A 112,189-nucleotide genomic window follows, 5' to 3' on the forward strand; every position below is an offset into this window, starting at 1 on the left:
CGGAACGCCAGGCGACCGGGCAACCCCGACCGGGCTACCGACCCGACCCGGAGGCGGAGCAGTGGCCCCGGCCACCGGGCTTCCCGCCCTGAGCCGGACGTGACCCTGGGGTCCACCGTGCGCCCCGGACCCGGGGCGCACGGTGCGGCGGTGGCCGAACCCGCCGCAGCGCCGGTGACCTGGCGCGTTCAGGGTGACGGCGGATGCGCTGTCACGGCCGGTGCCGCCGATCGGGATTCTCGGCGGGGCTGGCCGCGAGACCCACGGCGATCGCGTCCGGAAGTGGGTAGACGTGTTCGACGGGCAGGCGCGCCGCCGCCGCCTGCTCGTCACCCCGGCGCAGCAGGTCCCGGATCTGCCCGACGGTGGCGGTGACGTCCTCGACCGCGACGATCCAGTCGTCGACGTACCGGTCGACCGCCTCGCCGGACAGCCCGACCTGCAACGACCGGTACGGCAACGCGGCCAGCCGCAGCGAACGCTCCGGGTCCCACTGCACCCGGACCGGACTGGCCCGCAACTGCCGTGACCAGTTCTCCCGGTCGCCGTGCAGGTCACGGTCGTAGTGACTCAGGCAGGCCCGGCCCAGCGCCCACTCGAATCCCGCCCGCGTGATCTCGATGGACAGCACGCGCTCCTGGCCGGGCTTCGTGGCCCAGCCGCAGCGGTACATCATCCACAGGAACGACGGCTTGATCCACGTCATCCGCTCCCGTTTGAACGGGGCCACGAAACGGCCGGCGGCCACCGCCGGCACCGCGATGTCCGGTGGGTACGCCTGGTACACGGTGACGGTCGTGGCCGAGTGGCGGGCACGGATCTGGCGTTCGGGAACGGACACCCGCCGATCCTCGACGATCAGGACCCGACCGGTCCACCCGGATTCCGCGCCCGTCGACCCCATCGGGACGAGGGCCCGGGTTGCCCGCGCGGTGTTCACTGCAGGCAGGTGTCTGTCGACCCGGGAGGGGTGCGTATGCGGCGATGGTGGCGGACGCTGAAACCCGCCGAGCAGGTGGTGGCGCTCGGCGCGCTGGTCACACTGGTCGTGGGTGTCATCGCGGCGGTGCCGGCGTACCTCACCGCCGCCAAGGAGACACCGGCGGGTTCCGATTCTGCGGCCAACTCCACCCCACCGCCGGAACCGACGACAGGTCCACCCGGGACGCCGGAGCCGACCGACCCACCGACCCCACCGGCCACCCCCACGGCATCGACGACACCGAGCCCACCTCCCACCCGGACGCCGCGCCCCACGGTCGCTCCGACCGTGACCAGGACGCCGACGGTGCGGTTCGCGATCACCAGCGCGACGGTCGTGCCGAACTGCTCGGACGTGTTCGGCACGGGGGACGAGCCGCCGGCCGGCCGCACCGCCGTGCTCTTCGTCCGCCCGGCCGGCGGGAGCTACTTCTACGAGCAGCCGCTGCGCTTCCCCACCCCGCACAACTGGCGGGCCAACCGGGTCGTCGTCGGCGACGAGAGGTCGCCGGGACAGCGCTTCGAACTGCACGTCTTCCTCGTCAGCGACGCGTACGCCAGGGAACTCACGACGCACGACGGAACGCCCTACCCGGTGCCCGACGTGCCGGGCGAGCCGCTCACCTCGGCGGCGGTGACGCGCACCGACGAGATCGGCAACTGCTGACCCGGCCCGGGAGCGGACAGCGTGGACGCGGCCCCGCCGTCCGGGACGACGTCACCGTCCCCGGCTGCCGTCGTCCGGCCGGCGGCTGCGCGTCAGGAGGTAGCCGGCGTAGGCGGCCAGCGCCACGGCCGCCACCGTCGCCGACGGACCGGCCAACGCGCGGGCGCTCGCGCGGGAACCCATCGCGACCCCCGAGGAACGGTCGGCCAGCAACGACCAGCGGGACCGCCACGCCAGGGCCGACCCGACCGAGAGCGCCGACCCGATCGACAGCACCGATCCGGCGGAGCCGACGCTGCCGACGGAGGCGATCGACCCGACGCTGCCGATGGACAGCACCGAGCCCCGCGAACCGATCGACAGCACCGAGTCGGTGGACCACAACGACAGCCGTGACGATCCGGTAGAGGTCATGGGCGCATTGTGCCGCACCCCGGTCGCTCCCGAGGGCCGATCGGGCCCGACCCGGCCGGTGGGCGGGGGACCGCGTGCCGCTAGGCGTCAGGTCGCGGCACCCACCAGTCACCCAGTGCTTCGTGGAGGACCAACAGGACGGCACCGAGCAGAACCGACGCGAGTATGCCGAGGCCGAAGCCGAGAACGCCCCGGTCCCGCGGGGCCGTCGGGTTCCGCACGGCCACCGCCGCCGCGGACCGTGACCACGGCCGCTCCCGGGCCGTCCAGAGCAGCAGCCCGAGACCGTACGGGCTGAGGAAGATCAACCAGAACCAGTACCACCTGGTGCCCCGGACCGGTGCCGGGCCGGCGACCACGACGACGAGGGCACCGACGGCGAGGAGGACCCCGGCTCCGCCGACGGCGGACACCGGTCCGTGCAGGTCACCGGCACGGTGTTCGAGCCCGGCGGCCCGCAGTTCCTGCGCGATGCCGACGGCGCCGGGTCCGGAGTAGCGTTCCTGCTCGACGGCACCGGTGGTGGTCACCTGTCCGAACCGGTCGGTGTCCGTCCAGTGCACCCGGCCGTCGGGCGTTCGCCACGCGAACAGCGGCCCGTAGCGGCCGGAGGCCCACAGGGTGGTAGAACCGAACCAGGGCGGGGAACGATCCACCTTCCACCGGTCACCCCACTGGTAGGCGACCACCCGGCCCGCGGCCACGTCCGCCCCGGCCCGGTCGTGGTCCTGCTGGCGCGGGGCGGTCCACCACGTCGTCGCGGCCCCGAGCAGCCACAGCAGGACAAGAGTGATCCGCAACGTGCCCCACCACCGGCCGGACGCCACACCGGGCACACCCTGACTCATGGGTGCAGTGTCCCAGTAGTGCGCCGGCCGTCGGTGCCGGGCGCGGTGCGGTCAGCGGCTGACGCCGAGGGTGGCGATCAGGTCCTCGGGCAGCTCGAACCAGATCAGCCTTGCCGCCGTACGGGCGCGATCGCCGCCGGGTGGTGCCCGGCCCCTGCGGCCGGGCACCACCGGCACCGACTACCCGACCGGGCGGCACGCCGGGAGCGGCCGGGCCGTCGGGGCAGCCGCACGCCGGCCCCGGGACCGGCCGGCCACCGACCGGCCGGCCACCGGCCGGCCCGCCGCCGTCGGGGTCACGGGGTGAACTCGCCGACGACGGTGTACAGACCGGGGCTGGCCTGGGCGAGCGCGGCGGTCCGCCGGGCGTATTCGGCGGCCTCCGGGTCGGCCTGGGTGGCCCTGACGTCGTCGGCGCTGCGCCACCGCGCGACGTTGACGACGCGGGTCCGGTCGAGGCTGGCGAGCAGGGTGACCGAGACGAAGCCCGGACGCCGGGACACCACCTTCTCGGTGCCCTCGGCCAGCAGGTCGATCACCTCCTGCTGCCGGGACGGGTCGACGTCGATGACGTTGACGAACGTGACGGGGTCGGACATCGTCTTCTCCTTTGTTCGCGCTCCCCGCGCGCGGTGCCGCCCCGGCGGGCCGCACCCGACGCCGCGTGGAGTTGCCGGGTGAGCGGACGGGGACCGCCCGCTCTGTGAGGTAGACGACGTGGGTCGGTGAACTGTCAGGCGGCGCCCGCCGGGCCGGACGTGATCCGATAGCGGTGGGCGGCGCGCGGCGGTCGTTGCGCCGGCCCGGGGGAGGGGCAGAGGTGCCGCAGGACGCCGTGCCGGGCCACCCCGGGTCGCCGGATCCGGTGACCCGGGAGCGTGGTGTGCTCCTGGGGCTCAGCTACCGCCTGCTCGGTTCGCTCGCCGACGCCGAGGACGCGGTGCAGGAGACCTACATCCGCTGGCACCGGCTCAGCGACGGGGAACGCGACGCCGTCGCCAACCCCCGCGCCTGGCTGATCAGGACCGCCAGCCGTATCGGGCTCGACATGCTCACGACGGCGCGGGCCCGCAGGGAGCAGTACGTCGGCGAGTGGCTTCCCGAACCCCTCCCGACGACCGGGTGGAGCAGTCAGGAACCCTCGACGGTGGTCGACCCCGCCGACCGGGTGATCCTGGACGACTCCGTCTCGATGGCCCTGCTGGTGGTACTGGAGGCGATGACCCCGGCCGAGCGGGTCACGTTCGTGCTGCACGACGTGTTCCGGTTCACCCACCCCGAGATCGCCGGGATCGTCGGCCGTACCCCTGCCGCGTGCCGGCAACTCGCCTCGTCCGCCCGGCGTCGGGTCCGTGAGCAGCGCCGTACCCCGGTGGGTCCGGCCGAGCACGCCGCGGTCGTGCGGGCGTTCCGGTCCGCCTGGCAGACCGGCGATCTCGCCGCTCTGGTCGACGTGCTCGATCCGGAGGCCACCGCGATCACCGACGGCGGCGGCCTCGTCTCGGCTTCCGCCGTACCGCTGCACGGGCCGCAGGCCATCGCCGGTTTCCTGCTGGACGTGTGGGAGCGGCAGCCCGACCTGGTGGTCGACGAGGCGTCCGTCAACGGGGAGCCGGGGCTGGTCGCCACCGACCGGCTCGGCCGTGTCCTCGCCGTGCTCGCGCTCGCCGCGACCGGCACCGGCCGGGTCGGGCACCTGTGGGTGGTCCGCAACCCCCGCAAGCTCGCCCGGTGGCGGCACGTTCCGGCCGGTCGGGGCCGCTGACCGACGCCCCGGGCCGGCGGGGGAACGGTGGCGTCACCGGTGTAGCGCCTCGACCGTCACCCGCGCCGACCGGGGCGTGACCGGACGGTGCCCGGTGGTGCGGCCGGCCGGGACGGGCCCGCCGTCAGGCCGGCTCGGGCACGCCTCCCGGATCGCCGTCGTCGGGCATCGGCTCGACCGGGGCCTCCGGCAGCTCGCCGGGCGTGTCGGGAAGAAGTTCGCCGACGTCGTCCGGCACCGGCTCGCGGGGGTCGAGGGGTGGGTACACGTCCGGGTCGAGGTCAGGATTTGTCATCGGACAATTATCCGGCAGGACGGTCGGGCGCGCCTGTCGGCAGCGGCCGTGCCGGCGTCGTCGCGGTCCGCCCGCCGGTGGTCGGCGCGGGCGGGTGCCCGGTGGCCCGGGGGAGTCCCGGGCCACCGGGTGAGGTCACCTGGTGCCGGTGAGGGCGACCAGGGCGTTGGCGGTCTGGAAGTACGGGTTGCGGCCGAGGTCGCCCACGGTGGTGATGCCGAAGGCCTCCTTGAGCAGCTTGGCGTCGCCGTCGCTGACCCCGGCGAGGGCGGACACCGGGGCGTCGACGATCTCGGTGAGGGTCTTGTCCTGGTATGCCTTGTCGACCAGCTTGGTGAGGTCGGCGCTTGCGGGCATGCACACTCCTTGACTCTTGATCGGAAATTCCGACCATATACGTACGAACTACACGAATTAGATCATGACTGCGCCGTCCGATCCACAGTGGACCGGGCGGGGGATCAGGCGTCCTCGTCGCCGCCCTCGTCCTCGTCGTCGAAGATCTCGTCGGCGATCATGCCGCCGGCGAAGCCGAGAGCCGCGCCACCGACCACACCGGCGGCGACCGAACCCATGCCGGGCCCGTCGTGGTCGTGGTGCCCCTCCTTGTGGTGCCCACCGGGATGCCCGTGCCCCGCGTACCCGTATCCGGGCTGCCCGTAAGCAGGCTGTCCGTAGCCGGGCTGTCCGTAGGCGGGCGCGCCGTAGCCGGGCGGCGGGGGCGGCGGCGGATAGCCGGGCGTCCCGTAGGCCGGCGCGGGCGGGGCGTAGCCGTAACCGGCGTGCGGACCCTGCCGGCCGTCGACGGCCTGCCGGAGCCAGCCGTCGACCTGCCCGGTCCAGTCGCCGTGCGCGTCGCCGTGCGCGACGTGGTGCCGGCCGTACGAGTCGTGTCCACCGGTGAACAGCCCACCGTGCTTGTCCAACTCCAGCACGACGTCCACGCCGTGCTCGTTGGCGACGAAGGTCAGCTCGACCTCGGTGACGGCATGGGCGTACTGCGGCGCGGCGTAGTACTCGATCTCCTGGTAGAACGGCAGCGTCTGGTGCAGCCCCGCGATGTGGCCCCGTTCGAGGTCGGCCGCCTTCACCGTGAAGCCGAGCCGGCCGAACGCCTCCAGCACGCGCTCCTGGGCGGGCAGCGGGTGCACGTACACCGGGTCGAGGTCGCCCTTGTCGACCGCGCCCCGCACGGCCACCTCGGTACGCAGACCCATCGTCATGCCGGGCAGGTGCTGACCGTTCAGCTCGGTCACCGGCGTCTCCCACGGCACCGCCACCTGGAACGGCAGACTGAGCTGCTGCCCCTCGCGCAGGAACAGGCCACCGGCGACCGGCACCCGGTGGAACTCCACGAATGCGTCGTACTCCTCCTCCGCGCCCTCCATCTCCACCCGGGTGACCAGGCCGACGGTGATCTGGTCGATCTCCACGTCGTGGCTGCCGCCGGTCAGGTTCACCTGCCCGGCGAGCGTCAGCCCCGGTCGGGTGCTCGGATTGGACAGGACCGTATCGACGCTGGGGCCGCCCACCCCGAACGCACCCAGCATCTTCTTGAACACCACGAACCTCTCCCTCGACGGCCGTCGGGCCCGTGCTGGCACGGACCCGACGCGGCGTGCACGAAACCATTGCCCGGCAACGACTTCAGCGGCATCCACTGTGGAAGCCGCTGCGGCCGGAAGCTACCAACGCAACCTGAACGGTGGCTGAGTGGACGGGGACCGCCACCGTCCGTCGCCTCCCGACCCGATCCGGGCGCGTGGCGGTCGATGTCTGTACCGTGTGGACGGACGGTCGCGGCCGACGCCGTGGTGCCGCATCGTGATCGCGGTACGGAAGTGGAAGATATCCGACTATAGTGGCGGCGGTCACGTCACTGCGGTGGTGGGAAGGGCGACGATGGAACGGCCGGAGTGGGCACCAGCGGATGTCGATCTCAGCCGGCCGAGCGTGGCGCGAGCCTACGACTACTGGCTCGGCGGCTCGCACAACTTCGAGGTCGACCGGGAGTTCGCCCGCCAGGCGATGGCCGCGGTGCCCGATCTCCGGCTGGTCGCCCGGGCGAACCGGGAGTTCCTGCACCGCGCGGTGCGGTTCATGCTCGACCAGGGCGTCCGGCAGTTCCTCGACATCGGCTCCGGCATCCCCACCGTCGGCAACGTGCACGAGATCGCCCAGCAGGTCGACCCGGACGCCCGGGTGGTCTACGTGGACATCGATCCGGTGGCGGTGACGCACAGCACGCACATCCTCGCCGGTCAGCCCAACGCGGTCGCCCTGCTCGAAGACCTCCGCCACCCGGAGGCGATCCTGGAGCACCCGGAGACCCGCCGGCTGCTCGACCTCGACCGGCCCGTCGGTCTGCTGCTCGTCTCGGTGGTGCACGCGGTCCCCGACCACGACGACCCGTACGGCCTGATCAAGCGGCTGTGGACGGCCCTGGCCCCCGGCAGTTGCGTGGCGATCAGCCACGTCACCACCGACAGCCGACCGGACGAGATGGGCGAGGGCACCCGGCTCAGCGGCCGGACCAACACGCCTGTCACCGCCCGCACCCGCGCCCAGGTGGAGGACCTCTTCGCCGGTCTCGACCTGGTGGAGCCCGGCGTGGTGTGGTCACCGCTGTGGCGTCCCGAGTCGCCGGCCGAGGTCGGCGACCACCCGGAGCGGATGAGCTTCTACGTCGGAGTCGGACGCCGCAGGTGAACGATCGGCCCGACGCCGACGGAATCGACGACCGGCACCGGCCGGGCGTCGAGGAGTTCGTCACGGCGTGGGCCACCGCCCTGCACCGGGCCCACTACGTGCCGATCACCGCCGAGCAGCGGCACCGGATCGTCAGCGCGCTGGCCGAACGGCTGGTCACCGCCGTCCTCACCGACCCGGTACGGCCCGGCGACGGCCAGCGGATCGGCACCGACCTGGTGGCAGCCGGCTTCGGCTCGCCGGAGGCGCTCGGCGGGACGATCGCGGTCATCGGCGCGCGACTGCCCGCCGCGCTGGGCGTGGCCGCCGACCCCACCCGCGCCACCCGGCTCAACGGCCTGCTGGCGGATCTCGCGGCGGGCTTCGCGTCCGCCGCGCACGACCGCAGCCTGCGGGAACAGGACGCGGTCCGGCTGGCTGCGCTGGACGCCCGCACCCAGGCCGAGGAGGCGTTACGGGTCAGCGAGGCCCGGTTCCGCCGCTTCGCCACCCACGACCAGTTGACCGGTCTGCCCAACCTGACCCGGTTCACCGAGGAACTGGGACGGCTCTGTTCCGCCGCCGTGCCGGTCGACCGGGTCGGGGTCTGCTGCCTCGACGTCGACGACTTCGCGGCGGTCAACGACGTCCTCGGACACCGGGTGGGTGACCTTCTGCTCCGCGAGATCGCCCACCGCCTCGCCGCCCTCACCGACCCGCGGATCGGCCTGGTGGCCCGGCTGGACAGCGACCGGTTCGCGATCCTGGTCCGCGGCACCACCTGCGCCGAGGACGCCATCAAGATCGCCGACCGGGCCCTGGCCACGCTCGCCGCCCCGTTCCGCGTCAACGGCACCGAGGTGCCCCTGACGGCGAGCGCGGGAGTGGCCGAGGGGGCCGTCGCCGACGACGGCGCCACCCTCATGCGGGACAGCGAGATCGCGCTGCACTGGGCCAAGGCCGACGGGAAGGGCACCCTGCGCCGGTTCGACCAGGACCGCAGCGCCGCCGACGCGGCGCGCTACCGGCTGTCGGCGGCCATGCCGGCGGCGCTGCACCGGGGCGAGTTCACCGCCGCCTACCAACCCATCGCCGCGCTGCGCTCCGGGCGGCTGGCCGGCGTGGAGGCCCTCGCCCGCTGGCGGCACCCCCAGCTCGGTCTGCTGACCGCCGCCCGGTTCATCGACCTCGCCGAACACACCGGTCTCGTGGTGGCGCTCGGCCGCCACCTGCTGGAGCAGGCGTGCCGGCAGGCCAGCCGGTGGCAGCGGATCCAACCCGGGCTGTACGTCAGCGTGAACGTGTCGGTACGTCAGCTCCGCCGCAACGGTCTGGCCGGGGAGGTGGCGCAGATCCTCGACCGGACGGGCCTGCCGCCCCACCTGCTCCAGCTGGAGGTCACCGAACAGGCCGTGATCGACCTGACCGGTGTGGTGACCGAGTCCCTGGCGGCGCTGATGGCCCTCGGCGTCCGGATCGTCATCGACGACTTCGGCATCGGCTACGCGAACCTGGCCAACCTCCGCTCCCTCCCGCTGCACGGTCTCAAGCTCGACGCCAGCCTGACCCGTCCGGCGGCGCAGCCGGTCCGGCAGCCGGGGGCCCGCCGCCCCGGCACGGACGACGACTTCCTGCGTACCGTCGTGTCCCTCGGGCACCGGCTCGGCCTGGTCGTCACCGCCGAGGGCATCGAAACCGCCCAGCAGGCCCACCGGCTCGCCGCCACCGGCTGCGACAACGGGCAGGGTTGGCACTTCGGCCGTCCGGTGCCGCCCGACGAGATCACCGCCAGCATCGTCGCGCAGCGCGACCGTGACCCGGTGTCCCGGGACACCGCCCTGCCGGCGTTCCCGGCCCAGCAGCGCTGACCTGCACCGACGCGGCATACGGCCGCCCGGCGGCCCACCGACCCGCCCCGGGCGGGTGCGTCAGGATGGGTGGAGCCCGATCCGGCAAAGATGTGACGCCGGTCACGCCAATTGGGGACCCGATCCGGTGCGGCCGTCGTCTTACCAGGTGTGAGGACAGACATGGAAGCAGACGACGAGGGTGAACTCGTACGCCGCGTCGCCCGGGGCGACCGCCAGGCGTTCGACGAGCTCTACCGGCGTACTGCCCCGTGGTTGGAGGTGCGCCTGCGTCGCCGCTGCGCCGACCCGGACGTGGTGGCCGAGGTGCTCCAGGACACCTACCTGGCGGTCTGGCGGGCGGCGGGCAGCTTCGCCGGCACCCGGGCGGGCTCCGGCGGCGAGGCGCAAGGCAGCGCCGTGGGCTGGCTGTGGACCATCGCCGCCCACCGGCTGGTCGACGCGTTCCGCCGCCGCGCCCGCCGCAGCCAGGTGCCGCAGGTCGCGCTGATGCCGAACACCGCCCCCGCCGCGGAGGACGAGGTGATGGCCGCCCGGATCGGCCAGGAACTGGAGCAGGCCCTGCTCACCCTGCCGCCCGGCGTCCGGGCCGCCCTGCGGGCCACGGTCCTCGACGGGCTCTCGGCGCGCGAGGCGTCGGTGCTGCTCGGCGTACCGGAGAACACGGTGAAGTCCCGCGTCCGCCGGGCCCGGGTCGCCCTACGGGAGGCGCTGTCATGACCACCCACCCCAGCCTCACCCAGATCGACCGTTACGCCACCGGCGACCCCGGTCTCGACGAGGCCAGCGTCTGGGCGATCGAGGTGCACCTCGAAGACTGCGCCGACTGCCGTGCCCGCCTGGCGGGCAGCACCACGGCGGAGAGCCGGGCAGTGATCGACCTGGTCGCGACGGTGCTGGACCGGGAGATCGCGGCCACCCCGGTCCCGGCCCGCCGCAGCCGGTCCTGGTCGCTGGCCCGGCACCGCTGGTTCGTCGGCACCCTGTTGCCCTGGCTGGCCATGACGGTGACGGTGCTCGGCTGTGCCGCGCTGCTCGGCGCGCTGTGGGTCGGCCTCCCCTCGGTGGTGCTGCTGATCGCACCCCTGGCGCCGCTGCCCGGCGTGGCGGTCGCCTGGCACCGTCGGGCCGACCCGGCCTGGGAACTGGTCGCGGCCACCCCCGCCGCCGGCCTGACGATGCTGCTGCGGCGCACGGCGGCGGTGCTGGCGTTCGTCATCCCCGCGCTCGCCGTGGTCGGCGCCGGGACCGGGGCGTCGTTGGCGTTGCTGCTGCTGCCCTGCCTGGCGTTCACCGCCGCCACCCTGCTGCTGGGCACCCTCGTCGGCGTACGCCGCGCCGCGTACGGCCTCATCACGGCCTGGACGCTCGCGGTGATCGCCCCCAGCCTCGCCGCCGCCCGGATGCCGGTGGTGCTGTCGGCGGACAGCGCCCGCACCTGGGCCCTGGTCACCGCAGTCCTGACCGTCGTGGCCCTGCTCCGGGTCGACGGATTCCGGCGGCTCTCCCACCGCGACTGAGCCCCACCCCGACCTCGCGGTACGGCCACCCGGCCGGACCGCCACCCTGCCCTGGCAATTATCGAAGGAGACAGCGACGATGCGTGCGGTGAGCGCGGTCGAAACGACCACCACCACCCATCCCTGGGCGATCCACGCCGAGGGCCTCCAGGTCCGGGCCGGCCGGCACCTCGCCGTCAACGGCCTCGACCTGGCCCTGCCCACCGGTGTGCACGGGCTGCTCGGCCCCAACGGCGCGGGCAAGACCACGCTGATGCGCGCCCTGGCGACCGTCGTGTCCCCGGCCGGCGGCCGGCTGACACTGCTCGGACACCCCGTCGACGGTCGCTCCGAGCTGCGGGCGGTCCGCCGCTCCCTGGGCTACCTGCCGCAGCACTTCGGCTACTACCCACGGTTCACCGTGCGGGAGTTCGTCGGCTACCTGGCCTGGCTCAAGGAGATGCCCAGGGCGGGCGTCGCCGCGGCGGTGCAGCGGGCCATCGACCGGGTCGGGCTCACCAGCAAGGCCGACGCCCGGATGAAAACGCTCTCCGGCGGCATGCTGCGCCGGGCCGGCATCGCCCAGGCCATCGTCAACGACCCGCGGCTCCTGCTGCTCGACGAGCCGACCGTCGGCCTCGACCCGGAACAGCGGCTCGACTTCCGGGAGCTGCTGCGCGACCTCGGCACCGACACCTGCGTGCTGGTCTCCACCCACCTGGTCGAGGACGTGGTGGCGGCCTGCACCGACGTCGTCCTGGTCAACGAGGGCCGCCTGGTGTGGCGGGGCACGCCCGAGGTGCTCGCCGCGCAGGGCGACGCGGGCCACGCCGGTGACAGCCCGGCCGAGCGGGGCTACTCCGCGCTGCTGCGTCAGCACCGCGCGGAGGCCACCCGATGAGCGGGCGAACCGTCGAGGTGCACACTGCCGCCGCCCGGCGGCCCGAGGGGAAGCGGGGTGCCCGCGTGGGCGTCATGGGGATCGAACTGCGCCGCTCCGCCGCGCTCGGCGCCGCGTTGATCACGGTGGTGGTCGGGGTCGGGGCGCTGTACGTGGCGACCGGCCGCTGGTCGACCGGCTGGATGGCCCTGGCCCTGGCCATCCGGGAGTACCTGCTCCTGCTGTGGCCGCTCGCCCTCGCGGCCGGCGCCTGGCAGGGCCGCCGGGAACACCGGGCGAAGGTCGGCGAACTGTTCGCCACCACCGCCCGGCCCCGCACCGCCCGGATGCTGCCGGTGCTCGGCACGATGGCCCTCACCCTCGCGGTCGCCTACCTGGTGGTGACCGCGGCGGGCATCGCCTGGATCGTCACCACCGCCTCGTACCTGCCGCTGCTGAACTTCGTCGTCGTCACCGCGGTCGGCGCGCTGTCCCTGGTCGCCGCGGCATGGCTCGGACTGGGCATCGGGCGGCTGCTGCCCGCCCTGGTGACCGCCCCGGCGCTGGCGGTGGGCGGCGTGCTGCTGGTCTTCTTCGCCACCATCTCGACCCCGGAGCGGCTGGCCGCGGCGATCTCCCCGGCGCACGGCTCCGGCGGGTTCCACGACTACCAGACGATCGACAACCGGGTCAGCGCCGCGCTGGCGATCTCGATGATCACGCTCGCCGTCACCGGCCTGCTGCTGTTCGTCGCCGACGGCTGGCGGCTGCGGGTGACGGCGGTGCTGCCGGTGCTGCTCGGCGTCGGGGTGGCCACGGCGATCCTGCCCAACGACCGGGACGTGCTCACCTGGCCGGTCGACCCGGTCGCCCGGGAACTGGTCTGCACCCGCGACACCCCGACGGTGTGCGTCAGCCGGGTCCACGCCAACGTGCTCGACACGATCACCCCGCCGGCCCGGCAGGGCCTCACGGCGCTGGCGAAACTGCCGGACGCGCCGACCGTCGTGCACGAGGACACCCGCACGATCGGGTACCGCCGGGAGCAGCCGGCCGCCCCGGACGGGGTCGTCACGGTCGAGGTCCGGATCGACAAGCGGGGCCGGCTCGCCCACCCCGACGTCGTGTTCCTCGAAGTCGTCAAAGGACTGGGCGTCCCGTACGACTACGACTGCCGCAACCGCAACGAGACGGTCGAACGGGCGGCGGCGTACTGGCTCATGGGCCGCGAGCCGCGTTCGGACGTGGGGCTGGTCCCCGGCATGATCGAGGAGGACCCGGCGATCACCACCGGGGCGAAGACCCTGTGGCAGGGCCTGCGGGCACTGCCCGAGGCGGAGGCGGTGGCCCGGGTCACGGCCGTCCGCGACGCCGTGCGGGCCTGCCGGGACACCGAGGGGCTGCTGTCCCGGAGCGCCAGGTGACCGGGACGCTGCTCTACCTGCGCTCACGCCGGGTCCCCCTGGCCCTGGCCGCGGCGGTCGGCGGCGCGGCGGTGATCTGGGCGCTCTACCTGGCCTTCGCCAAGGACCGGGACGCCACCCCGCTGGTGGTCGTGCTGACCGTCCTGCTGATGGTCGCGGCGCTCGCACCCACCCTCGCCGGCCCGGACGCGAACCTGGACCGCACGGCGTCCCTGCGCTGGTCCTGGCGACGCGGCGGGCACCTGCTCGCCGGCGGCGTGATCGTCCTGGCGGTGCTGCTCGCCACGCTGCACACCGGAGCCCGGTTCGGGCCGGCCGCGCTGGTGGTCCGCGACGCCACCGGGCTGCTCGGCCTGACCGCGCTGTGCACGAGCGTGGTCGGCGCCGCCCGGTCCTGGTTCCTGCCGGTGGGCTGGACCACCATCGCGGCCCTCTACCCGCAGGGCGGCACCTGGGGAGCGGTCGCCACCTGGCAGGGCCAGCCGACCGACAGCCGGGCCGCCACGGTGACGGCGGCGGCGTTCGCCCTCGGAGGGCTGGTCGCCTACGCGATCGCCGGCCCGGCCCGCACGGACCCGGCGGAGTAGCGGGGACAGGTACCGCCGCCCGGCCGGGGGACGGGGCGGCGCGTCCCCCGGTCAGCGCGACGACGCGGCGGCGGTGCAGGCCGACGGGAGGTGGAACCAGCGCAGCGCCTCCACGCCGGCCGGCAGGCCGGTGGGCCCCTCGTCGACCTGGTCCCGGCGGCCGGCCAGGATCTCCCGCGCCTCGCTCAGGTAGCCGGGCAGGGCGTCCTCCCCGGCCCGGCGTCGCCGGGGCGTCGGCTGCTCCCCGCCGGCCACCAGCCGGGCCAGGTCGGCCAGGCGCAGCGACCGCCCCGGCCCCCGGTGGTGCCGCCACAGGCCGGTGCGGGCGTCGAAGCGGTAGTCGGCCAGCAGCCGGTGCCCCTGCCGGGCGACCAGGTCGACGGCGTCGACCAGAAAGTCGGCGACCTGGTCGGACAGGAAGTAGCCGAACGTGATCCGGGTCCACCCCGGCTTGATCCCCTCACACCCCCGGGCGATCTCCACCCGGAACGCCCGGGAACGCTCCTCGTCGATGCCGAGCAGGCGGTGCCCGTACGGGCCCGCGCAGGAGCACCCACCACGGGCCTGGATGCCGAACAGGTCGTTGAGCAGCGCCACGACGAAGTTGTGGTGCAGGTGGCGGGCACCGTGGCGGATCTGCACCGACACGATCGGCAGCCGCCGCGCCCGGGGGTTGCCCAGGACCACGATCCCCGGGTTCGTCGACCAGCGGCGCAGCGCCCGCGACCACAGCCGCTCCTCACGCTCGGCGATGACGTCGGTGCCGACGGACTGCTTGAGGGCGAACACCAGGCCCGCCCGGATCGACTCGACGATCGCCGGCGTGCCACCCTCCTCGCGGGCCACCGGATCGTCGAGATACCGGTGCCCCACCGGGTCGACGAACGCCACGGTGCCGCCACCGGGCACCACCGGGACCCGGTTGCGCATCAGATCCCGGCGCACCACCAGCACCCCGGGGGTCTGCGGACCGCCGACGAACTTGTGCGGGGACAGGAACACCGCGTCCTTGCCGTCCGCCGCGCCCGGCGTCGACTCGCCCATCCGGATCGGCACGTACGGGCCGGCGGCCGCGTAGTCCCAGCACGACAGCGCCCCGTGGGCGTGCAGCAACGACGCGATCGCGTCGGTGTCGGACAGGATGCCGGTGACGTTCGAGGCGGCGGAGAAACTACCCACCCGCAGTGGGCGGTCCGCGTACCGGACCAACCGCTCGGCCAGCTCGTCCCGGTCGATGTGCCCGTCGGCGTCCGCGCCAATGACGACCACGTCGGCGTACGTCTCCCGCCACGGCAGCTCGTTGGAGTGGTGCTCGTAGGGGCCCACGAAGACCACCGGGCGCTGCCGTGGGGGGACGCCGTCCAGCAGGCCGTGGCGGCGCGCCGGCCCGTCGGGCAGCCGCAGTTCGAGGACGCCCACCAGCTTGTCGACCGCCCCCGTGGCCCCCGCACCGCAGAAGATCACCGCATGCTCGTCGCTGCCGCCGACGGCGTCGAGGATCGTCCGCCGGGCGTCCTCCCGCAGCCGCCCCGTCGCCCGGCCGGTGGCGGAACTCTCGGTGTGGGTGTTGGCGTAGCGGGGGAGCACCCAGTCCCGGACGGTGTCCTCCACGAAGTCCAGCGCCCGACCGGAGGCGGTGTAGTCGGCGTAGGTGATCCGGCGGGGCCCGTACGGGCCGTCCAGCACCTCGCCCTCGCCGATGACCCCGTCGCGGATCCGCGCCAGCAGCCGCTCTGTGTCGACCGTACCCATGTCGCGCTGCCTCCCCACGGCGATGGCGACGGGGCGGGTCGACGGGGTGTCGGCGAGCGTCGGTTCCCCGACCGCTGTCCACAGTGTGCCCGACCGGATCCACCTGGTGCCCGCGCCCGTGCGGGTGCGACGATCTCCACCGGCCCTGCCGACGACCCGAGGAGAGCGCGAATGGCGACCGGTGCCGAGCTGGACGACTGCCGGCGGGTCGCCGAGGAGGCGGCCCGCCTCGGCGGCCGGGAACTGCTGCGGCGCTTCGGCGACCACGGCCGCGTCGACTACAAGACCGCCCCCACCGACCTGGTCAGCGAGGCGGACCGGGCCAGCGAGACGCGCATCGTCGAGCTGCTGCGCGCCCGCCGCCCCGGCGACGGCATCCTCGCCGAGGAGGGCAGCGACCACGTCGGCGACTCCGGGCTGCGCTGGGTCCTCGACCCCCTCGACGGCACCGTCAACTACGTCTCGGGGATACCGTTCTGGTGCGTCAGCGTCGCCTGCGAGCAGCAGACCCCCGACGGGTGGCGGCCCGTCGTCGGGGTGGTCCACGACCCGGTCCACGACGAGACGTTCTGCGGCGTCCGGGGCGGCGGCGCGGTGCTGAACGGCACGCCGCTGACCCGACGTGCCGGCGTCACCCTCGGCGAGGTCGTCCTCGCCGCCGGCTACGCCTACGACGTCGCCCACCGCCGGGTGCAGGCGGCCGTGGTCACCGACCTGGCCGGCGACGTGCGCGGGGTGCGGATGCTGGGCTCGACGGCGCTGGCGCTGGCCTGGATCGCGGCGGGCCGCTGCGACGCCTACGTCGAGGACCGCACGTTCCGATGGGACTGGGCGGCCGGTCAGGTGATCGCCGTCGAGGCCGGTGCCGCGGTCGAGGTGAGCGGCAGCCGGGTGCTCGCCGCCCCGCCGGAGCTGATCGACGACCTGCGCCCCCGGGTCGCCGCGCTGGGCTGACCCGCGCCGGCCGCGGTGGTGGGCGGGGCGTCAGCCGGCGCCGAGACAGACGAACGCCGCCGCCGTGGCCCCGGCGGTGCCGTCACCGGAGGCGACGAAGGCCCGCTGGGCGTCGGCGAGCGCCTGCGCCGGGCGGAGTCCCGCCCGCATCCGTCGGTGCAGGTCGAGCATCAGCGCGGTGGTGGGGTCGGCCGGCACCGGCAGCACGGTGGCGACCAGACACCGCGCCCCCAGGCCGAGTAGCACGGCGGTGAAGCCCATGACCTCGTCACCGGGGCGGACCCCGGTCAGCCCCGAGTCGCACGCGGACAGCACCACGCAGCCGGGCGGACGGGCGACCCGCTCCCACTCGTAGGCGAACAGCGGCCCGTCGGCCAGCTCCAGGGTGGAGAACTGCGGATTGTCGGCGCGGAAGGTGCCGTGGGCGGCGATGTGGACCAGGCCGGCCCCGTCCAACGCCGCGGTCAACGCGTCGGCGGTGGCGTCCGCGCCGGTGAGCAGGGTCGCCCCCGGCAGCACCTGCGCGAGCCGACCCACCTCGGCCTGACCCGCCGGCAGGCGCGGCCCGCAGGCCAGCACCGACGGCCCGGCCGAGGGTTCCCCGCCGTCCGCCCGCAGCCAGGCCGTGGCCGACGGGGCGACCGTCACGGCGCGCCCGGCGCAGGTCGGCAGCCCCGACCAGGCCACCGCGTGCAGGGCCCCGACCGGCACGATCACCAGGGGACGGTCGCCGAGGTGCCGGCGCAACGGATCGAAGAGCTGACGGTCCAGCGCGGCGGCGGCGTACCCGGCCCCGGCCCGCGCGGTCGCCGTGTCTCCGGTGGTGACCAGCCGGCGCAGGGCGAACCGGTGCCACCGGGTCAGGTGCACCGCCTCGGCGAGCGGGCCGAGGTCGTGCAGGCTGGCCCGGCCGTCGCGGACCAGCACCGCCCGGAGCCGGTCACCGTGGGCGACCAGCTCGACCAGCACCCGGGCACCGAGCCGCCCGGCGAGCACGCCCACCCCGGGCGGGTTCACCACACCGGTCTGACCGGGCACCCGGCGGGCCAGGTCCCGGATGCGCTGCTCCAGCCGCGCCTGCCGACCACGCAGGGCGTGCGCCGGCCGGCCCGCCAGCACCTCGTCCTCCAGCAGGCTGCTGACGAGCCGCAGTTCGGTGAGCGCCGCGAACAGGTCCGGGTCGTCCGGGGGCAGCGCCGGACGCATCCGCAGGGTGTTGGCCCGCCAGCGTTCGGCCCAGGCCAGGGTCCGGGCCGGGGAGCCGGCCCGCACCGCGATGTCGAGCCCCTCGGCGGCCAGTTCCCGACCGTACGTGCCGCTGTGGGCCCGCAGCTCCGTGGCGCCGAGCGACGTGCGGTGCCGGTCCAGCACGGCCAGCCCCCGGCGCAGCGCGCGGGCCGCCCCGGCGTCGTCACCGGTGAGTCGCCGCGAGCGGGCCAGCGCGTACCAGCCCTGGGCGCGGCGGGAGGCGGTGCCCCGACGGCGGGCCTGCGCGGCCACGTCGAGCAGGGCCACGGCCCGGTCGACGCGACCCGAGGCGGCGGCCAACAGGCCGGCTTCGAGACGGGTGGTCAGCGCCGGGCCCGGCCAGCCGGTGGCGTCGAGTTCGTCGGCCGTCCGCACCATCGCGGTGAGCAGGGCCGCCGTCCGGGTGCCCCGACGGAACTCCGCGCGCAGTTCGACGTGCCTGGCGAAGGCGGCCCAGGTGCGGCGACCCTGCCGCCGGAACCTGACCCGGGCCTGCGCGGCGGCCGCGGTCGCGGTGTCCAGGTCGTCGGCGAGCAACGCGGCCCGGGCCTGGGCCAGCAGCGCCTCGGCGAGGTCCGAGGCCATGCCCCGGCGGTGCAGCTCACGTACCGCGGCGGCGGCCACCGCGACCGCCTCGTCGAGCAGCGGCACCGACAGCAGCAGCTCGAACCGGTCCAGCAGCAGCGCCGGTCGCGGGACGGCGAGCCGCCGGTACTCCTCGTCGACGTCGGCGAAGCAGCGCAGCGCGACGGCGATCTCGCCGCGTTGCCCGGCGGCGATGCCGCTGTTCCACCTGGCGTCGGCCGCGGCGAGGTCGAGCCCCAGGCGGTGGAAGACCGCCGCCGCCCGGGAGAGGTCGTCGCCGGGGCCACCGGAGGAACCCCGGTGCGCGTTGAGCAACCCCCGGTTGTTGCGGGCGCGCGCCTCCAGCAGCGGATCGTTCTCGCGTTGGGCGATGTCGATGGCGATGCCGTAGTCGCGCACCGCCTCGGCGTAGCGGCCGCGGTAGTGCAGCACCACCCCCCGCTGCATCCGGGCCCGGCCGGCGTCGGCACCGGTGAGCTGGGGCAGCGCGGCGGTCACCGCCCGCAGCGCGGCAGCGGTACGACCGGCGTTGGCCAGCACGTACCCGAGGCTCATCCGGGCCAGCGCCCGGGTCCGTGGGGTGCCGGACACCCGTACCGCGCGGCGCAGGTGGCGCAGCGCGCCGGGCAGGTCGTTGAGTTCGCGCAGGGCCAGCCCGATGGCCCGCTCGGCGGTGGAGCGCTCGTCGTCGTCGGCGGTCTGGCTGGCGAGCACCCGCTGGGCGATGCTGATCGCCTCGGGTGGGTATCGCTGGACGGCGTCGAGCGCCGCCTGGGCCGCCGCGGCACCGCAACCGGTGCTGTCGGGCATGCCCTAGAGAGTCCACGACGAACAGCCGCGAGTCAACGTCGAGAATCCATCGCGGGAATGTCGTCAATGGGTGTCCTGCTCGGTTGCCCCTAATTGACAACCGGCGATGGTCCGGAATAATTGGCGGTCGGGGAATTCGCCGCGCCCGCCTTCGGTGGGCACGCTTCTTTCACCAGCATGGAGGATCCGTGCCGCCGTCTGACCACCCCACCGTGCCGGGTCCGGGCGGCCGGCTGTCCCGACGGCGGGTCCTGGCGCTGTCCGCGCTGGCCGTGGCGGCACCGTTCGGTGTCGTGCCGCGTCCGGCCCCGGCCGCCGCCGGCGACGCGGACGCCACCGCCTACCAGAGAGCGTTCGAAGCCGCGCTGGCCGCCGACCAGAACGTACGCCGGTACACCGCCACCGGCCGGGAGATCCTCTACCGACCCCGGCAACTGCTGGCCGCCGACGCCGACGCCAAACGGGTCGCCACCTGGCTGCGCGCCCACGATTATCCGGTCACCGTCGGCACCGGATTCGCCGGTGTCACCCGGCTGCTGTTCGACCGGGAGACCGACATCCCCGGCGTCGTGCGAAAACTGCGCGATCCCCAACAGTGGCCCGGCCAACCGGTGCCGGCCGTGCAGCCCCACCACGTGCTGCTGGGGCTGGGCAACATCATGGGCAACCCGGGCACCCCGCCCCGCTCCGCCGCGGCGCTGCCGCCCCCCGACCCGACCCGGCTCGGTGAGGGCGCCGGTGTCACCGTCGGCATCTGCGACACCGGGATCTGGCAGCAGGCCGGCGCGTGCCACCCGCAGTGGCTCGGCGGCGCGTACGTGCCGCAGGTCGACGACGAGGACCCGCTCTACGTCCACACCGACGTGCTGGCCCCGCAGGGCGGGCACGGCACCTTCGTCGCGGGGGTGGTGCGGCAGGCCGCCCCGGGCGTCCGCGTCGACCCGGAACTGGCCCTCGACCCGACCGGGGTGGGCGACGAGTCGACGGTGGTGGCCGCCCTGAGTCGGCTCGCGCCGCAGGTCGCCGTGTTCAACCTCTCGCTGGGCGGCTACACCCTGGACGACCAGCCGTCGCTGCCACTGGCCAACGCGGTGGCGGCGCTGCCGGCGACGAGCGCCGTGGTCGCGGCGGCCGGCAACGCCGGTACCAGCCGCCCGCTCTGGCCGGCCGCGCTGGACCGGGTGGTGGCGGTCGCGGCGGTCAGCCAGACGACCGGCGGCCCGGTGCCGGCGGCCGACAGCTGCTACGGGCCCTGGGTGGACGCCTGCGCCGTCGGCGAGCGGCACAGCACCTACGTCGAGGGGCAGCTCCCGCTGCCCGGCAGGCCGACACTGCAGTTCCACGGGTTCGCCGTCTGGGCCGGCACCTCGTTCGCCACCGCACACGTCTCCGGGCGGCTCGCCGCCCTGATGACCGCCGGGGGCCTCAGCGCGGACGCGGCGCGCACGAGCCTGCTCGCCGCCCCCCGTTGGCATCCCGACTACGGGGTCCTCGTCGGATGAGCCGCGTCGACGCCCCGGGCGGTGACCCGGCGACCGGTGCCAGCGCGACCAGCCTGCTGTCCGCCGCCGCCGGCGGGGACGAGTCGGCCTGGGCCGAGCTGGTCCGCCGGTACACCCCGATCGTGTACGCGGTCATCCGCGCCTACGACCTCAGCCGGTCCGACGCCGCCGACGTCAACCAGACCGTCTGGCTGCGCCTGGTGGAGCAGTTGGGCCGGGTACGCGAGCCCGAGGCGCTACCGGGCTGGCTGGCCACCACGACCCGCCGGGAGTGCTACCGGCTGTCCCGGGTGAGCCGCCGGTCCCACCCCGTCGACCCGTACGACCAGACCCTCGAGAGCCAGCACGGGTTCTCCCGGGAGCTGGCCGCGATGGCCCCCGCCCCGGACGACGAGTTGCTGCGCGCGGAGCGCCGGCAGGCGTTGCGTGCGGGTTTCGTGCAGCTCCCGTCGCGCTGCCAGGCATTGCTGGCGCTGTTGACGGCCGACCCGCCGATGAGCTACCGGGAGGTCGCCGAGCGGCTGGGCGTGCCGGTCGGCAGCATCGGCCCCACCCAGGCACGATGCCTGCGTAGGCTGCGGGAGTGCCCGGCGATCGTCGAGTTTCTCGGAGCTTCCACCATCGGTACGAAACGGGGGTGAACCGGATGGAGCCGTGGCCACCTGTGGATGACGAGGCGCTGACGACGGAGCTGGGTGCGGCCCTGTGGGACACCGGGCCGGTCTCGGAGGCGTACCTGAGCGCGGCCCTGGCCGCGTTCACCTGGCGTACCGCCGACGCGGAACTGGCCGTCGCCGAGCTGACGTTCGACTCGGCGGTCGACGCCGAACTGGCCGGCATGACCCGTTCCGCGGCGTCCGCGCGGACGCTGTCCTTCCGGGCCGGGTCGGTGCTGGTGGAGATCGAGGTGACCGAGGCCGGGATCGTCGGCCAGCTATCCCCGTCCGGTGGCGGTCGGGTCAGTGCCCGGACGGCCGACGGCACCTACGACGAGGCGCCGGTGGACGCCGTGGGCTTCTTCTCGCTGGGCGTGCCACCGCCGGGCCCGGTCCAGTTGTGCGCGCGCACCGTCGGTTACGCGGTGTCCACCGCCTGGGTCTCGCTGCGCTGACGGCGACCCGGTGGCGGCGCACCGCCTTCGGCGTGATGCCCGCCGTGCCGTCCTGTCCGGTGCCCGGTCGTGGCCCGCGACGACGACGGGGGCGCGGGCCGTCCGGCCCGCGCCCCCGCCCGGAGGTGGTGGCGTTACCCTCGCTGCTCGTCCGCCAGCAGGTACTGCACCCCGCCGAGGTCGGCCCGCTCGGTGCCGTCGGCGTCGGGACCGAACTGGGTCACGTTGAGCGCGGTCTCCTTGGCCAGGGCGGTGTCGGCCGAGAAGGCCAGCGAGAACTCGATGCGCTCACCGGGCTTCAGCAGCAGCCCGCTGATGCTGGCCTTCGTCGGTTCGACGATCTCCAGTTCGGTCTTGCCGACCTGCCGGACCCCCGTGCCGACCTTGCCGGTGGCCTGCCAGCGCTCGAACAGGGTCGGGCCGAGGTCGACGAAGACCCGGGCGCCCCGGGCCTGCTCGGCCGGCTGGGTGAAGACCAGGTCGTTCTTGGTCTCCGCAGCGGTCACGTTGCCGATGGCGAACGGCCGGACGACCCGCGGCCCGCCCGCGACGAGCCGGACCGAGTCGACGTTGCGCCAGACGATGTTGTTGTTGTACTGGGTGTTGACGCTGGTGCTCGGGCCCTCGAAGGTCATCGGGTCGGTGGGCGAGACCCAGCGCGCCAGCAGGCAGAAGTGGCCAGGTCCGGGCACCCCGGTCCACGGGATCGTCACCGTGGTGACCCCCGGGTAGACGGGCACGCTCACCGCGCCGATCTGGGTCCAGTGCGTCGGCCAGGTGGCGCCGCCGCCCGGAGTCGTCCGGTAGACGCGCAGCACCCCGTTGTCGATGCCCGAGCCGTACGGCCCGTTGTTGCGCACCTTCAGGAACAGATAGTTGGTGACCCCGACGATCGGGTTCTGGCTGACGGCGCACTCCACCGCGGTCGGGCAGACCTTGATGTCGGGGCTGGCCCACAACGGGCCGTACGAGTGTGGCTGGATGCCGGTGTCGGCGGCGACGTCCTTCATGTAGACGTCGGTGCGGGCCGCCGCGGCGGCCTTGCCCTGCGGTGCCTCGCCGGGTGCCGCGGCGGCGGCGGTGACCGCCAGCAGTCCGGCCAGCGCCGCGCCCGTGAGGACGGCCAGCGTCGAGCGGCGGACGCGCTTTCCTACCTTGCCCATGACAGGTTTTCTCCCATCGGCGGGGGACGCCGAGTCCGGCGTGTTGCGATGCCGTGTCGACGCGATGACGTCGTTGAAGAGCTGTGAACGTGCCGGGAAATACCGTCGCGGGGTTGTCCACCAGATGACGCCAGGACCGGCAAATAAGACAGTCATCGATGTCTGTCGGGCCTGCGGTCCGGGCGGGACCGGGGTGCCCGCGGCGGGTTGCGATTCCCCCGGTGGTGATTCGGAACGGAGATCCCGGCCAGGGGTCCCACCCTCTTCACGAGGGCGGTAATCCGGAAAAGGGACCCCGTCGGGGTGCCGCCCGAACGACACGTCCCGATCACGACCGCTGCCGGGCGTAAGGGTGTACTAGGGTGCTCCCATGGATCTGAGTGACAGCGCCTCACAGGTGACGGCTACCCGGCACGGTCCAACGGAGGGCGACTCGTCGACACCGATCCGGCTCCATGCGGCCGACATTCACAAGCGGTACGGCAAGAACCACGTCCTGAAGGGCGTCGATCTCACGGTACGCGCCGGCGAGGTGGTCGCCATCATCGGCGCCAATGGCTGCGGAAAATCGACGCTCATGAAGATCTGTGCGGGTCTGGTCAGCCCGTCCAGCGGCGTGGTGGAAGTGGACGAGAGCATGGCGTACTGCCCTCAGCAGGCAGGGCTCATGGGCTTCCTGACCGCCGACGAGCACTTCGCCTTGTTCGGTGCCGGGCACGGGATGGACCGGAGCGAGGCCCAGGCCACCGGCCGGCAGCTCGCCAAGAGCCTGGCCTGGGACGGCGGCATGACAACGCAGGCCAGGCATCTTTCCGGCGGCACCCAGCAGAAACTCAACCTGATTCTCGCCGCGCTGACCGATCCCGACATCCTGCTGCTCGACGAGCCCTATCAGGGTTTCGACCGGGGTAGCTACATCGACTTCTGGGACTGGGTGTTACAGCGACGCGACGCCGGAAAGTCGACGCTCGTCATCACCCACATGTTGAATTCACTCGATCGGGTCGACGCCGTTCTCGACCTCGGAACGAAGGCGGCCGCCGACTCATGACCAAGCTTTTCACCGTCGCGGAGATGATGGGTCGGGATCTCGCCCGACGGCGGGTGGCCCTCGCGCTGCTCGCATTCGTTCCACTGTTGTTCTACATGGCCCGCCACGACGGTAATCCGGAGAAGGCGATTCGCTTCGCCGGTCTGGGCCTGGCCTGGGCGGTGAGTACGGCCGGCCTCTTCCTGAGCAACACGACAAAGGCCGTGGAGCGGCGGCTACGCCAAACCGGTTACCGGCCGGCACACCTCTACCTCGGCACGCTCACCGCGCTGCTGACCCTGGGCGCCGTACTCGCCACGGTCTACTGGGTGCTCATCTATCTCGACCAGGACAGCCTGGCCCGGCCCGGCGCGGTCGCCATCGAGTTCGGGCTCACGATCGTGGTCGCCGCCCCGCTGGGCCTGCTGATCAGCGCCGTCGCACCCCACGATCTGGAGGGCACCCTCGTCCTGATCTCGATCACCGGGTTGCAGTTCCTCGTCGAGCCGGACCAGAAACTCGGCAAGGCCCTGCCGTTCTGGTCGACCCAACAGGTGGGGACCTTCGGTCTCGACGGCGGCGACCCGGAATACCTCCGCAAGGGACTCCTGCACGGCGCCCTGTACTGCACCGGCCTCATCCTGGTCACGGCGGTGCTGGCCAGCGTGCGGCTGCGGCAGCGCAAGCACATGCGGATCCGGGCGGCGGTCCGGTAGGGCCGGCCGGGGCGGGTGTGGTGCGCCACGCCCGCCCGGCGCTCACCCCACCTGCTGCAGGTCGAACGACACGTCGTTCGGCGGTGCCACCAGCAACGGCAGCCGCTCCGCCCGGTTGCGGGCCTGCCGGCGGCGTTGCTCCAGCTCGGCCATGCGTCGCATGCACTCGGCGCGGGCGGGCGACCCGAAGCCGGTCTCCGGTGCCGCGGTCAGCGAGGCCGCCCAGGCCCGGTAGCGGTAGAGCGGCCGGCGCAGGTTGCGGATGCGGTACAGCCAGGCGACCCGCAGTTGGAAGTCCGTGTCGGAACCGAAGGCCGCGGTGCCGTCGAAGCCGTTGAGCCGGGTGAAGACCTCGCGCCGGACGACCGTCGCCGGGTGCAGCGCGACCGTCTTGCGGCCGAACCGGTGCACCAGGTTGCCGTTGCGCGGCATGTGTCGTACCCCCTGCGGGTTGCCCGACGCGTCGATGACGCGGTACCCGCAGCCGACGAGATCGGCCCGACCCCGCTCGAGCACGGCCAGTTGGCGGGCGAAGCGGTCGGGTTCGCTGACGTCGTCGGCGTCCTGGAAGCCGATGTACGGCGTGGACACCGATGCGACCACCGCGTTCTTCAGGCGCAGCGGCCCGACGTTGCGGGACGCGCGCAGCAACGTGAGCCGTGGATCGTCCCTCCAGGGTTCGAGGGCGGTGATCCAGTCGTCGTCCGGCGAGTGGTCGTCCGCGACCACGAGCCGCAGGTCGGAATGGGTCTGCCCGAGCACGGAGGCGACCGACTCGGGCAGGTAGGTCGCGCACCGGAAGTGCGGCACGATGACGGTCAGCAGGGGTCCCCCACCCATCAGGCGCCGACCGGCATCGACTCGCTCCGCACCGCGTCGATGTGCGCCCGCAGCCCCTCCCGGAGGGAGACCGACGCGCGGAAGCCCAGCGCCTCGGCCGTACGGGTGACGTCGGCGCGGGTGGACACCACGTCGCCCGCCCGGTGGGGTTCGACGCGGACGTTCGCCGGCCTGCCCATCAGCTCGCTGATCAGATCGATGATCCCGGTGACCGAGATCTGCTCACCGGTGCCGACGTTGCACACCCGGCTCGGACCCGGCGCGTCGACGGCCGCCGCCACGGCGCGTACCGCGTCCTTGACGAAGACGAAGTCGCGGCGCTGCGAGCCGTCGCCGAAGACCCGGATCTCCCGGCCGTCGCGGACCGCGGAGATGATCCGTGAGATCAGCATGTCGGGCCGCTGCCGCGGGCCGTACACCGTGAAGAAGCGCAGCGCCACACTGGTCAGCACGGAGGCGGGGCGCGCCGCGTAGGCCAGCGCCAGGTGCTCCGCCGCCAGTTTGGTGACGGCGTACGGGGAGATCGGTGCGGGCGGCTGGTCCTCGTTCATCGCCCCGTCCGGCTGGTTGCCGTAGACGCTCGACGACGAGGCGATCACCAGTCGTCGTAGTCCGGTCTGCGCACCTGCCTCCAGGAGCCGCCGGGTGACGATCACGTTCGACTCGACGTAGTCGTCGAAGCGGTCCCACGAGGGCCGGACCCCGGGCAGCGCGGCGAGATGAACCACCGAGGAGACCCCGTCGAGCAACGGACGGATGTCCGTGGTGCGCAGGTCGGCGACGACGTGCCTGCCGGCCGCGCCGGCCGGCTGGGGCCGCAGGTCGACACCGATCACCGTCTGGCCTCGGTTGCCCAGGTGCTCGACCAGGTGCCGCCCGATGAACCCGGCGGCGCCGGTCACCAGCACCGTACGCCGTGGGTCGTGAACCGTCATTTCCGTGCCCTCCCTGGTCTGGGGACGTGCGTGGCGGTGGACTCTCAGCTGCGCCGGACCGACAGCGTGTGGGCCAGGTCGGTCAGGGCACCCCTGACCTCGGTGGCGATGGGCAGGGAGTCGAGCGCCGCCACCGCCTGCTCGGTGCGGGTGTGGATCATCTCTTCGACCGTCCGCAACGCGCCGGTGTCCCGCACGATCTCCCGCAGCCGCAGTGCCTCCCGCTCGCCGAGGCGTGGGTTGCCGTGCCACCGGGATATCTCGGCGGACTGGGTGGCATCCGCCCGTTCCCTGGTCAGCGCCATGAGCACGGTGGACTTCCCGCTGCGCAGGTCGCTCAGGGTCGACTTGCCGGTGACCGCGTCGTCGCCGAACACGCCGAGGATGTCGTCACGCAGCTGGAACGCCTCGCCGATCGGCACGCCGAACCGGGAGAGCCGCTCCACCTCGGGTCGGGGCGCGCCGGCCAGCATCGCGCCGATCTGCAGCGGACGCTCCACGGTGTACTTCGCCGACTTGTAGAGCAGGATCGTCAGGCAGTCGGCCAGGTCGGCCCGGACGGCCTCGCCGCGGACGTCGAGATACTGCCCGAGCAGCACCTCGACGCGCATGCTCTGGAGCAACCCGGCCGCCGCCGAGACCCGATCCGGGGGCAGGCCGCAACCGTGGAACGCCTCGTCGGACCAGGTCAGGCAGAGGTCACCCCAGAGAATCGCCGCGTTACGGCCGTAGTGGTCGGGGTCGCCGCGCCAGCCGAGCCGGCGGTGTGCCTGGGCCATGGTGACGTGCAACGTCGGATTGCCCCGCCGCACGTCGCTGTCGTCCATGATGTCGTCGTGCACCAGGGCGAAGAGGTGGAACAGTTCCAGCGCCGTGGCGGCCACGACGATGCCGGGATCGTCGTCACCGCCGAACGCGCGCCAGCCCAGGCAGCAGAACGTCGGTCGGGTGCGCTTGCCCCCGGCGAGGGCCAGGGCGCGTAGGGCGTCGACCCCGTCGCGCCACTCGGGGTTGGCGTTCATGTCCCGCCGGGCGGTCAGGAAGCTGTCGATGGTGCGTTCCACCTCGACCCTGAGCGCGGGCCCGGAGAGGCCGGGCACGCCTCGGGCGGTCTCGCTGGTGGCGGTCATCTGTCCCCCGTCCGGTCGCAGGCGATGTCGACGGCAGGTAACCGGTGTCCGGTCCCGCCGGGGTGAACGATCACGCAGGCTGAATGCGGCAGAGCGGGGCCGACCCTCGATGTGAAGTGATCACGATCAGTGACGGCCTATGTGGGGTGGCCTGCATTTACGTGACCCCTCGTGGCTGGCTGGGTATCCACTGTAGCCGATCGATGGGCATCCGGGACCCCCTACTTCACTTATCCGCAATTTCCCGTGTGGGCGTTTTGTTCTTCTAGGGGGGTTGACTGGAGTCGATTCACCGTGGATTGTTGTGCGAGCGAAATTGACCGATCCGGATGGTGGGGGAGCGGTATGGAGCGGGTCGTGCTACTCGACCACGATGGCCACATCGTTGGTGAGCAGGACAAATACGCCGTCCACGATGGAGACACACCGCTTCACCTAGCATTCTCCTGTTACGTCTTCAGCAATAGCGGGCTTTTCTTGATGTCGCGCCGATCGTTGCGGAAAAAGACGTGGCCAGGTATATGGACCAACAGCTTCTGCGGCCATCCCGCCCCAGGTGAGGCGATGACCGACGCCGTCCACCGGCGGGCCTCCGCCGAGCTGGGACTCACGCTGAGTGACCTTCGTCTCGTGCTGCCCCGGTTCCGCTACCGCGCCGAACTCGACGGCGTGGTCGAGAACGAGTTGTGCCCGGTCTACGTGGCCCGCGCGGTGGGCGACCCGGCGCCGAACCCGGACGAGGTCGACCGGATCGAATGGGTCGGATGGGACTCGTTCCGCGACCGGGTCCGGACCGACCCCACCCTCTCCCCGTGGTGCCGGCTGCAGGTCGACGAACTGGCGGGGCTCGGCCCCGCGCCGGACGAGTGGCCCACCGGCGACGCCGCCGAGCTGCCTCCCGCAGCCCGAGCCGCAGTCGCCGGGCACGGCTGACCAGATGGCGTCTCACGAACCACGGACGGCTGCGACGAACTGGGCGCGCTACGTGGCCTACGTCGGTGGCCACCGGCGCTGGTTCCTGCTCCTGGCCGCGCTCATCCCACTCGACGTCGGCACCCAGCTCGTCGCGCCGCAGGTCGTGCGCCGGTTCATCGACGCGGCGGTGGGCGGCCGGTCCCAGGCCGAACTGGCCGGGTACGCCATGGTCTTCGTGGTGCTCGCGGTCGTCCGGCAGGTGCTGTCGACGGGCACCGGCTGGGTCTCCGGCCGGGTCGCCTGGCGGACGACCAACGAGGTGCGTCATGACCTGCTCGCGCACGTCCTGCGGCAGGGGCCGACGTTCTTCCTCCGGCACCCGCCCGGGGAACTGGTCGACCGGATGGACGGCGACGTCACCCGGCTGGCCAAGCTGATGTCCGAACTCGTGCTCGACATCGCCGTCCAACTGCTGATGATCATCGGCATCGTCGTGGCGCTGTTCCTGCTCGACTGGCGGTACGGCGCGCTGTTCACCCCGCTCGCCCTGGTGATGCTCCTGCTGCTGCGGCGTCTGCTCGGCCGCGCGGTGCCGCTCATCGCCGACCGTCAGCGGGCGGAGGCGGGACTGCTCGGCTATCTCGAGGAGAACCTGACCGGGCGGGAGGACCTCAACGCCAACGGCGGGACGACGCACGCCCTCCAGACGGCCTGGGAACGGATCACGCACCACTACCGGCTCGCCCGGCGGGCCGCCCGGGCTACGGTCACCTGGCCGGCGGCCGTCCAGGCGCTCACCGCCGTCAACCTCTGCGCGGCCCTGGCCACCGGCGTGTGGCTCAGCCAGAACCGGGGGGCCAGCGTCGGCACCGTCTTCGCCGGGCTGTCGTACGCGATCCTGCTGCGGATGCCCCTGGTCAGCATCACCTCGCGGTTCCAGGACGTGGAGAACGTCCTGGGCAGCGTCCGCCGCATCGAGGAACTGTTCGGCGAGGCGCACATCGTCCCCGACGGCGGCGGCGTCCTTCCGCCCGGACGCGGCGCGGTGAGCTTCACCGGCGTCAACTTCGCCTACGACGACCGTCCGGTGCTGTCGGACGTCTCGTTCACGATCCCGGCCGGCCGCCGGGTGGCGCTGGTCGGCCGCAGCGGCGGCGGGAAGTCGACCATCCTGCGGATGCTGTTCCGCCAGTACGACCCGCAGGCCGGGACGGTCTCGGTCGGCGGGGTGGACGTCCGGCAGCTGGACGTCGACGCGCTGCGCTCCCGCATCACGCTCGTCACCCAGGACGTGCACGTCATCGCCGGCACGCTGCGCGACAACCTGACCTTCTACGACGACCGGTGGTCCGACGAGCAACTGCGCCGCTCGGTGGAGGAGGTCGGCCTGGACACCTGGTACGCCGCCCTGCCCGACGGCCTCGACACGCGGATCGGGCCGGGCGGAGCCGGGCTGTCGGCCGGTGAGGAGCAACTGCTCGCGCTGGCTCGGGCGCTGCTGACCGACCCCGACATCGTGCTCCTCGACGAGCCGTCGGCCCGCCTGGACCCGCATGCGGAGCGGCGGCTGCGCCGGACGATGGAACGGTTCATCGAGGGCCGCACGGCGCTCGTCATCGCGCACCGGCCCGAGACGCTCACCATCGTCGACGACGTGATGGTGGTCGAGGAGGGACGGGTCGTGAGCCTGACGCCCCGGCCCGACCCGACGGACGGCACCGACGAGCCGGCCGACCAGCGGTTCCCCGTGGGGCGGTCCTGACATGACCACGACGGGTGCCGGCCGGGCACGCCTGCTGTTGGCCGGTCGCGGACGCCGGTACGCCGTGCTCGCCGCCGTGTGGGCGGTGCTGCGCCTGGGCATGCTCGCCCTGGGACTGCTGATGCAGACGGCATTCGACTCGCTCAGCGGCCAGTCGACCGCCGGCCTGAACCTGTGGAGCGTCGTCGCGCTCGTCGCCGGCATCGAGGCCGCACGCATCTCGTTGCAGTTCAGCACGGTCGTGCCCTGGCTCGAACCGCGCATGCAATACCACACCGTCGGCGCGTTGCGGATGTCGTTGTTCGAGTCACTGCTCGAACCGCCACCGCAGGCCGCCCACGGCAGCGTGGGCGAGGCGGTCGCGACCGTCGGCACCGACGCCGCCGACGCCGGCTTCTTCGTGGTGTGGTCGCCGATCAACATCGCCCGCTGGCTCTTCGCGGTCGCCGCGATCACCATCATGATGCGCATCGACGTGCTCATCACACTGAGCATCCTCGGACTCTTCGTGCTGATCGTGGCGCTGATGCGCCTGGTGCACGGGCGGATGGTGGCCTACCGCGAGCAGAGCCGCGCCCAGACCGCACGGGTCACCGAGGCGCTGCGCGAGGTGACGGGTGTGGCGCTGGGCGTACAGGCCGCGCGGGCCGAGAAGGCGGTCACCCGGCACCTCGACCGGCTCAACGCCGACCGGGCCCGGGTCGCCATCGCCGAGGAACTCGCCGTCGTCGTGCAACGCAGCACCCTGCTGAACGCCGCTCCGCTCGGCACCGGGGTCGTGCTGCTGATCGCCGCCCCGGCCCTCAGCAGCAACCGGCTGTCCATCGGCGACATGGTGCTGTTCACGTTCTACCTCCAGCTGCTTGTCGACACCCTCGCCTCCCTCGGCGTGCTCACCGTCCAGTTGCAGCGCGTGCTCGTCGCGCTGCGCCGGATGACGGCGATCACGGGTGGCCGGCTGCACCCACGGCACGGGATGGACCTCGATCACGGCCGCCCCGGTGCGATGACAGGTGTCCCGCCGCGGCAACCGCCCCCGCCGCCCGCCGCGGGCCCGCCCACGATCACGGTCACGGACCTCACCGCCCGGCACGAGGGCGCGGCCCAGGGGCTGGCCGGCGTCGGCTTCACGATGCCGGCCGGGCAGTTGACGGTGGTGATGGGCCAGGTCGGCGCGGGCAAGACCACGCTGCTGCGTGCCCTGCTCGGTCAGGTGCCGGGGGCGACAGGTGAGGTGCGCTGGGACGACGTCCCGCTGCCCGCCGACCGCCGCGCGGTGCTCGTGCCGCCCCGGTGCGCGTACACGCCGCAGGTGCCGCGACTGTTCACCGGCACCATCCGGGAGAACATCCTGCTCGGGCTACCGGAGGACCGGCTGGCCGAGGCGGTGACCCGGTCGGCGCTCGACGCCGACCTGACGGCGATGCCCGACGGGCTCGACACGGTGATCGGGCCCCGCGGCCTGCGCCTCTCCGGTGGCCAGGCACAACGGGTGGCCGTGGCGCGGATGCTCGTGCGACGCACCCCGTTGGTGCTCTGCGACGACGTCTCCAGCGCACTCGATCCCGAGACGAGCGACGCCCTGTGGGAAGGGATCCTCCGCGACGGCGGCAGCACGGTCCTGGCGGTGTCCCACCGGCCCGAGGTGCTGCGCCGGGCCGCCCTCGTCGTCGTCCTGCACGACGGCCGGCTGACGGCGGTCGGGGCCCCGGCGGACCTGCTCGACAGCTCCGACGAGATACGCCGGCTCTGGTCCGCCGTGGCCCACGACTGACCCCATGCGGAGGTACCGATGATCGAGCTAGTGACCCGGCCGGTCCGGTGGGCGATCCGGCGCGGCTACCAGCCCGCCGAGGGCGATCCACCGCCCACCGAGTGCACCGTGGTCCACCCCGGACCGACCGTCGCCCAGTCCGGGATCCCGGTCCGGGCGGTCGCCGCGGCGCTCGGCGACGGCTTCGCCGGTGGGTTGGCGTTGGTCCTGCCGACGTACGTGGGTCGCGCACCACTGTCGAGCCACCGCGAGAGCGTCGAGGAACTCGTCAGCCAGCTCACCGATCTCCCCCCGACGGTCGCCGCCCGCCCGCTCGTGCTGGTCGTCGGCATGCAGTACCGCGACGGCCAGCACGACGAGGCGGTCGAGCGGCTGAGCCGGCTGGGTGAGATCGCCGCCTTCCCGGGCGGGCTGACGTTCGTCGGCATCGCGATGCCCCAGGCCGGGAAGAGCCGGATGCTCAACGCCGCGTTCGCCATGGCCACCGACCTCGGCCTGGCCGGCGTGGCGTGGGTCGACGACGACGTCACGTTCAGCACCGGCTGCATCGGCCGGCTGTTCGAGGACTTCCTCGACCGTGGCGCGCGGGGCTCGGCCGGGGCGAGCAAGGTGCCCCAACCCAACCCCTACGCGGCGGCCCGGCTGCTGCACCGGGGCAAGGGGATCACCAAGACGCCGAAGTTCAGCTACCCGCACGGCTGCTGCATGGTGGTCGACGCCGACCTGGTGGCCCGGGGCATCCCGGACCGCTACACCTGCGAGGACGACTACTTCTGCTTCGCGCTGCTCGACCCGCGCGACGAGAACCCGCTGCACCGTACGCACATCGTCGCGGACGCCGTGAGCTACCACCTGACCGGCGGCCCGGCGGGTGAGATCAGGCGGCGCGTCAACCGCTCGCTCCTGACGGCGGCGGTGCTGATGGCCGACTTCCCCGCCGACGTCGCCGGCCGGTACTGGCGCATGTACTTCTACGGGCTGTGGCCACTGGCGCCCGCCGCCCGGGGCCAGGGTGTCCGCTTCGCGGCGAAGAAGTGGCTGCTCAAGTCGGTCCACTTCGGCTGGTTCTCGACAGTGGCGTTGGGGCTGGCCGTACGCGGCGTCGCCGGCCGGCCCCGACGCGAGATCCCCTGGTCGGCCTACAAGGAACACGCCAAACCAACGGCCTCGTCGGTCCCGTTGTCTCCCACGATCTCCGGAGGGGAACGCGCATGACAGACATCGCGAAATACATCAAGCAGCGCGCACAGGGCAAAGGTGTCCTCAACGTGCTCAGCGGGGTGTCCCGCACCTACCTCAACGGCACCGGAACCAAGACGCTCAGCGACGCCGCCTGGCTCAAGCAGAAGTCCAGCCGCACGCCACCGCAGTTCAGCATGATCGCGATCGAGACGATGAGCGGCTGCAACTACCGCTGCTCGTTCTGCCCGATCGGCACCATCAAGATGCCGTCCGGCCGGATGTCGATGGAGCTCTACGAGTCGCTGCTCGACCAACTCGCCGACTTCACCGGCGTCATCCACCCGTACCTGTTCAACGAGCCGTTGCTGGACCGGCGGCTGCCCGAGATGGTGCGGATGGCCAAGGAGCGCACCAAGGCGTCGATCTCCATCCAGACCAACGGCTCCAAGCTCACCGAGGAACTGGCCGACGAGCTGACGAAGTACGCCACAGTCGTCGTCAACGACTACACCACCGACCTGTCGGTGCTGGAGAAGGTCCGCCAGTACCCGGCACGACCCGAGCTGGTGCTGGTCGACCGCGATCCGGACGCCACCCTCACCAACCGGGCCGGCAACGTGCTGGGGCGGCCGACCGTACTGCTCAACCAGTTCTGCGTACGGCCGTTCAACGAGTTCTACATCACCCATGACGGCCGCGTCGTCCTGTGCTGCCAGGACTGGAGCGTGCAGGAGGTCATGGGCAACGTCAACGACAACACCATCGAGGAGATCTGGAACAACGAGAAGTACACCGCCCGCCGCGCGAGCCTGCTGCGAAAGGAGCGGACCGACCTATGCGCGAAGTGCGACTTTCCGGGAATCTGAGCACGGTCCCGGCTGCCGCCCCGGTGCTGACGGCGCTCCGGGCGCAGGCCCCCGGGCTCCTGCACGTCGTGGATCCGTACAAGGTGCCGCTGGCCGAGGCGGTCGAGAAGGCACGGGCGATGGCCGACCTCGGTCATCCCGCGCTGCTGGTCGGCAGCACCGACAACCCCGCGTTCGACCAGCGGGTGGCCCCCTACGTCGCCGAACTGCGCGAGCGGACCGACCTGCCGCTCATCCTGCACTTCCCGTCGATCCCCGGGCGGGGCGCCCCGCTCTGTCCGGGCGCCGACGCGGTGCTGGTGCACGCGGTGCTGAACTCCGTGCGGTCCTTCTTCGTCACCGGTGGCCTGGCCGCGACCGCCCGCACCGCGACCGCGCTCGGCCAGGACGGACCCGAACTGCTGCGCTCGGCGTCGTTCGCCTTCGGCACCGACGGCAAGACCCACGAGGCGGTCGGCGCCCGGCCGGCGGCCGAGGACGGCGTCGAACTGCCCCGGCTGGTGGCCGAGGTCGCCGCCGCCGACTTCGACCTCGCCTATCTGCTCTACCGGCACGGCCGGGTCCCCGACCGGGTCCTGCGTGCCTACCGGCGTGGCCTGGCGCCCCAGCAGTTGCTCTTCGTCGGCGGCGGGGTCAGCTCGTACCGTCAGGTCCGCGAGTACCACGACTGCGGCGTCGACTGGGTCGTCGTCGGTAACGGCCTGGAGACCGCCGACTGGCGGGACACCCTGCACGGCATGTCCGGCCGTCCGGGCGGACGGCCCGGCAGCGTCGGTGACCCCGCCGTCCCCCCGGGGATCGCCGCCGAGTTGCAGCGCGGGCTGCGCCGGCCGGTACGGTCCGATCCGGCCGGTCGGCAGGTCTACGCCACGAACGTCGGCCGGCTGCACGAGCTGCTGCCGGCCGTGGTGACCCCGGTGACCTCGGCGGAGGAGGTCGCGCACGTCCTGCGGACCACCCGTGCGGCGGGCACACCCGTCGCGGTGCGGGGAAGCGGACACTCCTTCGGTCGGCAGGGCCTGTCCGACGGCGGGGTACTGATCGTCGGTGAGCCGGGGGACCCCGCCGTCCGGGTGCTCGACGACGGCACCGCCGAGGTGTCCGCCCGGGCTCCCTGGTACGCCGCCGAGCTGGCCCTGAACGCCCAGGGACGCAGCATCCCGGTGCTGACCAACCACCTGACGGTCTCCATCGGCGGCACCCTGTCGGTCGGCGGGTACGGCGAGGGCACGATCACCCATGGCGGCCAGGTCGACCTGGTCCGGCGGTTCCGGCTGGTCCTGCCCGACGGGCAGCCGCGGTGGTGCTCGCCCACCGAGTCGCCGGAGCTGTTCCGCTACGGCATCGGGGCGCTCGGCACCCTGGGCGTGCTGGACCGGGTGGTGCTGCGCACGGTCGAGCACCAGCGGCTCACCACCATCGCCACGCAGCGGCATCCGTCCCTGACCGCCCTGGTGGACGAGGTCGGGTGGATGGCGCAGGAGCCGTGCTCGCCGGTCGACCTCTTCTCCGCCCAGCACTACGAGGGCGGTTTCATCGCCACGTACGGGATGCGGGGCGGCCCGCTGCCGCGGCGGCTGGAGGGACGGGCCGAGACCCGCGTCGAGGCCGACTGGCCGCTGCGGTCCATGCGGGAGTCCCGGCGCAACCCGGCCGACCCGTCGGTGCACTTCATCTGGGCCGACTACTGCCTGTCGTTGCCGGCCGCGGCCGAGTTCGCCCGCTTCCTCGAAGCCGGGATCCTGGCGACCCCCGGCTACCGGGAGGGCGGTGGCCGGCTGCTCATGCTCGGCGTGCACCGGCCCGAGCAGCGTCCGGGCGTGCCGTTCACCCCGGCGGCCGGTCTGCGGGGCCTGGCGCTCGGCTTCGGGCTGTACTTCAGCGTCCCGCGCGGGGACCGGCCCGCCGTCGACCGGGTGCAGGCCATGCACCGTCGGGTGCTGGCCGAGTGCCTCTCGCTCGGCGGGCGGCCCTACCTCGCCGGCTGGTACGACCTGGACGAGGCGGACCTGCAGTCGATGTACGGCGACGACCTCACCGCCCTGCGCCGGCTACGCCGGGAACTGGACCCGCAGGGTCTGTTCAACCAGGGACTGCTGGCATGACACCGCGAGCGCGACGGAGGGAGTGGGCATGACCCGCAGCGTGCAGGTCATCTCGATGCGCACCTGGGGAGAGCTGGGGAACCTCCTGGCCGGCCGGACACTCGCCGCGACCCTGGCCGCCGGCCTCGACGACGTCGACGTCACCGTCGTCGAGGCCGAGACGATCTTCCCGCAGTTCGCCGAGGCCGGTGCCGCCATCCGTGAGCTGGTGGCGGCCCGGCTGCCCGCCGACGAGGTCCGGGCCGGCTACCTGAGCCTGATGGCCGACTTCACCGACCGGCTGCCGGACGGCCTGGACGACGACCCGGTGCCGGCGGCGACCGCCGACCGGCTGACCGCCGTCGTCGAGCACTTCGCCCGGACGAAACCGGACCTGGTGATCGGCACCAAGGGGGTGATCTCCCGGCTGAGTCACGCCGCGTTGCGGGTCGCGGACCTGCCGATCCCGGTGGTCAACTACGTGACCAACGAGGGGCTGCTCCGGCTGCCGGTGCACCGGGCCCCGCACCTGCCGGTGCACCTGGTGCAGTTCGACCGGGCCAGGGACTACCTGATCCGCGAGCACGGGTACCGGCCCGAGCAGGTCGTGCCGGTCGGCCGGCTGCTCGCGCAGACCCAGGCCGCCCAGGTCTTCGAGGGTGCCGCGCAGGCGGGCCGCATCGGTGGTGTCGACGCCGACGCCATGGAGTCGGCGCTGGCCGAGGCGCGTACCCGGGTCCTGATCCTGTCCAACCGGGGCGGTCGGGAGTATCTCGCCGCCGTCGAGCGGATCGCCGGCGCCCACCCCGACGCGGCGCTGGTCTTCATCGCGTACAACAATCCGGCGATGGCCGCCGAGGCGGCCGAGCTGCTGACCGAGTTGAAGGTGCCGGCCTGGCAGACCTTCGACCGGCTGGCGCAGGGCGACTACCTGCGGTACCTGGCGTGGCTGCACGCCGCCGACGCGCCGCTGTTCATCTCCAAGACCGGACCGAACTCCATGCTGGAGGGCCTCTACTTCGGCATTCCGCAACTGCTGGTGCGGTCCGGTCTGCCGATGGAGGAGTGGGTCGGCCCGTTCCTGGAGGAGCACGAGGTCGGCCGCGGCTTCGACCGGATGGAGGATCTGGTCGACGTCGCCGTCCGTTGGGTGGGTGACCCGGACGAGCTGCCCCGGCGTCGCCGCCGGGCGGCGGCCCTCGCCCGTACGCTGCTCGACCCGGAGAGGGCCCGGCGGCGGACCGTGGCCGCCGTCGCCGCGGTGCTCGACGGCGGGCCGGTGCGGATCGACGAGGAGGCCCCGTGCTGTCCGGAGTGAGCGGCCTGGACGACGAGTGGGCGGTCGCGCAGCGCGTCCTGCTGGACCGGGTCACCGACCGGCTCGCCGGGACCGGCATGACCCCGGCCGGGCTGGAGTACGTCCGCCAGATGAAGGGCTATCCGCGGATTCCCTACTTCGCCGCGCTCTGGGTGCCGGACCCGGCACTGCGGCAGGAGTTGGGGATCGCGATCTGCACCCACGCGATGGGGATCAAGCTCGTCGACGACCTGATGGACGGTGACCAGCCGATCCGGCCCTGGGACCAGATCCTCGGCATGTTCCTCACCCAGAGCAGCACGGCGACCTTCGGCGCCCACCACCGGCCGGCCGAGGTGCTGCGTGTCTTCGACGAGGACTACGGGGTGATCTGGCGGGAGCAGATCAACGAGGCGGAACGCCCGGCACACGACCTGGACAGCTGGATCCACTACGCCAGCATCAAGTCGGGTCGGATGATGATGTGCTACGCCTCCGCCGCCTGCCTCGCCGCCGACGTCGTGGACCGGCTGCCCGCCGCGCGCGCCTTCTGCGAGGCGTTCGGCGTCCTGTTCATGATCGGTGACGACATCCGTGACCACCGCGACCTCGGAGAGGCCGGTGGCAACCTGTGCCACCTGATCCGTAGCGGGCGGGTGAGCCGCGACGCGGCCGTCGCGGCGACCCGCTGGTGGCGCGCGGAGGCGTTGCGCGCCCTGGCGGAGTTCCCGCCCGAGTTCCCGATCGCCGGCTTCATGGCCGACTTCGCCGACCGCCTGATCACGTTTCTTCTGGAGGACGACCGTGTTGACATTTCCTGATTTCAAGGCCGAGATGGACGCCAGCCAGGCGCGGGTGGTCCAGCGGTGTCTCACCGAACTCACCAGCCTGGGCATGTCCCGGCAGGGGCTGGATTTCGTGCGCGAACTCCCCGGCTACCCGCGTACGCCGTACTACACGACGCTGTGGGTGCGCGACCCGCGGGTGCGCGCCGACCTCGGGGCCGGGGTGTCGATCCACGCGGTCGGCGTGAAGCTGATCGACGACCTCATCGACGACGATCAGCCCCTCTCGCCGCGTGACCAGATCTTCGGGGTCCAGTTGCTCTCGGTCGGCACCACGCTGCTGGCCAGCCACGAGCGCCCGGTCGAGGTGCTGAAGACGCTCGAGGACGACTACCGGGACATCTGGCGGCAGGAGATCGTCGAGGTCGCCGCGCCCCGGCCGACCACCGTCGAGTCCTGGATCGCGGCGGCCCGGATCAAGGCCGGGGTGATGCTCGCCAACTACGCCGCGGTCAACTGCCTCGCGGGCGGGGTTCCCGAGCTGGTGGGGCCGGCCCGGGAGTTCGGTGAGGCACTGGGCGTGCTCTACATGATCGGCGACGACGCGGTCGACTTCGCCGAGATCCACGAGCGCGACGGGAACCTCGCCCACCTGGTCGCCTCGGGCGCGGTCGACGTCACCGACGTCGCCGCCGCGATCGACGAGTGGCGCGACCGGGCCGTCGCGGCGGCACGGCAGGGCGACCCGGTGTGCGGCCTGGTGCCGTTCTTCGACCACTTCGCGGTGAAGCTCAAGGGCCTGCTCAGCCGGCCGGCGGCGACCGTCTGATGACGCCACACCAACCGCTCGCCCGGCTGCTGGCCGGGAAACTGGTGGATCCGGCACCCGAGGGCTGTCAGCGGGACTTCGGCCGGCTCCACTGCCGGGAGCCGCAGGCGGTCGTCTTCCCGGCGGGTGTCGCCGACGTGCAGGAGACGGTGCGGTACGCCCTCGCCGGTGGACTGGCGGTCGTCGCCCGGGGTAACGGGTGCAGCAGCAACGGGCAGAGCCTCACCGACAGCCTGCAACTGGACACCACCGCGTTGGACCGGATCGAACTGGTCGGGGCGGCGACGGTACGGGTCGAGTCGGGGGTGCGCTGGGGAACTCTGCACCGCTGGTTGCACGAACACGGCCTCGCCCTGCCGGTCGTGACCAGCAACGAACACGCCACGGTCGGCGGGACGCTGTCGGTCGGCGGGTTCGGGCCGACGTCGCCCTTCGTCGGCTCGGTCGTCGACCAGGTGACGGCGCTGGACGTCGTCACGGGTGACGGCACGCTCGTGCACGCGACCGCCGACGGGCCGCACCCGGAGTTGTTCTGGTACGCCCTCTGCGGCCTCGGCCAGGTGGCGTTGATCGTCCGGGCCGACCTGCGGGTGGTCCCCGCCGAACCGGCCGTCCTGGTCCGTCGGCTCGGCGGCGACGACCTCGCCACGGTGGCGGGGCAGGTGTGGGACGACGAGCGGCTGCGGGTGTGCCGCACGGTGTACTCCACCGCCGCCCGCCGGTGGAAGGTCGAGGTCGGCCGGGCGGCGTCCGACGCGCCGGCCGGGCCGGACGAGAGCCTGGTGGCCGACTACCACCAGCGGCTGTTCGAGGCGGAGGCCGGATTCTCCGTCGGCATCGCCCGCGCCCAGGTCGCCGCGGGTCTGCTGGCGGACGACGCCGAGGCGCGTCGGCTGTGGAGCGACTTCTTCCTGCCGATGGAGAACGCTGACGCCTTCTTCGCCGGGGTCCGCGACAGGTTCGCCGATCCCGCGGTGATCCCGGTGGTAAACGGCACTTTCCTGCGTCCCGGGGCCCGGCCCCGGCCACCGCTGAGTCCGCTGCCCGCCGCCGACCGGGTACGCACGTTCGGCTTCTACTGCATCGTGCCTCCGGATCGGGTCGACGCGTACCGGGAGCACTTCGACGCGGCGGGGGCGCTCTGTCACGACCTCGGCGGCCGGGTCTACCTGCACGGCTACCACCGGGTGGAGCGGGACTTCTACCGGGCCCAGTTCGGTGCGTCGACCGTCGACAGGTGGCGGGAGGTGAAGCGCCGCTACGACCCGGGCACCGTGCTCGGCCCACGGTTGCCGATCTGATCCGTCCCGTGGCCCGGCCCGCGTGTCCGTCCGCGCGGTGTCGTCGGCGTCGGGCCCGGACCGGGTCACGTCGGGGGCGGTCTCCGGCCGGTCGCCCACCCCGCGCGTCCTCGTGGGGTGGACGGCGGTCCGATCCGACCCATAATCGAAGTAGATCGATTAGTGTTGGTGCTTGCGAGGTGCACCGAAACCCCGTGCCGGCCGGCATCCTCGCTCCGCCGCGCAGCCGTGCGCCGTCCCCGGAGGAACCACCGTCGTCATGAGACCCAAGAGCAGCCTTCTCGGTGCCGCAGCGGCGGCGGCTGTTACGCTGGCCGCCGCCCTGGGCGGTGTCGGCGCACCCACCACGGCCTCGGCCGGCACGACCCCGTCCTCCAGCACCGCCGTGCCGGGCAGTCCGGCACCCAGCACCGCCGTGCCGGGCAGCCCGCCGCCGAGCGGAGCCGCCTGCACCGTCAGGTACTCGGCCTACACCTGGGACACCTACCTGACGAGCAGCATCACCATCACCAACACCGGCGTCACCACGATCACCTCCTGGCGGCTGACGTTCCCGCTGCCCACCGGGCAACGCATCACGACCGGCTGGAACGCGGTGTACTCGCCGTCGAGTGGCACGGTCACGGCCCGTGGCCACGACGACCACGTCACCATCGGGCCGGGCGGGGCGATCGCCATCGGGTTCGTGGCCGACCACACCGGTGACACCGGCAGTCCCACCTCGTTCACCCTCAACGGGACGCCCTGCGCGCTCGGCTGAGCCGTCGGTCAGGCGGCGGGTCGATCCGCAGGTCTCAGTGGGCCGACGGCGGCCAGCGGTGCTCCCGCCAGGCGTGCCAGGTCGGGAATCCCGCCGGGGGAGCATCGAGGGGTTCACTGCCGTCGAGTTCCCCCGGGGTGGGGACGTCGAGACCGGCGGCCCACCCGGCGAGTTCCCCGTCCGACATGGGCCAGGTCGTGTGCGGCGCGTCGGCCTGGCGTCGGTCACGCCGCCTGCGCTGCTCGGACGGGGTGAGAGTGAAGTAGTGCAGCTCCACCCGAGCGCCGAGGTCCGCTGAGGCCCGGCGCAGGGCGGAACGCTCGTCGCGGCTCCACAGGCCGAAGTCGAGCACGACGTTGGTGCCGAGTTCGAGAGCGCGCAGCCCGATCTGGATGAGCCGCCCCTCGATCACGGCCCCTGCCAGTGGCGGATTCCCGGGTCCGTAGAGCGCCTTCACCCACTCGTCCTTCGTCAGCCGAAGCGCGTCGTGCGCGGTCTCGATGTGCCGCGCCGCCGTGGTCTTCCCGGTGCAGGGGAGCCCCACGGTCAGGAACAGTGTCGGTCGCCCCATCGTCGCCTCCTGGCTGGCCGCCCCAGCATCGCCCACCTGTGCGCATGCCGCTCGCGATTTCGGGCGACGGACCCTGCCCCGGTCAGTCGACGTACTCGTCTTCGAGGGTGGGGATCACCGGCGACAGAAACCGGTCGGCGTGTTCGGTGACGGCTCCCCGGGCCAGCCGGTGGACCCGGAAGGCCAGTTCGTGCCCGGGGTCCTCGTCGTCGTGGACGTGCAGCAGCCCGTACGACCCCGGGGCGAGACGACCGATCCCGGTGAACAGTTGGATGACGTCGGTGTCCCGGCCGCCTCGGTGGTTGCGGAACCCGCCGAGATGAACGTGGTACGCGCCGTTGACCGGGCGGAGATCCACCAGTCCGGGACCGGTGTACCCGTTGAGCAGTTCCTGGATTTCGTCGAGGCGCAGAGGTGGTTCGTCATCGACCGCGTCGGCTGTCGAGCGGAGGGTGATCCACCCGTGGTACTCGAACATGGCAGAAGTGTAGGACGACCGGCCCGTCAGGCCGCTGCGTCATCGCCCGACGGGGCGGTGCGGCGCAGTTCGCGTAGGACGCCGTGGCGGTGCAGGGCCCAGGTGAGGCGGGGAACGCTCGGGTGCCGGACGAACAGCACGGCGGCGCGACGGAGCAGGCCGACCCGGTTGGCGTCCACCCGGCTCTCGACCGTCTGCCAGAGCAGCGCGCGCACCCGGGCGTCGTCCAGCACGGCGCGTACCTCACGCCGCACCCGGGGGTCCTCGGCCGCCGAGGTGATCGCGGCAGCCTGACCCGGTCTGTCGGCACGCGGTCGCACCACCGCCGCGAGGAGCGGGCGGCGTACCTCGTCGCGTTCCAGCAGCAGCAACACCGCCTCCCGGATCTCGGTCGTGTCCAGGCTGGACCGCAGCAACCGCAGCAGGCTGCGTTCCACCTCGTGGTCGTGCTTCGGAACGGAGAACGCGGCCAGGAGCAGCGCCACCTCGTCGAGGTCGACGACGTGGCGCACCCCGTCGCGGAACTCCGGCAGGCCCCAGGCGGCCTGCAACGCCGTCACGAGATCGCGGTTCACGTCCACCGGCTACCCGCAACCGGCAACCGGTGAAACCCGGACCCGTCGATCCACCGGGCCGACCTGATGCGGTTGATCCGGCGGGCCGCGACCGGGTAAGGGTGGTCCGCGTCCGGGTCAGGCGGCGGCCTGCCGGGGGCAGAGCATCGGGTGCAGCAGCCGGGACAACTCGTCGACGTCGGCGACGGGTCGTCCGAAGCTCACCCTCGCCCGTCGGGCCGCGCCGGGCCGACCGTACGCGACCGTCAGGCCGTACCTGTCGATCCGGACCACCCGGGGCGACTCGGCACCGGAAAGCTTCAACTGCCGGCGCAGGTGGGCCGCGACCTGCTCGGCGTGGTGGTCGGCCAGGTCGGCCACCAGGTCGGCCTCGGCCGCGTGCAGCGGGTCGGGCTCGGCCTTCGCGTACGCCTGCGGATCGATCAGCCGCGTCGCGCCGGCACGTTCCCAGCGGGCCTCGCTCACCGCGAACCGGTGCAGCGCGAACCGGCTGCCCACGTCGAGCAGGTCACCTGTCGGTCGGACGGCGGCGAAGTCCATTGCGGCCTGTCGTGCCTCGTCGCCGTCGAGGGGTTCGGCCCAGCCGGACAGCCAGGCCCGGCCGAGCGACGGCGCGCCGGCGGTGGGCGGCAGGTCGAGCACGTCGAGGACCGTGGCGACGTCGGTGTCCCCGGTGGGTGGGGTGAGCGCCGTGGCGAGGTCGCCGGGCACCGGCACCAGCAGCAGCACCCGGCCCTGCGGGTCGGTGGCGTGCCGGACCTGCTGGGGGCCGGGGGTGCGGGCCAGGTGAGCGAGGGCGGGCAGGTGGCCCGCGACGAGGGTGCGCACGATCTCCGCCGGGCTGGGTCGCATGATCCCGATCTCCTCAATGTAGGTTAGCCTTACCTAACTCGTAGGCTAGACCATCCGATCGGAGACGTCGAACGTGAACCACCCCCGTCCCAAGGCCCGGCTCTCCCGTGCCCTCGGCATCCCGCTGACCCGCAAGTGCGTGCGCTACTTCGAGCGGCGTCCCTACCCACCGGGCGTGCACGGCCGCAACCGGCGCAAGACCTCCGACTACCAGGTGCGGCTGCTGGAGAAGCAGCGGCTGCGCCACCAGTACAACGTCAGCGAGGCCCAGCTGCGCCGGACGTTCGACGAGGCCGCCCGGGGCGTCGGGAAGACCGGCGAGTCGCTGGTCGCCCTCCTGGAACGGCGACTCGACGCGGTGGTGCTGCGGGCCGGGCTGGCCCGCAGCATCTACCAGGCACGTCAGCTCGTCGGGCACGGCCACTTCAGCGTCGACGGACGCAAGGTCGACCGGCCCTCGTACCGGCTGCGGCCCGGCCAGGTGGTCGCGGTACGCGAGCGCAGCCGCGCCCTGCCGCCGTTCCAGCTCGCCGCCGCCGGCGCGCACGCCGACGACCGCCCCCGGCCGTACCTGTCGGTGGAGCTGACCGGGCTGCGCGTCACCCTGCTGCGCGAGCCCGCCCGGCACGAGGTCCCGGTGATCTGCGACGAGCAGCTCGTGGTCGAGTTCTACTCCCGCTGAGCGGTCTGCGGCGACCCGGTCCACCGCGCGTGCCGCCGGTGCGGCACCGGCGGGTCGCCGCCGGCCACCACGGACACCGGCGCGTCGCCGGCCCGGGTCGGCGACGCGCCGGCGCGGGCGGTCCACGCCGCCCACAGGCGGGCATAGCTGCCGCCCGCCGTGACCAGGTCGGCGTGTGGCCCGCTCTCGACGATCCCGCCGTGTTCCATGACGACGACGTGGTCCGCGGTCACGGCCTGGGTGAGGCGGTGGGCGACGACCAGGGCGGTGCGCCCCGCCAACGCCGCGGCGGCGGCCTGTTCGAGATCGCGCGCACCCGCGCTGCCGGCTTCCGCGGTCGCCTCGTCCAGCACCACGACCGCCGGGTCGAGCAGCACCACCCGGGCGAGCGCCAACTGCTGTGCCTGCGCCGCGGTCAGCGGGTGGCCGCCCTCGCCGACCACGGTGTCCAACCCGTCGGGGAGGGCGAGCGCCCAGGACAGGGCACCGACCCGGTCCAGGGCTGCGGTGAGCTCCTGCGGCGAGGCCTCGGGGCGGGCCAGCCGCAGGTCCTCGGCGAGCGGGCCGGCGAACACGTGGGTCTCCTGACTGACCAGGGCGATCGTCCGGGCGGGCAGCTCGGGGACGGGGACGCCGCCCAGGGTGGCCACGCCGTGCCCGGGTCGCAGGACCCCGGCGGCGATCGACGCGACGGTGGTCTTCCCGGCACCGGTGGAGCCGACCAGCGCGACCACCCGGCCCGCCCCGACCCGCAGGGAGACGTCACGCAGCACCGGCGTGGCCCCGTCGTAGCTGAAGCTGACGCCGTCCAGCACCAGGTCGTGCGTCGCGGGCGCGGTGCCGCCCGCGCGACGGTCCGGGTCCGTGCCCAGCACCCCGACGAGACGGGCCAGGCTGGCCCCGGCGTCCTGCGCCTTGTCGAAGGTGACCATCAGTTGCAGGACCGGGCCGAACAGCCGGTGCAGCAGCAACGCCGCCGCCGACACCTCGCCGAGGGTCACCGCCCCCCGGCGTACGAGCAGGAACCCCACCACCAGCACCGCCCCGAGCGCGGCCAACTCCGCCCCGTTGATCCGTCCCACGAACCGGGTGTAGAGCGCGAACACGCTCGTCGAGAGGTCCCGGGCACGGGCGGAGGCGTCCGCGATGCCGGCGAGGTGGCGGTCCTCCAGCCGGTAGGCGTGCACCGTGCTGACGCCCTGCACGCTCTCGACGAACCGCTGGGACCGGGACGCGATGGCGACCCGCTCGGCCGCGTAGGCCGGCGCGGCCCGGGGGAGGTACCACCGTGCGCCGAGCACGTAGAGCGGGACGGCGACCGCGCCGGCCAGCCCGAGCCGCCAGTCGATGCCGACGATCGTGCCGAGGCTGATCGCCGCCAGCAACAGGGCCGAGACCAGGGTGGGCAGCACCTCGGTGACGGCCCGGTCGATGGCGCTGACGTCCGCGCCGACCCGCGAGACCAGGTCGCCCCGGCCCGCCCGGTCGAGCACCGCCACGGGCAGCCGCAGCGCGACGTCCAGGGTGCGTTCGCGCAGGTCGGCGAGGATGCCAGCACCCAACCGGCGGATCAGGTGGGCGCTGACGCCGGTGGCCGCACCACCGACGACCGCGGCGGTCACGATGAGCACGGCGACCGGGACGAGCACACCGGTGCCGCCCCCGGCGCGGACCCGGTCGACCAGCAGGCCGAAGGCGTAGGCGGGAACGATGGCGGTGGCGGCGGCGAGCAGCCCGACGACCAGCGTGCCGACGGCGACGGCCCGGCGGGCCCGCAGTTGCGCGCCGAGCCACGCCCTGCTCTCGCGGGGGCTGGCCACGGGCAGGGTCGGGGACGTCACCGCAGCACCGCCCGGCGGTAGCTGTCGTCGTGGGTGACGAGTTCGGCGTGCGCGCCCTCGGCGGCGACGACGCCGTCGGCCACGAACACGACCCGGTCGGTGGCGGCGAGCAACGTCGGACTGCTGGTGATGACGACGGTGCCGTACCCGCCGTCCGACCCGTGGCGCAGCGACCGGATGCCGTCGGCGACGGCCTGTTCGGTGACCGCGTCGACGGCGGTGGTCGGGTCGTGCAGGACCAGCAGCGGCGGTCCGGCGAGCAGTGCGCGGGCGAGCGCGACGCGTTGGCGCTGGCCACCGGAGAGGTTCGCGCCGCGTTCGGTGACCGGCATGCCCAGGCCCGCCGGATGCAGGTGCGCCACCTCGTCGGCGGCAGCGGCGCGCAGTGCCTCGTCGAGCCGTCCGCCGTCGTCGTGCGGGGCGACGTTCGTGGCGAGGGTGCCGCTGAACAGGTCGGTGCGGTGCGGTTCGCTGTGCAGCAGGTGGCGCGCCCGGTCCCGGTCCACGGTCTCCAGGCGTTCGCCGCCGAGCAGGACGTCACCCGAATGGCCGTCGGGCACCGCCAGCAGCCGAGCCAGCGCCTCGGCGTCCGCCGGCCGGGAGGCCACCACGCCGACGAACTCCCCGGCGCGGACGTGCAGGTGCAGACCGGCCAGCGGGCCGTACGTCACGTCGGTCAGGCGCAGCTCGCACCCGTCGGGCGCGGCGGTGCCCGGCGGCAGGACCACGTCAGCCCGCAGGACGGCGGCGACCCGGTCCGCCGCCGCGCGGGCGGCAGCCGTCCAGCCGGGGACGACCGCGAGCACGCCGAACGGTTCGACGAGGAACTGTGCGGAGCCGATCACCGTGATGAACTGGCCGACGGTGATGCGGCCGGTCAGCGCGAACCAGCCCGCCAGGAGCGCGATGCCCCCGGCCAGCAGGTTGCTCAGCATGGTGGACGCGCCCAGGTACGCGTTCTGGGTCCGGGAGGCGCGCAGCGTGGCCGCCAGGCTGCGGCGGCTCACCCGGCGGTACCGCTGCGCTGCGGCGTCCTGCGCGCCGATGCCGCGCAGCGGGCGCAGCCCGGTGACCAGGTCGGTGGCGAGCGCGCTGGCCCGACCGGCCTGGTCCTGCTGTTCCCTGACCCGCCTGGCGATCAGCGGGGCGGTGCGGGTGAGGACCGCCAGCACGACCGGGATGGCGATCAGCACGGTCAGCCCGAGCGGCGTCGAGATCAGCAGCAGCGCGACCGCGCTGACCGTGACCGCCACCAGCGCGCTGGTGACCCGCGGGATGTGGTCGAGCAGGTAGGAGGTGTACTCGGCGTCGGTGGTGGTGACCGCGAGCAGGTCGCCGGTGTGCCGCCCGGTGCGCAGCACGCGCGGGTGGAGGATCTTCGCCGCCAGTTCGACCCGCAGTTGGTGGCCCTCCTCGGCGATGGCCCGTTGCAGGTGCCGCGCGCCGAAGCGGTACGTCACCACCAGGACGAGATAGACCAGCGCCAGGGTCGCGGTCCAGCCGAGCAGCGCGGTCACCGCGCCGGTGGCCACGGCCCGGTCGACGATGACGCCGATGAGGATCGGCACCAGGGCCGCGCAGAGCTGGTAGACGCCGGCCAGTGCCGTGCCGGTCCAGAGGCGTCGCCCGTTGCGGGCGACCGCCCGGCGCAGGACGGCAGCGCCGGTACTTACCTTGCTCACTACGTAGAACCCCCTGGTCAACGGCTCAGGAACGTGGAGTACTTTACCGATCAAGTTTTAGGTAAGCCTGTCCTTACTATGTGAGTTGGAGTACTCCGCATGCGCCCCACCCGGCTGCTCACCGGCATCGTCGCGGTCGCCACCACGCTCGCCCTCGCCGCCTGCGGCGGGTCCGCCGGCACCGACGAGGAGCCCGCCGCGTCCGGGTCCGCGACGGCGACCTTCCCGCTGACCGTCACCCACGCGCTGGGCACCACCACGATCGCGAAGAAGCCCGAGCGGGTCGCCACCGTCAACTGGGCCAACCACGAGGTCCCCCTCGCCCTGGGCGTCGTCCCGGTCGGCTACGCCAAGGCCAACTTCGGCGACGAGGACGGCGACGGGCTGCTGCCCTGGGACGCCGCGCGGCTCAAGGAACTCGGCGCGTCGACCCCGGTGCTGTTCGACGAGACCGACGGCATCGACTTCGAGGCGGTGGCGAACACCAGACCGGACGTCATCCTCGCCGCCTACTCCGGCCTGACCAAGCAGGACTACGACACCCTGACGAAGATCGCGCCGGTCGTCGCGTACCCGCAGGCGCCCTGGGCCACGTCCTGGCGCGACAGCATCAAACTGGAGAGCAGGGCCCTCGGCCTGGCCGCCGAGGGCGACGCGCTGATCGCGAAGATCGAGAAGCAGATGAAGGACGAGGCGGCCCGCTACCCGAAGCTGGCCGGCCGGTCGGTGATGTTCCTGACCCACCTCGACCCGACCGACCTCAGCAAGATCAGCTTCTACACCACGAACGACACCCGGGCCCAGTTCTTCACCGACCTCGGCATGACCCACCCGGAGAGCATCGCGAAGGCCTCCGCGACGACCAAGGAGTTCAGCCTCACCCAGAGCGCCGAGCAGGTGCAGAACCTCAGCGACGTGGACATCATCGTGACCTACGGCGACGCCGACGGCACCACCCTGGCCACCCTCCAGAAGGACCCGCTGCTGTCCAAGATCCCGGCGATCAGGCGCGGCTCCTTCGTCTCCCTGCCCGGCAGCACCCCCGTCGCCACCGCCGCCAACCCGACGCCGCTCGGCGTCTCGTACGTCCTCAAGGACTACGTCGACCTGCTCGGCAAAGCCGCCGACAAGCTCTGATGACCGCTCTGACGACATCCGGGCCGGACGTCGCCCCGCGGCGACGCCCGGCCCGGACGCGGCTGACCTGGCTCCTGGTCGTCCTCGCCGCGCTGGCCCTGACCCTGGTCGCGTCGGTGGCCTTCGGTTCCCGGATCGTCGGCTGGGCCGACATCACCGCCGCGCTCGGCGGCGCCCAGGACACCCTCGACCAGGCGGCCGTGGTCAAACGCCTGCCCCGTACGGTGCTCGCGGCCCTCGTCGGCGCGGCCCTGGCCCTCTCCGGCGCCGTGATGCAGGGCGTCACCCGCAATCCGCTCGCCGACCCGGGCATCCTCGGGGTGAACATGGGCGCGATGCTGGCCATCGCGGTCGGCATGGCCACCGTCGGCCTGTACACCGCCACCGCGTACATCTGGGTCGCCATCGCCGGGGCGGCGGTGTCCTCGCTGTTCGTCTACGCGGTCGGCTCGCTCGGTCGCGGCGGCGCGACCCCGCTCAAGATCGCCCTGGCCGGGGCGGCCACCTCCGCCGCCCTCGCCTCGCTGGTCGCCGCGGTCGTGCTGCCCCGCGGCGACATCGCCGAGAACTTCCAGTCCTGGCAGGTCGGCGGCGTCGGCGGGGCCAGCTGGGACAGCATCGGCCAGGTCCTGCCGTTCCTGCTCGCCGGGCTGGCCGTCTGCCTGCTGTGCGCCCGGGCGCTGAACTCCCTCGCGCTCGGCGACGACCTCGCCGCCGGTCTCGGCGAACGCGTCGCCCTGGTGCGGGGGATCGCCGCCGCCGGCGCGGTGGTGCTCTGCGGCGCGGCCACCGCGGTCGCCGGACCGATCGCCTTCGTCGGCCTGGTCGTGCCGCACCTGTGCCGACTGCTCGTCGGGCTCGACCACCGCTGGCTGCTGCCGTTCGTGACCCTGGTCGGCGCGGCGCTGCTGACCGTCGCGGACGTCGCCGGACGGGTGGTCAACCGCCCCGACGAGATCGAGGCCGGCATCATCACCGCCCTGATCGGCGCACCCTTCTTCATCTACATCGTCCGCCGGCAGAAGGTACGCGAACTGTGAGCACCACGACCCTGGCGGCCGTCACCCGCGGCCGGGTCCGGCGTGACCGACGACGCCGCGCCGTGCTCGCCGCGCTCACCCTGGCGGTGGCCGCGATGGTCGTCGTCTCGCTGATGGTCGGGCGGACCTTCTACCCGGCCGGCGACGTGCTGCGGGTGATCCTCGGCGAGACCGTGCCCGGAGCGTCGTTCACCGTGGGCGAACTCCGGCTGCCCCGCACGGTCCTGGCCCTGGCGACCGGCCTCTGCTTCGGCATGGGCGGGGTCACCTTCCAGACCATGATGCGCAACCCGCTCGCGAGCCCCGACATCATCGGCATCAGCTCGGCCGCGAGCGCCGCCGCGGCCTTCGCCATCATCGTGCTCGGCCTCGGCGAGACCGGCGTCGCGGTCTTCGCCATCGTCGCCGCGCTCGGCGTCGCCGTGCTCATCTACCTGCTGTCGTTCACCGACGGTGTGGCCGGCACCCGGCTGGTGCTGATCGGTATCGGCATCGCCGCCATGCTCAACAGCGCCACCGCGTACATCCTCAACCAGGCCGGCCAGTGGGACCTGCAGGCGGCGACCCGCTGGCTCAACGGCAGCCTCAACGGCTCCACCTGGGACGAGACCCTTCCGGTGCTGGCCGCCCTGGCCGTGTTCGGTCCGGTGCTGCTGAGCCGGGCCCGCAGCCTGACCATGCTGCAACTCGGCGACGACACCGCCGCGGCGCTCGGCACCCGGCTGGAACGTACCCGGCTGGTGGCGATCGTCGCGGCCGTCGGTCTGATCGCGTTCGCCACCTCGGCCACCGGGCCGATCGCGTTCGTGGCCTTCCTGGCCGGGCCGATCGCCGCCAGGCTCGTCGGGGCCGGCGGCTCACCGCTGCTGCCGTCCGCCCTCGTCGGCGCGCTGCTGGTGCTGGTCGCCGACTTCCTCGGCCAGTTCGCCTTCGACATCCGCTTCCCGGTGGGGGTGGTCACCGGGGTGCTCGGTGCCCCGTACCTCATCTACCTGCTCGTCCGCACGAACCGCGCCGGAGGCTCGCTGTGACCACCGACCACGCCCTGACGACCGAGAAGCTGACCGTCGGCTACGGCGACCGCGTCGTCATCGAATCGCTCGACCTGCTCGTGCCGCCCGGCCGGATCACCGCGATCGTCGGCGCCAACGCGTGCGGGAAGTCGACGCTGCTGCGGTCGATGTCGCGGCTGCTCGCCCCGCGCACCGGCCACGTCATGCTCGACGGCCGCCAGGTGCACCGGATGCCGGCCAAGGAACTCGCCCGCACCCTCGGCCTGCTGCCCCAGTCGCCGATCGCGCCGGAGGGCATCACCGTGGCCGACCTGGTGGGCCGGGGCCGCAACCCGCACCAGCGGCTGCTGTCCCGCTGGAGCAGGGACGACGACCGCGCGGTCGCCGCCGCCCTCGACGCCACCCACACCGCCGACCTGGCCGACCGGTCGGTCGACGAACTCTCCGGCGGCCAGCGCCAACGGGTGTGGATCGCGATGGCGCTGGCCCAGCAGACCGAGCTGCTGCTGCTCGACGAGCCCACCACCTTCCTCGACGTCAGCCACCAGGTCGAGGTGCTCGACCTGCTCACCGACCTGAACGCCACGCGCGGCACCACCATCGTGATGGTGCTGCACGACCTGAACATGGCGGCCCGCTACGCGGGCCACCTCATCGCGCTCGCCGACGGCGGCCTGTACGCGGCCGGACCGCCGGCCGAGGTGCTGACCGAGGAGTGCGTACGGGCCGTCTTCGGCCTGGACAGCCGGGTCATCGTCGACCCGGTCTCCGGCCGGCCGCTGATGCTGCCGATCGGCCGTCACCACGTCTCGGTCGCGCGCGCCTAGCCTTCACCGACCTGGCGGTGGACCATCCGGACGCGCGGTCGGGCGGCTCGCCCGCACGCTCCACCGCCCGTCGGTGCGGGTGAGGCGGATGGGATGGTCGAAGCACTTGCTGACCTGGTCGCTGGTGAGGACCTCGTCGGCGGGGCCCGCCGCCAGCGGGCGTCCGTCGCGCAGCAGCATGACGTGGGTCGTCCCCGGAGGAAGTTCCTCCAGATGGTGGGTGACCAGGACGGACGCGAGCTGCGGGTAGGTGTCCTGCAGCGCGTCGAGCCGCTCGATGAGCTGTTCCCGGCCGGCGACGTCGAGGCCGGTCGCGGGCTCGTCGAGCAGCAGCAGGCGGGGCCTGGGCATCAACGCGCGGGCGATGAGCGTGCGGCCCCGTTCCCCCTGCGACAGGGTGGGCCACCGCGCCCCGTGCCGCTCACCGAGGCCGAGCAGGCCGATCAGCCGGTCGGCCTCGACGACCTGCTCCGGCGTCGGCTGCCATCGGGGGACGCGGTCGTTGGTGTTGGTCAACCCGGTCAGCACGACGTCGCGCACGGTGAGCGGCGAACCCGGGTCGTGCCGTGGATTGACGTGGCCGACGTAGGAACGCAGCTCCCGCAGGTCGACCCGGCCGAGCCGGTGACCCAGCACCTCGACGGTGCCCCGGGTGGGATGGGCGACCGCCCCGAGGAGGCTGAGCAGGGTGCTCTTGCCCGCCCCGTTCGCACCGAGCAGCGCCCAGTGCTCGCCGGCTCGCACCGTCAGCGAGACCTCGGACAGGATCGGCCTGCCGTCGCGGACGACGGCCGCGTCCGTCACGCACAGCACCGGCGGCGCGGTCACGGGGAAACCGTGGGGCAGCGGTCGGGCAGCATGCGGAAACCGTAACAACAGCTCCGAGGTCAGCCCGGTCGGATCTCCCGGGGTGGGACGGGCCCCGCCCGGGCAACCGGCTTTGCGACAGGTACCTTGTTGTGGCAAGGTAGTGGCATGCAGGCCGACCCGATGCTCGTCGCGTTGCGGCGCGGCCTGCTCGAACCGCTCGTGCTCGCCGCCGTCGAGTCCCGGCAGCGCTACGCGGCGGAGATCCTCGCCGCGTTGCGGGAGGTGAACTTCCCCGCTCAGGAGGGCACGCTGTATCCGCTGCTGAGCAAGCTCCGGCGGGACGGGCTGGTACACCACGAGTGGCGGGAGTCGCCGTCCGGGCCGCCCCGCAAGTACGTCCTGCTCACCGACGCCGGCAGGCAGCGGCTCGCCGCGTTCCGGGAGCACTGGAACGACCTGACCCGCATGATCGATTCGGTTGGACGATGACCATGGACGATCCCACCGCCATCCGCCTCACCGGGCACACCGCGGCCTGTCCCGCCACCCGCGAGGCGTACGACGCCCTGCGCGGGTATCTCGACGACGCCCGACGTGCGCTGCGCGGCGACCCGGACGCCGACGAGATCGTGCGTGACCTGGAGGCCGCCGTCGGCGACCGGCTGGATCCGGGCGGCGACCCGGTGACCGGTGCCCGGATGACCGCGATCCTGGCCGAACTCGGGCCGGTGCGGCCGGCGCACCCCGCGCCGGCCGAGGTCGGGGGAGCGGTACGCGGCCGGTTCTGGTGCCGGATCAGCGAGGGCGGGTGGTTCGGCGGCGTCTGTCTCGGCCTCGCGGCGTACGGCGGATTCCGCGTCGACTGGGTGCGCACCGTCGTGCTGCTGCTGACCCTGGTCACCGGTGGGCTGCTCGCCGTGGCGTACCTCGTCGGGCTGCTCGTGCTTCCCGTCGTCCCGACGGTGGCCGACTACGAACGCCGACGGGACGCGCCCCGACCCGGCTGAGCCGGGGGCGGCGGGGCCCGCGGGCGGTCGGGGCCCGGCCGGAAACGGACCCGGCCCAGGGCGGGGCAGCCCTGGGCCGGATGAGTGGCGCGTCGTCGATCAGGCGATCTTGATGTCGCTGCACCACATGTAGGTCTGGTCCGCGTGCGACGCCTTCCAGATGAAGAACAGGACGTGGCTTCCGGTACGCGACGACGGGATCGAGACGTTGAACGAGATGTTCTGCGCCGGCGCGTACCGCCCGGTCGTGGTGATCAGGTCGAGGTTGCCCCACCCGACCGTCTGGGTGGCCGGGTTGAACCCCTGCTTGGTGACGTAGACCCGGAAGAAGTCCGCACCGTGGCTGGCCTGGTCGTACATCTGGACCGTGAGGTTGCGGCTGACGGTGGTCGCCTTCCACGCCCCGGCCTTGTTCAGCGAGTTGTTCCGGGACAGGGCGTTGCTGCACAGCTGCCCGTCCGGGGTGCTGGGCTGGTACTGGCCGGCCAGGCCGTCGCGCAACGCGCTCATCCAGTTCCACATGGTGTCCGGGTTGGCCTGCCACGCCTGCCAGCACATCGGGTCCTGCTGCTGCATGGCCGGGTTGGTGTGCTGGCTGCCCCAGGTCTGCCAACACTGGTACGCCCGGGTCGCCGGGTTGATGATCGTCCCGTGCGCCTGGGCGGGGCTGGTCATGGGCAGCGTACCGACCACCATGGCGAACATCAGGACGAGCGCCTGGAGGGACCGGCGGGCGGTGGACCGGGGACGTCCGCCGGATTGGTCGGACTGGTGTGAACGCACTGTTCATCCTCCATTCGTCGGTACGTGACATCGGGAGGCGAATGCTCCCGAATCCACTGTGGCACCCATACGGCAAAATATCAATGTTGATCGATTTTTAGTCGGATTGGATCGAGGTGTCGGATGTGGTCGAGCTGTCCGGGATCACCTGATCGGCGACGGGCGTGACGGGCCGGGGACACGGCACCACCGGGTGCCGGTCCGACGGTCGGGACCGACCGCTACGCCGCCCGGCGCGTCACAGCTTGGCGGCGGCGTCGTAGCGGCGACGCAGGTCGGCCATCTCCGTCGCGCCGAGCGCCTCCTGCTGCGCCATCGTCGCGTACGCGGGCGGGAACATCTCCCGCAACCGGTCGACGAACCGGACCTCCGCCGTCGCCTCGACGACCGTGATGCCCGGGGGGTCGGTGGACATGTCCATGATCAGCGGGCCGGCCAGCTTGACCGCCACGTCCCAGGGGCGCTTCTGCTCGGCGATCCCGCACAGGTGGAAGCCGTAGACCGTCCGGACGTCGGCGAACGTGGCGGCCCCGGCCGGTTCGTAGCCGTAGACGCGGACCCCGCAGATCACCGGCGGCTTCTCCGCGCCGGCACCCTGCTGGGCGTCGTGCCCGGCGTGCTGGTGCTGGGCCGGGTCCGCCCGTTCCAGCGTGGTACGCATCCGGGCCGTGATCTGCGCCGGCAGATCCGCCGGCTCCGCCCCCGTGCTGCCCCGGTTGGCCAGCACGACCGTGCCGACCGACACCACCAGCAGGATCACCGCCACCCACACCAGGCGGTGCCGGTACCACGCCGAACTCTCTGCGGAACTCATCGCTTCTCACCTCGTCGCCGGTTCTTCTGCTGGCGGACCGACCGTGGCCCGGGGCGTCGAACGCACCGGTCGTCGGGGATGCGTGCCAGGGGTGCGCAGGGCAGGCGCGGACACCTGCCCGGCGGGGATGCCCGTCGTCAGGACGATGGCCCGGCGCGGTGACGTGCGGGCGTCCGCCAGGGTGGCGCGCTGCCCGTACCGCGGTGCTCCCGTGCTGGCCGTGCTCAGCACGGTTGCCCCCGTGCTGCGGCGATATGGGCCATTCCAACACGTCTGGAGCCGCTCTGGCAACATTGACGGGCGTCAGTGGGGATTCGGTCCGATCGTCTCCGCAGGTGAGGACGCCGGAATCGATTCCCCACGCCCCGGCCTCCGGTGGTCGGCCGAGCCCGTCACCCGGCGTCGGCGTCGCCCGGACGGCGGTCGCCGCCCGCGTGGCCGACGCCGGTCAGCCGGCACAGGGCGGCGAAACCGTCCGGGGTGCCCGGCCAGTGCCGACGCACCGCCCCGACACCCGCCCTGCGGACCACCGACCGCAGCACCGCGACGACGAGGATCGCGTCGTCGGCGTACCCGAGCACCGGGACGAAGTCCGGAATCAGGTCGACCGGGACCACCAGGTACGCCAGCAGCAGGCCCAGGCGCACCCGGACGCCGCGGGGCAGGGTCCTGTCCCCGGCCAGCCGCCGCAGCAGCCGCACCAGGTCGGGCAGGATACGCAGCGCCTCGGTCAGCAACGGGCCCTTCGGTCGTACGATCAGCAGACCGACAAGCAACGCCACCCACGAGACCGCCACCGCGACCGCGCCACCGACCAGGATGTCCGCGACCATCCGCGCCGCCCCCTTCCGCCGCACCCGTGCGCGCGGCCCGGGCATCGTCGCAGAGTCCCGCCGCGCCCGCCGGTCGACGCGACACCGGTGGCCGGACCGACCGACACCCGGGAAGGGCCACCGTGACGGACGAGGCGGTCCCGACCGGCAGCGACCGGACGATCCTGATCGTTGTCCGGGGGAACTCGGGGGCGGGCAAGAGCACCATCGCCCGGCAGTTGCGGCTGCGGCACGGTCGCGGCTGTGCCCTGGTCGAGCAGGACTACCTGCGTCGGGTAGTGCTACGGGAACGGGACAGGCCGGGCGGGCTCGCGCCCACCCTGATCGGGCAGACGGTCCGGCTGGCCCTCGACCACGGCTACCACGTGATCCTCGAAGGCATCCTGTACACCGCCCGGTACCGGCGGATGCTCACCGCGCTGCGCGACGGCCACCAGGGCAGGACGGTGTTCGTCTATCTCGACGTGTCGCTGCCCGAGACCCTGCGACGACACGAGACGCGTCCGCAGGCCACCGAGTTCACCGCCGACGACATGCGGGGCTGGTACGCCCCGCGTGACCTGCTCGGGTACGACGACGAGGTCGTCCTGCCCGAGACGACCCCGCTTCAGGAGGCGGTCCGGCGGATCGCCGCCACCGCCGGGCTGCCCCTGACCGGGGGCGACGCCGACGTCCTCCCCGGACGACCCTGACCACCCACCGCTCCCACGCCACGACGACGGCCGCTCGTAGGCTGGCCGGGTGCGGGAGGACGAGCTGCGGAACCTGGTCCGGGGCAGCGGGTGGTTGATGCGGGCGCTGCGGGTGGTCCGGGACACCGGCCTGCCCGACGCGTGGATCGGGGCGGGGGTCGTGCGGGACCTCGTCTGGGGCCAACGCTACGGCGACGGCTTCGACCCGTCGTCGGTGCGGGACGTCGACGTGGTCTTCCTCGACCCGACGGACCTGACCCGCGCCAACGACGACCGGGCCACCGCACGACTGGCGACGGCCTGGCCGCAGCCGCCGTGGGAGGCGAAAAACCAGGCCGCGGTGCACACCTGGTACCCGGCGACGTTCGGCGGCGACCCGGTGGCCCCGCTGCGGACGGTCGCCGAGGCGGTCGCCACCTGGCCCGAGTACGCCACCGCCGTCGCGGTACGCCTGCACGCCGACGACCGGATCGCGGTCTGCGCGCCGTACGGCCTGGACGACCTGCTCGACGGGGTGTGGCGGCACAACCCGGCCCGCGCCGGCCGCGAGGTGTCCCGGCGTCGGCTCGCCCGTCACCGCCCGGCGGCACGCTGGCCCGGCGTACGGGTGGTCGACCCCGACCGCCGGTGAGCGGGTCGCGGAGGGTGCCTGTCCCCTCCCCGCCGTCGTGATCAGCACCCGGCGGTGAGCCGAACCGACCCGGGGAAACGTCGGGGTGCCTGGGTACGATGCCCGGCGTGCCTCTCCCCACAGACCTGCGTGACCTGCTGAAAGACCCGTCGTTCTGGTCGGCCTACGACCGCTGCGACGACGACGGTGATGACGACGACGAGCGCTGGGAGGACCATCCCGGGTGGACGCTGACGGCCGACGTCGGCGGCGGCCACACGCTCGTCCTGGAAATCGACATCGATCTCGGCATGGTCAACCTCGGTATGTGCCCGCCCGGCGTGACCGAGCCGCTGCAACTCGGCTGGGACGACGACGCGCACCCCTTCCCGCACGCCCTGCGCTGGGACGAACTGGACCTGATCGCCCGGGCCGTCGCGTTGCGGGACCCGGACCTGCCGCATCCCGGCCCGCTGCTGGCGCTGGCCGGCCGGTTCGTGCTGCTCGGTGAGCACGACGACCTCGATGCGGTCACCCCGCTGCTGGCCGCCGCCTTCGGCACCGGCCCCGCCGACGCCGCCCACTGGCCGACGGTCCGCTCCTGGCTGTACCGGTGCGACGGGCGCGGCAGGGGCGTCACCTGGCAGCGCGACGACGCCGGGAACTGGACCGTCGACCAGGACGAGGACCAGGGCGGCGACTTCACGCTCTACAGCCTCCGCGCCCCGGAGTCGGAGTTCCCGTTCGACGCCTGGCGGGCGCTGCTCGCCGCCGCCGGGCGTACCGTCGCCGACGCCGTGCCCGCGGCGGCGCGTGACACCCTCGGTGACCTGCCGGCCCGTGCCGTCGCCGACCGCGACCTGAGCCTGGCCGCGCAGACCGGCCGGACGCTCGCCGCCGCCGGCGTCGGGCATCCGGTGGTCCTGCGCGGGCTCGTCGAGCCCACGGACCCCGCCGAGGTCTGCTGGATCCTCGAAACGGTCACCGGCGCGGCGCGGGGTTCCCTCGTCGCCAGGTGGTTCGGCCCGAGCGCGCTGCGCGGGGCCCGCCGCCACCGGCTGAGCCTGCACCTGGCGGTCGGCGGCCGGCCGGATCCGCGCGGGTACGCCACGACGGTGACCCGCGACCTCGACCGGGCGCTGCGCGACCGGGACCTGGGCCACGCCCGGCAGAGCGGCAGCAGCATGCGCAGGGACGCCTCCGGTGGCTACGTCACCCACGCCGTCAGCGTGGACATCGCGGTCCTCGACGATCTCGCCGCCGGCACCGACCTCGTCCGGCACACGCTGCTGCGGCACGATCCGGCGCCGGAGACCGTGCTGCGCCATCACGGGGGCACGGTCGCCGTGGTGGCGCTGCGGTGACCACCGCGGATCGGTGAACGGCCGGCCCGCCGCCCCGCCGGGGCGGCACTATGCTGCGACCAGGCTCCGACGAGCAGGGAGATGACGTGTCGCGTCGTACCGGTAGGCCCTCGTATCTGCTCTCCGCGTCGCCACCACCCCGCCGCCGGCTGTCCCGGCTCGCCGTCGTGGTCGCGATCGGACTCGTCGTCGCCCTCGTCGGCGGCGGCATCGGCTACGCCCTCGGCCGACCGGACGCCACCGAGTCGACCATCGCCGACCTGCGTCGGGCCGAGGCGAAGCGGGACGCCCAGCAGATCACCGAGCTGACGGCCACCGCCCGACGCCTCCGCGGCGAGATCGCCCCCGTGCTCGACGCCCTGCGGGCCGAGCCGACCGCCGACCCGCAACAGGCGCGCCAGTGGCAGCAGACCCTGCTGCGGGCGGCGGAGCCGTTCGCCAACCCGCCGTCGGGCAGCACGGCGACCAACGTGGCGCGCGGTGGCCTGCGCGCCGCGGTGGAGCAGACGTCCCTGGCCGTCGAGTCGTACCTCCTCGCGGTCACCGGGCCACCCGCGCAGCGGGCGGCGCTGACGGCACTGGCGAAACGGCAGGCGGAGCAGGCCGCCGCCGCCTGGTCCGTCGCCGCCACCCAACTCGACCAGGTCAACGTCGACGCCGGCCACGGCCATCAGCACGTCTATCTGGAGGGCGACCAGCACGACGGCGCCGAGGAGGGCACCGGCGGGTGACCGGGGCGACGGAACTGCTCGCCGAACGGTTGCTGCGGGCCGGGATCGGTGACGTCGTCACCGTCGAGCCGGTCAGTGGTGGCCTCGCCGCGCTCGCCGGGATCGCCCACCGCAGGGACGCGCCGCCGGTCTTCGTCAAGACCTTCGCCGAACCCCCCGACGGGGACGCCTTCGGCGCGGAGGCCGAGGGTCTGACGGCCCTGCGGGAACTCGGCGGGCTGGCCACCCCCGACGTGGTCGTGGCGAGCCGGGAGGTGCTCGTGCTGTCGCTGCTGTCGCCGAGGCCGTCCGACGGGGCGTTCTGGGAGGGGTTCGCGCACGCACTGGCCCACCTGCACACCAGCACCGTCCATCCCCGTTTCGGCTGGCACCGGGACAACTGGTTGGGACGTCGCCGGCAGGTCAACACCTGGGCCGACGACGGCTTCGCCTTCTTCGCCGAGCACCGCCTGCTGCGCTGGCTGCGTGAGCCGAGGGTCCGGGCCGCGCTCGACCCCGCGGACCGGGCCGCGGTGCAACGGCTGTGTGCCCGGCTGCCCGAGCTGCTGCCGGACCGGCCTGCCTGCCTGACCCACGGCGACCTGTGGTCGCAGAACGTGCTGTCCGACGGGGCGGGGCGGGCGGCGGTGATCGATCCGGCGGTGTCGTACGGGTGGGCCGAGGTGGACCTGGCGCACCTGTGGACCACGGCGGCGCCACCGGAGTCGGGTCGGTTCTTCGCCGTCTACGCCGAGCTGACCGGCCTCGACGCCGGCTGGCGGGCCCGCATGCCGATCATCCAGCTACGGCAGCACCTGGCGGTGCTGGCCCAGTTCGACGACGACTGGGGTGCCGCCGACACGATCCGGGCCACCCTGGCCCCGTTCCGGTCACGGGCCTGACCGGTCCGGGCCCCGGCGGTCCCGGTCACGGCTGCGATACCCCGGGCGGCTGCCGGTCCGGCCAGAACGGCCATTCCTCGAACGACCGGCACCGCCCGTCGTCGGCGAAGCGCATCACCCACAGGTCGCGGTACTCCTGCGTGACCGGGTCGCCGTAGCGGACCTCGTGGTGGGACACGGCGGTGTCGCCGTCGACCGCGACGACCGTGCTGGTCATCCGGAAGACCTCGTCGGGACCGTCGCGCTGTTCCTCCCACATCCGGGCGATGGCCGGCAGACCCACCACGGGGGCCAGGTAGGGCCCCTGCCGGTAGCTCGCGTCCTCGGTGAACAGCGTGCCCAGGGTGTCCGTGCCCGGCGTCCGCCAGGCCCGCTCGTAGCCGACGAGCCAGTCGTCGACCTGCTTCCGGTCCATGTGCCCCACCCTGCCACCCGACCGGTCCCCGTGCCCGGGTTGCCCGCACCCCCGGCGTGCCGGCAGCCGGAGGTGCGGCACGTCACCCTGACGAACTGTACCGGCTGGTCGGTACAGTTCCCGCGTGATCACGTCCTCCACCCCGGTCCCCGCTCCGGTCCTGTCCACCCGCCGCCGGTGGGCGGCGCTGGCCGTGCTGGCCGCGGCGGTGCTGCTGCTCGCCGTCGACGGGACGGTGCTGTCGCTGGCGGTGCCGGCGCTGACCGCGAGCCTGGCGCCGACCGCGGAACAGGTCCTCTGGATCGGTGACATCTACTCGCTGACCCTCGCGGGGCTGCTGGTGCTGATGGGTAACCTGGCCGACCGGTTCGGACGCAAACGGGTCCTGCTGGTCGGTTCGGTGGCGTTCGGCGCGGCCTCGCTGCTGGCCGCGTTCGCCCCCAGCGCACCGGCGCTGATCGGGGCCCGGCTGCTGCTCGGCGTGGCCGGCGCGACGCTGATGCCGTCCACCCTGTCGCTGATCCGCAACATCTTCACCGACAGCGGCGAACGGACCCGGGCGATCGCCATCTGGTCCACCGCCTTCGGCGCCGGGTCGGCGGTCGGGCCGCTGGTGGGCGGGTTCCTGCTGGAGCACTTCTGGTGGGGCTCGGTGTTCCTCATCAACGTCCCGGTGATGGTCCTGGTGGTGGTCTCCGGCCTGCTGCTGCTCCCGGAGTCCCGCGACCCGCGACCGGGCCGCTTCGACGTGCTCTCCGCGGTGCTGTCCATGGCGGCGGTCGTGCCGCTGGTGTACGCCGTCAAGCACGTGGTCGGGGCCGGCGTCGACGGCGTGACGGTGTCCTGCCTGCTGGTCGGCGTGACCGCCGGGGTGCTGTTCGTGCGGCGGCAGCGGCGACTGGAACAGCCCATGCTCGACATCGAACTGTTCGGCAACCCGGCGTTCCTCGGGGCGGTCGTCGCCAACGTCGTCGCCATCTTCGCGCTGGTCGGCATGCTGTTCTTCTTCTCGCAGTACCTCCAGTTCGCCAGGGGGTTCAGCCCGTTGCAGGCGGGCCTGGCCGAGTTGCCCGCGACCCTGGCCTCGATCGTCGTCGTCGTGATCATCGCGCTGGTCGTGGCCCGGTTCGGCCGGGGCAGGGCCATCGCGCTCGGCCTCGGTCTGGCCGCCGCGGGGCTGGCCGGGGTGGCGGCGGCCGCGCACGCGCCGTACCTGTGGCTCGGGTTGGCGCTCGTGCCCATCGGCCTCGGCATCGGGCTGGCGATGACGCTGACCGGCGACGCCATCATCTCGGCCGCACCCCCGCGCAAGGCCGGTTCCGTCTCGGCGATCACCGAGACCGCCAACGAACTCGGCGTGGTACTGGGCATCGCGGTGCTGGGCTCCCTGCTGTCGCTGGTCTACCGGCACGCGGTGAGCGTGCCGTCCGGGCTGCCGGCCGCCGACGCGGCCCGGGTCCGTGACTCGCTGGGCTCGGCGCTACAGGTGCTGCCGCCGCAGGCCGCCGCCGGCGCCCGGGACGCGTTCATCACCGGCGTGCAGGTCACCTCGTCGCTCGCCGCGGTGCTGACCCTCGGCGCGGCGGCGCTGGCCTGGGTGCTGATCCCGTCGCCGCGCCCGCCCCGGCCGTAGGTACGGTGTCGCCGTGGGACGCACAGCCGGCCGGTCGCCGCAGGACACCAGACGTGCCCTGCTCGATGCCGCCGCGGACGTCGTCCGCGCCCGGGGGATCCACGCCCCGCTGGACGACATCGCCCGCTTCGCCGGCGTGTCCAAGGGCGGGCTGATCTACCACTTCGCCAGCAAGGACGACCTGATCCTGGAACTGGCCCGCGACCAGCTCGCCGCCTTCCAGGCCGGCATCGACGCCGCGCTGGACCCCACGGACACCGCACCGGGTCGGCTGACCCGGGCCTACCTGCGCGCCTCGGTCGCGCCCGCCGGCGACGACGCCGCCGTACGTGCCTCGATGGCGCTGGTCACCCAGCTCATGACGCTGCCCGCGGTCGCCGAACTCGCCCGCGCCGACGCGGAACGGCTGGCGGCGGCCCTCGCCGCCGACGGGCTGCCCGCCGACGTGCTGGCGCTCGTGGTGGCGGCGGCGGACGGCATGAGCAGCGCGCCCCTATGGGGTGCCCCGACGCACACCCCCGCCCACCGGCGACTGCTGGAACGGCTGCTGCACCTGACCCGGCACCCGCACCTGTGGGAGACGCTCACGCCCTGAGCCGGGCGACCCGCGCGGCCCGTCACGGCCGCGACGTCGGCAGCTGTCGACGCCCCGCCGCAGGCGGTATCCTCATCCACTCTCGTCGATCGGCGAGGTGGTTTCGTTCCGCTCCGCACACCCTTCGGAGGCACGATGAGGTTCCGCATCGCCCGTACGCTCGGCGCACTCGCGCTCGTGCTGGGAGCCGTCGCCGTACCGGCGACCCCGGCCGCCGCGCACGACACCGCCGACGCGATCGCGGTCTACCCGCCGATCCAGGACTCGTCCACCTGGAACAGGTTCGGCGGGTCCGGGCCGGCCAACCACCACATCGTGTTCGGCAACTGGGGCTACACCAACGACTGGGCGGTCGACATCTACCGCAACCCGGGGGCCACCGTCGTCTCCCCGTTCGGCACCAAGACCGCGGCCGGCCATCCGGTCGCGGTCACCGTGGTCACCGTCCGTCCGGGCTGCGCGACCGGGAACCTCGCCGACGGCGGCTACCGGATCGGACTGGAGGCCCGGGACACCACGACCGGCGGGGTGGTCGGCCGGGCGGACGTGATGCACGTGAACAACAAGCCCGGCGGCGTGGTCGTCGGCGCCTCGGTCGGCCCGTGGACCAAGCTCGGCGAGACCGGCCGGTTCCGGTACTCCAGCTGTTACCAGGTCAACGGGGACAGCGGCGCGCACATCCACCTTGAGGTGATCAACCAGCACCGGTACTCCTGCTACGTCAACCGCGCCGCCGACACCGCCCTGACCGACCTGACCGTGGTCGGCCGGATCGGCGTCCACTACTCCGGCCAGCGCGCCGCCTGCTGACCACGGCCGGAGGCGGGACGACCGGTCCGTCACCGACGGTCGGCGTCGCCGCCGCCCGCCGGGGCCGGGTCCGTGCCGGACGCTGTCGGTTGGTCGGCAGTGTCCGGGCACGGACAGTGGCCGCCAGGTGACGCCGGGTCCCACCCATGATGGGTCACGTCGACGTGCCGTCGCGACAGGCCGGCGGACGGGACACCCCGGTCAGGAGGATGGGCATGCCGTTCGAGGTCGACTTCAACTGGGCATCGCAGGCCGTCATCGAGACGGTGGCCGTGCCGTTCCCGTCCCTGGAGACACCACCCGGTGTGGTCGTCGCCGACCCCGCCGTCCCGCAACTGGCGTTCCAGCACTCCGGCCCGGTGACGGTCACGATGCTCGGCTGCGGCCGGTGGAACCGCGACTCCAGCTACCGGTTCAACGCCGGCTGCAACCAGGAACCGCACCACGCGGCGGCGATCGGTGAGGTCGGGGTGCTCGCCGCCGCGGAGGCGCAGCGGTTGGAGGCGTGGTTCCTCCAGCGGTATCCGAACTCCGACCCGGTGGTGCTGAAAAACGGCGGGAAGTGGAACCTCACCCTCAAGCGCAACGGTGCGGTCTTCAACTTCCACGTCGGCGTCCACGACTGACACCTCCCGTACGGGCGCGGGGCGGCCGGGCCGCCCCGCGCCGGCCGCCCGGGGCCTGCCCGAACGGTGGATCAGGGGCCGGCCACTGTGGACTTACGATCGGTCACAGTCCCGTCACCCCTGCGGAAGGACCTCCCATGCCCCAGCCGATGCGTCGCCGGCTCACCCGACTCGCGGTGGTCGCCACCGCGGCGGCCGCCGTCAGTCTCACCGTCCAGCCGGCCCCGGCCGTCGCCGTGCCGTGGGACTGGAACGGTGCCTTCGCCACGTACGAGGAGTGCGAGGAGTACCGCATCACCGCCAGCTACTGGGGCGAGGTCGCCAACAGCTGCGTCTACCGCACCCTGCCCGACAGCCAGTACAACGGCTGGTACTTCCGGGCCGCGATCGCGGGCTGAGCCCCGACGACGGATCCCCCGCCCGTCGGAGGTCCACCGCTTCCGACACACCTGACGGGCGGTCACCCCGGCGCGGGTGGCCGCCCGCTCCGGTCAGCTCTGCTGGTAGTTGACGGCGGCGAACCCGCACGACCGGTGCAGGTGCAGGTAGTACGCGCCCTCGCCGTACTCGTCCAGGTCCGCGCCGCCGACCAGGCCGACGTAGTCCATCGGTTGCCGGCACCCGGGGCAGTCGGGGTGTCCGGCGTCCTGGATCCAGTCGGGTCGGCCGCCCAGCGTCGAGCCGCCCCGTTCCCACGCGCTGGCCTGGTAGGGGCTCTGCCGGACCTCCCCGAGGACGGGCAGCAGGGCGGGCGGATCCTCCGTACCGGCGGGGCCGAGATGGTCGGGGCGGGTGTTTCCGGTCCACCAGTCGGTGCCGCCGTCCGGTGTGACCCGGCTGTACAGCGTGGTGTAACAGGCGCAGAAGTGGCACGTTGCGATCACCAGGCGGCCGGACCAGCCGGTGTGCGCCAACGCGACACCGACGGCGGGCTCCGCCGGGTCCAGGTCCGCGGCCGTCCACAGCGGCGACGCGCACCACGGGCAGGTCGCCGCGTCCGGCCGCCGTGGTGCCTCGCGCATGATCCACTCGTACGCGGTGTCACCGCACAGGTCCCGCCGGTGGCCCTGCGGGTCGACCGTCCAGCCGCCCTCCCGGGCGTAGTCCAGGATGTCGACGTGCAGCGTGTCCGCGCCGGGCGGGGGCTGGGCCGACCAGCGACGCAGGGCGTCCCCGGCCAGTGGGTGGGCGGTGTGCGCCAGGGCGACCAGCAGGTGGTTGAGCTGCCCCGGTGTCCGCCCGCCGTCGACCCGCGCGACGACCCGACGGACCACGTCGGCGTCCGCCGCCCGGTACAGCTTTCCTGGCCACAGCACGTCGTGGTCGAGCAGCGCGCCCAGGTGCGGCGTCAGCCTGCCGGGCTCGGTGTCCGCGACCAGGGACAGCTCCTCGACCGCGTCGTCGTCACCGACGGTGACCTGCCGGACCAGCTCCTCGATCATGGGGCGATGCTAGCCATCCGGGACCCGGCCCGCCGTGGGGGCACCGGCCCTGCTCATACGGTGAACGCGGGTCCGGGCCGGCCGATGCCGATCCGGCCGTTGGTCAGGCGGTGCTCGAACGTCACCCCGAGCTCCTCCTCCCAGCACCGCATGATGTCCTGTTCACCCTCCCGGTCGATGTCGTCGAGCACGACGGCGAAGTCCTCGGCGAACAGCGCGGCGAAGAAGGGTCCGGCGGGATGGCGGGCGTGCGCGTTGGCTGCCCGGTAGGCGGGCGGCCCGTCGACGACGAGCAGGTCGACGGCCCGGCCCGTGGTCATCTCCGCGAGGCGGCGCTGCTCGTACCAGGTCGACTCCTCGTCCGGCCAGCGGGACTCGACAGGCGTCAGGGGGGCGTGCACCACGGTCACCACGTCGCCGAGGCCCTCGCGCGCCAGCTCCTGACCGAGTAGTTCCGCCCAGCGTTCGTCGTGCTCCACGGTCCAGAGGTGCCCGCCGCGCTGCCGCAGCAGCCGGCCGATGTAGAAGGTGGAGACCCCACCGCCCAGCTCGACGACGGACCGACGTCGGTTCACCATGATCTCGTTGAGCACCGCGACCACCCCGCTCGGTCGCATGGCGCTCGCGCTCCACGGCAGGTACGTCAGCGACAGCGGGGCCAGCGTCTGCATGGCCAGCAGGTCGTTGCGTTGGAGTTCGTTGCGTTGCAGCGACGGACGGTGGCGCTGCTCGTACTCAGGTCGCGCGCTCACCGTGCCACCATCCCCACCAGCCAGGAGGGCAGCAGACCCTCGTCGAGCAGGTCCAGGACCACCGTCTTGGCCAGGGCGGAGGCGAAGTGCACCTGGGCCGCCCCGCTGGGTGAGCGCAGCCGCGACAGGAGCCGGGAACGTTCCCGCCGGTAGCTGGCCGACTGCCTGCCGTGGGTGCGGAAGTCGTCCGTCCAGCGGTTCAGCTCGCAGAAGTTGCTGACCCTCGGCGCGAAGTTCTCGAACAGGACCGCCCCGTGGTCGAGCCCGACGGTGTCCGGTTCCAGGAGCTGGACGAGGGTCCAGTAGTACTGGTCGCTCGTGCCGTGCAACCGGTCCGTGTCGACCTGGTGCGCCCGCAGCCGGTTCAGCAGCGGGAAACGTCCGCTCGGCGGGTCCGGATACGCCGCGCACAGGGCGAGGAGGTCACCGGCGGGCCCGAGGAAACCGCCGCTGTTGAGGTACGGGTACGGGCCGACGGGCGGGTCCTCGTGCAACGCGAGCCCGACGGGGCCCATCGGCCAGCTGTTCGGCTCGGCGCTGAACACCACCCGTTGCGGGAAACCCGCGTACGCCGTGCGGATGTACTCCTCCCCGCGCAGCAGGAGCGTGTCGTACGCGTCGGTGAACAGCACCAGTTCGTCCGGTGGGACGTGCCGGGCGAGGTGGTCGGTGAGCAGCGCCCGCTTGTCCCGGGGCCGGAACCCCCGCTGCCGGCCCTCCAGGACGACCAGTTCGAGCCCCACCGCCGCGCAGGACGGCTCCAGCAGCCGCCGCAGGAAGGGGTGTTCGAGGTCGGTGGCGATCGTGATGACCCTCATGGTCGGCGTCCAATCGTGCTGCCGGTTCGTGCCGTTGGACCGCACCGGATGCGCCCTGGTGCCCGACCTGTGGGCCCGGACGGACCGGCTGCCAAACTATCCATCCACGACGGTCGTTGTCGACCCACGGCGTCCGCCCCGGCCTCCCGCGAGAGCTGTCGTCGAGCCGTTCTCAAGGACGAGGTCACCGCCGACCGCACCCGGATGGAAACCGCGCCGGTGGCCCCGACCGGAAGGCGAGCGGGTCTGCCCACCGGCGTCCGTGGTTTCTCGAGCCGTTCCCAAGCGGTGGCCGGGAGACTCGGGGCGCAGCCAGCACACGACGCCGAGGAAGGCGGGGCGGATGACCGGACGGGACGAGTCGGCACACGCACGGGCCGGGACACCGGGCGGAACCCCGGTCGCCGTGGTGGGCATCGGCTGCCGGTTCCCCGGCGCCGACGGGTTGGCGCAGTTCTGGCGTCTGCTCAGCGACGGCGGCGACGCGATCACCGACGTGCCGGCCAGCCGGTACGACATCGACGCCTACCACGACCCGCGACCGGGCACGCCGAACCGGATCGTCAGCCGCCGGGGCGGCTTCCTCGACCAGATCGACCAGTTCGACGCCGGCTACTTCGGGGTGGCACCCCGGGAGGCGGAACGGATGGACCCCCAACAGCGGCTGCTGCTGGAGACCGCCGCCGAGGCGCTGGCCGACGCCGGCCTGACCCGCGACCGGCTGTCCACCACCCGCACCGGCGTCTACGTCGGCGGCATGTCCTCGGCGTACGGGCAACTGCTCAGCGACGCGTCGGTGCTGGACCTGCACGCGGCGACCGGCGGCGCGCGCAGCTTCCTGGCCGGCCGGGTGTCCTTCGCCTTCGACCTGCGCGGCCCCAGCATGGCGGTGGACTGCGCCTGCTCCTCCAGCCTGGCGGCGCTGCACCTGGCCTACCAGAGCGTACGCAACGGGGAGACCCAACTGGCGCTGGCCGGCGGGGTGAACCTGGTGATCGCCCCCGAGGAGACCATCCCGTTCTCGGCGGCCCGGATGCTCGCCGCCGACGGCCGGTGCAAGTTCGGCAGCGCCCACGGCGACGGCTTCGTCCGCAGCGAGGGCGTGGCGGTGCTGGTGCTCAAACCGCTGGACCGGGCCGAGGCCGACGGCGACGCCGTCCACGCGGTGATCTACGGGTCCGCGGTCGGCAACGACGGCCAGTCCGGCGGCTACCTGCTCACGCCCTCCCAGCCCGGCCAGGAGGAGACACTGCGCGCGGCGTACGCCGACGCGGGCGTGCCCGCCACGCTGGTGGACTACGTGGAGGCGCACGGCACCGGTACCCCGGCCGGTGACCCGGTGGAGCTGGGCGCCCTCGGCGCGGTGACCGGCGCGGGCCGGGACGGGCACTGCCTGGTCGGCTCGGTCAAGACGAACATCGGCCACACCGAGGCCGCCGCCGGCCTGGCCGGGGTCATCAAGGCGGTGCTCGCGCTGCAGCACCGGGAGATCCCGCCGAGCCTGCACGCCGCCGAGCTGACCGACGCGGTCGACTGGGCGGGACTGCGGCTGCGCCTGGTGCGGGAGCGCACCCCCTGGCCGCAGACCGACCGGCCGGGCCTGGTCGGGGTCAGCTCGTTCGGCATCTCCGGCACCAACGCCCACGTGGTGCTCGGCGAGTACACCGCACCGGCACCCGCACCCGCCGACGGGGACGAGCCCGACGGGGACGACACGCAGCTCCTGGTGCTCTCCGCACCCGACCGGGAGGCGCTCACCGCCCTCGCCGCCGACTACGCGCGGTTCCTCGGACCGGGCGGCGACGGGCGGGACCTGCCGCTGCGCGACGTGTGCTTCAGCGCGGCCACCCGCCGCGACCACCACGAGAACCGGCTGACCGCGGTCGGCGCGTCACCCGACGACCTGGTCGAGCGGCTACGGGCGTACGCCGCCGGTGAGTCCCGGCCCCGGCTGGGCGTCACCGCGTCCGCACCGGTGGACGGTGACCGGCCCACCGTCGTCTTCGTCTTCCCCGGGCAGGGCTCGCAGTGGGACGGCATGGGCCGCGAACTGCTGGCCCGCTCACCGGTCTTCCGCGACACGCTCACCCGCTGCGACGAGGTGATCCGTGCCGAGGTCGGCTGGTCGCTGCTGGCCCGGCTGACCGGCGAGACGGACGCCCCGGCGTCCATCGACACCGTCCAGCCGACCCTGTGGGCGATGCAGACCGCGCTCTGCGCGGTGCTGCGCGACTGGGGCATCGAACCCGACCACGTGGTCGGGCACAGCATGGGTGAGGTGGCCGCGGCGGGCGCGGCGGGCGCACTCAGCCTCGCCGACGCCGGCGCGGTCATCTGCCGGCGCAGCCGGCTGCTGCGCACCGTCGCCGGGCGGGGCGTCATGTACTCGGTGGAGCTGTCCGCCGCCGACGCCCAGGCCGCCCTGGCCGGCCACGAGCACCTCGTGTCCGTGGCGGTCAGCAACAGCCCCACCTCGACGGTCCTCTCCGGCGACCCGCAGGCGCTGGCCACCATCGTCGCGGGCCTCGACGGACGCGGCGTGTTCTGCCGGCAGGTCAGGGTCGACGTCGCCTCGCACAGCCCGCAGATGGACCAGCTCCGCGACGACCTGCTGGCCGGCCTCGGCGACGTCACCCCCCGCGCGGGGCACGTCCCGCTGTACTCCACCGTGGACGACGCCCGCTGCGACGGATCCGGCTGGGACGCCGCCTACTGGATCCGCAACCTGCGCGAACCGGTGCGGTTCGGGGCCGCGGTGGCACACCTCGCCGGAGCGGGCGACACGGTGTTCGTCGAGATCAGCCCGCACCCCATCCTGCTGCCGGCCATCCAGGAGACCCTGGCGGCGACCGGGACCGACGGTGCCGCCGTCGGCTGCCTGCGCCGCGACGAGCCGGAACGGGCCAACCTGCTCGACACCGTCGCCGCCCTGCACCGCGCCGGCTGCCCGGTCGACTGGCACCGGGTGGTCGGCGGGCCCCCGCCCCGCTACGTGCGGCTCCCGTCCTACCCGTGGCAGCGCCAGCGGTACTGGCTCACCCCGACCCCGGCCGGACGACCGGCCCCGCACCGGGTGGACCGGGTCGTCGACCCGGCCCGCGAGCCGTACCTGCTCGACCACCTGGTGCAGGGCACCGTGGTCGTGCCCGGCACCGCGTACGTCGAGCTGCTGCACACCGCCGCCGCCGGGATCTGCGGCGGGCAGACACCCGTGCTGCGCGACATCCGCTACCTCGACGCGCTGTTCCTGCGTCCGGACCAGCCGCCGCCCGCGCTGTCCACCACGTTCACCCCGCGCGGGCCCGACACCTGGGACGTGGCGGTGACCGGGGCGGAGACGACCCACGTCACCGCGACGGTGAGCCGTACCCCGCCGCCCGAGCGACGTCGGCTGGCGGTGGAGGCGACCCGCGCCGCCTGCCCCGACCATCTCACCGGGGACGACTTCTACCGCCGGTTCGCCGCGCGGGGCAACGAGTGGCAGGGCGCGTTCCAGGGCGTCGCGGAACTCTGGACGGGCGACGGTCAGGCCCTGGGCCGCATCGAGGTGCCCGCCGGGGTCGACCCGGCCGGGTACACCTGCCACCCGGCGCTGCTGGACGCGTGCGGGCAGGTCCTCGCGTCGCTGATCCCGGGCGACGACCGGTCGTCGGCGTTCGTCCTGGGCGGCATCGACGCCGTGACGATCCACCCCGACCCGGGCGTCCCCGGCTGGGCGCACGCCGTCGCGGTCACCGCCTGGCGGTCCGACTCGGTCTGCGGCGACCTCGTGGTGGCCGACGCCGACGGCCGGGTGATCGTCGAGATCGCGGGCCTGCGCCTGCAGTACCTGCAACCCCCGGACTCGGTGCGCGACCCCGACGGGTGGTTCCACGAGTTGCGGTGGCAGCCGCTGCCGGCGCTGCCCGACGCGCACCGGCCGGCCGACCGTCGCCTGGTCTTCGCCGACCGGTCCGGCGTCGGCGACGCGCTGCCCGCCGACGTCCGGGTGTTCGCAGGCGGCGGGTACCAACGGCTGGCGGCCGACCGGTACGAGATCGACCCGACGGCACCGGCGCAGTACCGCCGGCTGCTCGCCGACGTCCGGGCCGGCTTCGACGGCCTCGCGCCGACCGAGGTGGTGCACCTCTGGACGCTGGACGCGCAGCAGCCCGACGCCTCCGTGCCGGCGCAGCAGGCGGCCGGGGACGCCGAACGCCTCGGCTGCGGCAGCGTGCTGCGGCTGCTGCGGGCGCTCGCCGACGCCGGCCTGCCCGAGCCACCCCGGCTGTCGCTGGTGACCCGCGGCGCGCACCGGGTGCGCGACACCGACCGGACGGTGTCGATGTGGCAGGGCGCGCTCTGGGGCCTGGGCCGGGTCGTCGCCCACGAGCACCGGGAACTGCGCTGCGTGCTCGTCGACCTGGACCCGGCGGGCCCACCCGCCGAACTCACCGCCGCGCTGGACCGGGAACTGGCAGGTGCCGGGCCGGAGGACCAGGTGGCGGTGCGCGACGGCCAGCGGTACGCCGCACGCCTGCTGCCCACGCCCACCGCCCGGCCGGACGACGCCGACGTCACCCACCAGATCCAGGTCACCTCGCCCGGCCTGCTCGACGGGGTGCGCCTGGTGCCGGTGCCGCGCCGGCCGCCGGGGCCGGGCGAGGTGGAGGTCCGCGCCGACCACCTCGCCCTGAACTACCGCGACGTGCTGATCGCCATGGACCTGTATCCGCGCCTGTCCGACCAGCCCGCGACCATGATCGGCGAGTGTGCCGGCACGGTCACCCGGGTCGGGCCGGGTGTGGCCGGACTGCGGCCCGGCGACGAGGTGGTGGCGATCTCGCTGCGCTCACCCGCCGCCGGCCACCTCTGCGTCGACGCGCACCTGGTGCACCGGCGGCCGGCCCGGCTCACCGCGCCGGAGGCCGCCACCGTGCCGGTGGCCCTGGTCACCGCGTACCACTCGCTGGTGCAGCTGGCGCAGGTACGGCCCGGCGAACGGGTGCTGATCCACCACGCCACCGGCGGGGTGGGGCTGGCCGCGGTGCAGGTGGCCCGGTGGCGCGGCGCCGAGGTGTACGCCACCGCCGGCAGCCCGGACAAGCGCGCGCTGCTGCGGATGATGGGCGTCGCGCACGTGTCCGACTCGCGGAGCACCGGGTTCGCCGACGAGATCCGGGACGCCACCCGGGGCGAGGGCGTCGACGTGGTGCTCAACACGCAGGCGGGGGAGGGCCTGCTCAAGAGTGTGGAGCTGCTGGCCGACCGGGGACGCTACGTCGAGCTGAGCCGGCGCGACCTGGTCGACGGCACCCGGCTGGACCTGCGGCTGCTGGCGCGCGGGGCGTCGTTCTTCGTGGTCGACGTGGTGGACCTCGGGCTCAACGAGCCGCGCCGGCTCGGCGCGATCCTCCAGGAGACCCTGGCCCTGGTGCAGGCCGGTCTGCTGGAACCGCTGCCGTACCGCGTCTTCCCCGCGACCGACCTGGTCGGCGCGTTCCGGCACATGGCCCAGGCCCGGCACGTCGGCAAGGTGCTGGTGTCCGTCGGGGAGCTGACCGCGCCGCAGCCCGCCACGCCACCGGTCCCGCACCGGCCGGTCCGGATCGATCCGACCGCCGGCTACCTGGTGACCGGTGGGCTCGGCGACCTCGGCCGGGTGGTCACCGACTGGCTGGTCCGTGAGGGGGCCCGGCACATCGCGCTCACCGGACGTACCCCGTTGGATGAGACCGGTGGCGCGGACTGGCTGGCGGAGCTGCGGCGGCACGGGGTGCGGGTGGCGTACGAGGCGGTCGACGTGGCCGACGAGGAGGCGATGCGGGCGGTCGTGGGGCGGCTCGGGAGCGACGGCGTGGCGATCCGGGGCGTGGTGCACGGCGCAGGGGTCATCGAGTACCGCGCCCTGTCCGAGCTGGACGACCGGACCCTGTCGGCGGTCCTGCGCCCGAAGGTCACCGGCGCGGCCGTGCTGCACCGGCTGTTCGCCGGGCAGCCGCTGGACTTCTTCGTGCTGTTCTCCTCCGGCTCGGCGGTGCTCAGCTCCCCGATGCTCGGCGCGTACGCGGCCGCGAACGCCGCCCTGGACTCGCTGGCCGACCAGCGCCGGCTCGCCGGGCAGACCGCGCTCAGCGTGAACTGGGGCTTCTGGTCGGTCGGCATGCCCGCCCGGGTCGGCCGGGAGCACGGCCGGGCGATCAACCCGGCCGGCATGGACACGTTCAGCCCCCGGGAGGGCATCGAGGCGCTGCGCCTGCTGCTGGCCCGCGACGCCACCCACGGGGTGGTGCTGCCGACGGACTGGCGGCGGTGGGCGACCGCGCACCCGGACGCGGCGACCTCACCGCTGCTGCGTGACCTGCTCGCCGACCCCGCCGCCGTGGCCGCGCCCGCCGTCGCCGCGCCCGTCGCCCCCGTTGACCCCGTGCCCGTCGTGCCCTGGTCGCCGCCGACCTCCCCACCCCCGGCGCGGCCCGCGGACACCGTCGCCACGGTCACCGACGCCCCACCCGCCCCCGCGCCGACCCGCCCCGCACCGGTGGGGACAGGGGAGGCGGGGCCCGGGGTGGCCGGCACGCTGACCGACCGGGACGCCGTGGAGCGCTACCTGGCCCAGGTCCTCGCGGAGGTGCTGGGCATGCCGTCGGCGCAGGTGCACACCAGGCGTCCGCTCAAGCGGCAGGGCCTGGACTCGCTGATGGCCGTGGAGGTCCGCACCCGGGTCCAGCGCGACCTGGGCATGCTGCTGCCGATCGCGAAGATGCTCGGCGGCCACAGCGTCGCCGAGCTGGCCGGCGAGGTGTTCAGCCAACTGGGCGGGGCCGGCCGCCGCTGACCGGGCCGGTGGGCGGTGCGGCGGGTCGCCCCGCACCGCCGTCCACCGGCCCCGGTGCCGGCCCGGTCCCGCGCGCGGCGCGGTCGGGGCCCGGCACGAACGGTGGCGGTGACCGGACGTGCCGGTCACCGCCACCACGGTCGTACGTCGGGTGTCGCCGTCGCGTCGTCAGCTCCGGGCCGGGTCGGCCTGCGGGATCAGCTCCGCCCGCCGGGCCACCTCCGCGGCGAACTCGCCGAGCGTCATGATGGCGAGCGTCTCGATGTCGTCGTCGTCGAACGTCACACCGAACTCGTCCTCGACCCGCAGCGCGAGTTCGGACACGGCGAGCGAGTCGAGATCCACACCGGACGGTCCGAGCATCGAGTCGGGGCCGGTGTCGTCGGTGTAGAAGTTCATCTCGCGCAGCGACTGCAGGGTGAACGCCAAGACCTCGTCGGCTGACATGGTGGGGCTACCTTCCTGTCGGATGGCGCGGGGCGGCGTCGGTCGACGACGTCGTCCTCCGTCACCGACGACCTGCGGCGTCATCACGTCGGTCGACGACATACTGCCGGAATGAGTGGGCCGAAGTTATCAACGGGCACTCGCGTCGGTCAATGCGCCGGAAAATGGCCTCCACGGGTGCTGACGTCGCGGCGGCAGCGGAATTCGAGCAGTTCTCAGTCCGGCGTCGAGGTCGGTTGCACCGCCTCCCCGCGCCGGGCAACTACAGTCCTTGCGAAAGGCGGACGTGGCGCCGTGGCCGGCCGACCCGGGAGACGCGCTTGAAGATCACCAACGTTCACCTGTCCGGGCTGGGGGTCTTCCAACCGCCCGTGACCGACGCCGGCCAGGCCGCCCGGCGCGGCGACTACAGCCCGGCCGCCTACCTGGAGAACCGGCTGACGGGCGCCTGCGTCGCCGGGGACGTCTCACCGCCGGAGATGGCCGTGCACGCGGCCCGCCAGGCGCTGACCCGCGCCGCCGCCGACCCGACCGGGATCGGCCTGGTGCTGCACGCCTCCATCCACCACCAGGGTCCGGAGATGTGGCTGCCCGGCCCGTACATCCAGCGGGAGATCGTCGCCACGGCGGCCCCCGCGTTCGAGGTCCGGTTGGGCTGCAACGGCGTGTTCGCGGCGCTGGAGATCGCCGCCGGGCACCTGGCCGGCGCGGTGGCGGGCACGACGGTGCTGGTGACCACGGCGGAGAACCTCGGCTCGCCGCTGATCGACAGGTGGAACTCGGCGCCCGGGTTCATCCTGGGCGACGCCGGCAGCGCGCTGCTGCTCGACCGCGACCACGGCTTCGCCCGGCTGCGCGCCGTGGGCAGCGTCGCGGTGCCCGAGGTGGAACCGCTGTACCGGGGCGGTGAGCCGCTGTACCCACCGGCGGCGGGCCAGGGCCGCGTCATCGACATGCGCGAACGGGCCGAGTACTTCCGCGACAACGTGATGTCGCTGACCGACGCCGCCGAACTGCGCAACCGGGCCCGGCTCGACCTGATCGAACGCACGCTCGACGAGGCGGACCGCAAGCTGGCCGACATGACCCGGGTCATCTGCGGGAACGCGGCGGCGTACATGGTGCAGCACGACCTGGTGGAGCCGCTGGGCATCACCATGGAGCGCACCACCTGGCAGTTCGGCCGCGGCGTCGGCCACACCGGCGCGAGCGACCAGCTGCTGTCGCTCAACCACCTGCTGGTCACCGGGCAGCTCGCCGTCGGCGACCACCTGCTGCTGTACGGAGGCGCGCCGGCCACCCTGTCCTGCGCGGTCCTGGAGATCCTGGACGTCCCGGAGTGGGCGGGGGCATGACCGCGTCCCCGCGTGTCTGGCTCGTCACCGGCAGCTCGACCGGGATCGGCCGGGCGCTGGTGACCGAACTGCTCGCCCGGGGCGAGTCGGTGGCGGCCACCGCCCGCGACCCGCGCACCCTGGCGGACCTGCGGCCCTCCGGGGCGGGGACACTGTGGACGGCGCGGCTGGACGTCACCGACCCGGAACGGATCCGGCAGGTGGTCGACGCCGCCGCCCGCGCGCTCGGCCGGCTCGACGTGGTGGTCAGCAACGCCGGGTACGCGCTGGTCGGCGCCGCCGAGGAGGCCAGCGGCGAGCAGGTCGACAGGCAGATCCGGACGAACCTGACCGGGCCCATCCACCTGGCCCGGGCGGTGCTGCCGTACCTGCGCGCGCAGGGCGGCGGACGGATCGTCCAGGTGTCGAGCATGGCCGGGCAACGGGGTTCGCCCGGCACGGCCGTCTACTGTGCCACCAAGTGGGGCGTGGAGGGCTTCTTCGAGTCGTTGGCCGCCGAGGTGAAGGGCTTCGGGATAGGCGTGACGATCGTCGAGCCCGGCACCGTGAGCACGGGGTTCTTCGGGCGGAGCAAGGAGCTGACCACCGCGTCGCCCGGCTACGCGGGCACCCCGGCGGCGATCCTGCGCCGCCGGGCGCAGGACGGCCGCCTGCCGTGCCGTGGCGACCTGGCGAAGATGGCCGCCGCCGTGGTCGACGTCGCCACCGGGCCGACCGCCCCGCTGCGGCTCGCGCTCGGCAGCGACGCGTACGCCTCGATCCGGCGCGGACTGACCGCGCGCCTGGCGGATCTGGAGGACCAGCGGGAGCTCGCGTTCTCCACCGACCTGAACGCAGGCGACGGGTCGACGCCGTCGACGCCGCACCGGAGACCGGAGGGGAACGACGATGCGCATCACCGTCCTGGCGCTCGGCAGCCGCGGTGACGTCCATCCGCTGACGGCACTCGCCGCCGAGCTGGCCCGCCACGGCCACGAGGTACGCGTCGGGGCGTCGATGAACCTGGTCGACCTGCCCCGGCAGCTCGGGCTCGACGTGGTGCCGGTCGGCTGGAACCAGCAGTCGATGATGCAGACCGAGCGGGGCCGGGAGTGGGTCACCAAGAGCACCCTCGACTCCTTCCTCCAGATCACGATCGAGGCGTACCGGGACTACGGCCGCCGGTTCGGCGACGAGGCGATCGACATCACCGCCGGCAGTGAGGCCATCGTCTGCGCCGTGGTCAGCGAGCAGTGGGCGGCGGCGCTGGCCGAGGCGTACGACGTCCCGCTCGTCGCGTACGACCTCACGCCGTCCCGGCCGAACGACGTGGTGCCGCACCCGCTGGTGGCCCTCGACCCACTGCCGACCGCCGCGGCGAACCGGGCCACCTACCTGCACTACACCCGACGGGCCTGGCGGTACCGGCGGGAACTGATGTTCGACTTCCGCCGCCAGCTCGGGCTCCCGGCGATGCCGCCGAGGCAGCTACGGCGACCGCTGGAGTTGCAGGGCTACAGCCCCACCCTGGTGCCGGGCCTGACCTGGGACGCCTACCGGCCGATCGTCGGTGACCTCCGGCTGACCCCGGCCGACCTGGACCGCGCCGGCATGTCCACCCTCGATCCCGAGCTCGCGGAGTGGCTCTCGGCGGGCGAACCGCCGGCCCTGCTGACGTTCGGCAGCACACACGTGGCGGACCCGGCGGCGATGATGGCGGCCATCGGGCGGGTCTGCCGGTCGCTGGCGGTGCGGGCCCTGGTGGCCACCGGCTGGGGGCTGGACGGGGTCGCGCCGTCCACGTCACCGGAGCTGCGGGTGGTGCCCTACGTGGACTACGACCTGGTGCTGCCGCACTGCGCCATGGTGGTGCACCACGGCAGCGCCAGCATCACCGCCGCCGGTGTGCGCGCCGGCATCCCCACGATGGTCTGCTCCTCCTACGCCGACCAGCCGTTCTGGGGCCACCAACTGGAACGGCTCGGCGTCGGTGTGCACGTGCGGTTCACCGACCTGTCCGAGGACGTGCTGCGCTCCGGCATGTCCCGCCTGACCACCGCCGCGCTGCGGCGGCGCGCGGCACAGCTCGGCGAGCGGATGCGCGCGGAACCCCACGGCACGCTCCTCGCCGCCGACGAGGTCGACAGGTACCTCGCCGGATGAGCGGCGGTGCAGCCGCCGTCGACCGTGGTCGGGCAGCCGTCGAGGAGGTGGTCGGGCTGCTCGACCTGGCGACGGTCGACCCCGCGACGGTCAGCACGGACCGGCTGGTGTCCGTCGCGGGGGCGTACTCCGGACGCGGCACGGCGCGGGGCACCACCCGCCGGTACGGGGGGCTCATCGCCGCACAGGCGCTGACCGCCGCCGCGCACACCGTGCGCCCCGGCCGGCCGGTGCACTCGCTGCACGCCTACTTCACCCGGCCGGGCGACAGCCGCAGGCCCGTCACCTACCTGGTCGAGGCCCTGCGCGACGGCCCGGCCATGTCCACCCGGCGGGTGGTCGCCCTCCAGCGCGACACCCCGATCTTCTTCCTGACCGCCTCGTTCCACGATCCCGGCACCGGGCCGGCGCACCAGCGGCCCGCGCCCGAGGTCCCACCGCCGCACGAGGTACCGACCCTGGACCGGCTGCTCGCCCACGCGCCCGATCGGCTGGCCGCCGTGCAGGACATGCTCTTCGCGTTCGACGCCAGGTACCTCGGCCCGCCACCCGGGGAGCGGACCGACGGGGAGCGGGCGGGCGAGGCGCACCGCCGGGCCTGGGTACGGGTGGCCGGCAGGCTGCCCGACGACGCGTCGCTGCACGCCGGCGCGCTGGTGCTCGTCTCGGATCTGCCCCTGCTGCTCAGCGCGATGGTGGCCGGGCATGCGACCGAGTGGGGCCCGGGTGACCTCGGCGTCAGCATCGACCACACGGTGTGGTTCCACCGTCCCTGCCGGGCCGACGAGTGGCTGCTGTACGACTGCGGCAGCCCGTGGGCGGCCGCCGGCCGTGGCCTGGCGACCGGACGGCTGTACGCGCGCGACGGCGACCTGGTGGCCACGGTCGCCCAGGAGGGGCTGCTGCTGACCCGCTCCGCCCGCTGAGCCGGGAGCCGGACGGATCGACCCTCAGACCGGAACCGCCTCGATCGCGCCGTCGGTGACGCCCGCGACGGCGAAGCCGGCGTCGGCGAGGAGCCGGCCGTACTCCGCCGCGGTGCGGTCCCGGCCCTCCATCAGGACCAGCATCAGCAGGTCCACGATCCGGTTGCGGGGCGCCCCCCAGGTGCCCGCGCCGGCACCGGCCCGCGGCGGCTGTGCCGGCAGCAGTTCCTCCAGCACCAGCAGCCGCGCCCCGGCCGGCATCGCCGCCCGCACCCGGGTCAGCACCCGGGCGACGTTCCCGTCGTTCCAGTTGTGCAGGACCCGCCGCAGCACGTACCGGTCCCCGCCGGTGGGCACCCGGTCGAAGAAGCTGCCGACGACGACGTCGACCCGGTCCAGGACCCCGGCGGCGGCGAGCCGGGCACGTCCCCGGGCGGCGGCCTCGGGCAGTTCGACGAGGACCCCGCGCAGCTCGGGGCGGGCCCGCAGGAGGTCGGCGAGCAGGCCGCCGTCGCCGCCGCCGAGGTCCACCACCGTACGGGCGTCGTCGAACAGTCGGGCGGGGGGCGGTGGCGGCTCCGGGGCGGTGGACATCGCCCCGTTGAACGTCGCGGCCAGCTCCGGGTGCCCGCCGAGGTACCCGTAGAAGGATTCGCCGAAGCGGTCGGTGAAGGCCGGCCGGCCGGTGCGTACGGTGTCGAGCAGGCCGGCGAACGAGGCGAAGACCTCCTGGCCGTACAGGACCGCCGTGTCGCGGACCGAACCGGGGGCGTCGGTGCGCAGGTATTCCCCCATGCCGGACAGGACGAAGTCGTCGGGACCGGTCTGGCGCAGGACACCGGCGTCGGCGAGCGCGGCGAGCAACCGGCGCAGCGCCACCGGGTCCACCCCGGCGGTGGCCGCCAGTTCGGCGCCGCCGGTGGTGCCCGCGGCGATCCGGTCGGCCAGGCCGAGCAGGGCGAACACCGAGCACGCCTGCGCCGTCCAGGTGGCACAGAGCATGGTCAGCAGCCGCTTGCGGAAGTAGTCGTCGTCACGCGCCACGGATGGCCCTCCACTGAGACTCTAGTGAATGTCCAGAGAAGTGCGGGCCGGGCCCGCAGGCGCCTCGGTATGGTCAATTCGGCCCGGCCATCCTCGCATTAACCAGGGTGCGCTGACAATTGTCGTCAATGGGGAGCCGTGGGGGATCGAATGGGTGCGGTCGCTGCGGTCGGGTGCTCCGCCGGGCCTGCGGGACGTACGTTCGTCGTGGCGTACCGTCGTGCCGGCTGACCTGGTGGTGCGGCTGCGCCGCACGGTGGACGACGGGCGGGCGGCGGCCCGCGCGCTGCTCGTCGAGACGGCCGCGGCGATGGCCGCCGTCCCGCCGGCCACGGTCACGGTCGCGCACACGGCGGCGGGCGCGCCGGTGCTGCGCGGCGTCGCCACCGGCTGGCACACCAGCGTCAGCCACACCCGTGGCCTGGTCGCGGTGGCGGTGTCCCGGCACGGACCGGTCGGCGTCGACGTGGAGGCGCTGCGCCCGGTGCCCGCGCTGGCGCTGAGCCGGCGGTGGTTCACCCCCGAGGACACCGACTGGCTGCGCGGGCGGCCGGTGCAGCGGCTCGGCGTCGACTTCCTGGCGCTGTGGACCGGCAAGGAGGCGGTGGCCAAGCTGCACGGCACCGGGCTGCGCGGCGGCCGGCTGCTGCGCTGGCGGACCGCGCCGCCGGCACCGCCGGCGTGGCGGCCCGCCGTCGACGCCCCGGGCGTCCTGGTGACCCACCGGGAGTTGCCCGCTCACGTGCTGGCGGTCGCCCACGCGTGGCCCGGCCGCCCACGCCCGGCCGCCGGTCGCTGATGCGGACCGCGCTCGTCCTCGGCGGCAGCGTCGCCGGCCTGGTCGCCGCCCGGGTCCTGGCCGACCACGCCGACCGGGTGTGGATCGTGGAGCCCGACGGGCTGGCGGACGCCCCGGTGATCCGCCGGGGCGCGCCGCACGGCAGCCAGGCGCACACCCTGCTCGGCCGGGGCCGGACCGTCATCGAGCGGCTGCTGCCCGGCGTCGTGCGGCAGATGGTGCGCGAGGGCGGCCAACTGGTCACCAGCGGTCCCGGTGGCGCGCAGTGGTTCCTCGACGGCCGGGTCAAGGTCCCGGTACGCGGCGGCAGCGTGGTCAGCGTGTCCCGGCCGTTCCTGGAGTGGCACCTCCGCCGGCGGGTCCTCGCGCTGCCCAACGTGGCCCTGGTCGGGGGGACCGGGGTCGGGCTCACCGCCACCGCCGGCCGGGTCGACGGCGCGCTGGTCCGCCCCCCGGGCCGCACCGACGCCCAGCGGCACGGCGCGGACCTCGTGGTGGACGCCACCGGACGGTCCAGCCGGCTGGCCGACTGGCTCGGCCGGCTCGGCTACCCCGCGCCCGACAAACGCCGGATGGCCCTCGACCTCGGCTACGCCACCTGCCTGTTCCACCGGGAACCCGGCCAGCGGCTGGCCGGGCACGTGGCGGTGTACTCGGTCCACACGCCGAGCCGGGCGCGCACCGGCCCCAGCTCGATGACACCCGTCGAGGGGGACCGCTGGCTGACCCTGGTCAGCGGCTACGGCGACCGGCGGCCGGGCCGCGACCTGGGCGGGTTCCTGGAGCGTTGCCGGTCGGACCCGGCCACCCCGCTGCGGCTGCTGCCCGACGCGTGCGAGCCGGCCAGCGAGGTGTACGTGCACCGCTTCCCGGACAGCGTCCGCCGCGACTTCGACCGGCTGGACCGGTTCCCGGCCGGCCTGGTGGCGATCGGCGACGCGGTCGCCTCGTTCAACCCGACCTACGGCCAGGGCATCTCGGTGGCGGCCGTGCAGGCGCTCGCGCTCGCCGACTGGCTCGCCGAACCCGGCGCTGTGGACCGGCCGGCGTACGGGTACTTCCGGCGGGTCCGGGCGGTGGTGGACGACGCCTGGGAATTCTCCGCCGCACAGGACTGCTACCTGCCGCACGTGACCGTCGCCCGGCCGTTCGGCTGGCGGCTGCGCCGTGGCCTGGCCGAGGCGGTCCAGCACGCGACGGTGACCGACGAGGTGGTGCACCGGGCCTTCCTGGAGGTCGTCAACCTGACGGCCGGCCCCGCCCGGCTGCGTCGTCCGGACATCCTCTGGCGGGTCGGGGCTGCGGCGCTGCGCCGGCGATGAACCTGCCCGCCCGAAGCATGGCGGTCGGGACCCTTCGGGGCGACACATCCCATTTTCGATGAAGGCCATCAATGATGTCGATGTGTGGCCGGCTGCCGCCCGACCCGGGTCGCCGCCGGCCCTTTTTCTCACCCCCGTCAGGTGGCCTGACCTCGGTCCATCCGTAAGTCCTCGAAAATTGCTCGAACAATCGACGACGATCGCTCAGAAACCGGCTAGCCTCTCAGTCGAACGTCGTGCCACCGCGATGCGAAAAGGCCTGAATGTCGCCTGTAACTGACGCCTGTCCAGATGGATAAGTGTGGTTTCCGCTGTCGTCCGGTCCCCGCAGCGGCACGCCGGGACGCAGGCAGCTCGTGCTCTGGGGGGAGACGCCATGGAAATCCGGATCCTGGGACCGCTCGTGCTCGCCCACGCCGGTCAGACCGCCACACCGACCGCCCCGAAACCCCGCAGCGTGCTGGGCCTGCTGCTGCTCAACGCGGACCAGACCGTGCCGGTCTCCGCGCTGATCCAGGACCTGTGGGGCGCGTCCCCACCGGTCAGCGCGCTGACCACGCTCCAGACGTACGTGCTCCAGATCCGCAAGTGCTTCGCCGGCCTGCTCGACGTCCCGGTCGCCGAGGTGGCCAAGCGGGTGCTGGTCACCGTCCCCGGCGGCTACGTGCTCCGGGTCGCCCCCGACGAGTTCGACCTGCGCCTGTTCGAACAGCTCGCCTCGGCCGGTCGACGTGCCCTGGCGGCCGGCGAGAACGTCGACGCGGCGGCGCTGCTGGTGCGCGCCTGCGCGCTGTGGCGCGGCCCGGCGCTCGCGGACGTGCGCGCCGGCACCGTGGCCGAGCCCCGCCTCAAGGCGCTGGAACAGACCCGGCTCACCACCGTCGAACAGTGCATCGAGGCACGCATGCGACTCGGCCACCACCAGGACGTGCTGGCCGAACTCACCCTGCTCATCGCCGAGCACGGGCTCAACGAGAACCTGTGCGCGCAGCTGATGGTCGCGTTGCACCGCAGCGGCCAGCGGCGCGAGGCCCTGGCGGTCTTCCACCGGCTGCGCACCTCCATGGTGGAGGAACTGGGGCTGGAGCCGTCGAAGCGGCTGCACCTGCTCCAACAGGCGGTCCTCGCCGACGATCCGGCGCTGGAGGTGGCGCCCCGGGACGACGGGCTGACCCAGTTGCTCGACCACCTCGCCCTCCAGCGGCCCCGGACCCGGTAGCCGCGCCCCCCGTCCCGGCGGCGTCGTATCCCCGGGGCAGACTGCCCCGGTGGACCTGACTGCTGCCTTCGCCGCTCTGCTCGGGCGGTCCGATCTCCCCGCCGGTCGGCACGACGCCTACTTCGGCGGGGACACCCTCGACGAGTTCCTGCTCCCGGCGGGCTGGCTCACCCCCGCCGCCCTCGCGTCGTCGGCTCCGGTCGCGTTGCCCGACGTCGATGCCTGCTACCTCGACGCCGACCATGCCGCCCTCGGCTGGGAGTTCGACCTGGCGAACTCCCTGTTCGCGGTCGAGTGGGCCGACGACGTGCTGCCGGCGGCCTTCCTCGCCGACGTGCGGGCGGTCGACGCCGACCTGCTCGTGCGCGGCGTCGACCTGGGTGTGCTGATCGACCGGCACGGCCTCGACCTGACGGCGGAGTCGGCGCACCGGTGGAACTACCGGCTCTCGGCGCTGCTGCGCCTGGCCACCGACGGCACCGTCCACGACGCCATGCGGATGGCGACGTTCACCCACCGGCTGCCGGCGCTGCTCCCGATCGGGCCGGGCGACCACCGGCGGGTCGAGCAGGAGTGGGCGGCGGCGCTGGCCCAGGTCGAGCCGCCTCCGCTGCGGGACCACCTGAGCCTGCACTGCCTGGAGCCGTTCTCGGCGCGGGCCGCGGGCGCCTGTTACCTGGGCGCGACCGAGTGGCCGACCGGCACCTCGGCCCTCGCCGGCCGACGCAAGCTGTTGGCGGGCTGGGAGTTCGGGGAGTCGCAGTCGGGGGTGGCGGTGGTCGGCTGACGCCGGACCGGCCGCTCATCGACGGTGCGGTCGACGACGGCGTCGGTGGCGGTGGACGGGATGAGCGCCGCCAGCGCGTGCCGTCCCGACGCCGCCACGTCGTCGCGTCGCTGCTCGCGGAGCACCGCCAGGACGCGGGCGTGCAGCCGGGTCCGGCGCAGCAGCGGGAGGCCGTGGTAGAGCACGTCGCGCATCAGGGTGTGGGCGAACCGCACCCGTCCCGGTGCGGGCTCGACGAGCAGGCCGGCCGCCACGCCGGCCTCCAGGCCGGCGAGGACCGGTTCCTCCGGTCCGCCGTCGACCGCGAGCAGGAAATCGACGTCGACCTCCACGCCACAGACCGCGGCGTGCCGCAGCACCGTCCGCGCGTCCGGGGGCAACCGTGCCAGCCGGCGGGCCAGCAGGTGCCCGAGGCCGGCGGGCACCCCGTCCAGGGCCGCCGCCGGCCCCTCCGCCGCGACCAGCCCGGCCAGCTCGATGGCGAACAGCGGATTGCCCGCCGAGCGTTCCCGGACCGTCCGCAGCACCGCGGAGTCGTGCACGCCGTGCCGGCGCAGCAACGCGGTGACGGCCTCCGCGTCGAGACCACCGAGCGTGATCTCGACCGCCGGCACGCCGGCCAGCGCCGCCCGCGCCGCCACCACGTCGTCGGTCACCTCGTCCGGCCGGTAGGTCACCACCACCAGCACCGGGGAGCCGGTGAGCGCGGCGGCGAGATGCCGCAGCACCCGCAGGGTCGCCCCGTCGGCGTGGTGCACGTCCTCGACCACCAGCAGCAGCGGACCGTGCCCGCTCAGCCGGGACAGGTGGGCGGTCCACGCCCGACGGAGGTGGAACTCGTCGTACCCGCCCCGGGCGTCCTGCGGCCCGTCGGGGTCCGGCAGCGGGCGCAGGCCCCGGTGCTCCGTCTCCCCGGACGGCAGGAACCGCCTGGTGGCGGCGACCACCTCACGCCACGCCCACGCCGGCGGAGCACCCTCCACCGGCGGGCAGACGCCGACCGCCGTCCGCCAGCCGGCGTCCGCGAGGGCCCCGGCGATCTGCCGCACCAACGTCGACTTCCCCGCCCCGGCCTCCCCGCCGAGCCAGCAGATGCCGAGCCCCGACCGGGCGGCCCGGTCGGCTGCCGCCCGTAGTCGGGCCAGTTCCGCCGTACGCCCCCACACCTGGTGCGGGTCCGGCCCGGTCGCCGCCGGTGGCGGGCCGGGAACGGCGGCCCCCGGCAGCGGACCCGGGGTGGCGTGCACCGGCGGCCCGGGGACGGCCGGCTCCAGCCGGGGGCTCTGCCGCAGCAGGTCCGTCTCCAGGGTCCGCAGGGCCCGGCTGGGGTCGATGCCCAACTGCTCGGCCAGCGTCGCGCGGACGGAGCGCAGCACGTCCAACGCGTCGGCCTGCCGACCGAGGCGGTACAGGGCGACCGCGAGCAGCATCGCGGCCCGTTCCCGCAGCGGGTGCTCGCGGACGTGCGGGTCGAGGTCGCGCACCACCTCGTGCGGCCGGTCGAGTTCGAGCAGGAGCCCGACGCGTTGCTCGACGGCGGTCGCCCGGAGCTCGGTCAGCCGCTCGCCCTCCCGGTCCGCCCACGGCTCCCCACCGAACTCGGCGTACGGGTCGCCCGCCCCCCAGCAGGCGAGCGCCCCGTCGAGGACGGCGAGCGCCGCGACCGGACCGGATGTGGCGTCCGGCGTCGCGGACCGCAGCGCCGCCTCGAACCGCCAGGCGTCCACGTGTGCGGTCGGCAGCCGCAGGGCGTACCCGGGGGCGACGGTGACCAGGACCCGGGCGGGGGTCCGCGCGCGACGGTGCGGTTCCAGGACCCGGCGCAGGTTCGACACGTACACCTGGAGGGCGGCCCGGGCCCGGGGCGGCGGGTCGCCCGCCCAGAGGTCGTCGACGAGCCGGTCCACCGACACGACGTGGCCACCGCCGGCGACCAGCCGGGCCAGCACCGCGCGTTGCCGGGGCGCGCCGAGGTCGACCGGCGTGCCGTCGCGGACCGCCCGCACCGGGCCCAGCACGCCGATCGCCGTCACGTCCGGACCCCGCTCAGCGGGTGGAGATGCCTCCACTGAGCGCGGCGGAGGTCAGACCGGCCTCGTTCGACACCACCACCACGTGCACGAACGCCTGCGGCATGTGGGTGAAGTGCCAGGTGCGTCGCCCGGTGTCCGGGGTGCCGTAGATGACCGCCCGCGCGACGCCGACCTCGGTGGTGGGGATCGGCGCACCCCAGGTGGGCTGCGGGATCGGCAGCGACGGCCCACCCGGCGGGGTGGTCGGCAGCCCCGGGTCGGTCGGGGTGTCGTCCGGCGTGGTCTGCAGCCAGCTCAGGTCGATCCGGTAGTTGTCCTCCCGCACCGAGTTGTCGGTGAAGGTGACGTCCAGCGTCCGCCTGCCCTCCTGGTAGCCGGTGGACAGCGTCAGCCCGCTCGGCGCCGCCGGGGTGATCCGGTACTGCGGGCAGGACAGCGGGGCGACCTCCGGCACCGGCTGGGTGCCGTCGGGCACGTTGTTCGCGGTGACGCAGAACGTGTGCACTCCGGCCAGCGCCGAACTCGGCACGGTGAACGAGAAGCCGACGAAACCGTTCCGCTCGACGTGCCACAGGTTCGCCGGGCGGGTCACCGCCGGCGACCCGGCGGTCTGCGCCGTCACCTGCACCGGGCCGCCGTTGGGGTCGCTGGCCCAGCCGCTGACCCGGACCGCCCCGCCGACGTACTCCCACGACTCCAACCAGCCCGTCGGGTACTTGTCGCTGCCCACCGGCGGGGGAGTCGGCTCGGTCGGGCTGTCGTCGCAGGCCGACGGCGGGTCGGGCACGTCGCAGTTCGGGCGGGCGAGCGCGGTGCCGGCCGCGGCCACGGTCAGCCCGGCGCTGAGGGTGAGCGTCAGGCCGATGGCGAGGAATCTCTTCATGCCCCCAGCACAACGACCACCACTTGGTCCGCACCTGGCGTGGCCGGCGGCGGCCGCGTTCAGCCGCCGCCAAGCGACGCCGGGTCCCATCGGTCGGGGCAACGACCTGCCCGGGGTGCGGTCGCACCAGGACGGAGGGAACGGCATGGGCACCATGGTGGTCACCGGATCGGTGGACGGCATCGGTCGGCGTACCGCGGCGCGACTCGTCGCCGCCGGGCACCGCGTCGTGCTGCACGCCCGCGACGAACAACGGGCGGCGGTGGCCAAGGCGGCGGTGCCCGACGCGGCCGGGGTGGTGGTCGGTGACCTGGCCTCGCTCGCGCAGACCACGGCGCTCGCCCGGTCGCTCGCCGCGTTCGGCCGCTACGACGCGATCGTCCACAATGCCGGGATCGCCCGCCTCGACGCCGTCGAGCGGGAGCTGACCGGCGACGGGCTGGAGTCGACGTTCCAGGTCAACGTGCTCGCGCCGTACCTGCTGACGGCGTTGCTGCCGCCGCCCGGCCGGCTGGTGTTCGTGTCGTCGGCGATGGCCGCCGACGGGGTCGCCGACCTGACCGACCTGCGGTACGACACCCGCCCCTTCCACGGCGTCGAGGCGTACGCCACCTCGAAGCTGCTGGACCTGGCGCTCGCCGTGGCCGTCGCCCGCCGCTGGCCCGCCACGCTGAGCAACGCGCTCGACCCCGGCTGGGTACGCACCCGGATGGGCGGTGCCGCCGCCCCGACCAGCCCCGACGACGCCGCCCGCGCCCAGGTGCGCCTCGCCGTGGGCACCGACCCCGACGTCCTGGTCAGCGGGCGGTACGTCAGCGCCCGCGACTGGCGGCCGTCGCCGTCGCGGCTCGCCCCGCTCGGGGAGGAGTTGCTGGCCTACTGCGCGCAGCTCACCGGCGTCACCCTGCCCGACGCCCGACCGAGCTGACCCCACGACGGCGGCGTCGCACCGGGCGGGTGCCCGCCCGACCCCGGCCCGCCCGGCAGCCGGACCGCCGGCCGGCCCGTGCCCGGGGTCGCGGTCGCCCCCGGTCACGCCGACCGGTCCGGGACCGGGGTGGCCGGGGCCTCCGCCGGGCTGGGCGCGCCCAACCCGTGGTCGCGGGCCAGGGCGATCGCCTCGGCGCGGCTGCCCAGGTGCAGCTTGACCAGGATGACCGAGACGTTGTTACGGACGGTCTTGGCGCTCAACCCGAGCCGGTGCGCGATCAGCGGATTCGACAGCCCCCGGGCGAGCAGTTCGAGGATCTCCCGTTCCCGGTCGGTGAGCTGCGGGAACGGGACGTCGGCGCGGGCGCCCAGCAGCGCGCCGGCCCGGTCGGCGAGCGGGCCACCGAGGATCAGGTCGCCGCCGGCCACCCCCCGGATGCCCCGCTCCACGTCGGCGGCGGAGGCGCCCTTGAGCAGGTAGCCGCGGGCTCCGGCGCGCAGCGCGGCGACCAGGGACGCGTCGTCGTTGAGCATGCTCACCACCAGCACCCGCACCGACGGATGGTCGCGGCGCAGCAGCCGGGTCACCTCGATCCCCGACCCCTGGCCGAGGTGCAGGTCCATCAGCACCACGTCCGGGCGTACCCGGGCCACGAGCGCCACGGCGGTCGACGCGTCGGCGGCCTCGCCCACGCACTCGATGCCACCCAGGGTGTCGAGCAACGCGCCCATGCCCAGCCGGAAGACCGGGTGGTCGTCCACCACGGCGACGCGGATCGGGGTGTCGGTCACGGCTGCTCCAGGGGGACGGTCAGGCAGACGGTGGTGCCCCGGGAGCCGGCCGGCCCCACGGTGAGGGTCGCGCCCACCGCCTCGGCCCGCTCCCGCATCGCGTGCAGGCCGACGCCGTGGCCGGTGGGCCCGGCCGGAAGGCCCCGACCCTGATCGGTGACGGTGACCCGCAGCCGGTCGGGCCGCTGGTCCAGCGACACGGTGCACCGGTCCACCCCGGCGTGCCGCTGCACGTTGCGGATCGCCTCGGCGGTGACCCCGTAGGCGGCGGTCGCGACCGGCTCCGGCAGCGGCGTCAGGGTGGCCGGGCCGTGCAGCACGATCCGCAGCCCGGTCCGGGCGTACTGGTCCCGCAGCAGGTGCAGGGCGGGGCTCAGGCCACCGTCGGCGAGCACCGGGGGCAGCAGGCCGTGCGCCATGTCCCGGACCTCCGCCGCCCGTGCCGTCAGCTCCCCGGTCAACCGGTCCAGCAGGTCCTCGGCCCGTTCCGGGTCGCGGCGCAGCAGGTTGCGGGTGGCGGCCAGCCCCAACCCGATGCCGCTGAGCGCGGGGCCGAGGCCGTCGTGCAGGTCGCGGCGCAGGGAGCGGCGCTCCTCGTCGCGTACCTCGGCCAGCCGTTGCCGCGAGCGGGCCAGGTCCCGGTTGGTGCCGGCCAGGTCCACCACCGCGGCGACCACCGGAGCGAGGACGGCGAGTGACTCGCGGGCCCGCCCGTCGAGCAGCTCACCGGGCAGGGGCCAGGCGTGCAACTGGCCGACGAGCCGGTCACCGCTGGTCAACGGCACGGTCAACGGGCAGCCGTACGGGTGCGGCGGTGGCTGTGGCCCACCCTCGGTGATGCGCACCTCGGCGAGCCGGAGCGCGGCGGCGATCGTCGCGCTGATCTCGGTGGTGCTGCCGACGCTGTGCACCACCCGGTGCAGCAACGGTCCCGGGGCCTCGCCGTGCACGAGCCGGTCCACCCGCCGCTGCACCGCCTCGCGCATCGGCTGGAAGGCCGCCGCGAGCACCCCGGTCACGACGAGCTGCGGAAGCGGCAGCCGCTGCGGCAGCAGCCGGTCGAGCAGCGCCACCGTCGCGCAGTAGGCGGCGATCACCACCGCGGTCATCAGGTACCACACGAGGGTGCGGCGCACGGCCAGCCGCAGCCCCCACAGCTGCTGGCGCAGCACCACCACCGCCACCGCGGCGGGGAAGAACGCCTGCGAGGCGAGCATCAGCAGCGCCGGCAGGGCCGCGGGGACGACCGGGGGCAGCAGGGTGGCGAGGAAGGCGAGGGTGAGCAGCCCGCTGCCGGCGGTCGCCCAGCCGAGGCCGTGGCGCTGCGCGGCGGGGCCGCGTCGCCACCGCCACCCCAACCCGGCGCAGGCCAGCAGACCGAGCCCGACCAGCGGGTACGGCAGGACGGGCAGCAGCGCGGCCCGCACGCCCCGCAGCCCGTCCGGCAGCGGCAGCACCCCCAGCGGCGGCGGCGCGGTGACGGCGGCGGCCATCGTCACCACCACGTAGCCGACCCCGGCGGCGACCGCGCACCGGCCGAACCGGTCCGGCGGCCGGACCGGCAGCAGCCAGGGCATCACCACGACCAGCGCGTACAGGCCGGGCACCCAGGCCCAGCGGTGCAGCGCGGTCAGCACCGGTGGCCCGCCCACGGCGAGTTGCCACTGGCCGGCGCAGGCGGCGACCGCGCTGCCCAGCGCCGCCGCGCAGGCGATCACGGCGGGCATCCGGCTGCCGGTGCGCTGCCGGCTCAGGATCAGCCACGCCAGCGTGCCGTAGACGATGCCGTCGAGCAGGTCGACCAGCGAGTAGAGCTGGGCGGCGGACCACGGCGGCGTCGCCACCGCCCAGGCGACGACCGCGCCGAGGCTGAGCAGGACGGTGCCGGTGAGCACCGCCCACCCGGTCGACCGCGCGGTCACAGATACGTTCGGCATGGCCGGTCCACTGTCCCAGCATGACCACCACCACCGCCACGGACGGGGCCACCGGCCGCCGTCGGCATCGGGGACCGCGCCAGCACACCCACGGGCTTCCTCCGGATCACCGCGCGCCGCCGGATCGGCGGACGCGCAGCGCAGCCTGGTCCGCGTCCTGTCCCGCCGGCCAGGGGTGGATGTCCCGCGCCGCCGGGACCGGCACCTCGTCCGTCAGGTGGCAGGGGATGCGCGCGGGTCCTAGGGTGACGACTCGACCGTCCACCGAGGGGGAACCCGTGCCGTCGCACCGACCAGCCCGTTGGCGTACCGCCGCCGTCGCCCTGACCCTGGTCGTCGGGCTTCCCGCCTGCGCGGCGACCCACCCGCAGCGCCCACCGACGCCTGTCGAGCAGACCCCGGAGCGGCTGCGGGAGGGCAGCAGGTCACCCACCCCGCAGGGCCCACAGCCGGCCTGGTCGATGTCGCTGCGGCGGATCGACCAAGAGGTGGGGGAGACCGGGCAGCTCATCGTCGTCCCCGACGGACGGGAGCTGCGGGCGGTGGACCGTCGTACGGGGCAGGAGCGGTGGCGGCACCCGTTCGACGGCAGCTTCCGGTACGTCATCGCCGGCGGGTCCATCGTGGTCAGCGACAACGACGACGGCGGTGTGGAGGTGCTCGACGCCGTGACCGGCACCACCCGGTGGCAGGCGGCCCGGAGCCAGGACGTGGTCGTCCACGGGCAGGCCGTCTACGCCCGGGACTGCGTCGGCGTCGGCGTGGCGGCGACCTGCGTGATCATCGGCAGGGAGCTGGACAGCGGCCGTCAACTGTGGAAACTGCCCTCCGACCGGTTCGCCCGGGTCAGCGACGTCACCCTCGGCGCGCGCCCGCCGTACGCGCCGGCCGCCGGCCGGTACGTCGTGGTGCGGCTGAGCACCTCCGCCCGGGCGGCCACCTACACCCCGGTCGTCCCCACCACCGGCCGGACCGGCGCCGGGCGGCTGCCGAACCGGGCCTGGTTCGGCTTCGCCGCCGACGACCTGCTGGTCAGCACCGACCACGACCCGCCCAAGGGGGACCAGCGCTGCACGGTCAGCATCGCCAGCGTCGACGCGGACACCGGTGCCAAGGGCTGGTCCGGCGCGGTCTACAGCGGGCGTCGGGAGAACGGCGAGTGCGCCAAGCGGCTGGCGAACGACCTCAGCGGGATGGAGCTGATCGGGGTCGGGACCCGGCTCGTCGCGGTCACCGCCGACGAACGGCCGCAACTGGTCGACCTGCGTACCGGCAGGACGGTCTGGCGGGGCGTCGCCGCCGGTGTCCCGATCGACGGCGACGACCGGTCGGTCCTGGTCCGCGACACCGCCGACACCGGCGCGCTGGCGTTGCTCGACCTGGCCACCGGTGTCGCCCGCTGGACCGCGCCGGACCCGGTGCTGCCCGGCACGTCGGCGAGTTGGCGGTCGGCGGTGACGGCCGGGCTGGTGGCGGTCAGCGGAGCCGAGGACGAGCGCCCGATGGTGCTCGTGTACGAGGTGGACACGGGCCGTCAGCTCGGCCGCTTTCCGGGGTGGCTCGCCGGGGCCGGCACGGACTGGGTGGCGGTCAGCCATGCCGGCACCGGGGGCCTCGCGGTCGACCTGCACACCTTCTGACCGCCGACACCGACGGGTGGGCCGTCCGGGCGATCTCTGCCGGGCAGCCCACCCGTCACCGTGCGGGGCCGGCACCGGCCGGTTGCGCACCGCTGGTCGGCGGTGCGCAACCGGCCGGGCACCCGCACCCGACACATGTCAGTCGTCGTCGTCCCGGTCGTCGGAGTCGTCGTCCCGGTCGTCGTCGTCGGAGTCGTCGTGACCGGACCGGTCGTCGGCGTCCGCCTTCTCATGCTCGGACTTGACGATGTTGCCGTTCTCCCGGTCGACCTCGATCTCGTGCTCGGTGTCGCCGTTGATGATCTCCACGCTCCAGACCGGGCGGCCCTCCTCCCGCTCCCGCTCGATCTCGGTGATCCGACCACCACCCACCTTGGCCAGCGCGATCTCACCGGCCCGCTGCTGGCTCACCGCGTCGTCGGTGGTCGGGGCGGTGCTGCCACCCGGCGTCGCCGCCGTCGGCGTGCCACCCGGCGTCCCAGCCGTCGGCGTGCCGCCGGGTGTCGCGGCCGTCGGCGTGACGGTGGGGTCCACCGGGGCCGGGGCGGTGGTGGCGGTGGGGCCGGGGGCCCGTTCCGCGGCGGAAACGCCGATCGCCGTGCCGGTGACGGCGAGGACGGCGGCACCGCCGGCAGCGGCCAGGAGCAGGGATGTGCGCTTCATGATGCGTACCTCCGGAGTTTCTCGGTTGGTGCGCTCAGCGTGCTCCGGCGGTGGATAGCGGCGCGCTGCGCCGACCCTAAGCTCCGGTTAAGGCCGACCGGGGCGGCCCGAGCCGTAGCGTCACCACCGCGCCGCCCCGCGCGCCCGACCCCAGGTCGAGCCGCCCGCCACTGGCCTGCGCGGCCCGCCGGGCGATGTCCAGGCCGAGCCCGGTCGAGCCGGCCTGGCTGGCCCCCCGCTCCACCAGCGCGGCAGGTATCCCCGGTCCCTCGTCGCGGACGGTCAACGCGACGCCGGCCGCCTCCCGGGTCAACCGGACGGTGAAGCCGGTGCCCTCCGGGGTGTGCGCGAAGACGTTGCCCAGCAGCGCGTCCACGGCCGCGGCCAACTCGTCGGCGGGCACCCCGACCGGCAGCGGCCCGGCCGCGAGGTCGAGATCGACGGTGCGGCCGGTGTCCTCGGCCAGCACCGACCAGAAGGCGACCCGTTCCCCGACGATCGCGGCGGCGTCGGCGGTGAGCGCGCCGGGATCACCCTCGGCCGGGTCGCTGCGCCAGCGCGCCTGCCGGATCAGCCCGGTCACCGCCCGCTCCAACCCGTCCACGGCCGCCGCCACCCGGGCCGCGTCGTCCGGGTCGCGCAGCGACTCCGCCTCCAGCCGTAACGCCGTCAACGGCGTCCGTAGCCGGTGCGACAGGTCCGCCACCTGCTCGCGTTCCTCCCGCAACAGCACCTGGATCCGGGCGGCCAGGTGGTTGAGCGCACCGGCGACCTCCCGCAGCTCCGGCGGGCCGGCCGGCTCGGCGCGGGCGGTCAGCTCGGCGTTGGCCAGCCGGTGCGAGACCGAGGACAGTTCGGTGATCGGCCGGACCAGGGTGCGGGCCAGCCGGTCGGCCACGGCGAGGCCGAGCAGCACGAGCACGATGCCGAGCGCGGCCAGCACCAGCCAGGCGCGGGCCACCCCGGCGGTGACGTCGGCGCGGGGCACCACGGTACGGATCACACCGGTGCCGTCGGCCCGGCCCTGCACCGCGATCACGATCTCCCGACCGCCGTCCAGCTCCGCGGTGAGGCTCTGGCCCCGGGCGGCGAGCGCCACCGCGGGGGTACGCGGCTCCTGCGCGCCGAGCACCGTGCCGTCGGGCAGGTAGACGCTGACCGGCCGCCCCGACTCGGCGGTGAGCTGTTCCACGGTCAACCGGATCGTCGCGGTGTCGGCGGTGCCGACGACCGGCACCAGCCCCTGCACGTCGGCGGTGGCCCGGACGGTGGCCCGGTCCTCGGCGACCGTGCGCACCAGCAGGGCCAGCGGCACCAGGAAGGCCACCAGGGTCAGGCAACTGGTCGCCGCGACCAGCAGCGCCAGCCGCCGTCTCATCCGTCGTCCCCGATCAGGAGCAGGGTTGCCACCGCTAGGCAGGCTAGCCGGTGCCACCGGCCCCCGGGCCGGCTCTTAACCTCCGCTTATCCTGCCGCCGGGCCCGGCTTAGCGGCCGGTCGGGCATAGTCGGGGCATGGGTCGCCGTACGCTCCTCGCCACCGCCGGCTGGCTGGCCGCCGCCGTGCTCGCCACCCTGATCGGGGTGGCCGCGATCCGGCTGGTCGGGGAGAGCATCACCGGCACCCCCGGCGGGGTGCGCAGCCAGGCCGAGGTGGAGCGGGCCCTGGCGGCCCCGGAGCCGACCCCGGCGGTGCCCTCGGGCCCGGCGGCGTCCGCGCCGTCGTCCCCGACCGGCGGCCCCGCCGCGACGCCCGGCCAGCGCCGCAGCTTCTCCACCCCCGGCGGTACGGCGGTCGCCGAGTGCGTGGGGTCCGAGGTGCGGTTGGTCTCCTGGGCCCCGGCGCAGGGCTACCGGGTGAAGGACGTGGACCGGGGCCCGGACGACGACGCCGAGGTGACCTTCACCGGCCCGGCGGGGGAGTTCGAGGTGAACGTGGGCTGCATCGGCGGCGAACCGGTCGCCCGCCCGGGCGACAGCGACTGAGCGTCGGGCCGGCCCGCCGGCTCAGCCGTCGTCCGTGCCGGTGTCCACGGTCGGGAAGGTGACCTGCACCCGTAGCCCGTCGCGGCCGGTGGAGGAGGCGGTGATGATGCCCTCGTGGGCCCGGGTGATCGAGCGGGCGATCGCCAGCCCGAGGCCCGCGCCGCCGCTGTGGTCGATGCGCTTGCCGAACCGGCGTCGGAACGGCTCGAACAGGGCGGCGACCTCGTCCGGGGGGACGTCGTCACCGGTGTTCTCGACGACCAGCGCCGGGTCGGTGCCCACCAGCACCGTGAGGGTGCCGTCGGGCCGGTTGTACTTCAGGCCGTTCTGCACCAGGTTGACGACCAGCCGTTCCAGCAGCACCTGTTCCCCGACGACCAGCCGGGGGCTCAGCCGGCTGACGATCGTGACGCCGGCCTGCTCGGCCCGGCCGCGGTGGGCGTCGAGCACCGTCGCGACGATCCGGTCGAGCCGCAGCGGGACGCGGGTCAGCAGGCCCCGGTCGCTCTCGCTGAGCACCAGCAGCCCCTCGATCAGGCGCTCGTTGCGTTCGTTGGTCTCCAGCAGTTGCGCGGCGAGCAGTGCGAGCTGGTCGTCGGTGAGGCTGCGGGTCAGGCCGACCTCGATCAGGGTGCGCTGGACGGCCAGCGGGGTGCGCAGCTCGTGGGACGCGTCGGCGGCGAACCGGCGCTGCGCCTCGTAGCCCACCGCGATCCGGTCCATCATCTCGTCGATGGTGCGGCCGAGGACGGCCAGCTCGTCGCGGCCGGGGCCGGGCCTGAGCCGGTGGCCCAGGTTCTGCGGCCCGACGTCGGCGATCACCGGGACGAGGTCCCGCAGCGGGCGCAGGCACCAGCGGACGGCCGGGTAGGCGGCGGCCAGCAGGGCCAGCAGCACCAGCGTCACGGCGATCGCCAGGGGGATGCTCGGCCGCCGGAACACCTGGACACAGACGAACGGGGCGTCGCCCTCCGGGGCCTGCAACGCGGGGGTGGCGCACCAGGACGGGCCGAACTCCCGCCACAGCGCGAGCAGCAGGTCGGCGGCCGTCGTCACGAACGGGGCGACGAGCAGGAGCGCCCCGACGACCAGGAGCATCCGCCGGGCCGGTGAGGGCAGGTTCATGCTCCGAGCCGGTAGCCGACCCGGGGCACGGTGTGGATCACCGGCGGATCACCGAGTTTGCGGCGCAGGGTCATCACGGTGGTCCGTACGGTGTTGGTGAACGGGTCGGTGTTCTCGTCCCACGCCTGTTCCAGCAGGTCCTCGGCGCTGACCATCCGGCCGCCGGCGCGCATCAGCACGTGCAGGACGGCGTACTCCTTGGGGGACAGCGACAGCGGCATCCCGTCGCGGGTGGCGGTGTGCCGGGTGACGTCCAGCACGATGCCGTCCTGTTCCAGCACCGGGGGCAGCGCCGGGGTCGAGCGCCGGGACAGCGCCTGCAACCGGGCGACGAGTTCGGCGAAGGCGAACGGCTTGGTCAGGTAGTCGTCCGCGCCCAGGCCGAGGCCCTCGACGCGTTGCCGGATGCCGGCGGCGGCGGTCAGCAGCAGCACCCGGGTCCCGGTGGCGGAGCCGGCGATCCACCGGCACACCTCGTCGCCGGTCTGACCGGGCATGTCCCGGTCGAGCACGGCCACGTCGTAGCGGTTGACGGCGAGCCGTTCCAGGGCGCTGTCGCCGTCGTAGACCACGTCGACGGCCATGGACAGCCGCCGCAGCCCCTCGGCGACCATGTCGGCCAGCACCCGCTCGTCGTCGGCCATCAGCACCCGCACGCCGTCCCCTTCCCGTCGCCTCCCCCGTGCCCGGGACCGCCCGCAAGGCTGGCACCCGGCGCATAAAGAACCGATAAGGGCGCCGCTGACGCCGCCCGGACGGCCGGGGGCGCAGCATCGCAGCGTTCCTGCTCCCGTACGTACAGGCTGGTGAACCCGTGCTCCGACTCGCCACACAGTGTGTCATGGTCGCCGTGGCGGCCACGGCGGTTGCCGTCGCTCCCGTCGCGCCCCGCCCGGCGTCGGCGATCGCCCACGGCGAGGACGTGGCCGACGGCGCGTACCGGTTCACCGCCCGGCTGACCATGACCCGCCTGCCGGTGGACGGCGGCGGCACCCGGGACAGCTGGTGTTCCGGCGCGCTGGTCGCCCCGCGGTGGGTGATCACCGCCGGCCACTGCTTCCGTACCCCGGACGGCCGGCGGGTCGGCCGGACGGTGGCCGAGCGGACCACCGTCACGGTCGGGCGGACGGACCTCGGCGGCCGGGACGGCTACGAGGCCGACGTCGTCGCGGTCCGGCAGGCGGACGGCGCGGACGTGGCCCTGGTCGAACTCGACACCGCGATCACCGGTGTGCCGCCGCTGGAGATCGCCGGCGGGCCGCCGGTGGCGGGCGAGGTGCTGCGGTTGACCGGGTACGGACTGACGGCCGCCGACGCCGCCGCGCCGACGGACCGGCTCCAGACCGGCGAGTTCACCGTCGACCGGGTCGGTGCGGACCTCGTCGAGACCTCCGGCCGGCGGCCCCGGGCGGACACCAGCCCGTGTCCGCACGACTCCGGTGGCCCCTACTTCCGGGAGCGGGCCGACGGGACGGCCGTCCTGGTGGCAGTGGTCAGCACCGGGCCGGGATGTCCGCACCCGGGCCCCGACTTCAGTGCCCGCACCGACGTGCTCGGGGAGTGGATCGCCGACACGGTCGACCCGTCGCCGAGGCCGGTCCGGTGGCTGGCGGCCGGCGTCGGCGCGGGGGTGGTGCTGCTGTCGGCGGCCCTCGTGGTGGTGCGTCGCCGCCGAGCGGGCGGCCACCGGCGATCGTCGATCCCGCAGGTCGGGGGCGGGATGCGGAGGTGAATTCGCGTCTTGCGCGACCCTCGTCGCAGGTGTACAACTATCGCAGCTAGGTACACATCTAGCTTTCGGTGGGTATGCAACAGTGGGGGCCGGGTGTGGACCGCTTAAGGATCGGTGTCGTCGGAGTCGGGGTCCAGGGACAGCTGCACGCCCGCGCGCTGCGCGACGTACGGCAGGCCGAGCTGGTCGCCGTCGCCGACATCTCGTCGCGCAACCGGGAATGGGCCGAGACCCACCTCGGCGTCCGGGCCGTCCCGGACGTCGGCGACCTCCTCGACGAGGTCGACGCGGTGAGCGTCTGCACGCCTGACCACCTGCACGAGGACGCGACCCTCGCCGCGCTCGCGGCGGGCAAGCGGGTGCTGCTGGAGAAGCCGATGGCGCTGTCGCGGGCCAGTTGCGACCGGATCATCGCCGGCCGGCCCGACCCCGACGCGCTGATGATCGGCCACGTGCTGCGGTTCGACCCCCGGGTGCTGCGCCTGCGCGAGGTGGTGCGCTCCGGCGAACTCGGGGACATCTGGCACGTCAAGGTGTGGCGGTGCACCTCGCAGGCGGTGGGCGAGGGGATCTGGGACCGGACCTCGGTCGCCTGGTTCCTCGGCATCCACGACGCCGACCTGCTCCGGTTCGTGACCGGCCGCGAGGTCGAGGTCACCGGCGCGGTCGGCCGCAAGGTGCTCTCGCCCAGCCACGACGTCGTACACGCCACGGTGCGCTTCGCCGACGGGGCCATCGGCACGATGGAGAACAACTGGACGCTGCCGCACTCCCGCCCGTCGCGCGCCGACGCCGGTCTGCGGATCGTCGGCGAGCACGGCATCCTCGAGATGAACCTCTCGCACAACGACCTGCTGTACGCCCGCCGCGACGGGGTGGCCAGCTTCATGGACACCTACTTCTGGCCCGGCCGTGACGGCGGCGGCGCGTACAACCTGCGCACCGAGCTGGAGGCGTTCGTCGACGCCGCGCTGACCGGCGGACCGACACCGGTCAGCGGCGAGGAGGGCCGCGCGGCCGTCGCCGTCGTCGAGGACGTCGAGGCGGCGCTGGCCGGCGACCCGCCGCCCGGCAACTGAGGGGCCCGGGATGCTGCGGTACGCGCTGCGTCGCCTCGCGATCTCGGTACTTGTCCTGTTCGGCGCGGCGACGGTGGTCTTCTTCGCGATGCGGGCGGTCTCCGGCGACCCGGCGACCGCGGTGCTCGGCCCGGACGCCGACCAGTCGGCCGTCGAGGCGCTGCGCCGGGAGTACGGGCTCGACGCCTCGCTGCCCGTGCAGTACGTCCAGTTCCTCCGGCGGGCCGTCACCCTCGACTTCGGCGAGTCGTTCCGGCTGCACGACGCCGCGACGAACCTGGTGCTCACCCACCTGTCGGCGACCGCCGCCCTGGCGCTGACCGCCTTCGCCATCGCCCTGGTCCTCGGGTTCGCCCTGGGCACCCTGGCGGCCACCCGACCCAACGGCGTGGTGGACCGGGTGGTCTCGGTGCTGTCGATGCTCACCCAGTCCCTGCCGACGTTCTGGGTCGGCATCATGCTGATCCTGGTCTTCTCCCGGTTCCTGCACCTGCTGCCCAGCTCCGGCGCCGCGTCCCCGGCCGCGATGGTCATGCCGGCGGTGACGCTGGCCCTGCCGCTGCTCAGCGTGGTGCTCCGGCTGGTCCGCTCCGGGCTGCTCGACGTGCTGCACGAGGACTACGTGGTCACCGCCCGGGCCAAGGGCCTGTCCGAGACCCGGGTCGTCGGCTGGCACGCCATGCGCAACATGCTGATCCCCGTCGTCACCGTGGCCGGCCTGGAGTTCGGCAGCCTGCTCGGCGGCGCGGTGATCGTCGAGACCGTCTTCGCCTGGCCGGGGGTGGGCCGGCTGATGACCGACGCCATCGCCGCCCGCGACTACTCGGTCGTGCAGGCCTGCGTGATCACCGTCGCGGTGATCTTCATCGTCATCAACCTGCTCGTCGACCTGCTGTACGTCCGGCTGGACCCCCGGGTCCGCGAGAGCGTCTGAGAGGTGACCACCGTGTCCGACGGCGTACCCGGCCCGGCCGTGCTCGGCGCCCCGCTCGTGCCCACCGACGACGGTCCGCCCGACGCGACGGCGACCCCACCGGCCACCGCGCCCCGCCGCCGACGTCGCCGGCTGCGCCTGTGGCTCCCGCTCGGGGTGATCGCCGCCTACCTGGTCGCCGGGGTGATCGGGCCGCTGATCGCCCGGTACGACCCGATCGCGACCTCCGTCACCGACCGGCTGCTCCCGCCGGGCAGCCGGATGTCCGACGGCGGCCTGGCCCTGCTCGGCACCGACCAGGTCGGCCGGGACCTGCTACCCCAGATCATGCAGGGGGCCCGGATCTCGTTGCTGGTCGGCGCGGCGACCCTGCTGCTGGCCGGCACGGTGGGCGCCGCGATCGGCATCCTCTGCGGCTACCTCGGCGGGGTGGTGGACGCGACAGTCATGCGGCTGGCCGACATCCAGCTCGCCTTCCCGTCCATCCTGCTCGCCGTCTTCGTCGCCGGCGTGCTCGGTTCCAGCGTCACCAACGTGGTACTCACCCTGTCCATCACCACCTGGCCGATCTTCGCGCGGGTGGCCCGCGCGCAGACCATGGCGACCCGGTCCCGGGACTTCGCCAACGCGGCCCGCACCCTCGGCGCCGGGCCGTGGCACGTCGTGCGGCACTGCGTGCTCCCCGCGGTGGCCAGCCCGTTGCTGGTCATCGCCACCGTCCAGCTCGGATTCGTCATCGTCGCCGAGGCGTCGCTGAGCTTCCTGTCCCTGGGCATCCCGGCCGGCACGCCGAGCTGGGGCACCACCATCGCCAACGGCCGCGACTACCTGGCCAGCGCCTGGTGGATCGCCACCCTGCCAGGCCTGGTCCTGGCCGTCTTCGTGGTCTGCGTCGGCGTGCTCGGCGACGAACTACGGGACCGCTCCGATCCGAACCTCTCCACCCGGTAACCCCGTCAGCGAAATGGGAAGACATGAGATCTCCGACCATCCGACTCGGTGCGTTGGCCCTCGCCGGCGTACTCGGACTGACCGCGTGCTCCTTCGGCTCCGACGACCCCGCCGGTGACGGCGGCGGCGTCACCACCCTGCGGGTAGCCAACCCGACCCCGGTGGTCTCGTTGAACCCGTTCGCCGCGAACTCGGCCGACCAACCCACCCTCACCGTCGTCCAGGAGGTCTTCGAGACCCTGGTGGTCCGCCAGGACGGGAAGATTGCCCCGAAGCTCGCCGAGAGCTGGACCAACCCCGACCCGCTGACCTGGCAGTTCGTGCTGCGCAGCGGCGTCACCTTCGCCGACGGGACGCCGATGACCAGCGCCGACGTCAAGGCGTCGCTCCGGGCGCTGATCGACGGCAAGGGGCCGCTGGCCGGGCTGTGGGCCACCGTCGACGACATCCGCACCCCCGACGAGCGCACCCTGACCATCCACACCACGAGCCAGCTCGGTACCGTGCTGAGCAACCTCACCCTGCTCTGGATCGCCCCCGCCGCCAAGCTCGGCGACAACGCGTTCTTCGACGCCCCGTACGGCACCGGCCCGTTCAAGGTCTCGTCGTTCACCGCCGGGCAGAGCGTGAACCTGGTCCGCAACGACAAGTACCGGGGCGACCCGCCGAAGTTGACCAGCATCTCCTACCGCTACATCCCCGAGGTGTCCGGCCGGGTGACGGCGCTGGCGAACAACGAGATCGACGTGACCTGGGGCCTGCCGCCGGACCAGCTGACCGGGCTGCGGGACAACAAGGACCTGACCGTGCGGTCGTTCCCGACGTACGCCAACTACTACATCTGGTTCAACAGCTCCCGCAAGCCGTTCACCGACGCGCGGGTCCGGCAGGCCATGTGGCACGCGGTCGACTTCGCCAAGATCAGCAAGTCGCTGTTCGACCAGGCCGGGACCCCGGCCACCGGACCGCTGCCGGAGGCCGTGTTCGGCGCCGCCGGGCAGAACCCGTACCGCTACGACCCGGCACGGGCCCGGCAGTTGCTCACCGAGGCCGGCTACCCGGACGGGTTCAGCACCACGATGATGTGGAGCAGCGGCTGCTGCACCAACGGCAACTCCTTCGCCGACGCGATGATCAGCGACTGGGCCAAGGTCGGCATCGTGGTCAAGCCGCAGGAACTGGAACGGGCCACCTGGCTGGACAAGCTGCTCAAGCTCGACTGGGACAGCACGATGACCACCGGCAGCACGGTCACCGGCGACGCCGACTTCACCCTGGCCCGGCTCTACCTGTCGACCGCCAAGCGCAACGGCTACGCCAACCCGGAACTCGACCGCATCCTGCTCGCCGCCCGCGCCGAACTCGACCAGGACAAGCGGGCCACCCTGTACGCCCAGGCCGGCAAGATCGTCTGGGACCAGGCGGTGGGCATCTTCCCACTCGACCTCAACGGCAACGTCGTGCTGCGCGGCAACGTCGAGGGGTTCACCCCGACCCCGAACGACCTGCCCGACTTCGCCGGCGTATCGCTGCGCTGACCCGAGAACCGGACCCGGAGGACCCGATGGTCGCACCACCGCACACCCCACGTCCCCTGTTGACGGTCGACGATCTCGTCGTCTCGTTCGACGGCCCGCTCGGCGCCTACCGGGCGCTCAACGGTGTCTCGTTCTCCGTCGGCAGGGGCGAGACACTGGCGATCCTGGGGGAGTCCGGGTCCGGTAAGTCGGTCACCGTCCGCGCGGTGATGGCGCTGCTGCCCCGGCACAGCGCGACGATCGAACGCGGCACCATCCGCTACGACGGCGAGGAGATCTCCGCGCTGCCGGTGCGGCGCACCCGCGAGTTGTCCGCCACCGAGATGGCGATGGTCTTCCAGGACTCGTTGACCGCGCTCAACCCGGTGGTCCGGGTCGGCCAGCAGATCGCCGAACTGTTCCGGGTCCGGCAGCGCACCTCACGCCGGGAGGCCTGGCGGCGGGCGGTCGCCGGCCTGGACCGGGTCGGCATCCCGAACGCCGCCCGCCGGGCCCACGACTACCCCCACCAGTTCTCCGGCGGGATGCGCCAGCGGGTGGTGATCGCGATGGCCCTCGCCCTGGGGCCCCGGCTGCTCATCGCCGACGAGCCGACCACCGCGCTGGACGTCACCGTGCAGGCGCAGATCATGGACCTGCTGCGGGAACTGCGCGAGGCCGACGGGATGTCGATGATCCTCATCACCCACGACCTCGGGGTGGTCGCCGACGTGGCCGACCGGGTCGCCGTCATGTACGCCGGCACGGTCGTCGAGTCGGGCCCGCTGCGCACCGTGTACGACGCGCCGGCCCACCCGTACACCCGGGGGTTGATGGCCTCCGTCCCCGCCCCCGACCGGCCCGGCGAGCGGCTGACCCCGATCGAGGGGATGCCGCCGTCGCCGCTGGCGACGCCCACCGGCTGCCCGTTCCACCCCCGGTGCCCGGTCGCCCGCAGCGCCTGCCGCACCGACCGGCCCACCCTGCGCACCGTCGCCGCCGGCCACGAGGCGGCCTGCCACTACGCCGAGGAGGTGATGGCCGGTGTCGACGTCGCAGACGCGGCTTGAGGTCCGGCAGCTCCGGGTCAGCTACCCGACCCACGGTGGCCTGCTGCGCCGGTCGGCGGCCGTGCACGCGGTGGAACGGCTCAGCCTGACCGTCACCACCGGCCGCACCCTGGGCCTGGTCGGCGAGTCCGGCTGCGGCAAGTCCACCCTGGCCCGGACCATCGTCGGCCTGCGCCGACCGACCGGCGGCGAGATCTGGTACGCCGGCGAACGGGTCGACACCGCCGACGCGGCCCGCCGACGCCGGCTGACCGCCGAGATCCAGATGGTCTACCAGGACCCGTACTCGTCGTTGAACCCCCGTAAGAAGGTGTCCTTCATCGTCACCGAGGGATGGCGGGTGCACCGCGGCTCCGTCCCCCGCGACCAGTGGCCGGCCCGCACCGCCGACCTGCTGGCCCGGGTCGGTCTCGCCGCCGAACTCGCCGACCGGTATCCGCACCAGCTGTCCGGCGGCCAACGCCAGCGCGTCGGCATCGCCCGCGCCCTGGCCATGTCGCCCCGGATCCTGGTCTGCGACGAACCGGTCAGCGCGCTGGACGTGTCGGTCCAGGCGCAGACCCTCAACCTCCTCGCCGACCTGCGGGCCGACCTGGGGCTGGGCTACCTGTTCATCGCGCACGACCTGTCGGTGGTCCGGCACATCAGCGACGACCTCGCGGTGATGTACCTGGGCCGGATCGTGGAGACCGGGCCGGCGGCGACGGTGTACGACACCCCGGCCCACCCGTACACCCGGGCGCTGATCTCGGCGGCCCCGGTGCCCCGCCCCTGGGCGACGCCGCCGGCCGAACGCATCCTGCTCACCGGCGAGGTCCCGTCCCCGGCCTCGCCGCCGTCCGGCTGCCGCTTCCGGACCCGGTGCCGACTCGCCCAGCCGCGCTGCGCCGAGGTCGAACCCGAACTGCGCACGGTCGCCGGACGCGAGGTCGCCTGCCACTACGCCGAGTCCAGCCTCGCCGACGCCTCCCCGTCGACCACGGCGGTGACCCGGTGAGCGGCGGCGAACCCGTCCGCGTCGGGGTCGACCTGGGCCAGGGCGGCTGCCGTGCGGTGGCCCGGCACGGCCGCTCGACCGGGCACGCCGAGACCCCGGGCTTCTGGGCCGGTGCCGCCGACGCCCGGATCGTCGAGGCGGTGGCCGGCGCGCTGGCCGACCTGGGCCCGCTCGGCCCGGAGCCGAGGGTGCTGGTCGGCGTCGGCATGACCGGGCTCAACGGCCAGCCGCCGGCGACCGACGCCCTGCGGGCCGGGCTGCGCACCCTCGGTCGGGCCGGGCGGCTGCGCATCGCCGACGACAGCGTGACCGCGTACCTCGGTGCGCTCGGCCCGGTCCCCGGCGCGGTCGTCGCCGCCGGCACCGGCGCGGTGGTCCTCGCCGCCGACGCCGCCGGCCGGACCGCCCGCTCCGACGGCTGGGGCGCCGACCTCGGCGACCGGGGCTCGGGCCACTGGATCGGCCGGAGCGCGATCCGGCTCGCCCTGCGCGACCGGGACCGGGCCGCGCCCGGCCGGCTCGTCGACGCGGTGACCGCCGCCTGGGGGCCGGTCGAGACGCTGCCGGCCCGCTGGCGGGCCGACCCACCGACCCCGGAACGGATCGCGGGCTTCGCCCCCACGGTCGCCGACCTGGCCCGCGCCGGGGACGACGACGCCGGACGGATCTGGCGTCGAGCCGGTGAGCTGCTCGCCGAATCCGTGGTCGGGGCACTGTTCCGGGTCGGCCTCGAGGCGACCCCGGTCCCGGTCGCCGGCACCGGCGGGGTCTTCCGGGCCGCCGACCTGCTGTGGCCGTCGTTCACCGCGGCGCTGCGGGCCGCAGCGCCCGCGGCGCAGCCGGTGCCGGCCGCCGGGGACCCGCTCGCCGGTGCGCTGGCCCTGGCCGACGGGCCACCCGGTCCCGGTCCGTTCCCCGGACCCATCGTCCAGATCGACTTCGACGCAAAGGCAGAACACCGATGAACGTGGCCGAAGCCATCCGTGGACGCCTGGTCGTGTCCTGCCAGGCCCAGGGCCGCAGCCCGTTCCGGGACACCGGACACATGATGGCGATGGCGGCCGCGGCCGTGCTCGGTGGCGCCGCCGGGCTGCGGGGGCAGGGCGTGGACCACGTGCGGGGCATGGTCGACCTCGGGGTGCCGGTGGTCGGGCTGGTCAAGCGGCACACCCCCGGCAGCCCGGTCTACATCACCCCGACCGAGGCCGACGTGACCGCGCTGACCGACGCCGGGGCGCAGATCGTCGCGGCCGACGCCACCGGCCGCCCCCGGCCCGGCGGGGAGAAGCTGTCCGACCTCGTCGCGGCGACCCACGCCGCCGGGGCGCTGTTCATGGCCGACGTCGACAGCCTGGACGCCGCCCTGGCCGCCGTCGACGCCGGCGCCGACCTGGTCGGCACCACGCTGTCCGGCTACGTCACCGGCCCCGTCCCCGACGGACCGGACATCGCCCTGGTGGGGACGCTCAGTCGACATTGTCCGGTTCCGGTCATCGCGGAGGGGCGATACCGTACCCGTACCCAGGTCGCGGCGGCGTTCGACGAGGGCGCATGGGCAGTCGTCGTCGGCACCGCCATCTCGGACCCGGTCAACACCACGCGCAGGTTCGCGCAGGCCTGCCCGCATCCCCGGTTGGACTCGTGATGACCACCAAACTGAGCCAGATCCGCACCGAACTCCGGCACCGCGTCGCGGGCCTGCCGGCACACTCGGCCCTGCCCCGCGAACGGGACCTCGCCGAGGAACTCGGCGTGAGCCGGACGACGCTGCGCCAGGCGCTGCGCGAACTGCTCGACGCCGGCCTGGTCTACACCATCCGGGGGCAGGGCACCTTCGTCTCCGACACCCGGATCGCCAAGGGCACCAGCCTCAGCGGGTTCACCGAGGACATGCTGGCCCGGGGCCTGCAGCCGAGCAGCAAGCTGATCGTCGCGGACGCGATGGTCGCCCGCGACGCGGACGCCTCGGACCTCGGCCTGCCCGAGGGGTCGCTGCTCTACCGGGTGGAGCGGCTCCGGCTGGCCGACGGCGCACCGATGTGCCTCGAAGAGGTGCACCTGCCGGCCGACCTGTTCCCCGGGCTGCTCGTGGAGAACCTCGACACCGGGCTCTACGGGATCATGAAGGACCGCTACCACGTCCAGGTCACGGTGGCCCAGCAGATGATCGCCGCCGTGGTGCCCACCCGCCGGCAGTGCGACCTGCTGGAGATCCCGCCCTCGGCGGCGCTGCTGGAGGTCCGCCGGATCGGCTACGACGGACGCGGCCGGGCCGTCGAACGGGCGGTGTCGCTCTACCGGGGCGACCGCTACCACTTCTCCCTGACCGCACGACGAGGCGAGGCGGACTGATGCGTACCACCCCGACGGAGCAGCACACCGACGTCCTGGTGGTCGGCGGGGGCGTGGGCGGGATCGCCGCCGCGCTGGCCGCCTGCGAGGGCGGCGCCCGGGTCGTCGTGATCGAGCCGTACGGGTGGATCGGGGGACAGCTCACCTCGCAGGCGGTCCCGCCGGACGAACACCCGTGGATCGAGACGCACGGCTCGACGGCCAGCTACCGCCGGTTCCGCCAGGCGGTACGCGACCACTACCGGAGCTGGTATCCGCTGGCCGCCGACGGGTCCGGGCGTCTTCTCAACCCGGGCAACGGCTGGGTCAGTCCGCTGTGTCACGAGCCCCGGGTGGCGCTGGCCGTGCTCCAGGCCATGACCGCCCCCTGGCGGGCGGCGGGGCGGCTCACCGTGCATACCCGGGCGCAGGTCGAACGGGCGCACACCGACGGGGACGCGGTGACCGGCCTGACCGTCCGACTCGCCGACGGCACGCTGTGCCACCTCGGGGCCAGCCTCGTCCTGGAGGCGAGCGAGACCGGTGAGCTGCTGGCCCTGGCCGGCATCGAACACCGCACCGGCACCGAGTCGCAGGCGCAGACCGGCGAACCGAGCGCCCCGGACCGGCCCGCCCCGTTGAACATGCAGGCGGCCACCGTCTGCTTCGCCCTCGAACACGTCGACGGCGACCACACGGTGGACCGGCCGGCCGACTACGACCACTGGCGGACCCGGACCGCACCCGGCTGGCCGGGCCCCCTGTTCAGCTGGACCTACCCCGATCCGCGCACCGGTCGCCCGGTCACCGGCCGGTTCACCCCCAACCCCCGCTCGACGGCGGCGTCGATGGAGGAGGGGCTGGTCGCGCCCGAGTTGTGGACGTACCGGCGGATCCTCGACCGGCAGGCGTTCCGGCCCGGCCTGTTCGCAAGCGACGTGACGCTTGTCAACTGGCCGATGAACGACTACCTGGACGGGCCGCTGTTCGACGTGCCGGACGCCGGGCGGCACGTCCGGCGGGCCAAGGAGGCCAGTCAGGCGTTCCTGTACTGGTTGCAAACCGAGGCGCCCCGCCCGGACGGCGGCACCGGTTTCCCCGGCCTGCGGTTGCGCCCCGACGTGACCGGCACCGCCGACGGCTTCGCCCAGGCGCCGTACATCAGGGAGGCCCGCCGGCTGGTGGCGGTGACCACGCCGACCGAGCAGGACCTGTCGGTCGCGGTGCGCGGGGCCGCCGGCGCGGTCCACTATCCCGACACGGTCGGCACCGGTCACTACCGGATCGACCTGCATCCGACGACCGGCGGCGACGGCTACCTCGACGTGGCGGCGCACCCGTTCGAGATCCCGCTCGGGGCGTTGCTGCCCGAGCGGGTCACCAACGTGATCGCCGCCGGCAAGGCCGTGGGCACCACCCACATCACCAACGGCTGCTACCGGGTGCACCCGGCCGAGTGGTCGATCGGGGAGGCCGCCGGTGCGCTGGCCGCCTACTGCCTGGACCGGCAGATCCCGCCGCACGGGGTCCGCGACAACGCGAAGTCGCTTGAGGACTTCCAGTCCGAGCTGGCCCGGCGGGGGGTCGACCTACGTTGGCCGACGCCCCTGGCGGCGGTCGGGGGAGCGGTGGGAGGCGACGCCCTGCCGGGCTGAGCCCGACGTGGGCAAGTGGCGAGCCCTCCGTCGTCAGCGACGACCGCCGGTCAGGGCGACGAGGTACTGCCCACCGCCCTCCTCGACGCTGGCGGTCACCGGCAGTCCGGGCACCAGCCGGGAGAACCGGTCGACCAGCCAGTCCGCCGCCTCCTGGGCGTCCCTGCGGCGCGGACAGCGGGCGACCAGCTCACGGCCCGCCTTGCGGGAGAGCCGCTCGGCGACGGTGATCAGCGGCGCGGGCTCCACCACGTGCAGGTGGTCCGGCCAGACGATGACGACCTTGACCGCCCCCTTGCGGCTGTTGCAGGCGCGGTGCGCGAGCCGCTCCACGACCTTGGCCTTCCGGTCGGCGGTGCGGCTGTCGACACTGGGACCACGCGCGTGGTTCACCGACATGTCGGCGTCGACCGGCTCGTCGCACACCCAGCATCGCCAACCGTCGCGCTGCGCGACGTCATCGAGGAGACTCATCCGTGCAACCTAGCCTGCCGCCCCGGGCGACCGGACCGGCCGGCGGACCACCGGTCCCCTGTGCCCGTCCCGGGCGGGCGGTCCGCGCCCACCCGGGACAGGCGGAGTTCAGGAGGCGGTGCAGACCGGGGTCAGGCCGGTGGCGGCCCCGGTGCCCTGGAAACCGAACTCGGTGTACTGGCCGGCGGCGACCGAGCCGTTGTAGCTGACGTTGCTGAACTGGATGCTGCCGCTGGTGCCGGTGCGGTTGGCGTTCCACACGCCGGTGACCGCGGCGCCCGACGGCAGGGTGAGCTGGACGTTCCAGCCCTGGATCGGCGCGCTGCCGGCGGTGACCCGGACGGTGGCGACGAAACCGCCGGTCCAGGAGTTCAACGACACCGTGGCCGTGCAGCCGGACGTCGGCGGCGGCGTGGTCGGCGGCGGAGTCGTCGGCGGCGGGGTGGTGGGGGGCGGAGTGGTCGGCGGCGGGGTGGTGGGCGGCGGCGTCGTCGGGGGCGGGGTGGTCGGCGGCGGCGTGGTGGTCGGCGGGGTGGTGCTCCGGCCCTTGTTCAGCTCGTCGAGGACGGCGTAGTACGCCGCCTTCTTCTGGTAGTTGCCGTTGCCGCCGGTGAACAGCAGGCCCCGCTCGGAGGAACGCCACGACTCGCTGTCGGAGATGCCCCAGACGGTGATGCCGGTGCACTTAGCGACGTTCAGGCAGGCCCGGACGACCTTGCGGTAGTTGTCCGCCTGGCCGGCGCCGATGTCGTTGTTGCTCAGGTCGTCGTCGATGTCGACCTCGGACAGGTGCACCTCGACGCCGAGGTCGGCGAAGCGCTGGATGTTGGCCTGGAGGTCGTTGCTGATGATGCTGTTCGGGTTGTCGTTGAAGTGCGACTGGAACCCGACGCAGTCGATGTACTGGCGGTAGGTCCGCACGATGTCGTACAGCGCGTTGGCCTTGCGGTTGGGGCCACCGCCCTGGACGGTCAGCCCCTCGACGTCGTAGTCGTTGATGCAGAGCTTGGTGGAGTAGCCGCCGGCCTGCACGACCTGCTTGGCCCGGATGAACGAGTCCCGGATGACGTCGGTGTCCCCGGCGTCGAAGAAGTCGCCGTCGCCGTTGGCGTCCCGGTTCATGGTGTGCGGCCACTGGTTGCGGCGGCGGCCGGTGTTGTTGTCCTCCAGCGCCTCGTTGACCACGTCCCAGTAGGCGATCTTGCTGCCCCAGCGGTTGATGGCGTTGCCGATGAAGGTGTTCAGCGTGGCCTGGCTGGCCCCCTGGAGCGCGCCGGCCTGCGAGTGCCACACCAGGGTGTGCCCCCGGACCAGCATGCCGTTGCTCTGCGCGTGGTTGACCAGTTGGTCCGCGCCGCTGGTGTTCTGCAGCCCACCGCTCGACGTGGCGATCCGGTCGGGCTTCATGTCGTTCTCGGGGGTCAGCTGGCCGAATTCCTGACCGAGGATCGGGTAGAGCCGGTTCGGTGAGGACGCGGTGCCGAAGAACAGCCCGGCCTTGGCCGCCGCGGCCCGCAGCGTGGTCTCGGCGGCGACGGCCGGGGTGCCGGACTGGACCGCCACCGCGCCACCGACCAGCAGCAACACCGCCGCCGGCAAGGCTGTTCTGCTCACTATCCTGCGTCGCCTCAGGCTGCTGCCCACGGACCCTCCTCGCTACATGACTTCAATAATCGATGCATGTGTATGCCCATCGAAGGGTCAGTATCGATACCACTCGACCGCACTGTCAACAACTTTCGGAAATGTTCCGGAAACCTCTGCGGGCGTGCCGAGCTGGCGGAAGTCAGATTCGCGCAGGTCGACGCGCCGGGACATCGGGTCGCCCGAAGGGCCACGCGCGGTTGCGTCCACCATCCGCCGGGCGGACGCCGAAACATTCGAAATCCGGTCCAGCGGTGACCGGACGACCGGACGGCCGGACGGCCGGAAAAACGCTGGACAGGCCGCCGGCCGGTGGATAGGTTGCCGCTGCCCGTGACACCGCCCGAGGAGGTGAGACCCATGAACGCCGTACCCACGTGGGTGCTCCCCCTGAACGTCGCGGTCGGGCGACCGACGTAACCGTCGCCCGGGAGCGCCCGCCCACCAGGCTCTCCCGAAAGGCGCTTCCCGTGCACCAGTCGCAGTTCGCCACCACCCCGCCCACCGCCGCGGTCGAACCCGCACCAGGTTTCCCGCCCCCGGCCCCTGCCGGCCGGCCATCCCACGACGCCGACGTGATCATCGTCGGCTGTGGCCCGACCGGGGCGATGCTCGCCGCCGAACTACGGCTGCACGACGTGCGGGTACTCGTCCTGGAACTGGAGACCGAGCCCACCTCGATGGTGCGGATCGTCGGCCTGCACGTGCGCACCATCGAACTGATGGCGATGCGCGGACTGCTCGACCGCCTGCACGAACACGGCCGGCGACGACCCGCCGCCGGCTTCTTCGCCGCCATCGCCGCGCCCCCGCCCCCCGGCCTGGACACCGCCCACCCCTACCTGCTGGGCATCCCGCAGCCAGTCGTCGTGCGGCTGCTCGAAGAGCACGCGACCGGCATCGGGGCGCAGGTCCGCCACGGCACGCCGGTGGTGGGCCTCGACCAGGACGGCGCGGGGGTGAGCGTCACGCTGGCCGACGGGCACCGGCTGCGGGCCCGCTACCTCGTCGGCTGCGACGGCGGCCGCAGCACCGTGCGCAAGCTGCTCGGCGTCGGCTTCCCCGGCGAACCCGCGCGGACCGAGACGCTGATGGGGGAGATGGCGGTCGGCGTGTCGCCCGAGGAGATCGCGGCCACGCTGGCCGGCCTCGGCAGGCCCGACAGACGGTTCAGCCTGACCCCCTTCGGCGACGGGGCCTGCCGGGTCGTCGTCCCCGCCGCCGGGGTCACCGACCGGGCCGTACCGCCCACCATCGACGAGGTCCGGCAGCGGTTACGTGCCGTCGCCGGCACCGACTTCGGGGTGCACTCCCCACGCTGGCTGTCCCGCTTCGGCGACGCCACCCGGCTGGCCGACGCGTACCGGGTCGGGCGGGTGCTGCTGGCCGGCGACGCGG

At 73.8% G+C, this 112,189-nt stretch carries 106 protein-coding genes (1 of these 106 cut by a window edge); 67 read left to right on the forward strand and 39 right to left on the reverse strand.

Annotated elements, in window-relative coordinates; translation table 11 throughout:
* Positions 1–211: 211 nt before the first annotated feature.
* Positions 212–841, reverse strand: coding sequence for a DUF4291 domain-containing protein (locus tag B5D80_RS04700; RefSeq protein WP_088642673.1), 630 nt, complete (start codon positions 839–841; stop codon positions 212–214).
* Positions 842–970: 129 nt separating this feature from the next.
* Between B5D80_RS04700 and B5D80_RS32795 the strand changes: the two genes are divergently transcribed.
* Complete coding sequence (locus B5D80_RS32795) at positions 971–1,648, forward strand: hypothetical protein (protein ID WP_144081581.1); 678 nt, start codon at positions 971–973, stop codon at positions 1,646–1,648.
* Between the two features lie 51 nt (positions 1,649–1,699).
* On the opposite strand, the gene B5D80_RS04715 is transcribed toward B5D80_RS32795, so the two are convergent.
* From B5D80_RS04715 to B5D80_RS04730, 3 genes are all read right to left on the reverse strand, one after another.
* Positions 1,700–2,062, reverse strand: coding sequence for a hypothetical protein (locus B5D80_RS04715; RefSeq protein ID WP_088642527.1), 363 nt, complete (start codon positions 2,060–2,062; stop codon positions 1,700–1,702).
* An 80-nt stretch (positions 2,063–2,142) separates the two neighbouring features.
* On the reverse strand, positions 2,143–2,910 hold the full coding sequence (locus tag B5D80_RS04720) for a hypothetical protein (protein ID WP_088642528.1): 768 nt from the start codon (positions 2,908–2,910) through the stop codon (positions 2,143–2,145).
* Positions 2,911–3,206: 296 nt separating this feature from the next.
* Entirely contained in the window at positions 3,207–3,509 is a 303-nt protein-coding gene (locus tag B5D80_RS04730) for an antibiotic biosynthesis monooxygenase family protein (protein WP_088642530.1), read from the reverse strand.
* 221 nt (positions 3,510–3,730) lie between these two features.
* On the opposite strand from B5D80_RS04730, the gene sigJ reads away from it, so the two are divergent.
* Positions 3,731–4,675, forward strand: coding sequence for an RNA polymerase sigma factor SigJ (sigJ, locus tag B5D80_RS04735; protein WP_211291399.1), 945 nt, complete (start codon positions 3,731–3,733; stop codon positions 4,673–4,675).
* Positions 4,676–4,799: 124 nt separating this feature from the next.
* Here the strand turns inward: sigJ and B5D80_RS33625 are convergent, their stop codons facing one another.
* The 3 genes from B5D80_RS33625 to B5D80_RS04745 form a co-directional block, all read right to left on the reverse strand.
* Complete coding sequence (locus B5D80_RS33625; protein ID WP_168222526.1) at positions 4,800–4,970, reverse strand: hypothetical protein; 171 nt, start codon at positions 4,968–4,970, stop codon at positions 4,800–4,802.
* 135 nt (positions 4,971–5,105) lie between these two features.
* Positions 5,106–5,327, reverse strand: coding sequence for a hypothetical protein (locus tag B5D80_RS04740; protein WP_088642531.1), 222 nt, complete (start codon positions 5,325–5,327; stop codon positions 5,106–5,108).
* 104 nt (positions 5,328–5,431) lie between these two features.
* The gene (locus tag B5D80_RS04745) at positions 5,432–6,535 is read right to left on the reverse strand and encodes a sporulation protein (RefSeq protein ID WP_088642532.1); all 1,104 of its coding nucleotides are present in this window, start codon (positions 6,533–6,535) and stop codon (positions 5,432–5,434) included.
* 337 nt (positions 6,536–6,872) lie between these two features.
* Here B5D80_RS04745 and B5D80_RS04750 point away from each other — a divergent pair, with 337 nt between their 5' ends.
* The 7 genes from B5D80_RS04750 to B5D80_RS04780 all read left to right on the forward strand — a co-directional run bounded on the left by B5D80_RS04750 (position 6,873) and on the right by B5D80_RS04780 (position 13,916).
* On the forward strand, positions 6,873–7,679 hold the full coding sequence (locus B5D80_RS04750; protein WP_088642533.1) for an SAM-dependent methyltransferase: 807 nt from the start codon (positions 6,873–6,875) through the stop codon (positions 7,677–7,679).
* Entirely contained in the window at positions 7,676–9,526 is a 1,851-nt protein-coding gene (locus B5D80_RS04755) for a putative bifunctional diguanylate cyclase/phosphodiesterase (RefSeq protein ID WP_245854244.1), read from the forward strand. Before B5D80_RS04750 ends, B5D80_RS04755 begins: the two co-directional genes overlap by 4 nt.
* A 162-nt stretch (positions 9,527–9,688) precedes the next feature.
* Positions 9,689–10,246, forward strand: a complete 558-nt coding sequence (locus tag B5D80_RS04760) for an RNA polymerase sigma factor (RefSeq protein WP_088642534.1) — start codon at positions 9,689–9,691, stop codon at positions 10,244–10,246.
* The gene (locus B5D80_RS04765; RefSeq protein WP_088642535.1) at positions 10,243–11,046 is read left to right on the forward strand and encodes a cupin domain-containing protein; all 804 of its coding nucleotides are present in this window, start codon (positions 10,243–10,245) and stop codon (positions 11,044–11,046) included. Before B5D80_RS04760 ends, B5D80_RS04765 begins: the two co-directional genes overlap by 4 nt.
* A 79-nt stretch (positions 11,047–11,125) precedes the next feature.
* Complete coding sequence (locus tag B5D80_RS04770) at positions 11,126–11,926, forward strand: ABC transporter ATP-binding protein (RefSeq protein WP_088642536.1); 801 nt, start codon at positions 11,126–11,128, stop codon at positions 11,924–11,926.
* Positions 11,923–13,329 carry a hypothetical protein gene (locus B5D80_RS04775; protein WP_245854246.1) on the forward strand — a complete coding sequence of 469 codons (1,407 nt, stop codon included), beginning with the start codon at positions 11,923–11,925 and terminating at the stop codon, positions 13,327–13,329. Before B5D80_RS04770 ends, B5D80_RS04775 begins: the two co-directional genes overlap by 4 nt.
* Entirely contained in the window at positions 13,326–13,916 is a 591-nt protein-coding gene (locus tag B5D80_RS04780; RefSeq protein ID WP_088642537.1) for a hypothetical protein, read from the forward strand. Before B5D80_RS04775 ends, B5D80_RS04780 begins: the two co-directional genes overlap by 4 nt.
* A gap of 51 nt (positions 13,917–13,967) precedes the next feature.
* On the opposite strand, the gene B5D80_RS04785 is transcribed toward B5D80_RS04780, so the two are convergent.
* A complete protein-coding gene (locus B5D80_RS04785) occupies positions 13,968–15,668 on the reverse strand; it encodes an aminotransferase class V-fold PLP-dependent enzyme (protein WP_088642677.1) in 1,701 nt (566 codons plus the stop codon).
* 171 nt (positions 15,669–15,839) lie between these two features.
* Between B5D80_RS04785 and B5D80_RS04790 the strand changes: the two genes are divergently transcribed.
* Positions 15,840–16,622 carry an inositol monophosphatase family protein gene (locus B5D80_RS04790; RefSeq protein WP_088642538.1) on the forward strand — a complete coding sequence of 261 codons (783 nt, stop codon included), beginning with the start codon at positions 15,840–15,842 and terminating at the stop codon, positions 16,620–16,622.
* A 30-nt stretch (positions 16,623–16,652) separates the two neighbouring features.
* Here B5D80_RS04790 and B5D80_RS04795 read toward each other — a convergent pair whose 3' ends face one another.
* Complete coding sequence (locus B5D80_RS04795) at positions 16,653–19,265, reverse strand: CHAT domain-containing protein (RefSeq protein WP_088642539.1); 2,613 nt, start codon at positions 19,263–19,265, stop codon at positions 16,653–16,655.
* 188 nt (positions 19,266–19,453) lie between these two features.
* On the opposite strand from B5D80_RS04795, the gene B5D80_RS04800 reads away from it, so the two are divergent.
* Genes B5D80_RS04800 through B5D80_RS04810 form a run of 3 tightly spaced genes read left to right on the forward strand, consistent with a single transcriptional unit; the run spans position 19,454 to position 21,878 of the window.
* Positions 19,454–20,767: a S8 family peptidase gene (locus B5D80_RS04800; RefSeq protein WP_245854247.1), complete on the forward strand. Its 1,314-nt coding sequence runs from the start codon at positions 19,454–19,456 to the stop codon at positions 20,765–20,767.
* On the forward strand, positions 20,764–21,408 hold the full coding sequence (locus B5D80_RS04805) for an RNA polymerase sigma factor (protein WP_088642541.1): 645 nt from the start codon (positions 20,764–20,766) through the stop codon (positions 21,406–21,408). Before B5D80_RS04800 ends, B5D80_RS04805 begins: the two co-directional genes overlap by 4 nt.
* 5 nt (positions 21,409–21,413) lie before the next feature.
* Entirely contained in the window at positions 21,414–21,878 is a 465-nt protein-coding gene (locus tag B5D80_RS04810) for a hypothetical protein (RefSeq protein WP_088642678.1), read from the forward strand.
* Positions 21,879–22,012: 134 nt separating this feature from the next.
* On the opposite strand, the gene B5D80_RS04815 is transcribed toward B5D80_RS04810, so the two are convergent.
* Positions 22,013–23,041 carry a hypothetical protein gene (locus B5D80_RS04815; RefSeq protein ID WP_088642542.1) on the reverse strand — a complete coding sequence of 343 codons (1,029 nt, stop codon included), beginning with the start codon at positions 23,039–23,041 and terminating at the stop codon, positions 22,013–22,015.
* Between the two features lie 370 nt (positions 23,042–23,411).
* Here B5D80_RS04815 and B5D80_RS04820 point away from each other — a divergent pair, with 370 nt between their 5' ends.
* Both B5D80_RS04820 and B5D80_RS04825 read left to right on the forward strand, forming a co-directional pair.
* A complete protein-coding gene (locus tag B5D80_RS04820; protein ID WP_088642543.1) occupies positions 23,412–24,092 on the forward strand; it encodes an ABC transporter ATP-binding protein in 681 nt (226 codons plus the stop codon).
* Positions 24,089–24,787: a hypothetical protein gene (locus B5D80_RS04825; protein ID WP_088642544.1), complete on the forward strand. Its 699-nt coding sequence runs from the start codon at positions 24,089–24,091 to the stop codon at positions 24,785–24,787. The genes B5D80_RS04820 and B5D80_RS04825 overlap by 4 nt, the downstream gene beginning before the upstream one ends.
* Before the next feature lie 42 nt (positions 24,788–24,829).
* On the opposite strand, the gene B5D80_RS04830 is transcribed toward B5D80_RS04825, so the two are convergent.
* Genes B5D80_RS04830 through B5D80_RS04840 form a run of 3 tightly spaced genes read right to left on the reverse strand, consistent with a single transcriptional unit; the run spans position 24,830 to position 27,692 of the window.
* Positions 24,830–25,627: a glycosyltransferase family 2 protein gene (locus B5D80_RS04830; protein WP_088642545.1), complete on the reverse strand. Its 798-nt coding sequence runs from the start codon at positions 25,625–25,627 to the stop codon at positions 24,830–24,832.
* Positions 25,627–26,562, reverse strand: coding sequence for an NAD-dependent epimerase/dehydratase family protein (locus B5D80_RS04835; RefSeq protein WP_211291400.1), 936 nt, complete (start codon positions 26,560–26,562; stop codon positions 25,627–25,629). Before B5D80_RS04835 ends, B5D80_RS04830 begins: the two co-directional genes overlap by 1 nt.
* Before the next feature lie 44 nt (positions 26,563–26,606).
* Positions 26,607–27,692, reverse strand: a complete 1,086-nt coding sequence (locus B5D80_RS04840) for a polyprenyl synthetase family protein (RefSeq protein ID WP_088642546.1) — start codon at positions 27,690–27,692, stop codon at positions 26,607–26,609.
* Between the two features lie 345 nt (positions 27,693–28,037).
* On the opposite strand from B5D80_RS04840, the gene idi reads away from it, so the two are divergent.
* The 11 genes from idi to B5D80_RS04895 all read left to right on the forward strand — a co-directional run bounded on the left by idi (position 28,038) and on the right by B5D80_RS04895 (position 41,247).
* Positions 28,038–28,625 carry an isopentenyl-diphosphate Delta-isomerase gene (gene idi / locus B5D80_RS04845; RefSeq protein WP_088642547.1) on the forward strand — a complete coding sequence of 196 codons (588 nt, stop codon included), beginning with the start codon at positions 28,038–28,040 and terminating at the stop codon, positions 28,623–28,625.
* Positions 28,626–28,629: 4 nt separating this feature from the next.
* Positions 28,630–30,369 (forward strand): ABC transporter ATP-binding protein, encoded by a 1,740-nt coding sequence (locus B5D80_RS04850; protein WP_088642548.1) that lies wholly within the window; start codon positions 28,630–28,632, stop codon positions 30,367–30,369.
* A gap of 1 nt (position 30,370) precedes the next feature.
* On the forward strand, positions 30,371–32,143 hold the full coding sequence (locus B5D80_RS04855) for an ATP-binding cassette domain-containing protein (protein ID WP_088642549.1): 1,773 nt from the start codon (positions 30,371–30,373) through the stop codon (positions 32,141–32,143).
* 18 nt (positions 32,144–32,161) lie between these two features.
* Positions 32,162–33,358, forward strand: a complete 1,197-nt coding sequence (locus B5D80_RS04860) for a hypothetical protein (RefSeq protein ID WP_144081582.1) — start codon at positions 32,162–32,164, stop codon at positions 33,356–33,358.
* Positions 33,355–34,191, forward strand: a complete 837-nt coding sequence (locus B5D80_RS04865; RefSeq protein WP_088642551.1) for a radical SAM/SPASM domain-containing protein — start codon at positions 33,355–33,357, stop codon at positions 34,189–34,191. Before B5D80_RS04860 ends, B5D80_RS04865 begins: the two co-directional genes overlap by 4 nt.
* Positions 34,161–36,296 (forward strand): geranylgeranylglyceryl/heptaprenylglyceryl phosphate synthase, encoded by a 2,136-nt coding sequence (locus tag B5D80_RS04870; RefSeq protein WP_088642552.1) that lies wholly within the window; start codon positions 34,161–34,163, stop codon positions 36,294–36,296. The genes B5D80_RS04865 and B5D80_RS04870 overlap by 31 nt, the downstream gene beginning before the upstream one ends.
* A gap of 28 nt (positions 36,297–36,324) precedes the next feature.
* Positions 36,325–37,593: a glycosyltransferase family protein gene (locus tag B5D80_RS04875; RefSeq protein ID WP_088642553.1), complete on the forward strand. Its 1,269-nt coding sequence runs from the start codon at positions 36,325–36,327 to the stop codon at positions 37,591–37,593.
* Positions 37,578–38,393 (forward strand): isoprenoid biosynthesis enzyme family protein, encoded by an 816-nt coding sequence (locus tag B5D80_RS04880; RefSeq protein ID WP_144081583.1) that lies wholly within the window; start codon positions 37,578–37,580, stop codon positions 38,391–38,393. The genes B5D80_RS04875 and B5D80_RS04880 overlap by 16 nt, the downstream gene beginning before the upstream one ends.
* Positions 38,380–39,186: a polyprenyl synthetase family protein gene (locus tag B5D80_RS04885; RefSeq protein ID WP_144081584.1), complete on the forward strand. Its 807-nt coding sequence runs from the start codon at positions 38,380–38,382 to the stop codon at positions 39,184–39,186. The genes B5D80_RS04880 and B5D80_RS04885 overlap by 14 nt, the downstream gene beginning before the upstream one ends.
* A complete protein-coding gene (locus tag B5D80_RS04890) occupies positions 39,186–40,487 on the forward strand; it encodes an FAD-binding oxidoreductase (protein WP_088642556.1) in 1,302 nt (433 codons plus the stop codon). Before B5D80_RS04885 ends, B5D80_RS04890 begins: the two co-directional genes overlap by 1 nt.
* Positions 40,488–40,746: 259 nt before the next feature.
* Entirely contained in the window at positions 40,747–41,247 is a 501-nt protein-coding gene (locus tag B5D80_RS04895) for a cellulose binding domain-containing protein (protein ID WP_088642557.1), read from the forward strand.
* Between the two features lie 34 nt (positions 41,248–41,281).
* Here B5D80_RS04895 and B5D80_RS04900 read toward each other — a convergent pair whose 3' ends face one another.
* The 4 genes from B5D80_RS04900 to B5D80_RS04915 all read right to left on the reverse strand — a co-directional run bounded on the left by B5D80_RS04900 (position 41,282) and on the right by B5D80_RS04915 (position 43,723).
* Positions 41,282–41,818: a P-loop nucleotide/nucleoside kinase family protein gene (locus B5D80_RS04900; protein ID WP_088642558.1), complete on the reverse strand. Its 537-nt coding sequence runs from the start codon at positions 41,816–41,818 to the stop codon at positions 41,282–41,284.
* A gap of 82 nt (positions 41,819–41,900) precedes the next feature.
* Positions 41,901–42,296 (reverse strand): Imm7 family immunity protein, encoded by a 396-nt coding sequence (locus B5D80_RS04905; RefSeq protein WP_088642559.1) that lies wholly within the window; start codon positions 42,294–42,296, stop codon positions 41,901–41,903.
* 26 nt (positions 42,297–42,322) lie between these two features.
* Positions 42,323–42,871 carry a hypothetical protein gene (locus B5D80_RS04910; protein WP_088642680.1) on the reverse strand — a complete coding sequence of 183 codons (549 nt, stop codon included), beginning with the start codon at positions 42,869–42,871 and terminating at the stop codon, positions 42,323–42,325.
* A 117-nt stretch (positions 42,872–42,988) separates the two neighbouring features.
* Positions 42,989–43,723, reverse strand: a complete 735-nt coding sequence (locus tag B5D80_RS04915; RefSeq protein ID WP_088642560.1) for a DUF2470 domain-containing protein — start codon at positions 43,721–43,723, stop codon at positions 42,989–42,991.
* A gap of 73 nt (positions 43,724–43,796) precedes the next feature.
* Between B5D80_RS04915 and rpsD the strand changes: the two genes are divergently transcribed.
* Complete coding sequence (rpsD, locus tag B5D80_RS04920; RefSeq protein ID WP_088642561.1) at positions 43,797–44,405, forward strand: 30S ribosomal protein S4; 609 nt, start codon at positions 43,797–43,799, stop codon at positions 44,403–44,405.
* On the opposite strand, the gene B5D80_RS04925 is transcribed toward rpsD, so the two are convergent.
* Together B5D80_RS04925 and B5D80_RS04930 are read right to left on the reverse strand one after the other, a co-directional pair.
* Complete coding sequence (locus B5D80_RS04925; RefSeq protein ID WP_088642562.1) at positions 44,393–46,246, reverse strand: ABC transporter ATP-binding protein; 1,854 nt, start codon at positions 46,244–46,246, stop codon at positions 44,393–44,395. The two genes, rpsD and B5D80_RS04925, sit on opposite strands and share 13 nt — an antisense overlap.
* Positions 46,243–47,928, reverse strand: coding sequence for an ABC transporter ATP-binding protein (locus B5D80_RS04930; protein WP_088642563.1), 1,686 nt, complete (start codon positions 47,926–47,928; stop codon positions 46,243–46,245). The genes B5D80_RS04925 and B5D80_RS04930 overlap by 4 nt, the downstream gene beginning before the upstream one ends.
* Positions 47,929–48,027: 99 nt before the next feature.
* Between B5D80_RS04930 and B5D80_RS04935 the strand changes: the two genes are divergently transcribed.
* The 4 genes from B5D80_RS04935 to B5D80_RS04950 are packed head-to-tail and all read left to right on the forward strand — an operon-like array spanning position 48,028 to position 51,945.
* Positions 48,028–49,065 (forward strand): iron-siderophore ABC transporter substrate-binding protein, encoded by a 1,038-nt coding sequence (locus B5D80_RS04935; protein ID WP_088642564.1) that lies wholly within the window; start codon positions 48,028–48,030, stop codon positions 49,063–49,065.
* On the forward strand, positions 49,065–50,105 hold the full coding sequence (locus B5D80_RS04940) for a FecCD family ABC transporter permease (RefSeq protein WP_088642565.1): 1,041 nt from the start codon (positions 49,065–49,067) through the stop codon (positions 50,103–50,105). The genes B5D80_RS04935 and B5D80_RS04940 overlap by 1 nt, the downstream gene beginning before the upstream one ends.
* Positions 50,102–51,136, forward strand: coding sequence for a FecCD family ABC transporter permease (locus B5D80_RS04945; protein ID WP_088642566.1), 1,035 nt, complete (start codon positions 50,102–50,104; stop codon positions 51,134–51,136). The genes B5D80_RS04940 and B5D80_RS04945 overlap by 4 nt, the downstream gene beginning before the upstream one ends.
* The gene (locus B5D80_RS04950; RefSeq protein ID WP_088642567.1) at positions 51,133–51,945 is read left to right on the forward strand and encodes an ABC transporter ATP-binding protein; all 813 of its coding nucleotides are present in this window, start codon (positions 51,133–51,135) and stop codon (positions 51,943–51,945) included. Before B5D80_RS04945 ends, B5D80_RS04950 begins: the two co-directional genes overlap by 4 nt.
* 3 nt (positions 51,946–51,948) lie before the next feature.
* On the opposite strand, the gene B5D80_RS04955 is transcribed toward B5D80_RS04950, so the two are convergent.
* Positions 51,949–52,773, reverse strand: coding sequence for an ABC transporter ATP-binding protein (locus B5D80_RS04955; RefSeq protein WP_169733036.1), 825 nt, complete (start codon positions 52,771–52,773; stop codon positions 51,949–51,951).
* Between the two features lie 147 nt (positions 52,774–52,920).
* Between B5D80_RS04955 and B5D80_RS04960 the strand changes: the two genes are divergently transcribed.
* Both B5D80_RS04960 and B5D80_RS04965 read left to right on the forward strand, forming a co-directional pair.
* Positions 52,921–53,244: a PadR family transcriptional regulator gene (locus tag B5D80_RS04960; protein ID WP_211291401.1), complete on the forward strand. Its 324-nt coding sequence runs from the start codon at positions 52,921–52,923 to the stop codon at positions 53,242–53,244.
* Positions 53,241–53,762, forward strand: a complete 522-nt coding sequence (locus tag B5D80_RS04965) for a PspC domain-containing protein (RefSeq protein WP_088642568.1) — start codon at positions 53,241–53,243, stop codon at positions 53,760–53,762. The genes B5D80_RS04960 and B5D80_RS04965 overlap by 4 nt, the downstream gene beginning before the upstream one ends.
* A gap of 99 nt (positions 53,763–53,861) precedes the next feature.
* Here the strand turns inward: B5D80_RS04965 and B5D80_RS04970 are convergent, their stop codons facing one another.
* From B5D80_RS04970 to B5D80_RS04980, 3 genes are all read right to left on the reverse strand, one after another.
* Positions 53,862–54,545, reverse strand: a complete 684-nt coding sequence (locus B5D80_RS04970) for a lytic polysaccharide monooxygenase auxiliary activity family 9 protein (RefSeq protein ID WP_211291402.1) — start codon at positions 54,543–54,545, stop codon at positions 53,862–53,864.
* Between the two features lie 238 nt (positions 54,546–54,783).
* A complete protein-coding gene (locus B5D80_RS04975; protein ID WP_088642569.1) occupies positions 54,784–55,359 on the reverse strand; it encodes a hypothetical protein in 576 nt (191 codons plus the stop codon).
* Between the two features lie 392 nt (positions 55,360–55,751).
* Positions 55,752–56,192, reverse strand: a complete 441-nt coding sequence (locus tag B5D80_RS04980) for a YkvA family protein (protein WP_088642684.1) — start codon at positions 56,190–56,192, stop codon at positions 55,752–55,754.
* A 122-nt stretch (positions 56,193–56,314) separates the two neighbouring features.
* Here B5D80_RS04980 and B5D80_RS04985 point away from each other — a divergent pair, with 122 nt between their 5' ends.
* The 5 genes from B5D80_RS04985 to B5D80_RS05005 all read left to right on the forward strand — a co-directional run bounded on the left by B5D80_RS04985 (position 56,315) and on the right by B5D80_RS05005 (position 60,470).
* A complete protein-coding gene (locus tag B5D80_RS04985) occupies positions 56,315–56,884 on the forward strand; it encodes a kinase (protein WP_088642570.1) in 570 nt (189 codons plus the stop codon).
* Between the two features lie 49 nt (positions 56,885–56,933).
* Positions 56,934–57,515 carry a nucleotidyltransferase family protein gene (locus B5D80_RS04990; RefSeq protein ID WP_088642571.1) on the forward strand — a complete coding sequence of 194 codons (582 nt, stop codon included), beginning with the start codon at positions 56,934–56,936 and terminating at the stop codon, positions 57,513–57,515.
* 107 nt (positions 57,516–57,622) lie between these two features.
* On the forward strand, positions 57,623–58,858 hold the full coding sequence (locus tag B5D80_RS04995; RefSeq protein ID WP_144081585.1) for a hypothetical protein: 1,236 nt from the start codon (positions 57,623–57,625) through the stop codon (positions 58,856–58,858).
* 86 nt (positions 58,859–58,944) lie between these two features.
* Positions 58,945–59,589: a hypothetical protein gene (locus B5D80_RS05000; protein ID WP_088642573.1), complete on the forward strand. Its 645-nt coding sequence runs from the start codon at positions 58,945–58,947 to the stop codon at positions 59,587–59,589.
* Positions 59,586–60,470 (forward strand): fructosamine kinase family protein, encoded by an 885-nt coding sequence (locus B5D80_RS05005; RefSeq protein ID WP_088642574.1) that lies wholly within the window; start codon positions 59,586–59,588, stop codon positions 60,468–60,470. Before B5D80_RS05000 ends, B5D80_RS05005 begins: the two co-directional genes overlap by 4 nt.
* A 25-nt stretch (positions 60,471–60,495) precedes the next feature.
* On the opposite strand, the gene B5D80_RS05010 is transcribed toward B5D80_RS05005, so the two are convergent.
* Positions 60,496–60,885 (reverse strand): YybH family protein, encoded by a 390-nt coding sequence (locus B5D80_RS05010; protein ID WP_088642575.1) that lies wholly within the window; start codon positions 60,883–60,885, stop codon positions 60,496–60,498.
* Positions 60,886–61,009: 124 nt separating this feature from the next.
* On the opposite strand from B5D80_RS05010, the gene B5D80_RS05015 reads away from it, so the two are divergent.
* From B5D80_RS05015 to B5D80_RS05035, 5 genes are all read left to right on the forward strand, one after another.
* Positions 61,010–62,518, forward strand: a complete 1,509-nt coding sequence (locus B5D80_RS05015; protein ID WP_245854248.1) for an MFS transporter — start codon at positions 61,010–61,012, stop codon at positions 62,516–62,518.
* A 13-nt stretch (positions 62,519–62,531) separates the two neighbouring features.
* Positions 62,532–63,113, forward strand: a complete 582-nt coding sequence (locus B5D80_RS05020) for a TetR/AcrR family transcriptional regulator (protein WP_088642576.1) — start codon at positions 62,532–62,534, stop codon at positions 63,111–63,113.
* Positions 63,114–63,248: 135 nt separating this feature from the next.
* A complete protein-coding gene (locus B5D80_RS05025; protein ID WP_211291403.1) occupies positions 63,249–63,923 on the forward strand; it encodes a hypothetical protein in 675 nt (224 codons plus the stop codon).
* A 215-nt stretch (positions 63,924–64,138) separates the two neighbouring features.
* Positions 64,139–64,549, forward strand: coding sequence for a hypothetical protein (locus B5D80_RS05030; RefSeq protein ID WP_088642577.1), 411 nt, complete (start codon positions 64,139–64,141; stop codon positions 64,547–64,549).
* Between the two features lie 137 nt (positions 64,550–64,686).
* Positions 64,687–64,947, forward strand: coding sequence for a hypothetical protein (locus tag B5D80_RS05035; protein WP_088642578.1), 261 nt, complete (start codon positions 64,687–64,689; stop codon positions 64,945–64,947).
* Between the two features lie 93 nt (positions 64,948–65,040).
* On the opposite strand, the gene B5D80_RS05040 is transcribed toward B5D80_RS05035, so the two are convergent.
* From B5D80_RS05040 to B5D80_RS05050, 3 genes are read right to left on the reverse strand one after another with little or no spacing between them, the layout of a single operon-like run.
* A complete protein-coding gene (locus B5D80_RS05040) occupies positions 65,041–65,991 on the reverse strand; it encodes a hypothetical protein (RefSeq protein ID WP_088642579.1) in 951 nt (316 codons plus the stop codon).
* Between the two features lie 53 nt (positions 65,992–66,044).
* Entirely contained in the window at positions 66,045–66,743 is a 699-nt protein-coding gene (locus tag B5D80_RS05045; RefSeq protein WP_211291404.1) for a class I SAM-dependent methyltransferase, read from the reverse strand.
* A complete protein-coding gene (locus B5D80_RS05050; RefSeq protein WP_158224131.1) occupies positions 66,740–67,561 on the reverse strand; it encodes a glycosyltransferase domain-containing protein in 822 nt (273 codons plus the stop codon). Before B5D80_RS05050 ends, B5D80_RS05045 begins: the two co-directional genes overlap by 4 nt.
* Positions 67,562–67,904: 343 nt before the next feature.
* On the opposite strand from B5D80_RS05050, the gene B5D80_RS34750 reads away from it, so the two are divergent.
* Complete coding sequence (locus B5D80_RS34750; protein ID WP_158224132.1) at positions 67,905–74,378, forward strand: type I polyketide synthase; 6,474 nt, start codon at positions 67,905–67,907, stop codon at positions 74,376–74,378.
* A gap of 168 nt (positions 74,379–74,546) precedes the next feature.
* Here the strand turns inward: B5D80_RS34750 and B5D80_RS05060 are convergent, their stop codons facing one another.
* Complete coding sequence (locus B5D80_RS05060) at positions 74,547–74,825, reverse strand: acyl carrier protein (RefSeq protein WP_088642582.1); 279 nt, start codon at positions 74,823–74,825, stop codon at positions 74,547–74,549.
* 320 nt (positions 74,826–75,145) lie between these two features.
* Between B5D80_RS05060 and B5D80_RS05065 the strand changes: the two genes are divergently transcribed.
* From B5D80_RS05065 to B5D80_RS05080, 4 genes are read left to right on the forward strand one after another with little or no spacing between them, the layout of a single operon-like run.
* A complete protein-coding gene (locus B5D80_RS05065) occupies positions 75,146–76,180 on the forward strand; it encodes a ketoacyl-ACP synthase III family protein (protein WP_158224133.1) in 1,035 nt (344 codons plus the stop codon).
* A complete protein-coding gene (locus B5D80_RS05070; protein ID WP_088642687.1) occupies positions 76,177–77,106 on the forward strand; it encodes an SDR family oxidoreductase in 930 nt (309 codons plus the stop codon). The genes B5D80_RS05065 and B5D80_RS05070 overlap by 4 nt, the downstream gene beginning before the upstream one ends.
* Positions 77,069–78,322, forward strand: a complete 1,254-nt coding sequence (locus B5D80_RS05075) for a glycosyltransferase (protein ID WP_088642584.1) — start codon at positions 77,069–77,071, stop codon at positions 78,320–78,322. The genes B5D80_RS05070 and B5D80_RS05075 overlap by 38 nt, the downstream gene beginning before the upstream one ends.
* On the forward strand, positions 78,319–79,248 hold the full coding sequence (locus B5D80_RS05080) for an acyl-CoA thioesterase domain-containing protein (RefSeq protein ID WP_088642585.1): 930 nt from the start codon (positions 78,319–78,321) through the stop codon (positions 79,246–79,248). Before B5D80_RS05075 ends, B5D80_RS05080 begins: the two co-directional genes overlap by 4 nt.
* A gap of 24 nt (positions 79,249–79,272) precedes the next feature.
* Here B5D80_RS05080 and B5D80_RS05085 read toward each other — a convergent pair whose 3' ends face one another.
* Positions 79,273–80,292: a methyltransferase gene (locus tag B5D80_RS05085; protein ID WP_088642586.1), complete on the reverse strand. Its 1,020-nt coding sequence runs from the start codon at positions 80,290–80,292 to the stop codon at positions 79,273–79,275.
* A gap of 220 nt (positions 80,293–80,512) precedes the next feature.
* On the opposite strand from B5D80_RS05085, the gene B5D80_RS05090 reads away from it, so the two are divergent.
* The 4 genes from B5D80_RS05090 to B5D80_RS32800 all read left to right on the forward strand — a co-directional run bounded on the left by B5D80_RS05090 (position 80,513) and on the right by B5D80_RS32800 (position 84,419).
* Positions 80,513–81,091 carry a 4'-phosphopantetheinyl transferase family protein gene (locus B5D80_RS05090; RefSeq protein ID WP_158224134.1) on the forward strand — a complete coding sequence of 193 codons (579 nt, stop codon included), beginning with the start codon at positions 80,513–80,515 and terminating at the stop codon, positions 81,089–81,091.
* Positions 81,091–82,413 carry an FAD-dependent oxidoreductase gene (locus B5D80_RS05095; RefSeq protein WP_088642688.1) on the forward strand — a complete coding sequence of 441 codons (1,323 nt, stop codon included), beginning with the start codon at positions 81,091–81,093 and terminating at the stop codon, positions 82,411–82,413. The genes B5D80_RS05090 and B5D80_RS05095 overlap by 1 nt, the downstream gene beginning before the upstream one ends.
* 376 nt (positions 82,414–82,789) lie before the next feature.
* A complete protein-coding gene (locus B5D80_RS05100; RefSeq protein ID WP_088642588.1) occupies positions 82,790–83,632 on the forward strand; it encodes an AfsR/SARP family transcriptional regulator in 843 nt (280 codons plus the stop codon).
* A 49-nt stretch (positions 83,633–83,681) separates the two neighbouring features.
* Complete coding sequence (locus tag B5D80_RS32800; RefSeq protein WP_144081586.1) at positions 83,682–84,419, forward strand: hypothetical protein; 738 nt, start codon at positions 83,682–83,684, stop codon at positions 84,417–84,419.
* Here the strand turns inward: B5D80_RS32800 and B5D80_RS05105 are convergent.
* A complete protein-coding gene (locus tag B5D80_RS05105) occupies positions 84,305–86,452 on the reverse strand; it encodes an ATP-binding protein (RefSeq protein ID WP_158224135.1) in 2,148 nt (715 codons plus the stop codon). The genes B5D80_RS32800 and B5D80_RS05105 overlap by 115 nt on opposite strands.
* 13 nt (positions 86,453–86,465) lie before the next feature.
* The gene (locus B5D80_RS33300; RefSeq protein WP_088642590.1) at positions 86,466–87,335 is read right to left on the reverse strand and encodes a hypothetical protein; all 870 of its coding nucleotides are present in this window, start codon (positions 87,333–87,335) and stop codon (positions 86,466–86,468) included.
* Positions 87,336–87,480: 145 nt separating this feature from the next.
* Here B5D80_RS33300 and B5D80_RS05115 point away from each other — a divergent pair, with 145 nt between their 5' ends.
* Positions 87,481–88,263 carry an SDR family NAD(P)-dependent oxidoreductase gene (locus B5D80_RS05115; protein ID WP_088642591.1) on the forward strand — a complete coding sequence of 261 codons (783 nt, stop codon included), beginning with the start codon at positions 87,481–87,483 and terminating at the stop codon, positions 88,261–88,263.
* A 104-nt stretch (positions 88,264–88,367) separates the two neighbouring features.
* Here the strand turns inward: B5D80_RS05115 and B5D80_RS05120 are convergent, their stop codons facing one another.
* Positions 88,368–89,057, reverse strand: coding sequence for a response regulator (locus tag B5D80_RS05120; RefSeq protein ID WP_088642592.1), 690 nt, complete (start codon positions 89,055–89,057; stop codon positions 88,368–88,370).
* Positions 89,054–90,994 carry a sensor histidine kinase gene (locus B5D80_RS05125; RefSeq protein WP_088642593.1) on the reverse strand — a complete coding sequence of 647 codons (1,941 nt, stop codon included), beginning with the start codon at positions 90,992–90,994 and terminating at the stop codon, positions 89,054–89,056. Before B5D80_RS05125 ends, B5D80_RS05120 begins: the two co-directional genes overlap by 4 nt.
* Positions 90,995–91,239: 245 nt before the next feature.
* Between B5D80_RS05125 and B5D80_RS05130 the strand changes: the two genes are divergently transcribed.
* Positions 91,240–92,634: an outer membrane protein assembly factor BamB family protein gene (locus B5D80_RS05130; RefSeq protein WP_158224136.1), complete on the forward strand. Its 1,395-nt coding sequence runs from the start codon at positions 91,240–91,242 to the stop codon at positions 92,632–92,634.
* A 138-nt stretch (positions 92,635–92,772) separates the two neighbouring features.
* Here the strand turns inward: B5D80_RS05130 and B5D80_RS05135 are convergent, their stop codons facing one another.
* Both B5D80_RS05135 and B5D80_RS05140 read right to left on the reverse strand, forming a co-directional pair.
* Positions 92,773–93,297, reverse strand: a complete 525-nt coding sequence (locus B5D80_RS05135; RefSeq protein WP_088642595.1) for a PepSY domain-containing protein — start codon at positions 93,295–93,297, stop codon at positions 92,773–92,775.
* Between the two features lie 76 nt (positions 93,298–93,373).
* Positions 93,374–94,675, reverse strand: coding sequence for a sensor histidine kinase (locus B5D80_RS05140; RefSeq protein WP_088642596.1), 1,302 nt, complete (start codon positions 94,673–94,675; stop codon positions 93,374–93,376).
* Between the two features lie 136 nt (positions 94,676–94,811).
* Here B5D80_RS05140 and B5D80_RS05145 point away from each other — a divergent pair, with 136 nt between their 5' ends.
* Positions 94,812–95,282, forward strand: a complete 471-nt coding sequence (locus B5D80_RS05145) for an NADH-quinone oxidoreductase subunit E (protein WP_088642597.1) — start codon at positions 94,812–94,814, stop codon at positions 95,280–95,282.
* A 21-nt stretch (positions 95,283–95,303) separates the two neighbouring features.
* Here B5D80_RS05145 and B5D80_RS05150 read toward each other — a convergent pair whose 3' ends face one another.
* On the reverse strand, positions 95,304–96,407 hold the full coding sequence (locus B5D80_RS05150; protein ID WP_088642598.1) for a sensor histidine kinase: 1,104 nt from the start codon (positions 96,405–96,407) through the stop codon (positions 95,304–95,306).
* On the reverse strand, positions 96,404–97,063 hold the full coding sequence (locus tag B5D80_RS05155; RefSeq protein WP_088642599.1) for a response regulator transcription factor: 660 nt from the start codon (positions 97,061–97,063) through the stop codon (positions 96,404–96,406). The genes B5D80_RS05150 and B5D80_RS05155 overlap by 4 nt, the downstream gene beginning before the upstream one ends.
* 185 nt (positions 97,064–97,248) lie before the next feature.
* On the opposite strand from B5D80_RS05155, the gene B5D80_RS05160 reads away from it, so the two are divergent.
* From B5D80_RS05160 to B5D80_RS05210, 11 genes are all read left to right on the forward strand, one after another.
* Positions 97,249–98,139, forward strand: a complete 891-nt coding sequence (locus B5D80_RS05160) for a S1 family peptidase (RefSeq protein ID WP_088642600.1) — start codon at positions 97,249–97,251, stop codon at positions 98,137–98,139.
* A 74-nt stretch (positions 98,140–98,213) separates the two neighbouring features.
* Positions 98,214–99,218, forward strand: coding sequence for a Gfo/Idh/MocA family protein (locus B5D80_RS05165; protein WP_088642601.1), 1,005 nt, complete (start codon positions 98,214–98,216; stop codon positions 99,216–99,218).
* 10 nt (positions 99,219–99,228) lie between these two features.
* Positions 99,229–100,152 carry an ABC transporter permease gene (locus B5D80_RS05170; RefSeq protein WP_088642602.1) on the forward strand — a complete coding sequence of 308 codons (924 nt, stop codon included), beginning with the start codon at positions 99,229–99,231 and terminating at the stop codon, positions 100,150–100,152.
* A 3-nt stretch (positions 100,153–100,155) separates the two neighbouring features.
* On the forward strand, positions 100,156–101,103 hold the full coding sequence (locus tag B5D80_RS05175) for an ABC transporter permease (protein WP_211291405.1): 948 nt from the start codon (positions 100,156–100,158) through the stop codon (positions 101,101–101,103).
* A 23-nt stretch (positions 101,104–101,126) separates the two neighbouring features.
* On the forward strand, positions 101,127–102,641 hold the full coding sequence (locus B5D80_RS05180; RefSeq protein WP_088642603.1) for an ABC transporter substrate-binding protein: 1,515 nt from the start codon (positions 101,127–101,129) through the stop codon (positions 102,639–102,641).
* Between the two features lie 26 nt (positions 102,642–102,667).
* Positions 102,668–103,690, forward strand: coding sequence for an ABC transporter ATP-binding protein (locus B5D80_RS05185; protein ID WP_088642604.1), 1,023 nt, complete (start codon positions 102,668–102,670; stop codon positions 103,688–103,690).
* The gene (locus tag B5D80_RS05190; protein WP_088642605.1) at positions 103,665–104,687 is read left to right on the forward strand and encodes an ABC transporter ATP-binding protein; all 1,023 of its coding nucleotides are present in this window, start codon (positions 103,665–103,667) and stop codon (positions 104,685–104,687) included. Before B5D80_RS05185 ends, B5D80_RS05190 begins: the two co-directional genes overlap by 26 nt.
* Positions 104,684–105,652 carry an N-acetylglucosamine kinase gene (locus B5D80_RS05195; RefSeq protein WP_158224137.1) on the forward strand — a complete coding sequence of 323 codons (969 nt, stop codon included), beginning with the start codon at positions 104,684–104,686 and terminating at the stop codon, positions 105,650–105,652. Before B5D80_RS05190 ends, B5D80_RS05195 begins: the two co-directional genes overlap by 4 nt.
* Positions 105,649–106,332, forward strand: a complete 684-nt coding sequence (locus B5D80_RS05200; RefSeq protein WP_088642607.1) for an N-acetylmannosamine-6-phosphate 2-epimerase — start codon at positions 105,649–105,651, stop codon at positions 106,330–106,332. The genes B5D80_RS05195 and B5D80_RS05200 overlap by 4 nt, the downstream gene beginning before the upstream one ends.
* Positions 106,332–107,039, forward strand: a complete 708-nt coding sequence (locus tag B5D80_RS05205; protein ID WP_158224138.1) for a GntR family transcriptional regulator — start codon at positions 106,332–106,334, stop codon at positions 107,037–107,039. The genes B5D80_RS05200 and B5D80_RS05205 overlap by 1 nt, the downstream gene beginning before the upstream one ends.
* Positions 107,039–108,673 carry an FAD-dependent oxidoreductase gene (locus B5D80_RS05210; RefSeq protein ID WP_088642609.1) on the forward strand — a complete coding sequence of 545 codons (1,635 nt, stop codon included), beginning with the start codon at positions 107,039–107,041 and terminating at the stop codon, positions 108,671–108,673. The genes B5D80_RS05205 and B5D80_RS05210 overlap by 1 nt, the downstream gene beginning before the upstream one ends.
* Positions 108,674–108,706: 33 nt before the next feature.
* Here B5D80_RS05210 and B5D80_RS05215 read toward each other — a convergent pair whose 3' ends face one another.
* Both B5D80_RS05215 and B5D80_RS05220 read right to left on the reverse strand, forming a co-directional pair.
* Complete coding sequence (locus tag B5D80_RS05215) at positions 108,707–109,147, reverse strand: hypothetical protein (protein WP_088642610.1); 441 nt, start codon at positions 109,145–109,147, stop codon at positions 108,707–108,709.
* Positions 109,148–109,255: 108 nt separating this feature from the next.
* The gene (locus B5D80_RS05220) at positions 109,256–110,761 is read right to left on the reverse strand and encodes an endo-1,4-beta-xylanase (protein WP_245854251.1); all 1,506 of its coding nucleotides are present in this window, start codon (positions 110,759–110,761) and stop codon (positions 109,256–109,258) included.
* A 605-nt stretch (positions 110,762–111,366) separates the two neighbouring features.
* Here B5D80_RS05220 and B5D80_RS05225 point away from each other — a divergent pair.
* Positions 111,367–112,189, forward strand: the 5' portion of a protein-coding gene (locus B5D80_RS05225; protein ID WP_281253437.1) for an FAD-dependent monooxygenase. 593 nt of this gene lie beyond the right edge of the window; only the first 823 of its 1,416 coding nucleotides appear in the window; its start codon is at positions 111,367–111,369; its stop codon lies off the right edge, out of view.

This window comes from Micromonospora wenchangensis (assembly GCF_002210435.1).
GTDB classification, from domain to species: domain Bacteria; phylum Actinomycetota; class Actinomycetes; order Mycobacteriales; family Micromonosporaceae; genus Micromonospora; species Micromonospora wenchangensis.

What these genes read in the sequence shown, in the direction of transcription:
- B5D80_RS04715 (WP_088642527.1), bottom strand. Translation starts at nt 2,062, where the DNA reads ATGACCTCTACCGGATCGTCACGGCTGTCGTTGTGGTCCACCGACTCG.
- B5D80_RS04720 (WP_088642528.1), bottom strand. Translation starts at nt 2,910, where the DNA reads ATGAGTCAGGGTGTGCCCGGTGTGGCGTCCGGCCGGTGGTGGGGCACG.
- B5D80_RS04730 (WP_088642530.1), bottom strand. Translation starts at nt 3,509, where the DNA reads ATGTCCGACCCCGTCACGTTCGTCAACGTCATCGACGTCGACCCGTCC.
- B5D80_RS33625 (WP_168222526.1), bottom strand. Translation starts at nt 4,970, where the DNA reads ATGACAAATCCTGACCTCGACCCGGACGTGTACCCACCCCTCGACCCC.
- B5D80_RS04740 (WP_088642531.1), bottom strand. Translation starts at nt 5,327, where the DNA reads ATGCCCGCAAGCGCCGACCTCACCAAGCTGGTCGACAAGGCATACCAG.
- B5D80_RS04750 (WP_088642533.1), top strand. Translation starts at nt 6,873, where the DNA reads ATGGAACGGCCGGAGTGGGCACCAGCGGATGTCGATCTCAGCCGGCCG.
- B5D80_RS04760 (WP_088642534.1), top strand. Translation starts at nt 9,689, where the DNA reads ATGGAAGCAGACGACGAGGGTGAACTCGTACGCCGCGTCGCCCGGGGC.
- B5D80_RS04765 (WP_088642535.1), top strand. Translation starts at nt 10,243, where the DNA reads ATGACCACCCACCCCAGCCTCACCCAGATCGACCGTTACGCCACCGGC.
- B5D80_RS04770 (WP_088642536.1), top strand. Translation starts at nt 11,126, where the DNA reads ATGCGTGCGGTGAGCGCGGTCGAAACGACCACCACCACCCATCCCTGG.
- B5D80_RS04775 (WP_245854246.1), top strand. Translation starts at nt 11,923, where the DNA reads ATGAGCGGGCGAACCGTCGAGGTGCACACTGCCGCCGCCCGGCGGCCC.
- B5D80_RS04785 (WP_088642677.1), bottom strand. Translation starts at nt 15,668, where the DNA reads ATGGGTACGGTCGACACAGAGCGGCTGCTGGCGCGGATCCGCGACGGG.
- B5D80_RS04790 (WP_088642538.1), top strand. Translation starts at nt 15,840, where the DNA reads ATGGCGACCGGTGCCGAGCTGGACGACTGCCGGCGGGTCGCCGAGGAG.
- B5D80_RS04795 (WP_088642539.1), bottom strand. Translation starts at nt 19,265, where the DNA reads ATGCCCGACAGCACCGGTTGCGGTGCCGCGGCGGCCCAGGCGGCGCTC.
- B5D80_RS04805 (WP_088642541.1), top strand. Translation starts at nt 20,764, where the DNA reads ATGAGCCGCGTCGACGCCCCGGGCGGTGACCCGGCGACCGGTGCCAGC.
- B5D80_RS04810 (WP_088642678.1), top strand. Translation starts at nt 21,414, where the DNA reads ATGGAGCCGTGGCCACCTGTGGATGACGAGGCGCTGACGACGGAGCTG.
- B5D80_RS04815 (WP_088642542.1), bottom strand. Translation starts at nt 23,041, where the DNA reads ATGGGCAAGGTAGGAAAGCGCGTCCGCCGCTCGACGCTGGCCGTCCTC.
- B5D80_RS04820 (WP_088642543.1), top strand. Translation starts at nt 23,412, where the DNA reads ATGGATCTGAGTGACAGCGCCTCACAGGTGACGGCTACCCGGCACGGT.
- B5D80_RS04825 (WP_088642544.1), top strand. Translation starts at nt 24,089, where the DNA reads ATGACCAAGCTTTTCACCGTCGCGGAGATGATGGGTCGGGATCTCGCC.
- B5D80_RS04830 (WP_088642545.1), bottom strand. Translation starts at nt 25,627, where the DNA reads ATGGGTGGGGGACCCCTGCTGACCGTCATCGTGCCGCACTTCCGGTGC.
- B5D80_RS04835 (WP_211291400.1), bottom strand. Translation starts at nt 26,562, where the DNA reads ATGACGGTTCACGACCCACGGCGTACGGTGCTGGTGACCGGCGCCGCC.
- B5D80_RS04840 (WP_088642546.1), bottom strand. Translation starts at nt 27,692, where the DNA reads ATGACCGCCACCAGCGAGACCGCCCGAGGCGTGCCCGGCCTCTCCGGG.
- idi (WP_088642547.1), top strand. Translation starts at nt 28,038, where the DNA reads ATGGAGCGGGTCGTGCTACTCGACCACGATGGCCACATCGTTGGTGAG.
- B5D80_RS04850 (WP_088642548.1), top strand. Translation starts at nt 28,630, where the DNA reads ATGGCGTCTCACGAACCACGGACGGCTGCGACGAACTGGGCGCGCTAC.
- B5D80_RS04855 (WP_088642549.1), top strand. Translation starts at nt 30,371, where the DNA reads ATGACCACGACGGGTGCCGGCCGGGCACGCCTGCTGTTGGCCGGTCGC.
- B5D80_RS04860 (WP_144081582.1), top strand. Translation starts at nt 32,162, where the DNA reads ATGATCGAGCTAGTGACCCGGCCGGTCCGGTGGGCGATCCGGCGCGGC.
- B5D80_RS04865 (WP_088642551.1), top strand. Translation starts at nt 33,355, where the DNA reads ATGACAGACATCGCGAAATACATCAAGCAGCGCGCACAGGGCAAAGGT.
- B5D80_RS04870 (WP_088642552.1), top strand. Translation starts at nt 34,161, where the DNA reads ATGCGCGAAGTGCGACTTTCCGGGAATCTGAGCACGGTCCCGGCTGCC.
- B5D80_RS04875 (WP_088642553.1), top strand. Translation starts at nt 36,325, where the DNA reads ATGACCCGCAGCGTGCAGGTCATCTCGATGCGCACCTGGGGAGAGCTG.
- B5D80_RS04890 (WP_088642556.1), top strand. Translation starts at nt 39,186, where the DNA reads ATGACGCCACACCAACCGCTCGCCCGGCTGCTGGCCGGGAAACTGGTG.
- B5D80_RS04895 (WP_088642557.1), top strand. Translation starts at nt 40,747, where the DNA reads ATGAGACCCAAGAGCAGCCTTCTCGGTGCCGCAGCGGCGGCGGCTGTT.
- B5D80_RS04900 (WP_088642558.1), bottom strand. Translation starts at nt 41,818, where the DNA reads ATGGGGCGACCGACACTGTTCCTGACCGTGGGGCTCCCCTGCACCGGG.
- B5D80_RS04905 (WP_088642559.1), bottom strand. Translation starts at nt 42,296, where the DNA reads ATGTTCGAGTACCACGGGTGGATCACCCTCCGCTCGACAGCCGACGCG.
- B5D80_RS04915 (WP_088642560.1), bottom strand. Translation starts at nt 43,723, where the DNA reads ATGCGACCCAGCCCGGCGGAGATCGTGCGCACCCTCGTCGCGGGCCAC.
- B5D80_RS04935 (WP_088642564.1), top strand. Translation starts at nt 48,028, where the DNA reads ATGCGCCCCACCCGGCTGCTCACCGGCATCGTCGCGGTCGCCACCACG.
- B5D80_RS04940 (WP_088642565.1), top strand. Translation starts at nt 49,065, where the DNA reads ATGACCGCTCTGACGACATCCGGGCCGGACGTCGCCCCGCGGCGACGC.
- B5D80_RS04960 (WP_211291401.1), top strand. Translation starts at nt 52,921, where the DNA reads ATGCAGGCCGACCCGATGCTCGTCGCGTTGCGGCGCGGCCTGCTCGAA.
- B5D80_RS04965 (WP_088642568.1), top strand. Translation starts at nt 53,241, where the DNA reads ATGACCATGGACGATCCCACCGCCATCCGCCTCACCGGGCACACCGCG.
- B5D80_RS04975 (WP_088642569.1), bottom strand. Translation starts at nt 55,359, where the DNA reads ATGAGTTCCGCAGAGAGTTCGGCGTGGTACCGGCACCGCCTGGTGTGG.
- B5D80_RS04980 (WP_088642684.1), bottom strand. Translation starts at nt 56,192, where the DNA reads ATGGTCGCGGACATCCTGGTCGGTGGCGCGGTCGCGGTGGCGGTCTCG.
- B5D80_RS05010 (WP_088642575.1), bottom strand. Translation starts at nt 60,885, where the DNA reads ATGGACCGGAAGCAGGTCGACGACTGGCTCGTCGGCTACGAGCGGGCC.
- B5D80_RS05025 (WP_211291403.1), top strand. Translation starts at nt 63,249, where the DNA reads ATGAGGTTCCGCATCGCCCGTACGCTCGGCGCACTCGCGCTCGTGCTG.
- B5D80_RS05030 (WP_088642577.1), top strand. Translation starts at nt 64,139, where the DNA reads ATGCCGTTCGAGGTCGACTTCAACTGGGCATCGCAGGCCGTCATCGAG.
- B5D80_RS05035 (WP_088642578.1), top strand. Translation starts at nt 64,687, where the DNA reads ATGCCCCAGCCGATGCGTCGCCGGCTCACCCGACTCGCGGTGGTCGCC.
- B5D80_RS05040 (WP_088642579.1), bottom strand. Translation starts at nt 65,991, where the DNA reads ATGATCGAGGAGCTGGTCCGGCAGGTCACCGTCGGTGACGACGACGCG.
- B5D80_RS05050 (WP_158224131.1), bottom strand. Translation starts at nt 67,561, where the DNA reads ATGAGGGTCATCACGATCGCCACCGACCTCGAACACCCCTTCCTGCGG.
- B5D80_RS34750 (WP_158224132.1), top strand. Translation starts at nt 67,905, where the DNA reads ATGACCGGACGGGACGAGTCGGCACACGCACGGGCCGGGACACCGGGC.
- B5D80_RS05060 (WP_088642582.1), bottom strand. Translation starts at nt 74,825, where the DNA reads ATGTCAGCCGACGAGGTCTTGGCGTTCACCCTGCAGTCGCTGCGCGAG.
- B5D80_RS05070 (WP_088642687.1), top strand. Translation starts at nt 76,177, where the DNA reads ATGACCGCGTCCCCGCGTGTCTGGCTCGTCACCGGCAGCTCGACCGGG.
- B5D80_RS05075 (WP_088642584.1), top strand. Translation starts at nt 77,069, where the DNA reads ATGCGCATCACCGTCCTGGCGCTCGGCAGCCGCGGTGACGTCCATCCG.
- B5D80_RS05080 (WP_088642585.1), top strand. Translation starts at nt 78,319, where the DNA reads ATGAGCGGCGGTGCAGCCGCCGTCGACCGTGGTCGGGCAGCCGTCGAG.
- B5D80_RS05095 (WP_088642688.1), top strand. Translation starts at nt 81,091, where the DNA reads ATGCGGACCGCGCTCGTCCTCGGCGGCAGCGTCGCCGGCCTGGTCGCC.
- B5D80_RS05100 (WP_088642588.1), top strand. Translation starts at nt 82,790, where the DNA reads ATGGAAATCCGGATCCTGGGACCGCTCGTGCTCGCCCACGCCGGTCAG.
- B5D80_RS33300 (WP_088642590.1), bottom strand. Translation starts at nt 87,335, where the DNA reads ATGAAGAGATTCCTCGCCATCGGCCTGACGCTCACCCTCAGCGCCGGG.
- B5D80_RS05115 (WP_088642591.1), top strand. Translation starts at nt 87,481, where the DNA reads ATGGGCACCATGGTGGTCACCGGATCGGTGGACGGCATCGGTCGGCGT.
- B5D80_RS05125 (WP_088642593.1), bottom strand. Translation starts at nt 90,994, where the DNA reads ATGCCGAACGTATCTGTGACCGCGCGGTCGACCGGGTGGGCGGTGCTC.
- B5D80_RS05135 (WP_088642595.1), bottom strand. Translation starts at nt 93,297, where the DNA reads ATGAAGCGCACATCCCTGCTCCTGGCCGCTGCCGGCGGTGCCGCCGTC.
- B5D80_RS05140 (WP_088642596.1), bottom strand. Translation starts at nt 94,675, where the DNA reads ATGAGACGGCGGCTGGCGCTGCTGGTCGCGGCGACCAGTTGCCTGACC.
- B5D80_RS05145 (WP_088642597.1), top strand. Translation starts at nt 94,812, where the DNA reads ATGGGTCGCCGTACGCTCCTCGCCACCGCCGGCTGGCTGGCCGCCGCC.
- B5D80_RS05150 (WP_088642598.1), bottom strand. Translation starts at nt 96,407, where the DNA reads ATGAACCTGCCCTCACCGGCCCGGCGGATGCTCCTGGTCGTCGGGGCG.
- B5D80_RS05160 (WP_088642600.1), top strand. Translation starts at nt 97,249, where the DNA reads ATGGTCGCCGTGGCGGCCACGGCGGTTGCCGTCGCTCCCGTCGCGCCC.
- B5D80_RS05165 (WP_088642601.1), top strand. Translation starts at nt 98,214, where the DNA reads ATGCAACAGTGGGGGCCGGGTGTGGACCGCTTAAGGATCGGTGTCGTC.
- B5D80_RS05170 (WP_088642602.1), top strand. Translation starts at nt 99,229, where the DNA reads ATGCTGCGGTACGCGCTGCGTCGCCTCGCGATCTCGGTACTTGTCCTG.
- B5D80_RS05180 (WP_088642603.1), top strand. Translation starts at nt 101,127, where the DNA reads ATGAGATCTCCGACCATCCGACTCGGTGCGTTGGCCCTCGCCGGCGTA.
- B5D80_RS05185 (WP_088642604.1), top strand. Translation starts at nt 102,668, where the DNA reads ATGGTCGCACCACCGCACACCCCACGTCCCCTGTTGACGGTCGACGAT.
- B5D80_RS05200 (WP_088642607.1), top strand. Translation starts at nt 105,649, where the DNA reads ATGAACGTGGCCGAAGCCATCCGTGGACGCCTGGTCGTGTCCTGCCAG.
- B5D80_RS05205 (WP_158224138.1), top strand. Translation starts at nt 106,332, where the DNA reads ATGACCACCAAACTGAGCCAGATCCGCACCGAACTCCGGCACCGCGTC.
- B5D80_RS05210 (WP_088642609.1), top strand. Translation starts at nt 107,039, where the DNA reads ATGCGTACCACCCCGACGGAGCAGCACACCGACGTCCTGGTGGTCGGC.
- B5D80_RS05215 (WP_088642610.1), bottom strand. Translation starts at nt 109,147, where the DNA reads ATGAGTCTCCTCGATGACGTCGCGCAGCGCGACGGTTGGCGATGCTGG.